121 protein-coding genes, 1 rRNA gene, 2 pseudogenes and 1 riboswitch (1 of these 125 only partly in view) are annotated in these 114,192 nt (G+C 39.1%); of the genes and pseudogenes, 83 read left to right on the top strand and 41 right to left on the bottom strand.

The window, feature by feature from the left end:
• The 7 genes from ABVF21_RS15600 to ABVF21_RS15570 all read left to right on the top strand — a co-directional run.
• Positions 1-549, top strand: partial view of a TerC family protein gene (locus ABVF21_RS15600; protein WP_306558473.1) — the 3' portion only. It extends 177 nt beyond the left edge of the window; the window shows 549 of its 726 coding nt (coding positions 178-726); the start codon falls outside the window, past its left edge; its stop codon occupies positions 547-549.
• A 114-nt stretch (positions 550-663) separates the two neighbouring features.
• Entirely contained in the window at positions 664-1,815 is a 1,152-nt protein-coding gene (locus tag ABVF21_RS15595) for an HpcH/HpaI aldolase/citrate lyase family protein (protein WP_371018577.1), read from the top strand.
• Positions 1,742-3,085, top strand: a complete 1,344-nt coding sequence (locus tag ABVF21_RS15590) for a phosphoribosyltransferase family protein (protein WP_371018546.1) — start codon at positions 1,742-1,744, stop codon at positions 3,083-3,085. Before ABVF21_RS15595 ends, ABVF21_RS15590 begins: the two co-directional genes overlap by 74 nt.
• 38 nt (positions 3,086-3,123) lie before the next feature.
• Positions 3,124-4,212: a cysteine protease StiP family protein gene (locus ABVF21_RS15585; RefSeq protein WP_371018576.1), complete on the top strand. Its 1,089-nt coding sequence runs from the start codon at positions 3,124-3,126 to the stop codon at positions 4,210-4,212.
• Positions 4,209-5,021 (top strand): HAD family hydrolase, encoded by an 813-nt coding sequence (locus tag ABVF21_RS15580; RefSeq protein WP_303533778.1) that lies wholly within the window; start codon positions 4,209-4,211, stop codon positions 5,019-5,021. The genes ABVF21_RS15585 and ABVF21_RS15580 overlap by 4 nt, the downstream gene beginning before the upstream one ends.
• Positions 5,022-5,199: 178 nt before the next feature.
• Positions 5,200-6,813, top strand: coding sequence for a YceG family protein (locus ABVF21_RS15575; protein WP_371018544.1), 1,614 nt, complete (start codon positions 5,200-5,202; stop codon positions 6,811-6,813).
• Positions 6,814-6,830: 17 nt separating this feature from the next.
• Complete coding sequence (locus ABVF21_RS15570) at positions 6,831-7,931, top strand: toxic anion resistance protein (protein ID WP_194222361.1); 1,101 nt, start codon at positions 6,831-6,833, stop codon at positions 7,929-7,931.
• Between the two features lie 51 nt (positions 7,932-7,982).
• On the opposite strand, the gene ABVF21_RS15565 is transcribed toward ABVF21_RS15570, so the two are convergent.
• Positions 7,983-8,162: a CsbD family protein gene (locus tag ABVF21_RS15565; protein ID WP_303533784.1), complete on the bottom strand. Its 180-nt coding sequence runs from the start codon at positions 8,160-8,162 to the stop codon at positions 7,983-7,985.
• A 101-nt stretch (positions 8,163-8,263) separates the two neighbouring features.
• A complete protein-coding gene (locus ABVF21_RS15560) occupies positions 8,264-9,682 on the bottom strand; it encodes an alanine/glycine:cation symporter family protein (RefSeq protein WP_303533786.1) in 1,419 nt (472 codons plus the stop codon).
• A 459-nt stretch (positions 9,683-10,141) separates the two neighbouring features.
• Here ABVF21_RS15560 and ABVF21_RS15555 point away from each other — a divergent pair, with 459 nt between their 5' ends.
• The 8 genes from ABVF21_RS15555 to ABVF21_RS15520 all read left to right on the top strand — a co-directional run bounded on the left by ABVF21_RS15555 (position 10,142) and on the right by ABVF21_RS15520 (position 17,326).
• The gene (locus tag ABVF21_RS15555) at positions 10,142-10,771 is read left to right on the top strand and encodes an alpha/beta hydrolase (RefSeq protein ID WP_371018575.1); all 630 of its coding nucleotides are present in this window, start codon (positions 10,142-10,144) and stop codon (positions 10,769-10,771) included.
• Positions 10,772-10,970: 199 nt separating this feature from the next.
• The gene (locus ABVF21_RS15550) at positions 10,971-12,356 is read left to right on the top strand and encodes a tetratricopeptide repeat protein (protein WP_371018543.1); all 1,386 of its coding nucleotides are present in this window, start codon (positions 10,971-10,973) and stop codon (positions 12,354-12,356) included.
• A 207-nt stretch (positions 12,357-12,563) separates the two neighbouring features.
• Complete coding sequence (locus ABVF21_RS15545; RefSeq protein ID WP_194222356.1) at positions 12,564-13,325, top strand: threonine/serine exporter family protein; 762 nt, start codon at positions 12,564-12,566, stop codon at positions 13,323-13,325.
• A 15-nt stretch (positions 13,326-13,340) separates the two neighbouring features.
• Positions 13,341-13,787 carry a threonine/serine exporter family protein gene (locus ABVF21_RS15540; RefSeq protein ID WP_194222355.1) on the top strand — a complete coding sequence of 149 codons (447 nt, stop codon included), beginning with the start codon at positions 13,341-13,343 and terminating at the stop codon, positions 13,785-13,787.
• A gap of 102 nt (positions 13,788-13,889) precedes the next feature.
• Positions 13,890-14,309 (top strand): DoxX family protein, encoded by a 420-nt coding sequence (locus tag ABVF21_RS15535; RefSeq protein ID WP_303533794.1) that lies wholly within the window; start codon positions 13,890-13,892, stop codon positions 14,307-14,309.
• Between the two features lie 21 nt (positions 14,310-14,330).
• Complete coding sequence (locus ABVF21_RS15530; protein WP_371018542.1) at positions 14,331-14,996, top strand: DsbA family protein; 666 nt, start codon at positions 14,331-14,333, stop codon at positions 14,994-14,996.
• Positions 14,997-15,169: 173 nt separating this feature from the next.
• Positions 15,170-15,353, top strand: a riboswitch (cobalamin riboswitch).
• A gap of 114 nt (positions 15,354-15,467) precedes the next feature.
• Entirely contained in the window at positions 15,468-15,962 is a 495-nt protein-coding gene (locus tag ABVF21_RS15525) for an acyl-CoA thioesterase (RefSeq protein ID WP_371018541.1), read from the top strand.
• Between the two features lie 284 nt (positions 15,963-16,246).
• Positions 16,247-17,326: an AI-2E family transporter gene (locus tag ABVF21_RS15520; RefSeq protein WP_303533799.1), complete on the top strand. Its 1,080-nt coding sequence runs from the start codon at positions 16,247-16,249 to the stop codon at positions 17,324-17,326.
• A 76-nt stretch (positions 17,327-17,402) separates the two neighbouring features.
• Here the strand turns inward: ABVF21_RS15520 and ABVF21_RS15515 are convergent, their stop codons facing one another.
• Positions 17,403-18,398 (bottom strand): LLM class flavin-dependent oxidoreductase, encoded by a 996-nt coding sequence (locus tag ABVF21_RS15515; protein WP_303533800.1) that lies wholly within the window; start codon positions 18,396-18,398, stop codon positions 17,403-17,405.
• Positions 18,399-18,637: 239 nt separating this feature from the next.
• Between ABVF21_RS15515 and ABVF21_RS15510 the strand changes: the two genes are divergently transcribed.
• The gene (locus ABVF21_RS15510; protein ID WP_303533803.1) at positions 18,638-19,966 is read left to right on the top strand and encodes a CoA-disulfide reductase; all 1,329 of its coding nucleotides are present in this window, start codon (positions 18,638-18,640) and stop codon (positions 19,964-19,966) included.
• Positions 19,967-20,100: 134 nt separating this feature from the next.
• Positions 20,101-20,760: a histidine phosphatase family protein gene (locus ABVF21_RS15505; protein WP_371018540.1), complete on the top strand. Its 660-nt coding sequence runs from the start codon at positions 20,101-20,103 to the stop codon at positions 20,758-20,760.
• A 29-nt stretch (positions 20,761-20,789) separates the two neighbouring features.
• Here the strand turns inward: ABVF21_RS15505 and ABVF21_RS15500 are convergent, their stop codons facing one another.
• The 3 genes from ABVF21_RS15500 to ABVF21_RS15490 form a co-directional block, all read right to left on the bottom strand.
• Positions 20,790-22,103: an alanine/glycine:cation symporter family protein gene (locus tag ABVF21_RS15500; protein WP_371018574.1), complete on the bottom strand. Its 1,314-nt coding sequence runs from the start codon at positions 22,101-22,103 to the stop codon at positions 20,790-20,792.
• 98 nt (positions 22,104-22,201) lie between these two features.
• Positions 22,202-23,392 carry an MFS transporter gene (locus ABVF21_RS15495; RefSeq protein ID WP_283153107.1) on the bottom strand — a complete coding sequence of 397 codons (1,191 nt, stop codon included), beginning with the start codon at positions 23,390-23,392 and terminating at the stop codon, positions 22,202-22,204.
• Positions 23,385-23,816, bottom strand: coding sequence for a MarR family winged helix-turn-helix transcriptional regulator (locus ABVF21_RS15490; protein ID WP_194222347.1), 432 nt, complete (start codon positions 23,814-23,816; stop codon positions 23,385-23,387). The genes ABVF21_RS15495 and ABVF21_RS15490 overlap by 8 nt, the downstream gene beginning before the upstream one ends.
• Positions 23,817-24,087: 271 nt before the next feature.
• Here ABVF21_RS15490 and ABVF21_RS15485 point away from each other — a divergent pair, with 271 nt between their 5' ends.
• The 3 genes from ABVF21_RS15485 (at position 24,088) to ABVF21_RS15475 (ending at position 29,029) form a co-directional block, all read left to right on the top strand.
• Positions 24,088-25,680 (top strand): diguanylate cyclase, encoded by a 1,593-nt coding sequence (locus tag ABVF21_RS15485; RefSeq protein WP_371018539.1) that lies wholly within the window; start codon positions 24,088-24,090, stop codon positions 25,678-25,680.
• A gap of 102 nt (positions 25,681-25,782) precedes the next feature.
• Entirely contained in the window at positions 25,783-26,148 is a 366-nt protein-coding gene (locus ABVF21_RS15480; RefSeq protein WP_303533817.1) for a response regulator transcription factor, read from the top strand.
• Positions 26,141-29,029: an ATP-binding protein gene (locus ABVF21_RS15475; protein ID WP_303533819.1), complete on the top strand. Its 2,889-nt coding sequence runs from the start codon at positions 26,141-26,143 to the stop codon at positions 29,027-29,029. The genes ABVF21_RS15480 and ABVF21_RS15475 overlap by 8 nt, the downstream gene beginning before the upstream one ends.
• A 17-nt stretch (positions 29,030-29,046) precedes the next feature.
• Here ABVF21_RS15475 and ABVF21_RS15470 read toward each other — a convergent pair whose 3' ends face one another.
• Complete coding sequence (locus tag ABVF21_RS15470) at positions 29,047-30,603, bottom strand: ABC-F family ATP-binding cassette domain-containing protein (RefSeq protein WP_303533822.1); 1,557 nt, start codon at positions 30,601-30,603, stop codon at positions 29,047-29,049.
• 338 nt (positions 30,604-30,941) lie between these two features.
• Here ABVF21_RS15470 and ABVF21_RS15465 point away from each other — a divergent pair, with 338 nt between their 5' ends.
• Positions 30,942-32,054, top strand: a complete 1,113-nt coding sequence (locus ABVF21_RS15465; protein WP_371018573.1) for an endonuclease — start codon at positions 30,942-30,944, stop codon at positions 32,052-32,054.
• Between the two features lie 38 nt (positions 32,055-32,092).
• Here ABVF21_RS15465 and ABVF21_RS15460 read toward each other — a convergent pair.
• Positions 32,093-32,934 (bottom strand): annotated as a pseudogene (locus ABVF21_RS15460) (manganese catalase family protein).
• Positions 32,935-33,018: 84 nt separating this feature from the next.
• A complete protein-coding gene (locus ABVF21_RS15455) occupies positions 33,019-33,177 on the bottom strand; it encodes a DUF2642 domain-containing protein (RefSeq protein WP_371018538.1) in 159 nt (52 codons plus the stop codon).
• 125 nt (positions 33,178-33,302) lie between these two features.
• Between ABVF21_RS15455 and ABVF21_RS15450 the strand changes: the two genes are divergently transcribed.
• Complete coding sequence (locus ABVF21_RS15450) at positions 33,303-33,749, top strand: staygreen family protein (protein ID WP_371018537.1); 447 nt, start codon at positions 33,303-33,305, stop codon at positions 33,747-33,749.
• A gap of 63 nt (positions 33,750-33,812) precedes the next feature.
• On the opposite strand, the gene ABVF21_RS15445 is transcribed toward ABVF21_RS15450, so the two are convergent.
• Positions 33,813-34,529 (bottom strand): 3-ketoacyl-ACP reductase, encoded by a 717-nt coding sequence (locus ABVF21_RS15445; protein ID WP_303533831.1) that lies wholly within the window; start codon positions 34,527-34,529, stop codon positions 33,813-33,815.
• Positions 34,530-34,736: 207 nt separating this feature from the next.
• Between ABVF21_RS15445 and ABVF21_RS15440 the strand changes: the two genes are divergently transcribed.
• From ABVF21_RS15440 to ABVF21_RS15420, 5 genes and pseudogenes are all read left to right on the top strand, one after another.
• Positions 34,737-36,101 (top strand): sigma-54 interaction domain-containing protein, encoded by a 1,365-nt coding sequence (locus tag ABVF21_RS15440; RefSeq protein ID WP_303533833.1) that lies wholly within the window; start codon positions 34,737-34,739, stop codon positions 36,099-36,101.
• 118 nt (positions 36,102-36,219) lie between these two features.
• The gene (locus ABVF21_RS15435; RefSeq protein ID WP_194220150.1) at positions 36,220-37,617 is read left to right on the top strand and encodes a YjiH family protein; all 1,398 of its coding nucleotides are present in this window, start codon (positions 36,220-36,222) and stop codon (positions 37,615-37,617) included.
• A gap of 27 nt (positions 37,618-37,644) precedes the next feature.
• On the top strand, positions 37,645-38,970 hold the full coding sequence (locus ABVF21_RS15430) for an aspartate aminotransferase family protein (protein WP_371018536.1): 1,326 nt from the start codon (positions 37,645-37,647) through the stop codon (positions 38,968-38,970).
• Positions 38,971-39,202: 232 nt separating this feature from the next.
• On the top strand, positions 39,203-39,811 hold the full coding sequence (locus tag ABVF21_RS15425) for a DedA family protein (protein ID WP_371018535.1): 609 nt from the start codon (positions 39,203-39,205) through the stop codon (positions 39,809-39,811).
• 149 nt (positions 39,812-39,960) lie between these two features.
• Positions 39,961-40,383, top strand: a pseudogene (locus ABVF21_RS15420) (peroxiredoxin-like family protein); the annotation flags it as partial.
• Between the two features lie 128 nt (positions 40,384-40,511).
• On the opposite strand, the gene ABVF21_RS15415 reads toward ABVF21_RS15420, so the two are convergent.
• On the bottom strand, positions 40,512-41,855 hold the full coding sequence (locus ABVF21_RS15415) for a copper amine oxidase (protein WP_371018572.1): 1,344 nt from the start codon (positions 41,853-41,855) through the stop codon (positions 40,512-40,514).
• Between the two features lie 235 nt (positions 41,856-42,090).
• Here ABVF21_RS15415 and ABVF21_RS15410 point away from each other — a divergent pair, with 235 nt between their 5' ends.
• Positions 42,091-42,486 (top strand): hypothetical protein, encoded by a 396-nt coding sequence (locus ABVF21_RS15410; protein WP_371018534.1) that lies wholly within the window; start codon positions 42,091-42,093, stop codon positions 42,484-42,486.
• Between the two features lie 17 nt (positions 42,487-42,503).
• Positions 42,504-44,198, top strand: coding sequence for a HelD family protein (locus ABVF21_RS15405; RefSeq protein ID WP_371018533.1), 1,695 nt, complete (start codon positions 42,504-42,506; stop codon positions 44,196-44,198).
• Between the two features lie 229 nt (positions 44,199-44,427).
• On the opposite strand, the gene ABVF21_RS15400 is transcribed toward ABVF21_RS15405, so the two are convergent.
• Together ABVF21_RS15400 and ytzI are read right to left on the bottom strand one after the other, a co-directional pair.
• Positions 44,428-44,622: a YwbE family protein gene (locus ABVF21_RS15400; RefSeq protein ID WP_226616492.1), complete on the bottom strand. Its 195-nt coding sequence runs from the start codon at positions 44,620-44,622 to the stop codon at positions 44,428-44,430.
• On the bottom strand, positions 44,600-44,779 hold the full coding sequence (gene ytzI / locus ABVF21_RS15395) for a YtzI protein (RefSeq protein ID WP_194220143.1): 180 nt from the start codon (positions 44,777-44,779) through the stop codon (positions 44,600-44,602). Before ytzI ends, ABVF21_RS15400 begins: the two co-directional genes overlap by 23 nt.
• A 194-nt stretch (positions 44,780-44,973) precedes the next feature.
• On the opposite strand from ytzI, the gene ABVF21_RS15390 reads away from it, so the two are divergent.
• The 6 genes from ABVF21_RS15390 to ABVF21_RS15365 all read left to right on the top strand — a co-directional run bounded on the left by ABVF21_RS15390 (position 44,974) and on the right by ABVF21_RS15365 (position 49,567).
• Complete coding sequence (locus tag ABVF21_RS15390; protein WP_371018532.1) at positions 44,974-45,315, top strand: flagellar basal body rod protein; 342 nt, start codon at positions 44,974-44,976, stop codon at positions 45,313-45,315.
• A 22-nt stretch (positions 45,316-45,337) separates the two neighbouring features.
• A complete protein-coding gene (locus ABVF21_RS15385; RefSeq protein ID WP_371018531.1) occupies positions 45,338-45,982 on the top strand; it encodes a PspA/IM30 family protein in 645 nt (214 codons plus the stop codon).
• 98 nt (positions 45,983-46,080) lie between these two features.
• On the top strand, positions 46,081-46,806 hold the full coding sequence (liaF, locus tag ABVF21_RS15380) for a cell wall-active antibiotics response protein LiaF (RefSeq protein ID WP_303533849.1): 726 nt from the start codon (positions 46,081-46,083) through the stop codon (positions 46,804-46,806).
• The gene (locus ABVF21_RS15375) at positions 46,803-47,831 is read left to right on the top strand and encodes a sensor histidine kinase (RefSeq protein ID WP_371018530.1); all 1,029 of its coding nucleotides are present in this window, start codon (positions 46,803-46,805) and stop codon (positions 47,829-47,831) included. Before liaF ends, ABVF21_RS15375 begins: the two co-directional genes overlap by 4 nt.
• Positions 47,828-48,460, top strand: coding sequence for a response regulator (locus ABVF21_RS15370; protein WP_303533854.1), 633 nt, complete (start codon positions 47,828-47,830; stop codon positions 48,458-48,460). Before ABVF21_RS15375 ends, ABVF21_RS15370 begins: the two co-directional genes overlap by 4 nt.
• 258 nt (positions 48,461-48,718) lie before the next feature.
• On the top strand, positions 48,719-49,567 hold the full coding sequence (locus tag ABVF21_RS15365; protein WP_194220137.1) for a YitT family protein: 849 nt from the start codon (positions 48,719-48,721) through the stop codon (positions 49,565-49,567).
• Positions 49,568-49,616: 49 nt separating this feature from the next.
• Here the strand turns inward: ABVF21_RS15365 and ABVF21_RS15360 are convergent, their stop codons facing one another.
• Both ABVF21_RS15360 and ABVF21_RS15355 read right to left on the bottom strand, forming a co-directional pair.
• Positions 49,617-50,345 (bottom strand): TspO/MBR family protein, encoded by a 729-nt coding sequence (locus ABVF21_RS15360; protein ID WP_371018529.1) that lies wholly within the window; start codon positions 50,343-50,345, stop codon positions 49,617-49,619.
• Positions 50,346-50,470: 125 nt separating this feature from the next.
• Complete coding sequence (locus ABVF21_RS15355) at positions 50,471-51,502, bottom strand: NADP-dependent oxidoreductase (RefSeq protein ID WP_303533859.1); 1,032 nt, start codon at positions 51,500-51,502, stop codon at positions 50,471-50,473.
• Positions 51,503-51,725: 223 nt separating this feature from the next.
• Between ABVF21_RS15355 and ABVF21_RS15350 the strand changes: the two genes are divergently transcribed.
• On the top strand, positions 51,726-52,424 hold the full coding sequence (locus ABVF21_RS15350; protein WP_303533860.1) for a YqjF family protein: 699 nt from the start codon (positions 51,726-51,728) through the stop codon (positions 52,422-52,424).
• A 41-nt stretch (positions 52,425-52,465) separates the two neighbouring features.
• On the opposite strand, the gene rarD is transcribed toward ABVF21_RS15350, so the two are convergent.
• Complete coding sequence (gene rarD / locus ABVF21_RS15345) at positions 52,466-53,407, bottom strand: EamA family transporter RarD (RefSeq protein ID WP_303533862.1); 942 nt, start codon at positions 53,405-53,407, stop codon at positions 52,466-52,468.
• A gap of 123 nt (positions 53,408-53,530) precedes the next feature.
• On the opposite strand from rarD, the gene ABVF21_RS15340 reads away from it, so the two are divergent.
• Positions 53,531-54,229, top strand: coding sequence for a VCBS repeat-containing protein (locus ABVF21_RS15340; protein WP_303533864.1), 699 nt, complete (start codon positions 53,531-53,533; stop codon positions 54,227-54,229).
• Positions 54,230-54,277: 48 nt separating this feature from the next.
• On the opposite strand, the gene ABVF21_RS15335 is transcribed toward ABVF21_RS15340, so the two are convergent.
• Positions 54,278-54,403 carry a DUF2639 domain-containing protein gene (locus ABVF21_RS15335; RefSeq protein WP_194220132.1) on the bottom strand — a complete coding sequence of 42 codons (126 nt, stop codon included), beginning with the start codon at positions 54,401-54,403 and terminating at the stop codon, positions 54,278-54,280.
• Positions 54,404-54,587: 184 nt separating this feature from the next.
• Here ABVF21_RS15335 and ABVF21_RS15330 point away from each other — a divergent pair, with 184 nt between their 5' ends.
• The 3 genes from ABVF21_RS15330 (at position 54,588) to ABVF21_RS15320 (ending at position 56,848) form a co-directional block, all read left to right on the top strand.
• Positions 54,588-54,956, top strand: coding sequence for a DUF1992 domain-containing protein (locus ABVF21_RS15330; RefSeq protein WP_371018528.1), 369 nt, complete (start codon positions 54,588-54,590; stop codon positions 54,954-54,956).
• Positions 54,957-55,107: 151 nt separating this feature from the next.
• Complete coding sequence (locus tag ABVF21_RS15325; RefSeq protein ID WP_303533870.1) at positions 55,108-56,052, top strand: ATP-binding cassette domain-containing protein; 945 nt, start codon at positions 55,108-55,110, stop codon at positions 56,050-56,052.
• A gap of 4 nt (positions 56,053-56,056) precedes the next feature.
• Positions 56,057-56,848, top strand: coding sequence for an ABC transporter permease (locus tag ABVF21_RS15320; protein WP_303533873.1), 792 nt, complete (start codon positions 56,057-56,059; stop codon positions 56,846-56,848).
• Between the two features lie 44 nt (positions 56,849-56,892).
• Here the strand turns inward: ABVF21_RS15320 and ABVF21_RS15315 are convergent, their stop codons facing one another.
• Positions 56,893-57,654, bottom strand: coding sequence for a methyltransferase domain-containing protein (locus ABVF21_RS15315; protein ID WP_371018527.1), 762 nt, complete (start codon positions 57,652-57,654; stop codon positions 56,893-56,895).
• Between the two features lie 177 nt (positions 57,655-57,831).
• On the opposite strand from ABVF21_RS15315, the gene ABVF21_RS15310 reads away from it, so the two are divergent.
• Positions 57,832-59,142: a lysine N(6)-hydroxylase/L-ornithine N(5)-oxygenase family protein gene (locus ABVF21_RS15310; protein WP_303533878.1), complete on the top strand. Its 1,311-nt coding sequence runs from the start codon at positions 57,832-57,834 to the stop codon at positions 59,140-59,142.
• Positions 59,143-59,283: 141 nt separating this feature from the next.
• Here the strand turns inward: ABVF21_RS15310 and ABVF21_RS15305 are convergent, their stop codons facing one another.
• From ABVF21_RS15305 to ABVF21_RS15290, 4 genes are all read right to left on the bottom strand, one after another.
• Positions 59,284-60,075 carry an STAS domain-containing protein gene (locus ABVF21_RS15305; RefSeq protein WP_303533880.1) on the bottom strand — a complete coding sequence of 264 codons (792 nt, stop codon included), beginning with the start codon at positions 60,073-60,075 and terminating at the stop codon, positions 59,284-59,286.
• Positions 60,076-60,142: 67 nt separating this feature from the next.
• Positions 60,143-60,415, bottom strand: a complete 273-nt coding sequence (locus ABVF21_RS15300; RefSeq protein WP_303533881.1) for an acylphosphatase — start codon at positions 60,413-60,415, stop codon at positions 60,143-60,145.
• Between the two features lie 25 nt (positions 60,416-60,440).
• Entirely contained in the window at positions 60,441-61,190 is a 750-nt protein-coding gene (locus ABVF21_RS15295) for a TIGR02206 family membrane protein (RefSeq protein ID WP_371018526.1), read from the bottom strand.
• 158 nt (positions 61,191-61,348) lie between these two features.
• Positions 61,349-62,137, bottom strand: coding sequence for an STAS domain-containing protein (locus ABVF21_RS15290; RefSeq protein ID WP_303533883.1), 789 nt, complete (start codon positions 62,135-62,137; stop codon positions 61,349-61,351).
• Between the two features lie 241 nt (positions 62,138-62,378).
• Between ABVF21_RS15290 and ABVF21_RS15285 the strand changes: the two genes are divergently transcribed.
• The 6 genes from ABVF21_RS15285 to ABVF21_RS15260 all read left to right on the top strand — a co-directional run bounded on the left by ABVF21_RS15285 (position 62,379) and on the right by ABVF21_RS15260 (position 66,788).
• Positions 62,379-63,593 (top strand): EAL domain-containing protein, encoded by a 1,215-nt coding sequence (locus ABVF21_RS15285; RefSeq protein WP_303533885.1) that lies wholly within the window; start codon positions 62,379-62,381, stop codon positions 63,591-63,593.
• 134 nt (positions 63,594-63,727) lie between these two features.
• Entirely contained in the window at positions 63,728-64,129 is a 402-nt protein-coding gene (locus ABVF21_RS15280; protein WP_194220122.1) for a secondary thiamine-phosphate synthase enzyme YjbQ, read from the top strand.
• A gap of 2 nt (positions 64,130-64,131) precedes the next feature.
• Positions 64,132-64,602, top strand: a complete 471-nt coding sequence (locus ABVF21_RS15275) for a low molecular weight protein-tyrosine-phosphatase (protein WP_303533889.1) — start codon at positions 64,132-64,134, stop codon at positions 64,600-64,602.
• A complete protein-coding gene (locus ABVF21_RS15270; RefSeq protein ID WP_371018525.1) occupies positions 64,599-65,465 on the top strand; it encodes a fructosamine kinase family protein in 867 nt (288 codons plus the stop codon). Before ABVF21_RS15275 ends, ABVF21_RS15270 begins: the two co-directional genes overlap by 4 nt.
• Positions 65,466-65,539: 74 nt before the next feature.
• Positions 65,540-65,941 (top strand): YtxH domain-containing protein, encoded by a 402-nt coding sequence (locus tag ABVF21_RS15265; RefSeq protein WP_303533894.1) that lies wholly within the window; start codon positions 65,540-65,542, stop codon positions 65,939-65,941.
• A gap of 22 nt (positions 65,942-65,963) precedes the next feature.
• Positions 65,964-66,788 carry a YihY/virulence factor BrkB family protein gene (locus ABVF21_RS15260; RefSeq protein ID WP_371018524.1) on the top strand — a complete coding sequence of 275 codons (825 nt, stop codon included), beginning with the start codon at positions 65,964-65,966 and terminating at the stop codon, positions 66,786-66,788.
• A gap of 39 nt (positions 66,789-66,827) precedes the next feature.
• On the opposite strand, the gene ABVF21_RS15255 is transcribed toward ABVF21_RS15260, so the two are convergent.
• The gene (locus tag ABVF21_RS15255; protein ID WP_371018523.1) at positions 66,828-68,741 is read right to left on the bottom strand and encodes a heavy metal translocating P-type ATPase; all 1,914 of its coding nucleotides are present in this window, start codon (positions 68,739-68,741) and stop codon (positions 66,828-66,830) included.
• A 300-nt stretch (positions 68,742-69,041) separates the two neighbouring features.
• Between ABVF21_RS15255 and ABVF21_RS15250 the strand changes: the two genes are divergently transcribed.
• Positions 69,042-69,839 carry a VLRF1 family aeRF1-type release factor gene (locus ABVF21_RS15250; protein WP_303533899.1) on the top strand — a complete coding sequence of 266 codons (798 nt, stop codon included), beginning with the start codon at positions 69,042-69,044 and terminating at the stop codon, positions 69,837-69,839.
• 148 nt (positions 69,840-69,987) lie between these two features.
• On the opposite strand, the gene ABVF21_RS15245 is transcribed toward ABVF21_RS15250, so the two are convergent.
• Positions 69,988-71,154, bottom strand: a complete 1,167-nt coding sequence (locus tag ABVF21_RS15245) for a class I SAM-dependent methyltransferase (protein ID WP_371018522.1) — start codon at positions 71,152-71,154, stop codon at positions 69,988-69,990.
• A gap of 100 nt (positions 71,155-71,254) precedes the next feature.
• Between ABVF21_RS15245 and ABVF21_RS15240 the strand changes: the two genes are divergently transcribed.
• Positions 71,255-71,716 (top strand): VanZ family protein, encoded by a 462-nt coding sequence (locus tag ABVF21_RS15240; RefSeq protein ID WP_303533902.1) that lies wholly within the window; start codon positions 71,255-71,257, stop codon positions 71,714-71,716.
• Between the two features lie 37 nt (positions 71,717-71,753).
• On the opposite strand, the gene ABVF21_RS15235 is transcribed toward ABVF21_RS15240, so the two are convergent.
• Together ABVF21_RS15235 and ABVF21_RS15230 are read right to left on the bottom strand one after the other, a co-directional pair.
• Positions 71,754-72,212: a TlpA disulfide reductase family protein gene (locus tag ABVF21_RS15235; RefSeq protein WP_194220113.1), complete on the bottom strand. Its 459-nt coding sequence runs from the start codon at positions 72,210-72,212 to the stop codon at positions 71,754-71,756.
• Positions 72,213-72,354: 142 nt separating this feature from the next.
• The gene (locus ABVF21_RS15230) at positions 72,355-73,524 is read right to left on the bottom strand and encodes an MFS transporter (RefSeq protein WP_371018521.1); all 1,170 of its coding nucleotides are present in this window, start codon (positions 73,522-73,524) and stop codon (positions 72,355-72,357) included.
• Between the two features lie 141 nt (positions 73,525-73,665).
• On the opposite strand from ABVF21_RS15230, the gene ABVF21_RS15225 reads away from it, so the two are divergent.
• Positions 73,666-74,055, top strand: coding sequence for an OsmC family protein (locus ABVF21_RS15225; RefSeq protein WP_371018520.1), 390 nt, complete (start codon positions 73,666-73,668; stop codon positions 74,053-74,055).
• A gap of 95 nt (positions 74,056-74,150) precedes the next feature.
• Here the strand turns inward: ABVF21_RS15225 and ABVF21_RS15220 are convergent, their stop codons facing one another.
• The gene (locus ABVF21_RS15220; protein WP_303534016.1) at positions 74,151-74,573 is read right to left on the bottom strand and encodes a pyridoxamine 5'-phosphate oxidase family protein; all 423 of its coding nucleotides are present in this window, start codon (positions 74,571-74,573) and stop codon (positions 74,151-74,153) included.
• Between the two features lie 185 nt (positions 74,574-74,758).
• Here ABVF21_RS15220 and ABVF21_RS15215 point away from each other — a divergent pair, with 185 nt between their 5' ends.
• From ABVF21_RS15215 to rlmD, 6 genes are all read left to right on the top strand, one after another.
• Entirely contained in the window at positions 74,759-76,129 is a 1,371-nt protein-coding gene (locus ABVF21_RS15215; RefSeq protein ID WP_303533907.1) for an MATE family efflux transporter, read from the top strand.
• Positions 76,130-76,203: 74 nt separating this feature from the next.
• A complete protein-coding gene (locus ABVF21_RS15210) occupies positions 76,204-76,806 on the top strand; it encodes a YczE/YyaS/YitT family protein (RefSeq protein WP_371018571.1) in 603 nt (200 codons plus the stop codon).
• Between the two features lie 166 nt (positions 76,807-76,972).
• Entirely contained in the window at positions 76,973-77,767 is a 795-nt protein-coding gene (locus ABVF21_RS15205; RefSeq protein ID WP_303533909.1) for a YfkD famly protein, read from the top strand.
• A 144-nt stretch (positions 77,768-77,911) separates the two neighbouring features.
• The gene (gene pdaA / locus ABVF21_RS15200; protein ID WP_303533912.1) at positions 77,912-78,697 is read left to right on the top strand and encodes a delta-lactam-biosynthetic de-N-acetylase; all 786 of its coding nucleotides are present in this window, start codon (positions 77,912-77,914) and stop codon (positions 78,695-78,697) included.
• Positions 78,698-78,838: 141 nt separating this feature from the next.
• Positions 78,839-79,708: a DNA-3-methyladenine glycosylase family protein gene (locus tag ABVF21_RS15195; protein WP_303533915.1), complete on the top strand. Its 870-nt coding sequence runs from the start codon at positions 78,839-78,841 to the stop codon at positions 79,706-79,708.
• A gap of 18 nt (positions 79,709-79,726) precedes the next feature.
• Positions 79,727-81,133: a 23S rRNA (uracil(1939)-C(5))-methyltransferase RlmD gene (gene rlmD / locus ABVF21_RS15190; RefSeq protein WP_371018518.1), complete on the top strand. Its 1,407-nt coding sequence runs from the start codon at positions 79,727-79,729 to the stop codon at positions 81,131-81,133.
• 315 nt (positions 81,134-81,448) lie between these two features.
• On the opposite strand, the gene ABVF21_RS15185 is transcribed toward rlmD, so the two are convergent.
• The 5 genes from ABVF21_RS15185 to ABVF21_RS15165 all read right to left on the bottom strand — a co-directional run bounded on the left by ABVF21_RS15185 (position 81,449) and on the right by ABVF21_RS15165 (position 85,066).
• Positions 81,449-81,619 carry a YfhD family protein gene (locus ABVF21_RS15185; protein ID WP_194220106.1) on the bottom strand — a complete coding sequence of 57 codons (171 nt, stop codon included), beginning with the start codon at positions 81,617-81,619 and terminating at the stop codon, positions 81,449-81,451.
• Between the two features lie 80 nt (positions 81,620-81,699).
• Positions 81,700-81,813 carry a YfhE family protein gene (locus ABVF21_RS15180; RefSeq protein ID WP_194220105.1) on the bottom strand — a complete coding sequence of 38 codons (114 nt, stop codon included), beginning with the start codon at positions 81,811-81,813 and terminating at the stop codon, positions 81,700-81,702.
• A gap of 171 nt (positions 81,814-81,984) precedes the next feature.
• Positions 81,985-82,539, bottom strand: coding sequence for a GNAT family N-acetyltransferase (locus tag ABVF21_RS15175; RefSeq protein ID WP_303533921.1), 555 nt, complete (start codon positions 82,537-82,539; stop codon positions 81,985-81,987).
• A 280-nt stretch (positions 82,540-82,819) separates the two neighbouring features.
• Positions 82,820-83,935 (bottom strand): amidohydrolase, encoded by a 1,116-nt coding sequence (locus tag ABVF21_RS15170; protein ID WP_303533923.1) that lies wholly within the window; start codon positions 83,933-83,935, stop codon positions 82,820-82,822.
• A gap of 228 nt (positions 83,936-84,163) precedes the next feature.
• The gene (locus ABVF21_RS15165; protein ID WP_303533926.1) at positions 84,164-85,066 is read right to left on the bottom strand and encodes a TIGR01777 family oxidoreductase; all 903 of its coding nucleotides are present in this window, start codon (positions 85,064-85,066) and stop codon (positions 84,164-84,166) included.
• A gap of 131 nt (positions 85,067-85,197) precedes the next feature.
• Here ABVF21_RS15165 and recX point away from each other — a divergent pair, with 131 nt between their 5' ends.
• Entirely contained in the window at positions 85,198-86,007 is an 810-nt protein-coding gene (gene recX / locus ABVF21_RS15160; RefSeq protein ID WP_303533928.1) for a recombination regulator RecX, read from the top strand.
• On the opposite strand, the gene ABVF21_RS15155 is transcribed toward recX, so the two are convergent.
• Positions 85,994-86,665 carry an SDR family NAD(P)-dependent oxidoreductase gene (locus ABVF21_RS15155; RefSeq protein ID WP_371018517.1) on the bottom strand — a complete coding sequence of 224 codons (672 nt, stop codon included), beginning with the start codon at positions 86,663-86,665 and terminating at the stop codon, positions 85,994-85,996. The genes recX and ABVF21_RS15155 overlap by 14 nt on opposite strands.
• A gap of 96 nt (positions 86,666-86,761) precedes the next feature.
• Here ABVF21_RS15155 and ABVF21_RS15150 point away from each other — a divergent pair, with 96 nt between their 5' ends.
• On the top strand, positions 86,762-87,082 hold the full coding sequence (locus ABVF21_RS15150) for a YfhH family protein (RefSeq protein WP_371018516.1): 321 nt from the start codon (positions 86,762-86,764) through the stop codon (positions 87,080-87,082).
• Between the two features lie 23 nt (positions 87,083-87,105).
• Here ABVF21_RS15150 and ABVF21_RS15145 read toward each other — a convergent pair whose 3' ends face one another.
• Positions 87,106-87,264 (bottom strand): YpzG family protein, encoded by a 159-nt coding sequence (locus ABVF21_RS15145; protein ID WP_194220098.1) that lies wholly within the window; start codon positions 87,262-87,264, stop codon positions 87,106-87,108.
• A 25-nt stretch (positions 87,265-87,289) separates the two neighbouring features.
• Entirely contained in the window at positions 87,290-87,445 is a 156-nt protein-coding gene (gene sspK / locus ABVF21_RS15140; protein WP_371018515.1) for a small, acid-soluble spore protein K, read from the bottom strand.
• Positions 87,446-87,581: 136 nt separating this feature from the next.
• Between sspK and ABVF21_RS15135 the strand changes: the two genes are divergently transcribed.
• Entirely contained in the window at positions 87,582-87,851 is a 270-nt protein-coding gene (locus ABVF21_RS15135) for a YfhJ family protein (protein WP_159781055.1), read from the top strand.
• Between the two features lie 64 nt (positions 87,852-87,915).
• Here ABVF21_RS15135 and ABVF21_RS15130 read toward each other — a convergent pair whose 3' ends face one another.
• Positions 87,916-88,896 (bottom strand): metal-dependent hydrolase, encoded by a 981-nt coding sequence (locus ABVF21_RS15130; protein WP_303533935.1) that lies wholly within the window; start codon positions 88,894-88,896, stop codon positions 87,916-87,918.
• A 250-nt stretch (positions 88,897-89,146) separates the two neighbouring features.
• Between ABVF21_RS15130 and mutY the strand changes: the two genes are divergently transcribed.
• Complete coding sequence (gene mutY, locus ABVF21_RS15125) at positions 89,147-90,247, top strand: A/G-specific adenine glycosylase (RefSeq protein ID WP_371018514.1); 1,101 nt, start codon at positions 89,147-89,149, stop codon at positions 90,245-90,247.
• On the top strand, positions 90,244-91,005 hold the full coding sequence (locus tag ABVF21_RS15120; RefSeq protein WP_371018513.1) for an SDR family NAD(P)-dependent oxidoreductase: 762 nt from the start codon (positions 90,244-90,246) through the stop codon (positions 91,003-91,005). Before mutY ends, ABVF21_RS15120 begins: the two co-directional genes overlap by 4 nt.
• A gap of 63 nt (positions 91,006-91,068) precedes the next feature.
• Here ABVF21_RS15120 and ABVF21_RS15115 read toward each other — a convergent pair whose 3' ends face one another.
• Positions 91,069-91,263, bottom strand: a complete 195-nt coding sequence (locus ABVF21_RS15115) for a hypothetical protein (RefSeq protein WP_283153072.1) — start codon at positions 91,261-91,263, stop codon at positions 91,069-91,071.
• 217 nt (positions 91,264-91,480) lie between these two features.
• On the opposite strand from ABVF21_RS15115, the gene ABVF21_RS15110 reads away from it, so the two are divergent.
• The 10 genes from ABVF21_RS15110 (at position 91,481) to nikC (ending at position 101,371) form a co-directional block, all read left to right on the top strand.
• Positions 91,481-91,801, top strand: a complete 321-nt coding sequence (locus ABVF21_RS15110; protein ID WP_371018511.1) for a gamma-type small acid-soluble spore protein — start codon at positions 91,481-91,483, stop codon at positions 91,799-91,801.
• Between the two features lie 113 nt (positions 91,802-91,914).
• Complete coding sequence (locus tag ABVF21_RS15105; RefSeq protein WP_371018510.1) at positions 91,915-92,589, top strand: SOS response-associated peptidase; 675 nt, start codon at positions 91,915-91,917, stop codon at positions 92,587-92,589.
• Between the two features lie 150 nt (positions 92,590-92,739).
• Complete coding sequence (locus tag ABVF21_RS15100; RefSeq protein ID WP_303533944.1) at positions 92,740-92,961, top strand: hypothetical protein; 222 nt, start codon at positions 92,740-92,742, stop codon at positions 92,959-92,961.
• A 207-nt stretch (positions 92,962-93,168) separates the two neighbouring features.
• Positions 93,169-93,696, top strand: coding sequence for a nucleoside tri-diphosphate phosphatase (gene ntdP / locus ABVF21_RS15095; protein WP_048313631.1), 528 nt, complete (start codon positions 93,169-93,171; stop codon positions 93,694-93,696).
• Between the two features lie 100 nt (positions 93,697-93,796).
• Complete coding sequence (locus ABVF21_RS15090) at positions 93,797-95,515, top strand: ABC transporter ATP-binding protein (RefSeq protein WP_371018509.1); 1,719 nt, start codon at positions 93,797-93,799, stop codon at positions 95,513-95,515.
• Between the two features lie 188 nt (positions 95,516-95,703).
• Positions 95,704-96,708, top strand: coding sequence for an ABC transporter ATP-binding protein (locus tag ABVF21_RS15085; RefSeq protein WP_303533955.1), 1,005 nt, complete (start codon positions 95,704-95,706; stop codon positions 96,706-96,708).
• A 14-nt stretch (positions 96,709-96,722) separates the two neighbouring features.
• A complete protein-coding gene (locus ABVF21_RS15080; protein WP_303533958.1) occupies positions 96,723-97,703 on the top strand; it encodes an ABC transporter ATP-binding protein in 981 nt (326 codons plus the stop codon).
• A gap of 28 nt (positions 97,704-97,731) precedes the next feature.
• Complete coding sequence (locus ABVF21_RS15075) at positions 97,732-99,345, top strand: ABC transporter substrate-binding protein (RefSeq protein ID WP_303533961.1); 1,614 nt, start codon at positions 97,732-97,734, stop codon at positions 99,343-99,345.
• Between the two features lie 107 nt (positions 99,346-99,452).
• On the top strand, positions 99,453-100,457 hold the full coding sequence (locus ABVF21_RS15070; protein ID WP_226616545.1) for an ABC transporter permease: 1,005 nt from the start codon (positions 99,453-99,455) through the stop codon (positions 100,455-100,457).
• Between the two features lie 14 nt (positions 100,458-100,471).
• Positions 100,472-101,371 (top strand): nickel transporter permease, encoded by a 900-nt coding sequence (gene nikC / locus ABVF21_RS15065; RefSeq protein WP_098446322.1) that lies wholly within the window; start codon positions 100,472-100,474, stop codon positions 101,369-101,371.
• A gap of 27 nt (positions 101,372-101,398) precedes the next feature.
• Here the strand turns inward: nikC and ABVF21_RS15060 are convergent, their stop codons facing one another.
• Together ABVF21_RS15060 and ABVF21_RS15055 are read right to left on the bottom strand one after the other, a co-directional pair.
• Positions 101,399-102,481, bottom strand: a complete 1,083-nt coding sequence (locus ABVF21_RS15060; protein WP_226616546.1) for an FUSC family protein — start codon at positions 102,479-102,481, stop codon at positions 101,399-101,401.
• Between the two features lie 178 nt (positions 102,482-102,659).
• Positions 102,660-103,949: a glutamate-1-semialdehyde 2,1-aminomutase gene (locus tag ABVF21_RS15055; protein WP_303533968.1), complete on the bottom strand. Its 1,290-nt coding sequence runs from the start codon at positions 103,947-103,949 to the stop codon at positions 102,660-102,662.
• Positions 103,950-104,101: 152 nt separating this feature from the next.
• On the opposite strand from ABVF21_RS15055, the gene ABVF21_RS15050 reads away from it, so the two are divergent.
• The 3 genes from ABVF21_RS15050 to ABVF21_RS15040 are packed head-to-tail and all read left to right on the top strand — an operon-like array spanning position 104,102 to position 106,688.
• A complete protein-coding gene (locus tag ABVF21_RS15050) occupies positions 104,102-105,115 on the top strand; it encodes an ABC transporter ATP-binding protein (RefSeq protein ID WP_303533971.1) in 1,014 nt (337 codons plus the stop codon).
• A complete protein-coding gene (locus ABVF21_RS15045) occupies positions 105,108-105,899 on the top strand; it encodes an ABC transporter permease (protein ID WP_194220079.1) in 792 nt (263 codons plus the stop codon). The genes ABVF21_RS15050 and ABVF21_RS15045 overlap by 8 nt, the downstream gene beginning before the upstream one ends.
• 3 nt (positions 105,900-105,902) lie before the next feature.
• Positions 105,903-106,688: an ABC transporter permease gene (locus ABVF21_RS15040; RefSeq protein ID WP_303533975.1), complete on the top strand. Its 786-nt coding sequence runs from the start codon at positions 105,903-105,905 to the stop codon at positions 106,686-106,688.
• Between the two features lie 40 nt (positions 106,689-106,728).
• Here the strand turns inward: ABVF21_RS15040 and ABVF21_RS15035 are convergent, their stop codons facing one another.
• Entirely contained in the window at positions 106,729-107,274 is a 546-nt protein-coding gene (locus ABVF21_RS15035; protein ID WP_303533977.1) for an RNA polymerase sigma factor, read from the bottom strand.
• 169 nt (positions 107,275-107,443) lie between these two features.
• Between ABVF21_RS15035 and ABVF21_RS15030 the strand changes: the two genes are divergently transcribed.
• From ABVF21_RS15030 to perR, 7 genes are all read left to right on the top strand, one after another.
• Positions 107,444-108,250, top strand: a complete 807-nt coding sequence (locus ABVF21_RS15030; protein ID WP_303533979.1) for a DUF4397 domain-containing protein — start codon at positions 107,444-107,446, stop codon at positions 108,248-108,250.
• Between the two features lie 24 nt (positions 108,251-108,274).
• The gene (locus ABVF21_RS15025) at positions 108,275-108,913 is read left to right on the top strand and encodes a class F sortase (protein ID WP_303533981.1); all 639 of its coding nucleotides are present in this window, start codon (positions 108,275-108,277) and stop codon (positions 108,911-108,913) included.
• A gap of 52 nt (positions 108,914-108,965) precedes the next feature.
• The gene (locus ABVF21_RS15020; RefSeq protein ID WP_194220074.1) at positions 108,966-109,397 is read left to right on the top strand and encodes an ion channel; all 432 of its coding nucleotides are present in this window, start codon (positions 108,966-108,968) and stop codon (positions 109,395-109,397) included.
• A gap of 54 nt (positions 109,398-109,451) precedes the next feature.
• Positions 109,452-109,922: a thioredoxin-dependent thiol peroxidase gene (gene bcp, locus ABVF21_RS15015; RefSeq protein WP_303533984.1), complete on the top strand. Its 471-nt coding sequence runs from the start codon at positions 109,452-109,454 to the stop codon at positions 109,920-109,922.
• A 203-nt stretch (positions 109,923-110,125) separates the two neighbouring features.
• Positions 110,126-111,076 carry a D-2-hydroxyacid dehydrogenase gene (locus ABVF21_RS15010; protein ID WP_303533985.1) on the top strand — a complete coding sequence of 317 codons (951 nt, stop codon included), beginning with the start codon at positions 110,126-110,128 and terminating at the stop codon, positions 111,074-111,076.
• Between the two features lie 2 nt (positions 111,077-111,078).
• Positions 111,079-111,633 (top strand): cob(I)yrinic acid a,c-diamide adenosyltransferase, encoded by a 555-nt coding sequence (locus ABVF21_RS15005; protein WP_283153066.1) that lies wholly within the window; start codon positions 111,079-111,081, stop codon positions 111,631-111,633.
• Positions 111,634-111,742: 109 nt separating this feature from the next.
• Positions 111,743-112,177 carry a peroxide-responsive transcriptional repressor PerR gene (gene perR, locus ABVF21_RS15000; RefSeq protein ID WP_194220070.1) on the top strand — a complete coding sequence of 145 codons (435 nt, stop codon included), beginning with the start codon at positions 111,743-111,745 and terminating at the stop codon, positions 112,175-112,177.
• 47 nt (positions 112,178-112,224) lie between these two features.
• Here perR and ABVF21_RS14995 read toward each other — a convergent pair whose 3' ends face one another.
• Complete coding sequence (locus ABVF21_RS14995; protein WP_224598799.1) at positions 112,225-112,590, bottom strand: YgzB family protein; 366 nt, start codon at positions 112,588-112,590, stop codon at positions 112,225-112,227.
• 253 nt (positions 112,591-112,843) lie between these two features.
• Here ABVF21_RS14995 and ABVF21_RS14990 point away from each other — a divergent pair, with 253 nt between their 5' ends.
• Both ABVF21_RS14990 and ABVF21_RS14985 read left to right on the top strand, forming a co-directional pair.
• On the top strand, positions 112,844-113,710 hold the full coding sequence (locus ABVF21_RS14990) for a nucleotidyltransferase-like protein (RefSeq protein ID WP_194220068.1): 867 nt from the start codon (positions 112,844-112,846) through the stop codon (positions 113,708-113,710).
• 274 nt (positions 113,711-113,984) lie between these two features.
• Positions 113,985-114,192: ribosomal RNA gene (locus ABVF21_RS14985) — 16S ribosomal RNA — on the top strand; the annotation flags it as partial.

Genomic DNA, 114,192 nt, shown 5'->3' with positions numbered 1-114,192 from the left:
CGATTCTTATTTATTGGTATTGGTATGTATCTTATTAAATTTTGGTGGATCAAAGTATTTGGTGCCGCCTACCTTGCGTGGATTGTAATTCAACACTTTAGAAGTAAAGGTGAAGAAGAAGGTACGGAGGGTATGAAAAAGGATACCTGGCTTGTTCGAACCTTTGGTCTATTTTGGGCAACTGTTATTTCAGTAGAATTAATGGATATTGCGTTTTCTGCTGATAGTATTTTAGCTGCATTAGCGATTTCAGAACAAGTATGGGTGCTGTTACTCGGAGGTATGATTGGTATTCTTCTTATGAGAACAGTAGCGGGTGTATTTCTGAAGTTGATTGAAAGAGTTCCTGAAATGGAAAATACAGCGTTTGTATTAATTGCAATCATCTCAGTGAAGATGTTCTTAAGCGTCTTTCATATTGAAATACCGCACGTTGCTTTCTTTGGTATTATCGTGCTTGCCTTCCTTGGAACGTTTGTTGTTCACTACATTAACAATAAAAATCGACCATACGCTGAAGAAACAGCATCAGCAAAAGAGAACGAATAATATAAAGAGGAGGAGACGCTGGTGCTCTCCTTCTTTTTTATACAATGAAACTTTCAATTTAGTAAAAATAGAAGCTAATATAACCTAATGATCAGGAATTAGGAGGTGAAGACGCTGGAATATTTTAAATATCTATCAGAAATGCAAAAGGAGCAAATTTTCTATAAAAAACCAACACCTATTAATAAACATATAGATCGTGAACAGCTATCATATGCGGTTGGGGCGGCTTTGTATATGCCTGCGATTCGAAAAGATATTGCTGAAATCGTGATCCAAGGCAAGTACCAAGAATTGACTACGATTGTGCTTGATCTTGAAGATGCCATTGGGGACAACTGTGTGGATGAGGCGATCGATCAGACGGTAGAACACTTTTCCTCTATTGCGCAGGCTATGAACGATCGTCAGTTGCGTTGGGAGACACTTCCCCTACTGTTCATTCGTGTCCGGTCAGCTGAGCAATTAAACGAAGTGGCAAATAAATTAGGTGCTACTATTCACTATTTGACAGGGTTTGTTTTCCCTAAATTTTCCTCTAATAATGGTAGAGAGTATTTACATACTCTCAAAAAAGTAGAACGAACGGCAGGTGCTCTTCTATATGGCATGCCGATTTTAGAGTCGCCAGAGCTTTTCTATAAGGAATCACGCTATACAGAATTCCAACGTCTTTCTTTGCTATTAAAAGAATACGAATCCTCTATTCTTAACGTCCGTATAGGAGCAACTGATCTATGTGGACTTTATGGAATCCGCCGCAGTGCCCAATCAACAATATACGATATATCGATAATGAGAGACTTTATATCTGATGTCGTCAATTATTTTGGTAGAACCTTTGTTATCTCGGGTCCTGTATGGGAGTATTTTAATAGCAGAAGAGAAGTAAGTGCCCATGCGAATGAAACCATACTGGACTATAACACAGGACTGTTGAACGAGACGCTGCTTGATTTGACGAATGGGCTAATTGGTAAAACTGTCATCCACCCTACTCATATGAAAGTCGTACAGTGTGTAAATATTGTATCGAAAGAAGAATATCTTGATGCACTTAGCATTTTGGATCACGTAAGTGGGGATGTAGGCGTGCTGAAAAGCGAATCACATAATAAGATGAATGAGATTAAACCGCATTATAAGTGGGCGATGAAGATCATTACGAAATCGAATATATACGGGGTGTATCATGACAAGTACAATTTCATCAAAATGCTTACCGAAACAGTACCATTTTCAGATCCTGTCGGATATGAGCGTTAACTTAGAGGTTACTCAAAATAAATTGAACATACCGGTTGAGGAATTCTTTCAAATGGCAGCTAGAATTAATAAAAAAAGAGGTTTTTTGTTTGTTAGTAAAATGCTTGGCAAGCATATTCCGGTTCATCCTCATAAATCGCTACTTGCCTCAGGACTTTTAGCAATCACTTATTATGAGAGCGTGACAGGGGAGTCAATCGATTATTTATCAGAAGTAAGAGATGGGTTTTTAAGCGACGATCTGGAAGAAGTTAAGAAATCGTACGAGCGATTGCTAAACAGTCCTCTCCATCTTGAGGGACCACCAATAGTAATTGGATTTGCTGAAACGGCTACAGCACTCGGACATGCTGTATTTGATAGCTTTCAAGAAGGATACTATATTCATACAACAAGAGAAAACGTAAGTGATTTAGATCCAGAATTCAACTTTAAAGAAGAGCATTCTCATGCTGTGGATCAACGGTGTTATGCAGATCGGTCTATTCTAATGAAGTCTAATCCTGTTGTATTAGTAGATGATGAAATAACAACTGGGAAGACTTGTCTAAACATTATCAGGGAACTCCACGCCAACTATCCTCGCAAACAATATGCTGTACTTTCTCTATTAGACTGGCGATCTGATGAACATATGGAACAATATAAAGCATTAGAAATCGAACTCGGGATTACAATTAGCGTTCTTTCTTTGCTTAAAGGAACTATTAAATTCGAAGGAAAGCCTCTTGAGCATCCGATTCATGACTTTCAATCAAGTCGATATCTTAGTGATGCAGCCGAGATTAATCGCATTGATTTATCATCTTGTTTCGATTCACGTAATGAAAATGACTATTTAACTTATAGCGGTAGGTTTGGAATTAATGGAGCGGATAAGGCGAAGATAGAGGATTCATGTCAGAAAGCATCGAATCTCTTAAAGAAAGAAGCAGTCGAAGGGAAGACTCTATGTCTTGGCACTGGGGAGTTTATGTATATCCCAATGAAAATCGCCTCTTATCTAAATGGTGAGGTTTATTATCATTCCACGACAAGAAGTCCAATACAGCCGGTAGATATTGAAGGATATGCGATATCAAATGGATTCACATTTCAGAATCCAGAAGATCAACAAATTCAGCATTACGTCTACAACATTCTTAAAGGTGAATATGAGCAAGCTTTTCTCTTTTTTGAAAAAAGTGTCCCAGATGCTGACCTTAAAGAAATAATAGCAATATTAGAAGAACGGGATATAAAAACGATTTATATTGTAACGTGTTCTTGAAGAGAGGGATGAACAAATTGACTGCACAGACTACCAAAATGGGAAGTTATCCTGATCAAGATGTAACTTTCCTTCTAAAAGATTTATCAGACATCACAATGGAAAAAAGTACGATGGAGAGAGAACAGGCAATTCAGAAAGGTACACACTATTCTGAGATGCTTCCTATTGAGTATAAGCCGACAGATGAATATATGAAATTGTTCTATACTTCACTCGAAGAGGCGAAGCACAAAGTGGCTGTAGCAGTAGGGATTGTTGCTGAACAGCTTGTGGCGGAAAGAGGCTTTCAAACAGTACTTGTTTCGCTTGCTAGAGCAGGCACGCCAATAGGTGTATTAATCAAGCGTTACCTTTCTTATAAGTATGATCGAGAACTTCCCCATTACAGCATTTCTATTATTAGGGACAGAGGCATTGATGAGAATGCTCTTCAATTTATTTTAAATCAGCATCCTGATTCGTCTATTACGTTTATTGACGGGTGGACTGGAAAAGGTGCGATTACAAAGGAATTAACAAAGTCAGTAGCAGAATTTAATGCTAGTACTGGCAAGAATTTATCAAGCGAATTAGCCGTTTTAGCAGACCCAGGTGACTGTTCTTCTCTTTTTGGAACTCGTGAAGATTTTTTGATTCCAAGTGCTTGTTTAAATTCAACCGTTTCAGGGGTTGTCAGTCGTACTGTGCTTAATAATAATTGGATTCATGAGGGAGATTTCCACGGAGGTAAATACTACTCGGAGCTTGCTGCAGAAGATGTCTCCAACTTATTCGTCGATACTATTTGTACACAGTATCCCTTGATCGCTACAGAGGTTGAAGATGGATTGCAAGATATCTCAAAGGAAGATCGCAAGCCCAAGTGGAAAGGACTTGAATCGATCGAAAACATCCAGAGGGATTATGGTATAGCAAACAGTAACCTCATCAAACCTGGTGTTGGAGAAACAACGAGAGTATTGTTACGGCGTGTTCCATGGAAAATTCTTGTGCATCCAGATGCGGAAATGAACTTAGAACATATTCTTATTTTAGCAAGAGACCGTGGTGTTCCAATTGAAGAGTACGCAAACATGTCTTATTCATGCTGCGGACTGATTAAGCCTATGGAGAAAGACTCATGAGAGCATTTGCTAGCGACTTAGATCGCACGTTAATTTATTCTAGTAGAATGATCGAGCAAGATACCCAGCAAAACTATGAATTAATTGAAACACTTGATGGAAAGGAAATTTCATATATTTCCAACTATGCTAGTGAGTTATTACAGAAGGTAAATAAAGAGATTTATTTTATCCCTGTTACAACAAGAACAGTTGAACAATACCGTCGTATCACATTTTTTCAAACAACGATTCAACCAGAATACGCCATAACAAGTAACGGCGGTCGAATTTTAAAGAACGGAAAAGTATTGAGTGATTGGTCGAATCGAATCAATGCTTCGTTAGAAGAGTGCTTGTCGCTTGATGCCTTTGTTCGGCAACTGGAGAACCTTATCACAGGAAACTGGGTTGAGCGAATTCGTCATGCAGACTACCTTTTTGTTTACCTAATTATTAAACGAGATCATGTAACGTCCGAAGAACTCTATCAATTATTTGAGTGGTCACGTGAGCAGGGATGGCAACCTAGTCTTCAGGGGAGGAAGCTTTATTTTGTTCCAAATCCGGTGAACAAATGGAAAGCCGTCGACTATTTGAAGAAAGAAATTGGATTATCTTACGTGTATACAGCAGGAGACTCCCTTCTAGATTATGAACTTGTTTTTCATGGTGATTGTAGTTATGTACCTGCACATGGTGAAGTTCTCGAAAGTTATCCCGATCTTCCCAAAACGACAGCACATGGAATGAAGGCCTCAGAAGAAATTCTAGACTCCATTGTCGTTGACTTATCTTTAAAACAAGAATCAGTAGAACAAAAGAGTTAAGTATGGAAGAAATAGTATGTTATTCTGAAAGATAGAAGATGTTATATTGATGAAAGAATGGCTAGAAATAAATAAGGTTACTTCTTACTTGTAAAAGTATAATAAAATTATGAATGTAGGGAGGCTTGATCGGAACTGACCATCCTCCGGAAAGGAATGAGAAAGCGGGGAGAACATCATGAGTCACTATGATCAAATTCTTATCAAGAAAGCACCACTTGATGATGAGAATTTAAATGAACTATTATTCAATCCGTTTCCTGAACGAACTCCTTATGAGAACGGGAACGAATTACTTATAACGCAAATCGTGGGGAGATTTTTGGGGAGCTATTATGATGAGAACGAATATTTTCTTCAGCTGCACGAACTATCGAATTCTAACTATTTTCACGTATTAAGTGAAGAATTAAATAAGGTGATAAGCCCTGAACGACTTCAGGCTATTCAATCGATTCATTCTATTAACCAAAAAGAAAACGGACTTTCTGCGAATCGATTCGTAGCCTTTTTGGAAGGTGCTAAACTGATTCCTTCACACAAAAATCCTGCCTTACATCGTCATTTGCGAAAATCATTAATTTCCATTCTTGAACTGTTTGAGAAACAGCATAATGGTGGATTTAGTCACCCGGAATTTCGCAGAGTACTTGTTGATTTAATGAAATGGACTTGGAATCATCTTGATCCATGGTTAGTGGATGTGGAGTTTGAAATAAAGATGCCCGGTATTGTATGGTACGGTGAAGCTTCAACAAGTCAACAATACTTTTTACTTTATCTTGTTCAGATTGGATGCGATGTCCTTTATTTTCATCCTGAAGGAGTTGATTCGTTTGACGAACTCGATCCCGATGGGGAATTGATGGAGAAAAGGAAATTACCTACTACCGTCGCAATTGAACCATTTCCGATTGAAAAACCAGAGAGACGCTCTACGGTTGCTTATCGAGCAACAAAGGAAATGGATACGGTGCTTCATCATGAAGGATCGCAACTTTTTAAGCCTTGGCAGTTACGAAATTATTCCCCTAAGTCTGTTACTCTAAAAACGACTTATGATGAATTATTTCTGATTGCAAAGGAAAAAGCATTTATTAGACCCAATTTTAAAGTAGAGGATGGCACGGTCCATATCCCCTCTTTATTTGCTAAAATTATGGGAGTATCTGAGAATAAAAAGGAATACTGGAACCGACTTCAAGATATAAGTGAAGCGAAATCGACTACGATGATTCGTCAGTTTCCTTTCACACAAGAGACGAGAGCGAATCAGAAATTTCACTACCAGCATACGATGAATCGGGAAGGAATGTTAGATCCTGAATTGATGATGCAGGGTAATTGGTGGCAGTATAAACACCTTCCTAATGAGACGCAGAAAGCGATTGGACAAGCTATCTCAAGAATGTGTGCAAATCCGAAGCTGCTTCCGGAAGGTAATGAAACGGAAGAAGATATTAAGCTTTATTTATTCTCTCAAACTACAAAAATCCCTGAGGAGTTTGTTCATTTAATGCAAACGTTTGATTATTCTCAGGAAGTGCCGAAAGTAGTGCTATATAATACAGAAATGAACGGCACATTATCACGATCAGATGCAGCAGTGTTACACCTGCTAAATGAGTTCGGTATTGATATCATTCTATATAATCCTCCTGGTCATCAATGTATTGAGCGCTACCTCGATTCGAATCAGTTTGACACGCATTGGTTAGAGGAAATGGCATTTCGACAGGATTTTAAAGAACCTTCTGTATTTCGTAAGCTATTTAAATCGATTAAATTATAATCAGGGAGTGATCGTCCATGACGAATGAGACAGGCCTAACTACGCTCGATAAGAATGAAGAGATTACAGAAGCGAAGGCTGAAGATGTACGTTTAAAACTTCGCGAAGAGCAAGAAGTTCAAAAGCTTGCCGGTGAAATTGATGTAAAAGACCAAATGGCATTACTCGAATTTGGTAAAGAACCAGCAGTAGAGATTTCGAAGTTCTCAGATAAAATCTTATCTATGATGCGTACAACTAGCGTCACGGACTCAGGTGAGATGCTGAAACAACTTGGGAAAATCATGGATCGTTTTGATAAAAAAGATTTTGAAGAGCCGAAAACAGGCTTTCTATCTAAGTTTTTCAAAAAAAGCAATGATATGGTAGAAAAGATTTTTGGTAAATATCAGACGCTCGGTGGAGAAATTGAGAAGGTACACGTTGAAATCTCCAAGTACAAAGATGAAATGTCTCGTTCTACTGGGACGTTGGATGAAATGTACCAACATAACCTGAACTATTATGTAGAACTTGAGAAGTACGTCGTTGCAGGTCAAATAAAGTTAGAAGAACTTCAAGATAAGGTCCCTGCGATCCAACAAAAAGTTAGTGCTGGCGACCAAATGGCGCAAATGGAGCTAGATACTTTGAATAATGCTATTCAGACGTTAGAGGAGCGCATCTACGATCTTGAGATGGCGAGAATGGTTGCAATTCAAACAGCTCCACAAATTCGCCTGTTGCAGCGCGGAAACACAAAGCTAATAGGTAAGATCAATTCAGCCTTTATTATTACCATTCCTGTTTTTAAGAACGGTGTTATTCAAGCTGTTACCGCGAAGCGTCAGAAGCTTGTTGCTGATTCAATGAACGAGCTGGACCGTCGTACAAACGAAATGTTAAAAAACAATGCGCAGAACATCTCGAATCAAAGCGTTGAGATAGCTAAATTATCTGGTAGACCGAGTGTTAAGATTGAGACGATCGAAGAATCTTGGAATACAATCGTTAAAGGTATGGAAGAAACGAGAGCCATTGAGGATGAGAATAAACGTCTGCGAGATGAAGGTACGAAGCGAATTCTTGAACTTCAAGATAATATGAAGCAAATCGGTAATAATGCTAAACGTTCATAAATAAAAGGAGAGCGGGTTCCCGCTCTCCTTTTATTTATAATTGAGTTTTGTTTAGTTTTTATCCTTGAGATTACCAGTTCGTTCCTGATATTCACCTTTCGATTTATCACGTTTGCCTTCTTCTTGAAGGTGTTGATCATTCTTTGCATTACCAATTTGATCTTTTACTTCACCTTTAGTTTTAGAAACAGCGCCTTTCACTTTATCACTTAGTCCTTTGCGATCACTCATTGCAAAAACGCTCCTTTCTCTTACTTTTATCTAGTGATGAAAATACCCCCTGAAGGCTGATGCCAAACGGCATTTTGCTTCAAGGGGCAGAAAATAGTACATTAGTTTGATTTGTCTTTTACAGGCTTATCTGTCCAAATATCTGATTTCAAGCCTTTTATCGTATCGGCGTAGAATTGAGGATCTTGACCTGCTTTTCGCTGATCGCGATAGTCTTTCAATGCTACAAACGCCACTTTACCAATAATGGAGATGACGATTAAGTTCAAGAGTGCCATAAGACCCATGGAAAGGTCGGCCATGCCCCAAACGATACCGAATCCGGCTTTAGCACCGAACATAACCATGGCAAGAACGGCAAGTCTGTAAACAAAAAGAGCAGTTTTGCTTGATTTAATAAATTCGATATTTGTTTCACCGTAGTAATAGTTACCAATAATTGAACTAAAAGCAAAGAGGAGAACGGCAACTGCTACGAATATACCTGCGCCACTTCCTAAGTGCTGATTCATTGCTTCCTGAGTAAGCTGTACACCATCTAGCTTTGAATCAACATAGCCATCTGACATTAGAATCATAAATGCTGTTGCTGTAGCGATCAGTAGAGTATCCACGAACACACCAAGCGCCTGAATAAGTCCCTGTTTTACTGGGTGTGATACGTCTGCAGTTGCAGCAGCATTGGGAGCACTACCCATACCAGCTTCGTTAGAGAAAAGACCACGTTTGATTCCTAGAAGCATTGCGGCACCAACACCGCCTCCTGTCACTTCTTTTAAACCAAAAGCATGTTGGAAAATAAGAGCGATCATGGTTGGAATTTCAGTGAAATTAACGATTAAAACAAAACCAGCAACAATGATATAAATCCCTGCCATAATTGGTACAATGATTTGAGAAACAACAGCAATTCGACGAACGCCACCGAAAATAATGATCGCCGTTGCAACAGTTAAAATTGCACCTAATACCCAGCGATTCACATCAAATGAATTTTCGAAAGCAAGTGCAATCGTATTGGATTGTACAGAGTTAAATACAAGACCAAAGCTGAATGTAATTAAGACGGCGAAGATAATGCCTAGCCACCTAGCATTTAGTGCACGTTGCATATAGTAAGCAGGTCCACCACGGAAATCGTCTCCATCGCGCACTTTGTAAATTTGAGCTAGTGTGCTTTCAACAAATCCACTTGCTGCACCGAGTAGGGCAATAACCCACATCCAAAATACAGCACCGGGACCACCGATACTAACTGCTGAGGCAACGCCGGCAAGGTTCCCGGTTCCAACACGTGAAGCCGTACTAATGAAGAAAGCTTGTAAACTTGAAACAGAGTTCTTTCTTCCTTTCATTGTGTCCTTTTCAGAAAGAACATGGAACATCTCACCGAATAAGCGAAATTGAACAAATCGAGAACGAATTGTAAAATAAAGTCCGACACCAATTAGAATGACGATTAGAATATTTGACCAAATAAGCTCATTACCAGCATCAACAATAGTTTTTAAAATATCCATATGTAGGCCCCTTCTATATATAATTTAGGAAAGAAGAATGTAAGATATGATCACACTTCCCTTAATTCAACTGAATCTAACTTACTTTATTTGTGTTTTAATAAAAATGGAAAATTAATCGTATTTTCAGAAAATAAATAATGTTAGACACAGCAACACAATTGTTTATTATACAGGTAGTATTGGTTGAAAAGGATACTTGATGTAAGATAACCTCACATTGTAAAATAAACCATCTTATTTATTCTCCTCTATTTTTGATATTCGATATAATATAGAAAAACCCTTGAGGAAAATGAAAAGTGAATTCTAACTTAATCAGAGATATGGAGCGATGAGCATGAGAGAGATCGATATTTTGATTAAGAATGGATATGATTTAAGCGCACCCCTTACTCTTCCTCCCGATTCATAAGATAAGTATCCCGTAATCGTGATGAGAATGCCAAAAGGCTAAAAATAAATGCGTTTAAGGAATTCGCTACTTTTTTGACAGGAGAAGGGTATGCCACTCTTCGGTATGACAAGAGGGGAATTGGTGAAAGTAAAGGAGATTATTATCAAACAGGGTACTATGATCTAATTGATGATGCTGTAGACGTTGTGAATTTTGCTAAATCACTTGAAAGTATTGATGAAGAGCGAATTTATCTTCTAGCGCATAGTGAGGGCTGTCTTGTGTCACCTGTCGTCCACACTAGGACCACTGTGCAAGGAATGATTCTATTATCTCCCTCAGCTGAGCCGCTTGCAGAAACGACAACTTGGCAAAGAAGTCAAATGAAAGAAGATATGCAAACGCTAAGTGGCTTCCAGGGGGGATTGCTTCGATTCATTAAAGCAGATAAAAAGCTAGATAAAATGACCCGAAAAATTAAAAGAACTGATGCGCCAACCATACGATACAATGGTCAAAAAATAAATGCTAAATGGAATCGTGAACATGAGAAGTTTGAAGTGCGCGATTATTTAAAGGAAGTAGAGTGTCTAGTTATTGCAATTACTGGCTCAAAAAATGTTCAGGTAAAGAAGGAGCAGGTAAAGCATCCTATAGATTCAGAGCTAATGAAACTTGTATCGGAATGGTAAAAGAAGCGATAGGCATATGGAGAAAATGTCTCAACAAATGAATTTTAGCTTCATCTTTAAGTTGCCTAAAGGAGGTTCAACGATTCGTTTATATGAGCAGCTTCTGCAGGCTCAAGAATGATCACTTTCTTCCTGATGAATGGAGTGGTAAAATAAAGATGGAAGTATTAAAAATTAGCTCTGCCCGGGAGGGATTTTAATGATCGAGCAACCACAACGTGTTACTGTTATCTCGAATCAACGACAAGTCCAATTACGTGTTGAGCGACTCGTAATTCATCAAAGAATGAAGATTGTAGAAGCTAAGAAGACAGATGGAAGTAACTTCTACCTTTTCTTTTATAAAGATGATTTCATTACTGGAAAAACGGCAGAAGTTAAAAATGGCTCTCTTATTGAGAAAGCTTTCCTGAAAGGGATCGTACTCCAAGCACCTCACCCGCTTATTGATCACTTTCTAGCTGATCGAACACTTCATCTTAAATCTACAAAGCAAGTCTTTCAATCTGTACAGAAACGGTACACCCCTCAAGAAACATCCTTTATCTTTTCTTATTTTGACTCTTTTCTCTCAACCGAAACCATTATTAAATTAATGCGAAAGCATTTTTATGACTACCGCAGAAATGGCCAGTTACGGATGGCGTTTCAAATTTTAGCTGTAATGCTTTATTTCGATCCAACAAATAAATGGGCGATTGAACTATCGCGGAAATTAGAATATCAAAAAGTTAGAAGCTTCTATGAAGGAGATCATGATGGTCTTAAAGAAGTGGATCCGCTTTTTGCAGAAATTCAGGCCTATGATGACCTTGAAGCACATCAAGCCTACCTTGAATCAATTCTTCGTAAGGAAAAACGTGTTATTGAACGATCCGCTTTACGCCTTTACCTCTATCTCCAATCACCTGAAGAGGATGATCTGGACCCACTATCTCTCATCGATGTTACGCTCTCTGAATCTGAGCGAGCCCGTCTGCTATCATTGATGTATGCAGAAGCACCTCACCATAAAACTCTAAGAAACAATGCTTTTCAAGCTCTAATGTATTTAAATAAAACAAGTGAAGCCATTCAATTAATGACAGAACGAAAAGGTGAAATCACCCAAAGTGAATATGACCTTCTTCTAAGTGCGTTTCAAGATGAGACTACAAATTTCAAAACCTTTGATTATCCTTCCCTTCAAAGCTGTTTGGAACGTAAAGAAAATCGTCCTTATCTAGATGGTTTACTTCAAGCACTCATCCCTAGGATGCTGCATGAATTTGGTTTAGGATACGTCTATAGCTGGGTGAAGCCTTTATTCGAGAAAAACCAAGATCTCTCTATCCTATCAACGCTACAAACAATGGCGGATATTCAAGATGATCCAGATAAGCAGTTTCAGCTAGGTAAGCTCTACCATAAACTTAAACAATATGAGGAAGCAATTACTTGTTTCGATTGGGAGATGGAGCTGCATCCAACGGACCCAACCCCTGTTCAGTGGTTGACGAAGGTTTATCGTGAGATGGGTAAAGTGGAGGAATCGAATACCTATATGTCGATTTATTCTAAAATGCAAAGAGTGTCTCAACAATAGCGCTGGCTTATGCCAGCGCTATTTTTTTAGGCTATATAAATGAGCCAAAAATCGGGAATCAACAGTATAAGCTAACATAGCCTTTTTGTTAAAGTGACATTCATAATGATCTTCTTCTTTTTATATTACATTTGATAAACATAAGTAGGTTCATATAAACTAAGAAACAACGAACAATGAATACTTCACGGTTGTCAGGAGCGACGTATGGAAAATCAAACGAGTTATGCCTATGACATTATTCAAGTATGCCTTTTGGCCGGAAAGGTAATGCTGCAAAATGGCGGTGAAACGTACCGTGTAGAAGATACGATGACTAGAATTGCGGACGCTTATGGGGCAACGCATTCGAATAGTTACGTAACCCCTACTGGGATTATTTTTTCTTTAGAAGGTCCTGAGCCTTCCAAAACACAGTTGATGCGCATTTCAGAACGCACGACGGATTTAGATAAAGTAACGAAGGTAAATAGTATATCGAGGAGAATTAGCAGTGGTGGTCTTTCGATTAAGGAAGCTTATGAAGAGCTTGACCGATTGGATAAAATGACTGAGCGGTATACATTTCCTAAGCAGTTAGTTGCTGCTGCGATTGCGAGCGGTTGTTTTCTAATTATGTTTCAAGGGGAGTGGGGAGATTTTCTTCCAGCGGTTCTTGCAGGGGGAGGTGGCTTTTATAGTGTTTCACTATTTAACCGCCTTGTACCGATAAAATTCTTCGCAGAATTCCTCGCTTCATTTGTCATAGGATTACTCGCTGTCTTTTTTGTGTCTACTGGAATCGGTGGGCAACTTGATAGAATTATTATTGGTTCAGTGATGCCACTTGTTCCGGGTCTATTAATCACGAACGCTGTGAGGGATTTAATGGCGGGGCATTTAATATCAGGCCTATCTAAAGGCGCAGAAGCCTTTCTTACCGCATTTGCGATTGGAGCAGGCATTGCCCTTGTTGTATCATTTTTATAGAAAGGGAGGACAATTATGACAATTATTGCTCAGGTTTTGACGAGCTTTGTGGCAAGTGCAGCGTTTGGATTGTTATTTAACGCTCCTAAATCCTCCCTTATTAAGGGCGGGTTTGTAGGCATGTGTGGCTGGATGATTTATTACGGGATGGAGGCATCAGGTATTGATGCTGTCATTGCCACTGTAACAGCCTCCTTTGTCATCGCTGTTATTAGTCAGGTGTTTGCAAAGGTGTATCGGACACCAGTGATTATATTTAGTGTAGCGGGGATTATTCCGCTTGTTCCTGGTGGTCTGGCTTACGATGCGATGAGGAATTTCGTTCAAAATGATTACAATAGTGCCATTAACCTTGCAGCCAGAGCATTTATGATATCGGGATCCATTGCAGTAGGGTTAGTATTTTCGGAAGTGATCAATCAAATCATTCGGCATTCCACACTCGCAAGGGGTCAGAAATAGGTCTTCATCCTTTTGCAATGTAGGCATTCATTATGATAACGTTTAGTTGGATATCTGTGTCGAACGGTGTCAAATAATGTTAGTATCTGGGGAGGATCAATAATGAAAACCTATCCCCATCTCGGGTTGTTAACAATTCGATTGGTCGTAGGTATGCTTTTTTTTGCTCATGGTTTTTTAAAGTTTTCTGAAGGGATCACGAATACAGTAGCTTTTTTTGAGACGATCGGTATTTCTGGTTTTCTTGCTTATGTTGTGGCTGTAGTAGAGTTAACTGGAGGAGTTTTGATGATTCTCGGCTTAGGAACGCGAATTGTCAGCGTACTGTTTTCTATGATTTTATTAGGAGCTCTTCTCTTTGTAAAGCGATCAACTGGAATGCTGGGCGGTTATGAACTAGACATTGCTTTTCTAGCTATGTCAGTGTCTTTGTTTCTAGGAGGCGGCGGACCATATAGTCTTTCAACATACCTTAAGAGAAAAGGTTGGTCGTTTAAGATCGATCAGGAGAAAGAAACATAGGATTAAAGAGGAAGTGACTGAATGGCTAAACCAAAAAAGAAGTTAAAACCGGGTGCCAAATGGTTATTATTATTTGCGGGACTCGTTATTCTATTTTTGTTTATTAACTTTCTGTTTCATCCATTTGCAAATACAAAAGGATTTAAATTAGAGTCTCAACCGCACTTGGGTGAGGAAACAGCGCCAGTTGAAATTGTGCAATTTGGTGATTATAAATGCTCTTCATGTCAATCCTTTAATGAATCTTTGTTTCCAAAAATCCAAGAGGAATTAATTGCGACTGAGAAAGTAAAATTCTACTTTGTTAATTATCCATTCCTCCATAAAGATTCCACAAGGGCTGCTGAATTTGCTGAGGTTGTTTATAAAGAATTAGGTAATGATGTATTTTGGCAATTTCATCATGTTCTGTATGACAAACATAAAAAAGGATCTGAGACGAAAGATGTTTTAACTGAATCTTTCTTAACGAAAACCCTTAGTGGTCTAGTTAGTGAAGAAGAAACGGACAGAGTTGTTAAAGCCTATAAGAGTGGTGCAGGTGAGAAACGAGTAGAAGCTGACCTTGCTTATGCAAATAAAAAGAATGTTTCAGAAACGCCTACCTTATTTGTAGATGGTAAGCGTTTTGACGGAACTAGTTTATCTGAATTAAAACAAATGGTTGAGGATTCAACCGACGAATAAATAAAGGCGCTGTGAAGGCGTCTTTTTTTTGTTGCATTCTAATTAATTGGTTCCTCTGCCGGCGGAAAAATCATTAAATAAACGTTTGTTTAAGGTATAAATAGTTAAACAAACGTTTGATTAACGAATGGTATTGACTTTTAGATCCCCGGCATGAAGAATAGAGAAGTACAATTGAATAAAATGGAAAAGGTGTACTGATTCCAGTACTTAATAGGGAAATTGGTGAAAATCCAATGCGGTCCCGCCACTGTAAGAAGTAAGGACGGTGCGTTACCCCACTTATCAATGATAGGGAAGGGGCATTCGTTCAACAAAGCTTCAAGCCAGGAGACCTGCCTTTTCTAAAGCACTGATTGACCTACGGACGATAGGGGGGTGTAACGGAGAAGACTGGGAAAAGTCTATTTGTTATGCATGCTCTTATGAAAAGAGTATGCATTTTTTATTGTTTAGAAAAGGAGAGATGATATGAAAAAGAATGTAAGCGAATCAAGAGTGTATAAGAGCAGCCGTATTTTTCCGCCTGACCTTAACAGCCATGGGACATTATTTGGGGGTAAACTCCTTGCCGATATGGATATGCTAGCATCAATCGCGGCGACAAGGCATTCTCGTCTAGAGTGCGTGACGGTGTCAATGGATACGGTTGAGTTTTTACATCCTATAACGGAAGAAGATTCGATTCATTATGAAGCATTTGTCATATGGACAGGTAAAAGCTCAATGGAAGTTTTTGTGAAAGTAAACGCCGAACATCTTTTAACGGGTGCCAATCGAATAGCAGCGACGTGCTTTATTTCGTTTGTTGCCTTGCTAGAAGGAAGACCAATGAAAGTACCTGGAATTCAGCCGGAAACTGAAGGGGAGAGGCAACTTAACGAGCTAGCCCAAAAACGTGCTCAAACAAGATTGGATCGTAAAAAAACAAGCAAGAATCTAGGGGAAATCCTAGCGTTGTTATAATCCGAAAAGAGGGCCGGAATATTCCGGCTCTCTTTTGTTAGCTGTGAGACATTTTATCGTTTTACTTTGGCTCCTCTCTAAAAGATGGTTGTTTTATATTTAAAACCCCATTTAGCTGATTGGAGAGGGAATCACCCCTCACTTTTATAGAAACAATATTTACGAGAGAGGCTACTTTTTAGATCCCTTAGAATAGTAAACTTTTTGTGGAAATCAAGTTAGTAAAAGAGTGTTGAGTGGTATAGGGATGAGAGTGAAATGAATAAAAACAAAGGAGACGGCCAATGTGGATTAGACATGATTTCTTCAAGTATATAACCGGTATTATTCTATTATTAATTTGTTTTTTCTTTTTGACAGAATTAGATTTATTGAAACCGGTGAAAACAATTATAGGTACATTGTTTTATCCAGTATTAATTGCTGGTTTTTTGTATTATGCGATCAAGCCTATTGTTAAGTTATTAAAAAAGATTCCTTTTGTATCAGATATTGTCGCGATTTTAATTGTGTTTATAGGGATTGCGGGTATCCTCTATACTGGATTCACTTTTCTAGCAAATCCAATTCAGAGTCAAGTGTCAGAGTTTTCGAAGGAGTTGCCTGAGAAGCTGAAAGAATCAGCAAAAGAAGCTGAGAAAATGATGGAGAAAAATGATATGGGGATGCTTTCTGTAGAAAACCTTCAACAAAAAGCAACGAGTTATTTAGGGAATTTAACGCAAAGCCTCGGTGATCATATTATGCAGGTTGTGAGTGCGTTAACGAGTGCTACGACAGTCCTTGTAATCGTACCTTTTGTCTTATTCTATTTTCTTAAAGATGATCATAAATTAAGCCCATTTCTCCTGAGATTTATTCCAAATAAACATCAGGGTGAAGGAGAAAAGATCCTTCATAAAGTTGATGAAACTTTATCGGCCTATATTATCGGCCAAATTATTGTAGCAATCGTGGACGGTGTCCTAATGTATGTTGGTTATTTAATCATTGGACTACCTTATGCATTAATATTAGGCCTATTTGTGATGGTCACAGCAGTTGTCCCGTTCTTTGGGCCGATTATTGGTGTTATACCTGCTCTGGTTGTCGCTTTAACACAAGAGCCGATGTTAGCATTGTATGTGATTATTATTACGATAGTTGTTCAACAGTTAGAAGGAAACTTGGTAGCGCCTGTTGTCCTAGGTAAAAGGTTAAACATACACCCTTTAACCATCATTTTACTACTAATTGTAGCGGCGGCTTTATATGGGTTCATTGGGATGCTGATTGCTATTCCACTTTACTCCGTCATTAAGGTCATCGTTAAGAATTTCTATGAATTTTATCGAATACGGCATCGATCCGAATTAACTGAATAACGGTAAAAGCCCCTATTTCATTGAGAAGTAGGGGCTTTTATTTGAGTAACACCTAAAAACATGTTGAGTAATCGCCTTATAAATAAATATGTGCAAGACGCTCATATGATTTTCTTCGCTCATCATAATCATGTATGTTTGTGAGGACCATGAATTCTTCAGTTTGATAGTGTTCGGCTAATGCGTCGATTTTCTTCTTCACTGTTTCTCTAGATCCTATTATCATTCGTTTTCGATTATTTTTTACTCGTTCTTCTTCCGTTACGGTATAACGGTGCTGTTTAGCTTCGTCAATGGATGGCACTCGACTATCAAGACCTTTTTCTACTCGCAGAAGCCAGAGATCCTGACTTAAAGCAAGTTCTTCCGCCTCTTCGTCAGTTTCTCCACATACGACAAATAAGGCAATAATAGCTGAGGGAGAAGGACTATAATAAGTAGGTTGGAACTGTTGATAGTAAGTTTGGAGAGCGTTCTTCCCTCGATCAGGTTTAATAAAATGCCCAAAGACATAGCCAATGCCCAATTCTGCTGCTTTTTTAGCACTATTCTCACCCATCCCTAATAGCCAAAGAGAAGGGGGTGAGTCGGTTTGAGGAGCTGCTTTTATGCCGGCAAACTCGTGTCCTCTCGGCATAGAGTCAGTCAAGTAGTGGGAGAGCTCTTCTAATTGACGTGGGAATTCATTCAAGCTTTTATTAATGCCATCTGTTAAAGCTAATCGTGTTTTTGCTGTACCACCGGGTGAACGGCCGACTCCAAGGTCTACACGTCCTGGATGAAGAGCTTCTAGTTGTCGGAAATTCTCTGCCACTTTGAATGGACTATATTGTGGAAGTAGGACACCACCAGAGCCTACCTTGATATTAGAGGTTGAGGCTGCGATGTGAGACATCATAATCTCTGGAGAAGTGCTGGCAAGTCCTTTTGTACTATGGTGTTCTGCAAACCAGTATCGGTAGTAACCAAGAGCTTCTGCAGTACGTGCGAGTTCACGCGTATGCTCAAGTGTTTTATAGGCATTACTCCCTGAAGGTATAGGGGCTTGATCAAGAATGCTTAATGTAACCATGGTTAGACTCCTTCCGCTTTAATAAATAGTATTAACCTTCTACCATTATCGTAACGCGATAGGAAGGCATGTGATAGTAAGATGACTTTCTATTTAAGATTTATTGTGAAATATTGAACAAACTTATTGCGTTTAATACAAAACAGACATATAATTAGAATATAGAAATTGTGAAGTATTTCACATGATTGCATCCTTTTATGTGAAATACTTCACAATTATACAAGGAGGAATGATTGATGAAAGTAGCAGTTGTTGGATGTACACATGCCGGAACGGCGGCAGTTACGAATATAGCAACACGTTATCCTGAAGCAGATATTACGGTTTATGAGCGGAATGATAATGTCTCTTTCTTATCTTGCGGAATTGCTCTTTATGTTGGAGGAGTTGTAAAAGATCCAAAAGGTTTATTCTATTCATCTCCTGAGAAGTTAGAAGAGATGGGTGTCACAATGAAAATGAAGCATGAAGTATTAGATATTGATTCTATAAACAATCGTATTCGTGTTAAAAATTTGAATACAAAAGAAGTGTTTGAGGATGATTACGATAAGCTTGTGATGGCAACAGGATCATGGCCGATTATTCCGCCAATTGAAGGAATTCAACTTAATAATATCCTTTTATCAAAAAACTATACTCAAGCTAATACAATTATCGAACGAGCAAAGGAAGCTAAGCGCGTAACCGTTATTGGAGCAGGCTATATTGGAGTTGAGTTAGTAGAGGCTTTTCAGAAATATGGAAAAGAAGTAACTTTAATTGATGGAGAAGACCGTATCTTAAGTAAGTATCTTGATCCAGAGTTTACAGATATAATTGAAGAGGACTTCAAGACTCGTGGCATTCGTCTTGCGCTTAACGAAACAGTGACTCGATTTGAAGGTGAGGAACACGTCTCTAAAGTAGTGACAACCAGTGGAGAGTATGAAGCAGATCTCGTTATTCTTTCTGTAGGCTTTCGTCCGAACACAGATCTTCTTAAAGGGCAGGTAGAGATGATGCCAAACGGGGCCATTATTGTAGATGAATATATGAGAACGAGTAAGCAAAATATTTTTGCTGCTGGTGATAGCTGTGCTATACAATACAATCCAACTGGTGAAAATGCTTATATTCCTTTAGCCACAAATGCTGTGCGTATGGGTACCCTCGTTGGACAGAACATTATGAAACCAACGATCAGATATATGGGCACTCAGGGGACATCTGGTTTACACCTTTTTGATCACAGTATGGCTTCTACTGGTTTAACTGAGAAGGCAGCTATTAGTACGGGGAAGAATGTGAAAACAATCACAATAAAAGAAAACAATCGTCCAGAGTTTATGCCAGATTATGAAGTGATCACACTGAAGGTGGTTTATGAAGAGGATACTCGGAGAATTCTTGGTGCTCAAGTCATCTCTAAAGCAGACGTAACGCAATCAATCAATACACTATCTGTTTGTATTCAAAACAAAATGACTATAGATGAATTAGGATACATCGATTTCTTTTTCCAACCACATTTTAATAAACCGTGGAACTTTCTAAATCAGGCTGGTCTACAGGCCGCTTTATAGATAATTATCCGCTGGCACATAGCTAGCGGATTTCGTGTGTAATGAGAAATAGAAACATTTTCTTCCACTTGCATCCTCTCGATACGATAGCCATAATGAAGGTTAGAATTTGTGTAGGAGAGAGTGAACAAGTAGTGACCAATAAGAGTATAAATAAAGCAACGAAACAAAGTCATACGCGTATTTATCTTGTACGACATGGTGAAAGTGAATGGAATGCAGCAGGAGATCTTTATTGTGGACGAACAGATATTGGACTTTCTACGGAGGGAGCCACTCAAGCGAAGAATGCAGGCGACTTTCTAAGTTCGGTTTCGTTTGATCGAGCTTATGCTTCTCCATTAATACGCGCACGTCATACAGCTGAACATATCTTAGGAGAACGAGATTTGCCGATTCAAATAGATGAACGGATCTATGAAGGTGATTTTGGAGAGTGGGAAGGTCGATCGAAAGCGGAGTTTATTAAAGAAGATCCTGACTCATGGGATAATTGGATGGCTAACCCATGGGAAACAAGAGCGGGGCGAACGGGTGAAACGGCTCGTGAAATGTATGAAAGAGCGTCATCTTTTTTTAAGGAAATAAGTGAAAAGCATTCCGGTGAAACGGTGCTCGTTGTTGCGCACAACAACACGATTCGTTTCTTTCTAGCAGGAGTACTTGGGATGCCTTTTGCCAACTATCGTCGCATCTTTCAAGATAATACAGGAATAAATATCCTTGATGTGGCTGGCGATGAAATCGTGATCCGCAGTCTGAATATCAACTCTCATCTAAGTGCAGATAGATAGAAAAAAGCGATGCAGCTGCATCGCTTTTTTTATTGAGAAAGCTCTTTATATGATTTTTTTACGACGCTACTTAAAGCGATCAGGGCTATGACGTTGGGCAACACCATGAATGCATTAAATGTATCGGCAAGCTGCCATACGAACGGCACATTTAAAACAGTTCCTAGGACGATGAAAACAAGAACAGCACCACGATAGTAAGGGACGCTTTTTTGTCCAAATAAATAATTTACATTTGTTTCGCCAAAGTAAGCCCAGCCTAAAATTGTTGTGAAACTAAAGAACAAAAGACTAAATGCAATAAAGTAAACGCCAAAGCCACCGAGTCCACTCGTGAAACTAGCCTGGGTTAATTCAATTCCAGTAAGGTTAGAACTTGCCCCGTCCGTTACAAGAATCACGAGTGCTGTAACGGTACAAATAATCACGGTATCGATGAGAACACCTACCATGGCTACAAATCCTTGTTGGGCAGGGTGTTTCACTTCCGCTACAGCATGAGCGTGTGGCGTTGATCCCATACCGGCTTCATTTGAAAATAAACCTCTTGCAACTCCATAACGAATGGCTTCTTTGATGGAAGCGCCAAGTACCCCGCCTCCAGCTGATTCTGGAGTGAATGCCGATTCAACGATAAGTGATAGTGCTGGAAGTACTTGATCGAAATGTAAGACAAGAATGATAAGAGCTCCGATAATGTAGAGTAACGCCATAATCGGAACGACATTGCCTGCAAATCGAGCAATTCGATTGATACCACCGAATAGTATTAAACTAATTAAAATCGCTACACCTATGCCGATCGCAAGCGGTGGAATTTGAAATGCGGTTTGAAAAGCCTCGGCTATTGAATTAGATTGCACCATATTCCCAACAAAACCAAGCGCACAAATGATCGCAATCGCAAAGAAGGCGGCTAATTTTTTACTACCTAGACCGTCGCGAATATAGTAAGCGGGTCCACCTTTTACGACACCATTTTCTTTTACGCGAAATTTCTGAGCTAGAACAGCTTCAGCAAAGATCGTCGCCATACCAAGAAAGGAAGAGATCCACATCCAAAAAATAGCTCCTGGTCCCCCTGCTGCAATAGCAGTGGCTACTCCGGCTAAATTCCCTGTCCCTACTTGAGCCGCAATGGCTGTTGAGAGGGCCTGGTAAGACGAAATACCTTTTTGTTTCTTTTTTGAAAACAGAGGTCCAAATGTTTGTCGAAATCCTTCTTTTAAGCCAGTAAACTGGATAAATCCAAGACGTATCGTGAAAAACAACCCAGTTCCAAGGAGGAGGGAAATCATTATGGGTCCCCAAAGAACCGCGTTAATTGCTTCTATTACTTGCACTGTTGTCAACTCGCTCTCATGAAAAAATAAGATTCTCCCATAATAGCTTACTTTTTCACTATACTTCAACCCATTAAATCGCTATGGTATACATTTCCTTAGTAATTAGTTTGTGATTGAAGTTGTTTTCTCGAGCTTTTTTGTTTCTGAATCCATTGATAGAAGAAAAGAATACCAATCACAAAGAGTCCTAGAATCATGTAGAGATTAGCATAACCGAGAGAAGTCACAATGATGCCGAGTACGAATGACCCCGTTGCGATTCCAGTATCGAAAAAGGTGAAAAAAGTTGCCGTTGCATGCGCGCTTCTTGATTCGGGAGCTGCTTGGATAGCAAGTGTTTGGAAGCTTGGTACAATCGAACCGTATCCTAACCCGATAAATGCCCCTGCAAGAAGTAACATCCATGCTTGTGTTGTAAAGCTAAGAGTTACGAGACCAAGAGCAAACAAAATAAATGCAGGAAGAATAACAGTATTAGGTCCTCTCAAATCAAACATCCTGCCAGTGAATGGTCGTGAGACAAGCATAGCTACAGCGAATACTGCGAAGAAGAATCCCGCAGCTTCAAGAAGACCGATTGATTTCGCGTATAGAGAGATAAATGAAATGACGCTTGCATAAGAGAAAGCAACAAAGAGTCCAACGATTGCAATTGGGAATGATTTTATTTCGAAAAGGTCATCAAATGACAATTTTTTCTTAGGTATAGGTTCGGTATTTTCTATGGCTTTTACGCCTAGTGTGCAAAGAACCCCTATCACCATTATGGTACTTAATACAAGGAAAATTGTTATATATGAAACATATTGAAGAAGCGTTAGGGCCAGGAAGGGACCTGTAACAACTGCAAGGTTCATAGACATTGCGAAATAACCTAAACCTTCTCCACGTCGTTCTCTTGGAATTGTGTCTGCAGCAATTGCTCCGGCTGCCGTGGTAACAATACTAAACCATACACCGTGAAAGAATCGTAGTAAGAGTAAAGCATAGTAGTTGTCTACTAATGGATAGATAAAAGAAGCCGCAGCAAATAGAGAAGCACTCGTTACGAGCATTTTCTTTTTGCCAAACCGATCAATTAATTTTCCAGAGAAAGGGCGAACAATAATAGCAGATAGTAAGAAAATCGTAATAATAAGACCTGCTTGAGATTCGCTTCCGCCAAGTTCCTCTGTAACGTATATAGGGAGTAAGGTTAGAAGTGCATAGAAAACAATGAAGATAAATAGATTACTAGTTGAGATATTTAAAAAGCTTTTTGTCCAAATGGGTTGTTTATTAGACATGTGTTTTCTCTCCTTTCTGTTGCCCTATTTTGTTTAAAAGATGATAAAAGTGAATCTGCTCTTCAGTTGATAGGTGTTGAAGGAGGGATTCTTCCATCTCTTTAATAGAATCTTTTATGGTAGGCAAAAGCCCTTCTGCCTCATGAGTAAGACTAACAATGCGTTCACGCTTATCGGAACCTTCCATTCGATTAATCCAGTTATTTTGTTCCATTCGAACAAGAGTACGAGTGGTAGTTGGCGCTTCAACATTTAAGTATTTCCAGATATCTGTCTGTTTCATAGGACCGAATTGATCAAGACAATAGAGAATCGTCCATTGTGAACTATACAAGTTATACTCTTTCAATAGCTCGTTTACTTCTTTTGTGATGTGTCGCACTTGTTGATGTAACGAATGGAAAATATCGCTTGTTGAAATCATGTTTACTCCCCTTTTTATTTACCTAGGTAAATAATTGCATAAACACTAGTTTACCTATATGCGCTTAGGTTGTAAAGGAAATTGTTCTGGACAGGCAGGTGTATCTGAACTTTGACTAAAACAGAGAAAGGTGGATTCCGAAATTCCTATTCATACAAAAAGATGGAAAATATGGACGATGTTTCTTGTGGAAGAACGTAAACTAAATTATGATGAAAGTATTTAGTAATTCGACAAAAATCACTCTTGATCTCAAGGGGGAGGCTATACATTGGAAAAGTATAAGAAAAAATTCCTTTCGAATATGGAAGAAAAATATGAGGAAATAAAAACTAGAAATGAAAGTGTTACAGAGAAGGAATTGTATCAGTTGCTACATACGTTTAAAGGAACTGCAGGAACGGTAGGGTATACAAAAGCTGCCGAAAAAGCAGAAACGCTTCTCAATCAATTTGAATTCGAAAGTGGGCGCTTTTATAGCAGCGTGGAGACAATCAGGTTTCTAGATAATGTCATGGTTGATATTCGTGAAGAAGCACCGGATGTTAGTCTTGAGGAGGGCGACACACCTAAAATGATTATGATCATTAATTCAAATCCCCTCTATTTAATTGAGATGAAAGAGGAGCTAGAAAGAACGGGGTACATCGTCTTTGCTGCTATGGATTTATCAAAGGCTCGTGCAGCTTTATATGACATGTATCCTGACTGCATTATCATAGAATTTCAATTAATTGAAAGAGATGAGAGCGGTATTGGAAGAGAAGTGAGAGAAAAAGCAGAGCTCCAATTCATCCCTCTTATTCTAACGAACACAGAAAGGTCAGAATCTAATCGGATGAAAGCCTATGAATTTGGAGCAGATGATTTTCTCGATTTAGATGTAAAAAAAGATGAGTACTTATTACGAGTGAATCGTAAAATCGAGAAAAGAAAATTAATCGTTCACTCTGTACTAACTGATGAACTAACAGGTGCCTATAATCGTAAATTTCTCGACAGCCAGCTTAATTATATGCGGTATGATCTCGTTCGGAATGGTGAGAACGCCTCCTTAATTATTTTTGATATTGATCACTTTAAAGCAGTGAATGATAAGTATGGTCATCTTATGGGAGACCAAGTATTAAAAAATCTTGCTCAATTTATCATTTCAGAAAAGCGAAATACAGACACATTTATACGCTATGGGGGTGAAGAGTTTGTCTTGATCCTCCCCGATACAAACTCAAATCAAGCAGCGAAATTTCTTGAAAGGCTTCTCGCAGGTTTCAGAAAGAAAGAGTTTCGAACAAATGATAATTCTTTTTCGGTCACGTTTTCAGGTGGGGTAGTCGATATAGATGCTTCTTCCTCAAATCAACAGTTACTAAATTGTGCGGATGAAGCTCTCTATCGAGCCAAAGCCAATGGAAGAAACCAGGTAGTTATTTATCAAAGCGATAAAATGATGTCGAAGAGACTAAAATCTATTCGTATTGCTATTGTTGATGACGATGAAATTATGAGAAATCTTCTAACTTCTAAGCTTAGCAATATTCCCATTGATGGAAACTATGAAATAGAAGTGAGAAGTTATGAAGAAGGCTATTCTTTCTTTGAAGATACATGGCATAAAACGGGCGCACCGTGTCTCGTTCTTCTAGATGGGATCATGCCTGGTATGGATGGGAATGAAGTACTTAGTAAACTACGAGAAGAGCATGACCATAGTGATTATGCTGTTATGATGTTAACAGGGAGAAAAGCAGAAAAAGACATTATTCAATCTCTAGAGCTTGGTGCAGATGACTATATTACAAAACCATTTAGAATTGAAGAACTTGAAGCAAGGATAAATAAACTAATTCAAAAGATATTATAATCTTCTCTATACTAAATGATATTAGAATTCAGTCGATATATGGAGTAAGAAGAAATGACTTAGGAAGCTTTCTAACTCCAATAAATAGAAATGAGGAGAAATATGGGACCAAAACTATTAGTAGCAGAAGATGAAGAGATTCTAAGAATGTTAATCGTTGATACACTTGAAGATGATGGGTATGACATCGATGAGGCTGAAGATGGGGCGGAAGCATACAATTTTATTCAAGATAATGACTATGATTTAGTATTACTTGATTACATGATGCCTGAGATGACTGGCCTTGAAGTTATCAAAAAAGTTCGCTCTGAAGGGAACATGGATGTCAAAATCATGATGCTAACGGCAAAGGCTCAGAAGAAAGATGAAGAGATTGCAAGAGAAGCTGGGGCGAATTATTTTATTTCAAAACCGTTTAGTCCTGTTGAGCTTGCGAGCGTCGTAGAGGATATTCTTGGTGAATAGAAGGTGGAAAAGTAGTTTATCACGTCAATTTGTCTGGTTTATGAGCGGGTTTTTGTTATTGATTTTAATAGTAGCCGTAGGATTGGGGCTCTATAGTCAGTCGATTGAAAAAAAATATGAGGAAAAAGTTGTTAACCTTAGAGAAAAGCAGCAGTACGCTGTTGAACTAGAAGATAGTTTGAATGATATGTTTTTTGAAGCACGAGGCTATCTGGGATTTCGTTTGGATGATCCGTTTCTCAATAATTACGAAGCCAAAAAGAATTCGATCGTCGATAAAATCAATCAGTTAGAGCCGAAATTGAACAGTCCCGAAGAGAAAGAATATCTCACATATCTTCAAGATAAGTTAATAAATTATTATAACCTGTTTGAAGAAGCGAAAGGTCAGGTAGCTAGTGATAATACGACTGGATTACAAATCTTATCTCAAAATCAAGGTGGCAGCAATCTCGTTTACAATTTAAGAGATCAAACGAGAAATTTAGTTTCTGACGTTGAGAATGAAATAACCGCAACAGAGAAGAATTTAATTGATCGTTTAGCGAACTTACAAATTCTATTTGTTCTCTTTGTAGTATTCCTTCTCTTAATAGCTACCATTCTTGCTGGGATAATGGCTCGTCGTATTGGGAAACCGCTGCAAGAGCTCGCTTTGGCATCCAGTCAAATGTCTTCCGGTGAAAATGTAGCGGTACCGCATGTCAGAAGGTCAGATGAGCTTGGAGAGCTTGCTAGATCATTTAATTTAATGATCACAAATATTCAACAAAACGAAAAAGCACTTATTGCATCAAATGAAACGTTGTTGGAGCAAAGCGAAGAACTTCAAAGTAGTAAAAATACCCTTGAAGAAAATGTAAAAGTAATGAACGTTCAGAAGCAAGTGTTAGAACATCGTAATGAATTAAACCGTTCACTTGCTTCAACGCTAAATAAGAATGAGTTATTACAAAGTATTATTACGAACATGATTCATATCTTAAGTTCAGATAAAGGGATTATTGTGATGCTGAATCAAGGAAAAGATTATGCGTCGTTAGGCATTAGCCAGGAGAAGGTACATCAGTGGATTGATCATCTTACGGATGGCCCTGGAATAAAAGCAGTTCAACAAAAGCGGTATCACATTGTACAAAGACCAGCCTCAGTTGGAGAAGCAGGATATCATGGTGATGAAGTTCTCTCAAATGATCTGTATATCCCTGTGGTTTCAAGTAATGAAGTAGTAGCTTTATTGTGCATTACTAGAACTGGGGTAGAATACAAGCCAGAAGAAGTATCGGAAATCAATGGTTTATCACGTCAAATTTCTCTTGCTTTAGATAAAATCCTATTATATGAAACAACAGAGAATGAACGACAGGTGAATAGAGAAATATTGAATACGATTCGAGAGGGAATTCAACTCGTAGACAGGGAAGGAACGACGCGTGCTGTTAATGATCAAATGTGTACGATGTTGGATGCCTGTTTCCCTGATGGCGTAAACGAAAAAACATTTGCTGAGTGGAGTTCGAAGTTTCTTCTGCAAGTTGATTTAGATGATCGCGATGCAGTAAAGTCGTACGTGCATGACGTCATTGCGGGTGTTAAACCTAAGCAAAGTGAATTAATTTATCAAACAAATACAGAACCAGCGCTCTTTATTCAAATGTATTATGAGCATTTATATAATGGTGATAAGTTCATTGGATCGATTTTTGTTCATCGCGATATTACTCGTGAACATGAGGTAGATGAAATGAAAAATGAATTCGTTAGTACAGTTAGTCATGAACTTAGAACGCCGCTTTCAAGTGTTCTTGGCTTTACAGAGCTTATGCTCTCAAAAGAGCTAAAACCTGAGAAGCAAAAGAAATATTTAAGCACGATTTATAAAGAAGCGAAGCGATTAACCTCGCTTATTAATGACTTTCTTGATATACAGCGGATGGAAGCTGGAAAGCAAAATTATGACAAAGCAAGAGTGAATTTGAAAGAAATTATTGAAGAAGTGCTCGATAACTATCGCGTTCATTCTCATCTTCATTCTTTTATGATTGAAGACACAACAGATGAACATGAGATTATTGGAGATGCAGATAAGATCAAACAGGTCATCAATAATTTCATTAGCAATGCGGTAAAGTATTCTCCAGAAGGTGGGGCGATACTAACGCGATTCAGAGTAGGAGAAGGTCAGCTTTATGTGGATATTAAAGATGAGGGTCTTGGAATTCCACAAGATGCTCTAGCTAAACTCTTTACGAAGTTTTATCGCGTTGATAATTCAGATCGACGTCAAATTGGTGGAACTGGGCTCGGGCTTGCTATATCGAAAGAGATTTTGTTAGCGCATGATGGTGATGTGGAAGTTACTTCTGAGCTTGGGAAAGGAAGTACATTCACACTTGTTTTTCCTCTGATAAGAGAAAGGTTGCCAATAGAACCGAAATCAGGGGAATTGGAGGATTCAGGTGTATTGATTGTAGAGGACGATGATAGCCTTGCCCTTTTATTGATGGAGGAAATTACTGAAAGTGGATTTGCGGCCCATCATTGCCGCAGTGGTGAAGCAGCGATCAAAATGCTTGAGACAATGACTCCAAAAGGAATTGTGCTAGATATTATGTTAGATGGGCGAATGAGCGGATGGGATGTTTTGAAAGCCGTGAAGCAATCAGAGCGTACGAAGGATATTCCAATCTTTGTATCTACAGTAAGTGAGGAGAAGCAGCGAGGTTTTGAGCTAGGTGCAAATGACTACCTTATTAAGCCTTATCCCCCTCAAAATCTTACAAAATCATTGATTAAATCTATCGTTAACAAGAATAATAACGGTAAGATACTAGTTCCGGATTATTCGATTGAAGATATAAAAAAAGGCTTATCCGAATAATCGGATAAGCCTTTTTTCTAAATTAATTTCGTTGTCCAATCTTCACAGTTCCATACATCTGTTGCAATGTCTTGATAGAATTCAGGTTCATGGGAGATCAGAATGATGCTACCCTTGTATTCGTTTAAAGCACGTTTCAATTCAGCTTTCGCTTCTACATCAAGGTGGTTTGTTGGCTCATCAAATACGAGCAAGTTGGATTCTGTGTTCATCAATTTACAAAGTCTAAGTTTCGCTTTCTCGCCGCCGCTAAGAACGTCGACCCTGCTCTCAATATGCTTCGTTGTTAGGCCGCACTTGGATAAGGCAGCTCGAATTTGAGCCTGGCTGTAGTGGGGAAACTCTCTCCACATCTCTTCAATACAAGTGTTAGATGTTCTTGTCTTAATTTCTTGTTCAAAATAACCAGTATAAAGGTAATCACCAAGCTCAACTGAACCTTCAATCGGCTTAATTTCGCCAAGTATACTGCGAAGAAGTGTCGTTTTACCAATCCCATTTGCACCCATAAGGGATATTTTTTGCCCTCTTTCCATTGAAAGATTTAATGGACGGGATAGTGGTTCATCGTAACCAATAACAAGATCTTTTGTTTCAAAGATGAGCTTGCCAGAAGCCCGAGCTTGCTTAAAATGAAACTCTGGTTTTGGCTTTTCTTTGGCGATCTCAATTACATCCATCTTATCAAGCTTCTTTTGTCTCGACATCGCCATGTTACGCGTTGCAACTCTTGCTTTGTTTCTCGCAACAAAATCCTTCAATTGAGAGATCTCCTGCTGCTGCTTTTTAAACGCTGCTTCAACCTGTTGTTTTTTCACTTCGTATACAGATAAGAAGTTATCATAGTCACCTACGTATCTTGTTAGCTCTTGATTTTCCATGTGATAAATCAAGTTGATTACGCTATTTAAGAAAGGAATATCGTGAGAAATGAGTATAAACGCGTTCTCATATTCTTGTAAGTAACGCCTGAGCCATACAATGTGCTGCTCATCAAGAAAGTTTGTCGGTTCATCGAGAAGGAGAATATCAGGCTTCTCGAGAAGAAGTTTAGCAAGAAGGACCTTTGTTCTTTGACCACCACTTAAATCTTGTACATCTTTTTCAAGTCCGATTTCATCTAGTCCAAGCCCACGTGCAATTTCTTCTACCTTTGCATCAATTACGTAGAAATCATTGTTAGCGAGCATATCTTGCATTGTTCCTGTTTCTTCTAACAATTTTTCTAGCTCTTCTGGAGAAGCTTCCCCCATTTTCGCAAATAGCTCGTTCATTTCTGCTTCGTAATCAAACAAATACTGAAAAGCGCCTTTAAGGGCGTCACGAATCGTCATGCCTCGTTCAAGAACAGTGTGCTGATCGAGATAGCCGACTCTTACATTTTTCGACCATTCAACTGTTCCTTCATCTGGTTCTAACTTTCCAGTAATAATATTCATAAATGTCGACTTACCTTCGCCGTTAGCCCCAACAAGTCCAATATGTTCGCCTTTTAGAAGACGAAATGATACATCATCAAAAATAGCACGGTCACCGAATCCGTGTGTTAGGTTTTTCACGGTTAATATACTCATAGGAAAACACCCTTTATTTATGGTTTAACAATCCTCATTGATTATATCGGACTATGGGCTGGGATGAAAGTAAGGAAGATGAGAAAACGATGGGAATTTTCGTAAAAAGCAGCCGTATAGTAAGAAAGACACAACATAAGGCGTGATGAGGCATTTGACCTATGAAAAATAAAGGAACATTTACATCGTGTTTCATTTAGCTTAATAGTGTACGTTTACACTAGAGGGGCTTCATAAAACGGAGCTTTTATTTTAAAGGGGAGGGAATATGAATGAATACCACACGTCGTAGGGTTTATGGAACGGTTGCTTTTATGTTAGTTGTGTCGTTGATTATGATGTATTTCACGATTACACCATCTTTTGCTGATGGATCTGGAACTTCATCATCACCTTTTTCAGTTAATCAGGGAATAGCAAATCAAGGTAGTACAGGGTCAGTTGAAGGGTATATTGTTGGAAAGCCAGTCTCAACTTCCTCCGTAACTACGTCTGACTTCTCAGATGACTATGCGATCGCGATTGCCGATCAAGTGAATGAAACAAATGTAAATGAAATGCTTTTCGTCCAGATTCCATCACCTTTCAGAAGTGAATTTGGGTTGCAAAGTAATCCTAGTTTACTAGGTGAAGCTGTTGTGGTCAGTGGAAGTCTAACAGATTATTTCGCTCATACTGGAGTGAAGAGTGTTTCCGATATGGAATTAAGTGATGGTGGAGGAAGTGGGGATCCTAACGACCCAGGTGATGGAGAACCATCCCCTTACGATGATACATACTATAGCTCGGCTGTTGGTAAAACTGGTAGTGCCTTAAAATCTGAGCTGCATCTTATCATCGATGATCACAATGAGCTAACTTACAGTGAAGTTTGGGATGCCCTACGCGTGACGGATGAAGACCCAGCGAACCCGAACAACGTACTTCTCCTTTATAGTGGCAGATCTCAAAGCAAATATGAGAATGGTGGTAACGTTGACGACTGGAATCGTGAACACGTTTGGGCGAAGTCTCACGGGGATTTTGGGACATCTATGGGGCCAGGAACAGATATTCATCATTTACGCCCAACTGATGTAACAGTCAATAGCTCACGTGGTAATCTTGATTTTGATAACGGGGGATCGCCTCAATCTGAAGCACCCGGTAACTATTATGATAGTGATTCTTGGGAGCCTCGTGACAGTGTGAAAGGTGATGTAGCACGGATGATTTTCTACATGGCTGTTCGTTACGAAGGGGACAGTGGTGAAGTGGACCTTGAAGTAAATAATCTTGTGAATAATGGCTCTTCACCATTTATTGGGAAAGTCTCTGTGTTAAAAGCATGGAATGAAATGGACCCCGTGGATTCTTTTGAAGAAAATCGAAACAATGTTATTTATGATCAATACCAACATAATCGCAATCCGTTTATTGATCATCCAGAATGGGTGGAAGCGATTTGGTAGCAAGAAAAGAGCACCTGCCCTTAGGTAGGTGCTTTTTTCTATAAATTTCGCATTAAACGTTTTGCGATCTGTTCATAATGATCCTTAGTAATCCCTGGCGCAAATTCTTCTGGAAGATCATCTAGATTAGGAAGAGGAGCCCCTTCTGGTGCCCCTCAATCACCATTAGTTTTTCACCATTTTCCGGGTTAGTCCTTTTCCATATTTGTTTAATACCTAAGTAATCGCTAACACTCCAAGTATAAAGAACATTGTTCAATCCTTGTTTTTCAAATTTTCGAGCATAGTCAAATTTGGAGTTATCAAGGCTCGGAATCGGAAACATTTTTGTTAAGTCTGTACCTGTCGCGATCTCGATCGCTTTTGCGTATGCAAGTACATGAGTTCCACCACTTACGAGTAAGTGCCAATCATTTCTCGGGCTGTAGGATGATCGGTCATTTCATAGACGCGCATCTTATGCGTTCTTGCATCAACCTCAAGAAAAATTATGGAGGAGGTCAAGCACTAGATTGCCGCTACTGAAGACATAATCTCCGGGACAGTTGCCCATTTCATCTGCAGCATGAGCTGTATTTCGCACGTCTTTACTATTTTGTAATGGAGTTAAATCAGGTGGCACTTGAAAAGAACTTCCAGTGGTCAACAAGTTGATCGAGGTTGTGACTAATTCCACATGTCCAAATTCTTCTGCAGTAATACTGGCAACAAGGTCATAAAAAAGGCTTCAGCTTTTTTTCTCACGAAGGCTAAACGACTGGAACATGTACTTATTTAGTGTAGACAATTCTCCAAAGCGCCCTCCAAGTAAATCCTGTACAGCAGCTGCGTTTGCATCCCTATGATCTAGTATCGGAAGCTCAATTAACTGCTTATTGATTCGCTAAAACATGCAATCCCCCCTTTAATTAGGAAATACCCAGGCAATTTGTTGAATGGGAACAAAAAAAGGGGTTTCGTTCACTTATAAAACAATATGATCTGGCATCACGGATTCGAGCATTCCTTGGAGTGAGCCATTTGTTGTTTGAACTGATATCAATCTCCCTTCAATTGATATCAGTGTTTGATAGAGGGATCTACAGAACTGACTAATTGGGGTTGTTGACTCAATTTCTCTCATCCTCTCAAAAGTGTCCTTAAGCTATATTAATTTACGCACTGTATAGGTTGTCATAGTCGATAAGAATGGAATGAACCCATATGAGTGATGACCCATAGTCTGTAAAAAGGAGGGGGAAGAGATAAGTGAAGCAGAATCTGATGGTTACGTATCGTGATGGAATGAGAGAGAAGAACTGTATATTAGGAAGGAAATATACATTAACACATTCCGATATAACTGGAGAATTGTTTTTAACGATTGGAAAAGAATATGCCTTTGATCGTATTTCTTCCATAAGAGATGAGGTGCTTGGAAGCTTTCGAAATGATTGTGGACTCTATTTCTACGTATATGTCTTAATTGACGATCCTACAGAAGAGGGGAAGTCGAGTATAAGAAATCGGATATTTCGAAAAGAGTTACCTGGAGCTTTATCGGCTATAAGGGTAGGAGATGAACACTTATATCAAGCATATCCAGAACTAGATAATTTACCTATTTGGGTTTACTTTGATTCAAATGAAGCCCAATTGGAAGCTTATGAGTACTATGGATCACTTAGAGAATATAGAAACAGCCAGCATAAGTAGGCTGGCTGCTTCTTTCATTTAAATTAATCGTGAGAATAAGAGTAACTTTTGTGAGAGTTTACCTTATGGGTTAGTTGTCCATAAACCTGCTGTTTTAATGAATACACGTTTGTTCATTTTTAGTTGAGCAACGATAAACTCAGCCATATCTTCTGGTTGAAGCATATTCTCTTGATTTCCATCTGTTAGGTTATTTTCTACTGCGAGATCCGTAGAAACGGTACTTGGTGTTAGCGCACTAACACGGATGTCATGCTTGCGAACTTCTTGAGCTAGTGATTCCGTTAGACCCATAAGTCCGAACTTAGAAGCACTATAGGCACTAGTAACTGGTGCACCTTTTTGTCCTGCTGTAGAAGAAATGTTAATAATATCTCCTGATTTACGCTCAATCATATCTGGCAGTACAGCACGTGTTACATAGTAAGCACCTAGTAAGTTCACTTGAATGATCTTTTCCCACTCTGTAACTTCGAGATCCATGAAGCCACCCATTTTAGCGATACCTGCATTATTAATAAGAATGTCTACTTCCCCAAGGTCTTCTTTCAGTTTAGCTACAGCTGTTGTTACTTCCTCATTAGATGAAACGTCTGCAATAGCGAAGGAAGTTTTTACACCTTCTGCTTCGATTTCTTTCGCTACATTCTGAAGTGTCTCTTCTGTACGGGCAATCATTGCGATATTTACGCCTTCTTTTGCAAGGGCAATTGCCGATGCTCGACCAATTCCTCGAGCTGCCCCTGTAATTAATGCTGTTTTTCCTTTAAGAGCTACCATGTTGTTTCCTCCCTCGTTAACTTTAAGTTCCAACGTTTATTCTATAGGGTTAGCTTTAAGCAGGAAAGAATTTTGCTTTGCGACTATAATAGTGTGATAAAATATAAAAATGAGATTATTCAAAAATGAATAGTGAATAACTTGATAGATAAGGGATTTAATAACACATTGCAAAAGTATTCATTAATGAATAGATGAGGTGGTCGTATGGCGAAATGGAATGAATATGAGGCAATCTTTCATTCTTTACAAGAGGATATACTTGTCACAGATCCTAATGGAATCATTGTGAAAGTCAGTGAAGGAACAGGGATGGTTTATGGTGTTAACGCAAATGACTTAATGGGGAAATCAGTATATGAACTGGAACGAGAAGGTTTATTCACACCACTTGCAACGCCACTGGTGGTAAAGGATAAGAAGCGTGTTACGTTTGTGCAAACGGGTTCTGATGGCAAAAAGCTGCTTGTAACAGGTTTGCCAGTGTTTGATGATGCTAAAGAGCTAGTAAGGATTGTAAGTTATTCTCATGATATTACTGAACTAATGGAAATAAAGGCCGGGATGGAAGAAATGTCTTCCGAGATGGAGCGTGTTAAAAATGAGCTTGAGCAACTTAAGCAAAGGCAGGATGATGAAGGGCTTATCGCTAGAAGTCATGAAATGAGAAAAGTGATGGCAACAGGGAAACAAGTTGCAGGTGTGGATGTTAATGTTCTCCTTCTAGGAGAGTCCGGAGTAGGAAAGACGGAAATGGGAAGATACATTCACCATAAAAGTGATCGTAGAAATGGACCGTTTATTGAGGTGAACTGTGGAGCAATTCCTGAAGCGCTTTTCGAAGCAGAATTGTTTGGTTATGAAGATGGCGCATTCACGGGAGCTAGAAAAGGTGGACGTATGGGGTTAGCAGAAATGGCGTCGACAGGAACACTTTTCTTAGATGAAGTCGGTGAACTTTCACTGCAAAACCAAGTGAAAGTGTTAAAGTTAATTCAAGAAAAACGCTTCTATCGACTTGGTGGAACAAAAGAAATTCATTCTGATTTTCGGTTAATCAGCGCAACGAATAAGGATTTGGAACAAGCTGTGCGAGAGAAGAAATTTCGAGAAGATTTATTTTTTCGGTTGAATGTCGTCCCATTGATGATCCCTCCACTAAGAGATAGAAAAGAAGATATCCTTCCACTCATTCAATCGTTTGTCGATCATTTTTCTAGACAATATAAACGAAAGCGGATGCTAAATAAGATAGTGATGCATGAGTTAACTCAGCATGTGTGGAGGGGAAACGTTAGAGAGCTGATGAATTTAATAGAGCGTCTTATTGTTACTTCAGATGCATTCGTTATACACGAGGAAGATCTCCCTCAAACATATAAAAATTCGAGTGAAGACTATTCAGAAATGAATAATTTTAATGAAACTTTACAAGAAACGGTTGAAAGAGTTGAGAAAGAACGACTTGAGCAGGCTAGGCGTCAGTTTCGAACAACGACAAAGATTGCTGATGCGTTAGGGATAAGTCAACCTACAGTAGTTAGAAAACTTAAAAAATACAGAATTCAATAGTTTTTGGCATAATACTTGCATATTAAAAGAAGCAAGAAGTGAAAATTACTCTTGCTTCTTTTCTGATTTATATGCAAGAATATGAATTAATATTAAAAACGTCGAAGGAGAGTGAAGAATGGAAGTTAAACAGGAAAAATCCTATCCTCTTGAAAGTACGGGTCAATCAGTAGAGAAATCTCAAACAAAAAAAGCATATGCATGGTTTCTTATTCCATCGTTAATCGGTATCTTATTATTTCTTGTTCCCGTTCCTTTTAATGGGAAAATGACGATTGGGGTCGGGATTTTGGCTGAGTCTATACAAATAAAACTAGCGCCTATCTTGCCTGGATTTATGACCGCCATTCTTATTTTATCTGCTATTATTCCTATTATTGCAAAAGCGTTTGAACCAAAAGCCATCATGCTTCGTCCGTTTCTGAAGCAATTATTTTATGTGAATTGGTTCTGGATTAGTACGAGGTTAATTGGTGCATTATTCGCAGTAATGACATTGTTTAAATTCGGTCCAGAATTTATCATCTCGGATGTTTCGGGTGGTACAATGCTATACTCACTCGTTCCCGTTCTTGCAGCATGGTTTCTCTTTGCTGGTCTGTTAATGCCTCTCTTACTAGAGTTCGGGTTAATGGATTTCTTCGGAACAGCCCTTCGTTATGTGATGCGTCCTTTGTTTAAGTTACCTGGTCGCTCATCCATAGATGCACTTGCTTCCTGGATGGGGGCCGGAACCGTTGGGGTACTGATCACAACGAAACAGTATGAAGAAGGCTATTATACAAAAAGAGAAGCTGCTGTTATTGCAACAAATTTTTCGATCAATTCGATCGCATTCAGTCTTGTTGTTATTAGCTTCATTGGTTTAGAAGATATGTTTATTCCGTTCTATTTTACGGTTGTGGTAGCAGGGCTAGTTGCTGCGTTTGTTTGTCCACGTATACCACCGCTATCTCGAAAAGCGGACACGTACTATGAGGGTACAGGAAAACAAATTTCTGAAGATGTACCTGAGGGTGTCTCTAGCTTCAAATGGGGAATACAAAAAGCACTAGAGAAGGCTTCTGAAGTAAAAGGAGTGAAGCATGTAGCTGGTCAGGGTGTTAACACCGTGCTTGATATTTATTTTGCTCTTATACCGCTTGTGATGGCACTTGGAACAATTGCCCTTATTATTGCTGAATTTACGCCTTTCTTCACATATTTATCAATGCCGATCGTACCGGTCCTTGAACTTATGCAAATTCCTGAAGCTGCTAAAGCAGCGCCGGCTATGTTAGTTGGTTTTGCAGATATGTTTTTACCTGCAGTTATAGGAACAGGGATTGAAAGTGAATTAACGCGATTTGTTATTGCAGCTATTTCATTAACACAATTAATTTATATGTCAGAGATTGGTATTTTGCTAGTGAAATCGAAAATCCCAATTTCAGTTCTAGAACTTGCTATTATTTTCTTGCAACGTACGGTTATAACACTTCCGATTATTGTTGTCATGGCCCATTTCTTTGTATAAAAGCAGAATTTAAAGGAGGATATCACATTGGCTACATCATTTGAACATAGATACAACAACATGTCAGACTATCTTGCACCAAGTATGGCAAAGGATCATCCGAATTTACCAGTCGTGAAAGAAGAGGGTTGCTATTACTATGGGACAGATGGCCAAACGTATCTAGATTTTACATCAGGTATTGCCGTAGCGAATACGGGCCACCGTCACCCTAAGGTTGTACAGGCTATAAAGGACGGTGCGGACTCCCTTATGCACGGGCCTTCTGGAGTAATTATGTATGATTCAATTCTAAAGCTAGCAGAACGTCTTCAAGGCATTATGCCGAAAGATTTAGATTGCTTTTTCTTTGCGAACAGTGGCACTGAGGCCATTGAAGGTGCGATGAAACTTGCTAAATATGTAACGAAACGACCGTATGTTGTTTCCTTTACGGGTTGCTTTCATGGACGCTCGCTTGGCGCTCTTGGTGTAAGTACATCAAAAAGCAAATACCGTAAATTTTTACAGCCTAATGGACTAACCTATCAAATTCCATATGCGGATGCTGCTAGTTGTCCAGCAGGGCAAAGTGTAGAGGATTATTGTGTTGGTGAGCTTGAGAAAGATTTCGAAATGCTTTTTGATCATCAGGTAACTCCTGAAGAAGTGGCTTGCGTAATCGTGGAACCTGTTCTAGGAGAAGGTGGCTATATCATTCCACCGAAAGAATGGTTACAAAAAGTAAGAGAGATTTGTGATCGCCATGGCATGCTGCTAATCTTTGATGAAGTTCAAACAGGATTCGGACGGACTGGTGACTGGTTCGCTGCACAGACGTTTGATGTTACACCTGATATTATGGCGATAGCAAAAGGAATTGCTTCTGGGATGCCTCTTAGCGCCACAGTAGCTTCCAAAGAACTAATGAGTCAGTGGCCAATGGGAACACATGGCACAACATTTGGTGGTAATCCGATTGCTTGTTCAGCGGCGCTAGCTACTCTCGACGTAATTGAAGAAGAAGGATTACTTTCCAATTCGAAGGATATGGGTGCTTATGCATTAGAAAAATTAGCTCTTATAAAGGAAAAGCACCATGTGATCGGAGATGTCCGTGGTGTAGGGTTAATGATTGGAATTGAAATTATTGATCCAGAGACAGGCGCACCAGACGGAAATGGAATGATGCGGATACTAGATCTGTCTCTTGAAAAAGGGGTGCTTTTCTATCTGTGCGGAAAACATCAAGAAGTGATTCGAATGATTCCTCCATTGATTATTACGAAAGAACAAATTGATGAAGGCCTCCGCATTTTTGAGGAAGCTGTCACGGAGTTTGAACAAGAGAAACACGTTGTTTCTGTAGGATAATGTATTAATACCCCCCATCACTATGAACATGATGGGGGGTTTGTTGTTGACAGCTACGTGGATATAACTAATAAATCGAGTAAATCATTTCATTTCCGCGGAAATATTTCAAAGTTTGCGGGTTAAAACGACATATCAATTCATTGTTACGTATTAAAACAGTGTTACATTGGTTTCAGACTCACTGATCAGGGAACTTAATACATAGTTTTAAATTGAGAGGGGATCCACTATGCTGGAATTTCTGATTCATTTCCTGAAAGAGCTTGGAATCTGGGGTCTTTTAATAAGCAATGCTATTGAGGCATCATCTCTACCTTTTCCGGGGGGGATGATGACATTGACGTACGGTTATTTATTGAATGCTTCGATGATCGAGATGGTTGGTTTTGCATTTCTAACGAGCGGTATTTACACGATTTTTAGTTTTATTCCATATGGGATCGGTTTGAAAGTAAAGGGTAAAGTCGAAAGGAAATTAAAAAAGAAGAAGGTTGAACGCGTTCAAAGATGGTTTAGAAAATGTGGATCATGGAGTATTGCAATTACACGCCCACTTGGGATAGGGAACTATGTATCCTATGTGGCTGGTATGAGTAAGGTCAAGCCCTGGATATTTGGAACACTTACCTTTGTCGGTATATTTCCTTGGACAATCGCTATGTTGTGGATTGGGCGGAATGGGAATATAAAATCAGTTCAAGCGATTTTAGGAAGCATACAGAAATATGTCTTTTTAATTGTTGTAGTGGCAGTTATTGGATTCGTTGGGTATCACTACTATCGAAAAAGGTGTAAAATCGATAGTAAGAAACAAGTGTTTAACACCGATCAACCGTAGCATCGAACAGGTAAGGAGAGATTGTATTGGATAAATTAAATTATGAACTCGAAGTTCCAGGAAGTACCACTGTTACTCTGGAGCAACTGATTAATCAAAAGAAATCGATGGTCATATTTGTCCGTCACCTTGGCTGACCAGTTTGTCGAGCTTATCTTACGCAGTTGCGTAAGCGCGTAAATGAAATTGAGAATGAGGGCTTTCAGATTATAGCCGTCGCCCCCTCAAATGCTACTTATATTAGCCAGTTTACAGAGGCTTTTGGAGAATTTCCGTTTGTCATTGCAGGTGATCCGAAGAGAGAAGCATACCGTGGCATGGGACATCATACGATGCCGAAGTGGAAATTACTTGGCCAAGCAGCGATTGGATTTGTCACCCGTAAAATGAATGGGTTTATTCCAAAAGACCAAAAGAAAAAAGATTTTGTATTAAAGTCGATGAAAACGCAAGATGTATATATTCAAGGTGGAACGTGGGTGTTTGATGAGAGAGGGAAGTTAATCTGGCATCATATCGATCAGTCGCCAGAAGATCATGCGAAAATCGATTCGGTTTTAAATGTATTGTGATTGACTGTATGATGCATAGAGAAAAGCTCCTAGCTATTAGTTAGAGGCTTTTTTTATGCAAAAAAAACAGAGAAGCTCGAGACTTCTCTGTTTTTCCATATCTATTATAAGGGGGGAAGACATGTGTTTTATTGATTAACAATTTTCTTGCGAATGGCAAATGCTGAACCAGCAGCTGCTAGAGAACCTAGAGTAATCCAAAGTGCTGTTAGGTCAGATGACTGCTCACTCGCACCACCCATACCTGTTTTTGGCATATCACCAGGCATTGCTTCTCCTGCAAATTTGTCTGGCATTTGCTTAACGATAGCGCCTCCAAGAGATTCGCCTACACCAAACATGAATGCATAGCCTTCACGGAATTGTTCAATTGAACCTTCGTAATCACCAGACATGTAAGCTTCAAATGATCCAATTACTTGTTTTTCATGATCCATAAGAGCTTCAGTAGCAGCGTCAGTTGGAAGGTTTTCTTCTGTTGCTGTTCCTAGGAATGCTCCAAAGTTCTCAGGGAATGTTGTCATCATACGTTCTTTCGCCATTTCCATAGCTTCCTCGTCTTCAGATAGAGATGCAACTACAAGGTCAGCTTGTGCAGCAATATGATCTTCTTGCCAAATCTTTTCAAACTGAGCAGCACCTTCATCTCCGTAGATTGAACCGATAGCTGCTTTAAAGTCAGCAGTGTTTCTGTCTTCAGCCCAGTTTACAAAGTCATAGTCTTCTGATTGGTCATAGCCTTTTTCAAGACCAAGAGAAGAAAGAGCAAAGTGCTCAGATGCAAGGCTGTTTAGAGTTGAGCGTAATTCTGCAGCAGGAGTATCAGCTTTAGTATTTTCAAATTTATCAGGCATCTGCTTTACAATTGCACTAGATAGTGCTTTGCTGATCGCAAACATATGCTTATGCCCTTCACGAAATGATGTGTAAGCTTCTTCGTAATTTCCTTCTGTATACTCATCAAAAGTTGTTAGGACTTGATCTTCGTGAACTTCTAGAACATCTGCAGCGGCTTCCTTAGGAAGATTACCTTCTGTAGCTGTATCAAGGAAAGTGGAGAATTCTTCAACAAATTCGTCTACTTCAGCTTCAGCTTCTTTACGAAGTTCTGCATCATCTTCGGTTGCTGCTTTTACGAAATCAGCGGAGTAATCATTGTGACCTCGAAAGATATCTTCAAATTGTGCAGCGGCTTCATCGCCATAGACAGATGCAATCGCTGGTGTCATATCAGCTGCGTTCTGATCCAGGGCTTCAGTTACTTCTTCTGCATCCTCTGTCCCGTCATATGATTTCGTCATGGATGAAACAGCTAGTACAAAATGTTCGGATAAGAGCTGATCCAGTGTTGCGCGTAGATCTGAAGCAGGCGTTTTGGCTGTTGGCTCAGCTGTCGCTGCCCCAGCGACTGTTGGAAATAATAAGGTTAGGCCTAACGCGGGAACCATTAATTTCTTGAATGCTTTTTTCATGTTCATTTTACTTTTCACTCTCCTCGATTTTTTTACCGTTTATTTTGATTACACATAGCTAACGTTCAAAGTGAATAGTTGGATCATTTATTTATAAACTTTTTCATAAAGTTTTTTTAAATGGTAAAAACACTAATTTTAATATTCTAAAAACAATTGGTTGAACTACCTAATTTGTGGTAATATTAATCTTCTGTCTGATTTAGAGACAAATCTCATAAGGAGGTAACTGATCTTGGACAATAAGACTCAAAGTGCCTATCGGAAAGAGAAGCAGCAACTCGATCAAATCGCTGCAGAGATTACAAAACAGCGGCAGGTGTTGGAGAACTACCCCAGGTATTCTGGCGATAATGTAACAGAACAAGTTCTTGAGAGCATTCGAGAGGAGAAGCGTCAATCTCTTGTCATAGCTTCAAAAGAACCTTACTTTGCACGAATGGATTTTCAAGAGAATGAGAAGGAATCACATTCGTATTATATTGGGAAAGTTGGCGTAGCACATGGAGATTCACAGGATTCTCTGGTTGTAGATTGGAGAGCTCCTGTTGCGAGTATGTTCTACGCATTTACAGGGCCGAAGAGGACGTCTATTATGTATCTCCTGATGGCGTCATCGAAGGGAATATAGAGCTGAAGCGAAATATTGTGATTCGAGATAAAGAACTTCAGCGAGTCGTAGACACCTATGTAGAAGGTAGCGATGATTTAAGTGGCTCAGATGAATTTCTTCTATATCGTCTGAGTGAAAATAAAGATAACCGTCTCCGTGACATCGTATCAACAATACAAACAAAGCAAAATGATATTATTCGTGCTGAGCGATCGACGCCACTTATCATACAAGGAGCAGCAGGAAGTGGTAAGACAACGGTTGCGCTTCATCGATTAGCTTTCTTACTATATGAATACAGAGATACCATTCAAGCGGGTAAAATGATTATCTTTGCACCGAATAGGATGTTTCTTGATTATATTTCAGGTGTCCTTCCGGAGCTAGGCGTAGGGGGAATTCAACAATCAACCTTCACGGATTGGACAATAAAGACGATTGAAGAAAAGATTACGATTGATTCATCTGGTCACGACCTCAGAAAGTGGTTTGGGAAGAGTCGATTCGATTTTTCAATTGCAGAAGGAAGAGTAAAAGGATCACTGGCATTTAAAGAATGGATTGATCAAGCTATACATCGTTATAGCAACTCAGTCGGTCCGGTTGGCTCCTTTCACCCATTTGAAAGAAGAGAGCTTTCAGAAACGAAGATCAAACAATGGTTAAAAGACCTTTCTGCATATCCTGTTGGACGTAAACGCGATATGATGATGAATCGATTTAAAATTTGGATAAAAGATGAGATCAAATCGGTAGAGGGAGCCCATTTAAAGAAAGAATATCGCAAACTAGCAAACGATCAGCTGAAGAATTATTTTAAAACATGGCCGAAGCAAACTGCTCTTTCGTTCTATCAATCACTCTTTCAATCGAATGTTCCTAGCTACATAACACAGTCAGAAAGAGCAGATGTTATAAATGAAGAACTTGTGATGGAAACGGCAAAGCGATTAAAAAAGAAGAAGTTATCGCCGGATGACCTTGCTCCTCTCCTTTACATTCAATTTCAATTAAACGGTATTGATAAAGAACATAGGTTTCAGCATATTGTAATTGACGAAGCTCAGGACTTTTCACCTTTTCAACTGGCGCTTCTGAAAGATGTGAATCGAAGTCAATCTTTTACAATATTAGGGGATTTGGCACAGGGCATTCATTCATATAAGGGCATTCATAACTGGGAAGAATTTAGGGTGCTTTTTAACGGTAAAGACATTTATATGGAACTTGAACAAAGTTATCGATCGACTTTAGAAATTATTGAATTTGCGAATGAAGTGATAGCTCATGCGGATATACCGGTTCAACCGGCTGTGCCTGTTTTTCGAAGTGGGAAGAAAGTCGAAATAAGCAAAATAGATAAGAAGAGGCATGTTAGTAGCTTGATAAAATCAGCTAAAGAAATGCAAGAGAGAGGTATGAATACAGTAGCGATTGTTGGTAGGAGCGAAGAGGAATGTCGTGATTTGTATGGCAATCTTAGTAGGTATGATGAGAAGTTGCATCTTATTACTGCGGATGATCGATCTTATGAAGGGGGACTATCAATTGTGCCGATCTATCTTACTAAGGGATTAGAATTCGATGGAGTTATATTGGCAAATGCTAACGAAGATAATTATAGTACACATGCAACAGATGCGAAATTACTATATGTAGGATGTACAAGAGCATTGCATGAATTAAAACTCTTTTATATAGATACTCCTTCACAATTGCTACCAGTATAATCAAACGTTTGTTTAAAAGTTACCTCTGCTATTTCCTACATTTCATTCTTTGCAAAGGGAGAAGCAGTCATGACAGAAGAACTTCTCAAAGTAAAGACTGCATATGAGCATTCTTCTTCAGTACAAGGTTTTTCCATACATTATCTTGATAGTTAGATGGCGTTAAAACAATAATAAAGATGAACCCCCGGACTGAAAATCAGCCGGGGGTTATTTTTATGAATTCAGCTTACGATAAAATTGATTTGACGCGACCAACCTGTCCATCTTCAAGACGTACTTTGATACCATGCGGATGGGTCGGAGACTTCGTCAGGATATCTTTCACGATTCCTCTTGTCGTTTTCCCTGAACGCTGATCTTGTTTCAAGACGATATCAACGGTTTTCCCTGGTTCTATATTACTTCTGTTCTGTCCGTTCATCAGTAACCTCTTTCTCTGTCGTTTCGTTATGCTGCTCCTCAGGCAACGGATCGACAGTATGTTTGACACTGTATCCTTTTGATACAGCCATTCCAAAAGCAGCGGCAATGACAATCGTCATAATGACAACGACGATGACTGTTATCGTAATAACCATTCCCGAACTCCTTTCCGTGATGTCTGCTTTCACTTTACCATGATTATCGCGGTTAAGATAGAACATGATCTGATGAGGGGTGTCATATAGCTTAATCTGTCTAAGTCGCTGGTCCTATATAAATATATAGCTTTAGCTCATTATGAAGGCATTGATAAGCAGGTAGAATCAAAGTATGAAAGGAGGCGATTAAGATGAAGAAAGCAGGTTTGCTTTTACTTGGGATTATCGCTGCGATTGTATTGCTGTCGAATCTTGGTCCATTAGTAGGTATGATGGTTAGCCTAGTCATCCTCTATATTGCATTTAAGAAGTTTATTCAGGCAGATTCAACAACTGGTAAAGTCATCTGGGGGATCTTAGGATTCATCGGTTTAAGTACTGCCGTGGCGAATATGCCAGCTATTCTTGGTCTCGTAGCTATCTACATTCTTTATGTCGTTTATAAAAAGTGGGATGGAGCAAGTTCCGATAAGAAAGACGATGACCCATTCACAAATTTTGAAAAGCAATGGGATGAACTGAAGAAAAGTTAATCAAACAAAGGAGAGAATGGACATGCCAAATTTACTTAATCGCATCAAAAACTCAATTGAAGCTGATTTTCATAGCATCCTTGACCAGAAGGAGGAGAAAAATCCAATTTCTCTTTTAAATCACTATTTAAGACAGTGTGAAAGAGAAGTGGAAAAGGCGAGGAAACTTGTCGAGCGGCAGTCAACGCTACTTTTAGAATTCAGAAGAGAATTAGATAAAGCGCGAAGAAATGCTGAGAAACGCGCTGGACAAGCTGTTTTAGCAAATGAAGCAGGCGAGGCTGAGCTGTATGAGTTCGCCAAACAAGAGCAGTTGCAATATGAAGAAAGAGCTAACCACTTATCACAATTGATGGATGAGGCAGACCTTGAACTTAAACGTCTCGAACAAAAGTACGAGAAAATGAAGCATAAACTTAAAGATATGTCGATAAAGCGAATGGAATTAATGGGGAAAGAGAATAGTGTGAGGGCTCATCATAAGATGGATTTGGTTCTGGAAGAAAGGAATCTAGATCAACCTTTTAATCGTTTTGATGAGATGGAGAGTTATATTGAGCAACTTGAGAAGAAAGTGAACAGAGATTACGATATGTCTACTATTGATACAAAGTTCCACTTACTTGAGAAAAAGGCGAAAAAACAAGAAACAAATTCAAATTCTTAGAGAAATAGTGGTATTCTAAAAGAGGCGCGTGCGCCTTTTTTAGTCATGAGTATAAAAGGTGGAATAACGATAAATGAGTGATGAATGGAGGGTCGCTAGTGTGGAAAAATAGACATAATGACACTGTTAATGGACTTCTGATTATTGGGGTTATTCTTATCTTGTTAGAAGTTTCTTTAAATGGCGGCCTCCTATTCTTATTAATTCTTTCCGCTGCATTTGTTTATATGGGGAGAAAAGGTCTTCCACGAACTTCAGGAAAAGTTTTTCTTGGACTCGGTATCTTTTTCTTTATAACGACCGTTATGAATATGGTAGTCGTGAAGTTTTTTCTTCTTGTTCTATTAGTCTATCTTGGCTTCCAGTTTTATCAGTCCAAACAAAAACCGAAGAAAATAAGGCCGGTACTTGAAAAGCCTTCAGTGTATGAAGAAGGAATGGTTCATCAAAAGCCATTGTTGCAAAACAAGTGGTCCGGTCGACAGAAAACCCATGATCATGTGTACGAGTGGAATGATATTAACATTCAAGCTGGTTTTGGTGAAACGATTATCGATTTAAGTTACACGGTTCTCCCTAAAGGAGAATCCGTTATTTTGATTCGAAACTTCGTAGGAAAAGTGCAAATACTCATTCCCTATGAACTCGAAGTGAATATTCAACATTCAGCTATGATCGGATCTGCGACGTTGTTACAACATGAAGAACCTGGAGTGTTTAATCAAGTCCTCTCTTATAAAACGAATGGATATGATGATGCTACTGAGAAGGTAAAGCTAGTCACCTCGATGTTTGCTGGAGATTTAGAGGTGAAGCGAGTATGAGTGTCATGAAGCGTCATATACTATTTGGTGCATTACTGTCACTCTTGCTATTTTTTCTTTTCTCTGCCGCTTATTTGACTGTCTTTCCACCGGCGTCTCTTTCCCTTTTATTTGAGAAAGATTTAATGGACTTACCGTTCGGGTTAATCGTTCCAATTATATGTGTAATGATTGGAGCGGCTGTTGGAGGAATATCAGGTTTATATGCGAATAAAGAAATTCAAAACATTGCAGATACGCTAGAGGAACTTGATAAGGGACGTGCTTTACATAACTATAGTGGTACAAGTCTAAATGTCGTTTTTGAACAAATTGATAAATTGCAAAACCGAATGAATGATCAAGTAAGACTAGCCCAGAAGCTTGCGAACGAGAAAGCAGAGGATCATGAGAAGCGAGTTCAACAAGTCGTATCCGAAGAACGCAATCGTCTTGCTCGTGAGCTACATGATTCCGTGAGTCAGCAGCTGTTCGCTGCTTCCATGTTAATGAGTACGATAACGGAAAGTCGTGAAGCAGCGGATGATCTAGAAACAAAACACCTTAAGATGATTGAAGAAACCATACATCAATCCCAACTAGAAATGCGCGCTCTCTTACTTCATCTTAGACCTGCCGCATTGAAAGATCGTTCACTCGAGGAAGGGATAAAAGAGCTATTGAACGAACTGTCTCAAAAGGTGCCAATCCAAGTGAATTGGAAGCTTGAAGATATTGAGCTCGATAAAGGTGTTGAAGACCATCTGTTTCGTATACTACAAGAATGTGTATCCAATACACTAAGGCATGCGAAGGCATCGACACTAGATGTCCTACTTATTCATCGAGATGGACGTACGATCTTACGAATAGTTGATGATGGGGTTGGTTTTAAGATGGATGAGAAGAAAGCTGCATCATATGGATTACAAAACATGCATGAACGAGCACTCGAAATCGGAGGAGTTCTTAAATTAGTCAGTCTTCCACATAAAGGGACTAGGCTGGAAGTAAGCGTACCACTTGTTGGGAGGGGTAGAGAATGATTAAAGTTTTGTTTGTTGACGATCATGAAATGGTTCGGATTGGTGTTTCATCTTATTTATCTGCTCAGGCTGATATTGACGTCATTGGAGAAGCGGATAATGGAAAGAAAGGGGTAGAACTCGCGCTATCCCTTCGTCCAGATATCATATTAATGGATCTAGTTATGGAAGAAATGGATGGGATTGAAGCAACAAAACAGATTATTACACAATGGCCAGATGCAAAAATCATTATCGTAACAAGCTTTTTAGACGACGAAAAAGTCTATCCAGCACTTGAAGCTGGAGCTACAAGCTACATGCTGAAAACATCGAAAGCAGTTGAAATTGCAAATGCAGTTCGAAAAACACACCATGGGGAATCTGTTCTTGAACCTGAAGTAACGGGGAAAATGATGTCGCGGATGAGAAGCAGAATTCAAAAGCTGCCACATGAAGAACTCACGGATCGAGAGATGGAAATTCTCTTATTAATGGCTCAGGGAAAGGCCAACCAGACGATTGCCAATGAACTGTTTATTGCACTTAAAACAGTGAAGGTTCATGTGAGCAACATTCTTGGAAAACTTGAAGTTCATGATCGAACCCAGGCGGTTATTTATGCGTTTAAGCATGACCTTGTAAAATGAGCAAAAACAGAAGCTGTTTTTGCTTTTTTTAATACAATGAAGAGAAGGTGATTCTACTTATTTAGCAACCGAAAATTTAGAAAATTCTTGTATATTAGTGTCGAATTCAATAGATAATATAGTAACAAAGACCTATTTATGAGTTGTAACCGCTTCAATTAAAAATCTTAGGTTTAGGCTGTTTACAAAGCACTGAATCCCTATTATAATCCCGATTGTGCTTACGAAACGAAAACAAAACAACGGGAGGGATAATAGATGCTTCATCACATCAAAACTTATCTGCTAATTACTTTGGGTGCGCTCGGTGTTGCAACCCACGTTCATTTCTTTCTATCTCCTAATAGTCTTGCTACGGGGGGAGTCAGTGGTTTATCGATTCTGATGAACCATCTAGTCCCGAACCTGTCAGTCGGAATGTTTATGATCATCTTAAACGCAGTACTTTTGTTAGTTGGAATTCTTTTTCTCGGTCCTAAATTCGGTGTTAAAACGATCTATGCGAGTTTCGCTTTATCCCTTGCTGTATGGGCATTTGAACGTTTTATTCCAGTAACTGAGCCATTTAGCCAGGATATCTTAATTCAATTAATTATTGGTCAATGTATTGCTGCAGCTGGTATGGGACTTGTCTTTCATCAGAAAGCTTCTACTGGTGGTACAGATATTATTGCGATGATTCTAAATAAGTATTTCTCTATGGAGGTTGGAAAAGCCGTTCTGATCTCGGATATTTCAATTGCACTATTCTCAGTCGTCTTGTTTGGACCTGAAATCGGAATGTATGCGATCTTTGGTGTCATTCTAAATGGCCTAGTCATTGATTATACGCTTCAGAGCTTTGAAGCTAAGAAAGAGATTGTGATTATCAGTAAAGAAAGTGAAGAAATTCGATCCTTTATTGTTGAAGAGATTGGAAAAGGCGCAACAATCCACACGGCTAGAGGGGCGTTTACTTCTGATGAAAAAGAAGTGATTACAACAATCCTTGGTAGAAAAGATCTACTTAAATTGAAAAAGCATGTTGGTGTTGTTGATCAGAAAGCCTTTATTACGGTTCACAGTATGAAAGAAATTCTTGGTCAAGACTTCAAATCTCTTGCATAATAGATTAAAACCCCTTTTCCAAAACGGAAAAGGGGTTTCTTACTTAAAATTATTTCTTAGTTTTAAAAGTATAGAGAAGCGTAACGATCAAAATAAGAGCAGCCAGTACATAAGATGAGTAAACGACTAATGGTACATCTCCATTTTGATTTTTAACTCCAATCCCAATAAAGGCCCAAACAAAAACGAGTGTGTATATCCAATCTTGCTCGCTTTTCAAGAAATAAAGAGCAAGAATTGTCGCGATGATTAATAGTAGAAATGTCCATATCGTATCGGAAATACCAAATCCATCCCAGTCAATGTATGTTAGGTAGTAACTAATGTTGGCGATCGTCGCAACGCTAATCCAACCCAGATAAACGGAAAAAGGTAACAAATCAAAGAAAGAAGCGTCTGCTGCTTTCAAATTAGTATAGAGCTTAATGAGTGTGAAGAGTAAAAGAAGCATAACGATCACCGATAAGCCGAAGAATTCATAATGCCACATGAAAATCCAAAGACTATTAAGAATGGAACTTAGAACAAATAATCCACTTGTTTCCTGGTAGATTGGCAAATCTCTCCGACTTTTAGGAAATTGACGAATAATCCATATCCCTAGAAGAAGATAGATCAGCCCCCATATACTAAAAACATAGCCGGCAGGTGTAAAAAGTACGTTCAGTCTATTTGATATTTCTCCTGTCGTTTGACCATTTAACGGTAGTGCATTAGCAAGGCCATTTACTGTTACGACGAGTATATACGCAATGAGATTAAGAAGAAATTTACCCATAAGGACCTCCTAGATATAAAGTCTATAGTACATACTATTCCTTCTTAATCTTAAACATAACCGTCTTTTTATGTGCATGAGCACATAGAAAAACCTGCCCCTTAATTAGGGGCAGGTGAGTGTTATTAGCGATTAGGAAGTGTAGCATATTCAGGATCTGCTACTTTTACAAGTTGTTTACCAAGGTTTGTACCTTCAAAGAGACCAAGGAATGCGTCAGGAACGTTTTCAAACCCTTCTACGATTGTTTCTTCATATTTTAACTTGCCTTCTTGTAACCATTTCCCTAATTGCTCAGCACCTTCACTAAAGCGATCTGAATAATCGCCTACAACGAAGCCTTTCATGAGAGCACTTGATTGAATAAGTTTTGTCTGAACGCGTGGACCAAGATCCGCTTCTTTCTTATTGTAAGAAGATATTGCGCCGCAAACAGGGATACGAGCAAATTTATTTAGTAGGCTAATGGCAGCATCGCCGATTTCGCCCCCAACGTTTTCATAATAAACGTCAATGCCGTCTGGACAAGCTTCTTTTAGCGCTTTGTATACATCCTGGGTTTTGTAGTTAATTCCTTCATCAAAACCAAGTTCGTTTTTGATATAGTCGATCTTATCGTCTGAACCAGCGATACCTACAACGCGGCACCCTTTGATTTTGGCAATTTGACCAACAACAGAGCCTACTGCTCCAGCTGCGCCTGATACAACTACTGTTTCGCCTTCTTTAGGCTGACCGATATCGAGAAGTCCGAAGTAAGCTGTTTGTCCCGGCATACCAAGGATTCCAAGATGTGTGGTGATTGGAGCAATAGATGGATCGATTTTTCGAAGATGCTTTTCATTCACAACTGAGTATTCTTCCCAGTTTAGGTGGCCAATAACGACATCACCTTGATTAAATTGAGAAGACTTAGATTCGGCAACTTCTGCCACGACACCACCGTTCAATGGTTCGTTGATTTGGAATGGTGCTACGTACGATTTTGCATCTCTCATACGACCTCTCATGTAAGGGTCTACTGTAAGGTATAGTGCACGTAGAAGAACTTCTCCATCTTTTGGTGATGGAATGTCCGCTTCAACAATGTCGAAGTGTTCCATTGAAGGCATACCTTCTGGTCGTTTTGCTAGATGAATTTGTCTTTGTTTACTCATTCATAATCCCTCCATTATATGATTGATGCCTCATTCATTTCTTATCTAAGCTGTTCCACCTAAACGGTACCACAAAACATTACAGTTTATCAAAGTATTCGCATTGTAAATAAGCACATCTTCAAACAGTCCTTAGCATCTTCTTCAACACATTCAAATTCTATTTTTTTTTGAAAGGAATGGGCATAATTGGTTATGATACGAAAGAGAGGAGGAAGGTCAATTGAGTTCCAGAACTAGCGGATGGATTATGAAACAAACGTGGGAGGATCTTTTGTTTCTACACTGGTCTGTTGATCGTGATTGGCTTCAATCCATACTTCCACCTCAACTAGAAGTAGATACGTTTGAAGGGAAGGCCTGGATTGGAATCGTTCCGTTTGAAATGAATCAAATTCGATTTCGTGGTTTACCTTCAGTTCCCTTTGCTTCAAAACTACTTGAACTTAATGTGCGGACTTATGTGAAGTATGGCCAAAAACGTGGTGTGTATTTCTTCAGCCTTGATGCTAGTCATAAAGCAGGTGTTATGGTGGCGAGAAATCTTTTTCACCTTCCTTACCTTCAAGCAAAAATGGGTAAAAAAAGTGATGGAAAGCAAATTAGCTTTTGGTCTTCTAGAACACATAAAGGTGTTGAAAAATCCGATTACCATATTATTTATGAACCACTAGGAACATCTTATGAAGCGCGAAATGGAGATCTTGATTTTTGGCTTACAGAAAGAGATCGGCTTTTTATTGTAAGAGGAAATAAAGTATTTCAAGGGAAAATTAAGCATGATCGATGGGCACTTCAAAAGGTTGATGTTGCTGTTCTTCGTGATACTCTATCACACCCATATCACTACTCTGATCAAGTTGTTACTCATTTCTCTAAGAAGGTGACAACTTATTTGTGGCCATTTGAGAATGTAACCTAGACTGAAAAACCCCTTCACATTAAGTAAAGGGGTTTTTAATATTACGATTCTAGTGAATGCTTCCTTTGAAACGAGTGGGGTTCTATGCGACGGAATAATTTGGTGCGAGCAAGGGTGAAAATGATCAGTGCTGCCCAAATTAAAGCAAAACTGACTAAGTGCACAGTCGTAAACGACTCTCCATAGAGGAAGACACCTTGTATGAGCATTAAAGTAGGTGCGATGTATTGAAGAAAACCAATCATCGAAAGCGAAATACGGTTTGCCCCGCTTGCAAAAAGCAAAAGTGGTACAGCAGTGACAATTCCAGCGCCCAGTAACAATCCGAAAAGAGAGGCGTCTTCTAAATACATGGCATCGGCCACGCTTGTGCGAACGGTCATTAAATAAATTAGCGCAAACGGCGTAATGAATAGCGTCTCAATTGTTAGTCCTGTTAAAGCACCAAGCCTTGCTTTTTTCTTCAATAAACCATACATTCCGAAGCTCATGGCTAGGATGAGAGAGACCCATGGTATTTCTCCAAATCGAAAGACGAGATTTAATACGCCAATTGTAGCAAGTGCAAATGAAATGAGTTGCCAGAAGGAAAGCTTTTCTTTTAAGAATAGAATACCTAGAAGAACGCTAATTAATGGGTTGATATAGTAACCAAGGCTGGTTTGAATGACGTGATCATGATTGACAGCCCATATGAATGCATACCAATTTATAGTGATAAATACGGATGCAAAAGCGATCGCTGCTAGCTTCTTCGGACGACGGAAAATACCGAGAAGCTCTATTTTAAATGAAGTTAATTTCCTCAGCACGATTAATATGATAATCATAAAAGCAAAGGACCAGATGATCCTATGAGCTAACACTTCTTCAGATGGTACTTGCCCGACGAGCTTCCAATATAGCGGTAGAATGCCCCATAAGAAATAGGCGCCGGCACCCGAAAGTATCCCAATCATTTGTTCATTATCTGAAAATTTCATCGTTTTTCCTCGTTTCCATAAGATCACTTCACACTAGTTTAGCTTCCTTTCCAAATCATTACAACGAAAAAGCGTTCGTCTATGAACATAGACTGTTACATAAAGCGAAAGGGGCTGGAAGCAATGAGAGCAGCGCGCATTTTATTAGATCAGAAGGTGGGAGACGTAACAGGGAACGGCATTCCTGATCTTGTGACCCTTACTGGTAATAAACCATTTGGGGACGATTCACCGTTAGTCGATAGCGTTGTTCTAACGATCAAAAATGATACCACAGCGGTCGATGTCTCTTTTGCTCTTCCGGGTAGTAGTGGCTATAACCCGACCCTTTATTTGGGTGATTTTACCGGGAACAAAGTGAAGGAAATATTAGTGCGTTCTGATTCTGGAGGGAGTGGAGGGCTTACGTATGACTTTTTGTATTCCTATCTAAATCAAACCCTGAGGTTGCTTTTTGATCAACAGAGTTTCTATGAAGCTTTTACTTATGATGTATACTACCTTGATTATTATCAAGCGAAGGTTGATAATAAAACGTTAAATCAGAACTATATTGTGAGTCTTCTTTATAAAGGAGAAGAGTATCTTTCGGAAATTTATAAGGAGAATGGGCAATTAAAAGCCCCGATAAAGGGAAGTGTCTTGCCTCCTAGTGGCGTATATCCCATTGATTTGCAGCGTGACGGAGTTAATGAATTGTTGGTTTATCAGAGAGTAATCGGAAGGTATAACGCGGATGGGCTAGGTTTTCTTTCTACACCACTTCAGTGGAAAGAAAACCAGTTCGTTCCTATGTATCAATCCTTATGTTTATTTGGATAGTGAGTATGTAAGAAAAGGGGGGTGTAATCCCCCTTTGGAATTTCGTTTTTATTGCTTTTCAAGAAGAGATGCAAGTACGTGTTTCTTGAATTTCTCTGTCTTGCGTCCTTCAATGTAACGTACATCATGTTTTTTAAGCTGTTCAACGTACCAGCCTTTGCTTGCGTAATGCATCGAACCATCCTTTCTCTAATGAAAATTCTATAAGGAGTATTCTATAAACCTTAACCGTCAACCATGTTATCATCCATTGTTCTTTATGAAAAGAGGAAAAGTCTATTTTTTTGAAGGAATTTTGTTACAGGGTTCATGACAATTCATTAACAGAAAAGGATAATGAAAGTAAGGAGGGATGTGCATGGATTTTGCATGGTTTGTGGCAGAGGATAAGATTAAAACAGCATTAAAACATGGTGATTTTGACGATCTCCCTGGTAAAGGAAAACGACAGAATCTTGAGGATTTATCGATGATTCCAGAAGATCTTAGAATAGCCTACAAAGTTCTAAAGAATAGTGGCTATCTCCCTGAAGAAATGGATTTAAAAAATGAGTTACTGTCTCTAGAGAAACTTCTTGAGTATTGTGAGGATGATAGGGAGAAAGAGCGGCTAAAGCAGCGAATTTCAGAAAAGCAGCTTCGCTACAATAAGCTTTATAAGGAAAGACGCTCCCGTTTAACCAAAGAATATCAGCATAAAGTGCAGAAGAAACTAACCGAATGGTAAACGCCCCCTTTAAATTCAATTTAAGGGGGGTTCTTTTTTTGAACGAACACACTCTATTAAAGGAGAAATTTAAACTAAGGCGAATGTAAGTATAACAGCACGGGCGTGTTTTCTTGCAGAAAAGCCTTCCAACAATAGAGGGGGTTAGAGAATGGATGGGTCTATATCAGTACATGAGCTAGTTAAAACGTATAAAGGTGATGTGAAAGCTGTTCAGGGCGTAAGTTTTGAAGTAGCTGAAGGCGAATTTTTTGCCTTTCTCGGCCCTAATGGTGCAGGTAAATCTACGACTGTTCAGATTCTTACAACGCTTGTGAAACCAACGACAGGAAGCATCCACATTGGTGGTGTTGATGTTGGGGAAGAACCCGAACGGGTACGATGGAATATTGGTGTGGCGCTCCAAGAAACGGGTATCGATCCAGTGTTAACGGGGAGAGAGTTAATTGAAATGCAGGCAAGACTATTTGGGTTTAGTAAGAAAGAAGCCAAAACAAGAGGTGTAGAGTTACTTACCCTGGTTGACTTAAATGATGCAGCTGATCGTCCATGTGGAAAGTATTCTGGGGGAATGAGACGGAGGTTGGATCTTGCGCTCACCTTAGTTCATAAGCCAAAAATTCTTTTTCTTGATGAACCAACAACTGGACTTGATCCATCGAATCGAAAAGCTATTTGGAAAGAAATTAAGCGGTTGAATAAAGAAGAAGGAACGACGATATTCCTTACAACTCAATATCTTGAAGAAGCTGATCAACTTGCTGATCGAATCAGTATCATCAATCAAGGAAAAATTGTCGCATCTGGAAGTGCCGAAGAGTTAAAAAGGACGCTCGGATTTGATGCGATTCAACTTATGTTCGAAGAGGTTGAAGAAGCGGAGCGAGCAAGTAAAACGCTAGCCGATCTTGCAGAGAATATTGAGCGATCAAAAGAAGAGGTTACACTGTACACTAAGAATGGAACTCAACTTCTATCAGAACTTGTTCGTAAGCTTGATGAACACAACCTTTCACCAAAAACATTGAATGTAAAGCCACCATCTTTAGACGATGTATTTATTAATGTGACGAACGAGCAAAAGGAAAGGGCGTAAAGCTATGGCTGAGCAAAAGAAAGGCTCTTTTCTTGTAGATACACTGGTTTTTACAAAAAGGAGTATCATAACAATCATTCGGAATCCATTGATTTTCATTCCTAACTTAATCATTAGTCTTTTCTTTTTGTTTGTTTATGAAGGAGGATTAAGTGGGATTTCACAGCTTCCTGCATTTGAAGGAGCAAACTACCTTGCCTTTATTTTACCTGTCTCTATCGTTTCAGCTGCGATCGGGGGAGCTGGTGGAGCGGGGCAAGCGCTGGTTAAGGATTTAGAAAATGGATACTTTTCACGTCTTCTTCTTACCCCTTCCTCAAGACTTGCTATCGTACTTGGTCCGATTATTGCGGGAATGTTGCAGCTGCTCATTCAAACGGTGTTAATTCTAGTAGTTGCTTATTTTCTTGGTCTAGAAGTTGCAGCAGGATTTGGTGGAGTAATCGTCATTCTTTTATTAACGCTTGGGTGGGGGCTTGCTTTTGCAGGGTATTCAGTTGGTGTAGCGTTACGAACAAAGAATGCTCAATCTGCACAAGCAGGGACTTTTGTATTCTTTCCACTTATTTTTCTTAGCACAACTTTTGTTCCCTATGAATTGATTGAAGCAGGTTGGTTAAAAGTTGCGGCAACGATTAATCCGACTACATACTTATTTGAGGCGATGCGCTCCGTGTTTATTGATGGTTGGGAAGCTTGGCCGCTTATTAGAGGATTTTTGGTCATTGGTTTATTATGTGCTATTACGATTAGTTTCTCAGCGGTAAGTGCCTCCAAAGCTGTAAGTGCTGATTAAGAGAAAAAGCTCGCATTTTATTGCGGGCTTTTTTAAAATATAGGCTATTTTTTAGCTGCATGTAGAATAAAGCGGTGTGAAGGTATATCAATAAATCCGTTATTTTCTATATTTTTATGTAAACGATAGAGTGCGTTTCGATAGCGTTCGATTGAGAAGTTAGGAATCTGCCATGGAATCGCTTTTAAATAATAAATGACTGCACCAATGTCATAAAAACGTGTAGAAGGAAAAGATTCTTTAGCATCTACAATGGAAAATCCGTAAGATTCCAGCTCTTGAACGGCGTAATTCAAGTTCCAATGATCGTATTCAGACTTCATTGGAGCATCCAACACTCGATTTAGTTCTTTCATATCTCCCCCGCCAACCTGCTGAGTAATAAAAGCTCCATTAGCAGATAGTATACGATGGACTTCTTTTGGAGAGTAGGAATCATGCTTGTTCATCACGAATTGAAATTCAGCATCTAAAAAAGGAAGAGTATCGTCATCCTCGAATCCTTTTACAATGACACCTTGGGGCTCAAGTCTTGATTTGGCAATTGGAAGGTTAGGGGGATAGCCTTCTGTTGCTGCTAACTTATTTGGAAATGGCTTTAATGCTTCAAGAAATTCTCCGCCGCCAGTTCCCATATCAAGTACACTGTAGCTAGAGCGGAAATGGTGTAGAACATAAGAAGTGTACGACCAGGGAAGCGGTTCGCCGTTCATTCTTTCTGTATTTGTAATATAAGAAAAATCCCAACCTGAGAACGGTGTTTCGATGTCTTTAATGTGAAATTCAAATGCTTGATCTGTTATCACGTATAACCCCTCCTGTTATTAATTACCATTATAGCAGTGAAGATGTAGAGAGTGAGAAAAAGTTATTATAATCAATTAGGATTTAAAACTACAGAGATTAGGGTAAACCAAGGTATGCGAACATTCGATTGAATCGATACTGCAAACCTAGTGAATCTGGAATGGAGATTAAAGGACGTGAAGACATTGAATACAGCTAAGTTATATGATCTTATAGGAATTGGGATTGGGCCGTTTAATTTAGGGATGGCTGCACTTGCAGATGAGACAGAGGTAGAAGCGATTTATTTTGATCAGAAAGAAGAATACAATTGGCATCCAGGGATGTTGATTGATGGAGCAGATCTTCAGGTTCCATTTCTTGCAGATTTGGTTACCATTGCAAATCCAAAAAGCCCTTATACTTTTATTAATTACTTACATGAGCATGATCGACTTTATCAGTTTTATTTTTTTAATAAATTCGATATACCGAGAAAAGAATACAACGCTTATACTAAATGGGTTGCGTCACAATTAAATAATTGTTTCTTTGGTCAAAAAGTAATTGATGTTCTTTATGATAAAGAAAAAGCATGTTATAACGTTACGATTGAAGAGGTAAAGACGGGTCGAACAGAGACCTTACAAGCAAAGCATGTCGTCCTAGGAACAGGGAGTGTGCCAAATATACCTGATGGCTTCGACTCATATCCACCTGAAGATGTTCTTCATACAAATCATTATCTTTATCACGAGAAAGAGTTGAAAAAATCACGTTCAGTAACAGTGATCGGGTCAGGGCAAAGTGCTGCAGAAGTGTTTTATGATTTGCTTCATGACCAGGAGAAGTACGGCTATCATTTGAACTGGTTGACTCGCTCAGCAGGTTTTTTTCAATTAGAATCAGCTAAGCTAGGGCAGGAAGTATTCTCACCTGATTATGTTAGCTATTTTCACGGCCTTTCGTTTGACGACCGGAAAGATGCTCTTTCAACACTTGGAACTTTAAGAAAAGGCATAGATCCATCTACATTAAAGAATATTTATCACCTTCTTTATCATCGATCCTCAGAGGATTCGCTAGATGTGATGATTCAACCTTTAACAGAGGTAAATGGTATCGAAAAGATAGATGATCGCTATGAACTTGCCTGTAGACAGTGGCAAGAAAATCATGAATTCCAAGCGAATACGGATAAAGTTGTGCTTGCGACTGGATATAAACCTCACTTCCCTGAATGGTTTAAACGGATAGAAGACGAAATCGAATGGGAAGATGAGAACCTATTTAAAGTAGAAATGGATCAGCAACTGGTTTTTAAAGATGGAAGGAAGAACCACATTTTTACGTTAACGAATCTTGATCATTCTCACGGAACTGGCGCAACAAACCTTGCCCTTTCTGTTGAGCGAAACAAGCGCGTGTTGAACTTCGTAGCAGGAAAATCGTTATTCAAAGTTAATACAAATACCGTTTTCCAACAGTTTTCTAGTAAAGGAATATAGAATTTGGAGTGAATAACGAAAAAATCTTTATCTTTTACTAAAAATGAAAGCTATACGGAAGCACAACAGAAAAAGGACTCCCCAACTTATCATGTTTGGGAAGTCCTTTTTCTTTCACTAGAATAAGTGATGTTAGTGTTTCTAGTCACGTTCTTTTAACATGAGTGAATATCCTTCAAGATTAACAACATGGTTAATACCCTGGCGAAACGTTGAAAATGTAGGAATCTTCGGATCAAGATCAAGATTCATTAACCATTGCACAACCCGCTTCGTGATTCCCACATAAACGACAAGGATACCCATTAAAGAGAGTGACTTTGTCATCGTCTCACATAAGGCTTGGGCTGAGCTCGCATTCAATTCAGATAGCCCTGAGAAGTCCAGTAGAACATAATCCGTATTGTTAACTGCACAATAATTTAATGTGTTGTTAATAAGCTTTTCTGATCTTTCTTCATTCATGGTGCCGATAAGAGGGATAAGAATTGCATTATCAATAATGGTTGGAATAATTGCTGAAGATAGTTCACTAACAAGTTTTTTGTTTTCCTGAAGCTCCTTTTGCTTTTCTGTTACATCGCGCCAGACAAGTAGATAACCAGTTTTTTCACCTGACTCGTTAAGGTATTCAGAAATAACGATACTAGCAGCAAATCGGTCAAATAAGGTAATGGTACTTTCATATGGCAACTGATAGAGCAAAATGTTTCTTTGGTGTGAAGGATTTTGATGGAATTCATCAATGCTTTTCCCGATTAGTTCTATAGGGTGCTTAATAGGTAAATAAGGTATAAGTGACTTAAGTAGCATTTCTGCACGTTGGTTAAACCACACAATACTTAAATCTAAATCGCATACAAATATATTATCGCCTAAACTATTAAGCGCTCTTGTTGTCTCACTATGTGAAAAAAAAGTCGTTTCTGCCAACTCATTACCTCCGCAAATTTAACTAACATATTAATCATATTATAATTCAAAGCATACCAATTGCCTATTAATAACGAATAGTAAAAGACCGTTCATTCTCATTTACATCTTTTTCTTCCATAATCACGTTATCAACGACGGAATAGGGGCTCCCTGATTCTAGTGCAGATTGAAAATGTCTCATAGCGGCTTCTTCTCCTTGTGCTTCCACTTCGACCGAGCTATCCATTCGATTCATGACATAGCCAGTAAGGCCATATTGGGCTGCTTTTTGCTGTGTATATGCTCGGAACCCTACACCCTGAACTCTTCCTTTAACAATATAATGATACCGTTTCATCTCGCTTCATCCTTTCAAAGTAGTCCTATATAGTACTTTTCCTATTTGTTGTTCTATTAAACGAGTAGCTCTTCAGTATATAGAATGGAAGATAAAGAAGATGGAAGGCGATAATGGTAATGCCTTCGAGTGAAAGTAAGTAGAATGGCCATGGTCCTAAGTAGTCCAAAATGGTATGACTATGTGGCTTATTTATTAAGAACATGTAGTTTGAACCGATGCTAAGATTGATTGCAAATAACACAGCTACATATAAATTCAGAGTTGTAAAGGCCGTCCATATTGAGCGATAGGAGGGGATATATTTATCAACGGCAATAAATAACCATGATGTTAGAACGATCCCGCCGTGAGCTACAAAAAAATGAAAAAATCGAAAGTGTGGATAAGAATAGAAGCCAAGATCAGGCGTGATCATTGCGAGGAGAGCGCTAGACGTACCTACGAAATAAGTTATTTCAAACAATCGCCTCTGTTTAGTTATTAGCAGAGCAACAGATAACAGAAGTGAAATGCTACTTAATTGAAGAGGTAAGGTCGTAGTAATGCTCCATTCGCTATAGTAAATAAACCAGAGATGAAAACTACCCTCTGACAGTAATAAAGCAGTGGCAATCATTAGTCGCATCGCAAGATTTGCACGCTTTTCTTTTAAGTCTGATCTGAAGCAAAAAATAAGCAACATCATTACCCCTAAAGTAAACAACGCTGATAGGTGAGGAAACGAAAAAAGAGCAAAGCGGTTGTCTGTCGACCAGGAGAAAAAAGTTTCCATTCCTAAAAAAACCTCTATTCTAATCAAGTTAGCTATTATAAAAAAGCCAAAAGCGTTTATTCGAAAGCTTTTGGCTTCATTTATTGAGATTGTTAAAGAATCTGTACATAGTATTTTGATCAAGAAAAACCACTAAATGGCTAGCTCAGTTCAATCCTTTAATTGATTGTAATGAGAGCGTGCTGAACAGAAGGAAAGCTTTTGATGGAAGACAGGGAGAAATCAGCTTGTACACCTTCTAAGACAAAGTCAGGTCTAGCTCCGGTTAGCATTAGTTCAGCTCCCATGAGTTTAATGAGCTGATGGAGTTGATAGACTCCTTTGTGAAGTTCAGAGGTGAAATGGCTGACACCAGAAAGGTCGATAATCAAGTATTCATCTCCGCTCTTCTGAATATGGGCACTTACGTTCTTTAGAATGAGATCGATTCGTTCGTCATCAATGTGCCCAACTATTGGAACGATCGAGACTTTACGGTCAATTGGAACGATTGGAGTGGATAAACGTTTCACCTGTTCGAAATAATGTTCAGATCGTTCTTCAGCCATTTTACGTTTAGTAACATCCTGCTGTACCCCTACAAAAAATGTTTGATGTTCACTTTCGAAGTAGACTGGGTAGATTTGGAGTTCATTCCAGAAGAACTCTCCATTTTTTTTGTAATTTTTGATTTCAACTTTGATTTTCTCTTCATTTTGAATAGCGGAACGTAATTGAGCAACCGTTTCTTTATCGCTATCCGCTCCTTGTAAAAAACGACAATTATTCCCGATAATTTCATCGGTTGAATATCCGCTTAATTTCTCGAAACCTTCATTTGTATAAACAATTGGATTGTCGGGAAGCTCAGGATCTGTAATGACGACTCCTGTATCTACATATTCTATTGCTGTTCTAACGAATTCATTTCTTTTCATACGCTTAAGCTGTTCTTTGTTTACTTTCATAGCTTACAGCTCCATGACGTCATATTTCTCATTTGATCATCACCTTTTACATTGAATGGTACTACTAGTATAAATCGCTATCGTAGAAAAACCAATGAAAACCCATTTTTTCGACTAGCTTATAAAAATGTTCAGATAATAAACTGAAGAAATCAGACAAATAAGATAGAGATATAAAGCATGTTTAGTATTCATGATATAATAAAATTATTTATTTAGAATGAACGGGAGGGGTTATGTAATGGATGCACTTGATGTTATGGGAAAAAAAGAAGAGATCTTCCCATACTTCCAGCCTATTGTTAGTGCTGATAAGCAGCAAATTATCGGTTATGAAGTTCTCGGAAGAATTCGAACAGAAGAAGGAATAGAAAGTCTTGGATTCTTTTTTCAAGATCAGTCTATACCTGAAGAGTACATATTAGAAATTGATTCACATATTCGAAGTCAAGCGATTGATATTCTTTTAGAGCGCGGAAACGGTCAGAGCCTATTTTTTAATTCGAGTGCCAGGCACCTTCTTTATGACCATGGTGAAACCTTCACAAACGATCTTGAAGAGTATGCGAATAAGGGGATCACTTATGAACAAATTGTTATAGAGGTTTCTGATTATGATATTGAAGATGAAGCGTTACAGACTCTTCAGCATATCCTTACATATTATAAGAGTCTTGGTGTACAAGTAGCTGTTAGCCATGCAGGTAATACGATGAGTAATATTGAAAAAATCGCTATTCTTAATCCTAATATTATTAAGGTTGGTTTATTGAATTTGAAAGATAAGGGTATGCCTCCAGAATATCGAGAAGTTTTGTATGCCTTATCTATGTTAGGAAGAAAAATTGGTTCAACTCTACTATTTGAAGGAATTGAAGGAGTAGGTCAGCTAAAATATGCATGGGAGAACGGCGGGCGATATTATCAGGGGTACTATCTTGGTAAGCCGAGAGCAGATTATTTGGATGTTAACCAATATAAATCTTTGCTAACAAATGAATTTCAACATTTTATCATGCATGAGAGAAAGCGTCTTCTCTCGCTTTATGAGCTGTCTCAGGACTTTAATCGTCATTTGCAGCAGCACATAAAAAGGAGCAAGCAAAATGATTGGAATACAATGGTAGCTGAAGCTGCCCATTCTCTTGGTGAAGCTTGTTTTAGAGGCTACATTTGTGATGAAGACGGTCACCAAGTTTCGTCTAACTATTATAGAAATGGAGAAGGAGGGTGGGAGTTTCAGCCTGAATATGAAGGCGATAATTGGAGCTGGCGTCCATATTTTCTTGAAAATATCGTGAGGATGAAGCATGAAAAGGTTGGGATATTGTCTGACCTATATAGTGATATTGAAACAAATGAGCTCATCCGGACTTACTCTTATCCTATAAATGAATCTTATTACTTGTTTCTAGATATACCATACCTCTATCTTTATGAACGAGATGACTACTAGAGAGTGGTAAACATAAGCTCCGTAGAAAGTCATTGTTCCACGTGGTTTGCGTCATATAGAAAGTTTGTGGCAAGACTAGAGTGAAAAGAGGCTTTTAAGGGTAGTAGTAAGATAGTAGCTATAGGAGGGATCAGATGCTTAAAAAAATATCTGTTAAAACAAATCGTCGAGATGAAATGATTGATATTACCTCAGAGGTTAAAAAGGTTATCCGTGATGAGAATCTTAAACAGGGAACTGTTCTCGTCTATTCGGCTCATACAACGGCTGGTATTACGATTAATGAGAATGCTGATCCAGATGTAAAGCACGATATGCTTATGCGATTAGATGAAGTGTATCCATGGGAGCACGAAAAATACCAACATGCTGAGGGAAACTCTGCTTCTCATCTTAAAACAAGTACAGTAGGTGCATCGCAAACGATCATTGTAGAAGAGGGCAGTCTTATTCTTGGCACGTGGCAAGGCATTTATTTCTGTGAGTTCGATGGCCCACGTAACCGTACCGTTTATATCAAAACAATGGAGGGATAACGATGATCCGAGTCTTATTCGTTTGTCTAGGAAACATCTGTCGTTCACCAATGGCGGAAGCAGTCCTAAGGTCGAAAGTAGCTCAAGCTGGATTATCGGATCAGATTGAAATTGATTCAGCTGGTATAGGTGATTGGCATGTAGGAGAACCTCCTCATGAGGGAACTCGGGAAATTCTTTTAAAGCAACAAATTTCAGTGGATGGAATGAAAGCAAGACAAGTGAAGGAAGCCGATCTTTCTCAATTTCACTATGTGATTGCAATGGACGCAAGTAATCTTGGAGAACTTCATGAAATGGCGGGAATGAACTCCTCGAGCTCAATTTCACGATTGATGGACTACGTAAGCGAAAGTGAGATTGAAGATGTGCCGGATCCTTATTTTGAAGGGAATTTTGAAGAAGTTTACCAAATGGTTGAAGAGGGCTGTTCAAAATTACTTGAACATATTAGAGATGAAGAGGGCATATGAAGCTTGATATAAAAAAAGCGATTGTAGAAACAGGTGATCGAACTTCAATTGTCGATATGCAGCCTGTTTTAGGAGGCTCGATAAATCAGGCATTTTACGTTCGAACGAAAGAGCGGGAATACTTTGCGAAAATAAATAAAACAGCTTCTGAACAATTTTTTCTAGCTGAAAAAAAAGGCCTTGAACGATTACGGAATAATGGATTGATGGTACCAAATCCCCTTCTACTTAAGGCGCGTGATGAAACAGAAATGGTTTTTCTGATGGAATGGATTCGTTCCAAACCATCTGATGAAACAGGCGATCGGAGACTAGGTAGTCTTGTTGCAAAAATGCATCAACAGCATTCCAATCAGGTTGGTCTGAATGAGCCCAATTTTATAGGAGAGCTAACTCAATTAAACAGCGCTTCTTCCAATTGGGTTACGTTCTACAGAGATTTGCGTCTTGGGGTCATGCAGGAGCTAGCAATTGAAAAGGGGAGAATCTCAAGGGAGCGTGACCGCCGCTTAACCCAACTCCGCCAGAGGCTTGATTCAATCATAGGGCATAAACCATCTTTTTCACTTTTACATGGTGATCTTTGGGGTGGTAATTGGTTGTATGGTGAGAATGGGCAACCTTATTTAATTGATCCTGCTGTTTATTTTGGTGACCGAGAAGTAGATATCGCATTTACATATTTATTTGGTGGTTATTCAAAAACGTTCTACGAGCAATATGGAGTTGATTATCCGTTAGAGAAAGAATTTGAGGATCGAATTCCTATCTATCAGTTATATTATCTTCTTGTTCATTTGATCTTATTTGGGGAAAGCTATGGAAGTGCGGTAGATCGAATACTGCAAAAGTACACACTCTGAATGTTATGAAGGCGTTTCATAAGCGTAAATAAAGGGAATTAAATCGCATCTTTATATAACAAGGAGGAAATCAAATGAGTCAGACATATTCAGGCGGTAGTCAAAATAAACTGTTTAAGGCAGTCCTTATTGGTGGATTAGCAGGCGCACTTATTTCACTGTTCGATCGAGGAACGAGAGAATCCATTCAAAACGGATCAAAAAAAGCAGGCACTATTTTGCGTGATATTAAGAATAATCCATCATACTATACGGATAAATGGAAGCAAACCGTAGATGATGCAAGCGGGCTAATGAAGGAAGTACAAGATGACATTTCAACCCTGTCTCAGAAATTCAATGGATTGAAAGAAAGTTCGGTTGAAGCGTTTAATCTTGTCAAAGAAACACAGGACGATCTTAAAGAAATAGGCTCGAGAGTTGTGGAAGCTGGTGAAGAATTAACTGGCAACACTAACGATAAATTGACACATTAATTGAGCAGCAGGAGGGTATATGGTGGATGCATCAATAGGGCAATTTTCGAAACAGCTATTTTCAAGAATAAAAGAACACCAAGTAACCGACTTATCAGCACAGCTTGCTTACTATTTTTTATTATCGCTGTTTCCGTTTCTGATCTTTGCGATTACCCTCCTCACTCATTTTGATTTCTCTCAGGATCAAATTCTTGATTTAATTGCGCAATACGCACCTTCTGAATCATTTGTGACCATTCAAGAAAATCTTATTCTCGAAGATGGAGCACGCAAAGGTCTTTTATCATTTGGGATTATCGCAACCATTTGGTCAGCATCTAATGCCATCAATGCGATCATTAAGTCACTTAACCGAGCATATAACGTTCAGGAAAGTCGACATTTTTTATTAGCGAGAGGATTATCGATTCTATTGTCGTTAGCGATGATCTTTGTAATCGTTGTGGCACTCGTTTTACCCGTATTTGGAGAAACACTATGGCGTTTTTTTGTATCGTTCTTTGAATTACCTGAATCATTAAGTTTTATGTTTGCGATCATCCGGTGGACTTTAAGCCTATCCATTATGATTGTGGTTTTTATGTTTATCTACTACTATGCTCCAAATAAACGGCTGAATTATAAAGATGTGTTGCTAGGGTCTGTATTTGCTTCGGTATTTTGGCAGCTCGTATCATTAGCCTTTTCCTACTACATCAACAACTTTAGCAACTATTCTGCTACATACGGCAGTCTTGGAGGGGTTATTGCCCTTATGCTCTGGTTCTATCTCACTGGCCTTGTGATTATCATAGGGGGCGAAGTGAACGCGACTTCAAATTATTTCAGGAAAAAAGCCCAATAGAGCTAGCGGCGATATGCTGCTATAACTATTGGGCTTTTGTTATTTTAGTAGGCGTAATCCGTTTAATATAACAAGAATGGTACTGCCTTCATGACCGAGAACTCCCAATGGAAGGGTGAGGAATTGAAAGAAATTAGATGCAATAAGGATGAAGATGACAGCAATGGAAAAGATCACGTTTTGTTTAACAATTTGATTTAATCGGTTAGAAAGATTTACGGCTCGAGTAAGTTTTCCAAGATCATTTTTCATTAGAACAACGTCTGCCGTTTCGAGCGCTACATCTGTTCCCTGACCCATAGCAATTCCAACATCAGAAACCGCTAGAGCCGGTGCATCATTAATGCCGTCTCCAATCATGCCAACCGTTGCATATTTTTTCTTTAATTCTTTCATGTGGGTTACTTTATCTTCTGGAAGACAATTGGCGAAATAGGTTTCTATGCCAACTTCTTCTGCTATCGCTTTTGCTGTTTGTTCACTGTCACCTGTGAGCATAATAGGCTCAATCCCACGTTTTTTCAACGCTTTAACCATTGTTGCGGATTCACTTCGTACTTTATCTTTTAAAGCTATCATACCAGCAAAACCATGTTGATCCGCAGCAAATACAATGGTGTTCCCACTTGATTGCAACTGGGCGTACTTTTCTTGAAAAGAATCAAATCCATCCTTATCACTAAAGAAATCTAACTTCCCTACCTTCCAGCTGATTCCGTTAATTTTCGCTTCAACACCCCATCCAGAATGATCCATCATTTCCTCAGGTTCTAGCCAGTTATGTGATTTTGAATGATTAACAATGGCTTTAGCAAGTGGATGTGTCGACTGCCGTTCGATAGAGGCTACGATGTTCATGAATGTATTCTCATCAATATCTGAACGAGTGAAAACATCTGTAACTACTGGAGAACCTTCCGTTAATGTTCCCGTTTTATCAAGTGCAACAGCTTTCATGGAGGCGAGTTGTTCGAGATGAACCCCTCCTTTAAATAGAATGCCATTTCGTGCACCTGCTGATATAGCTGATAGTGTAGCTGGCATAATGGAAGCAACTAGGGCGCATGGGGAAGCAACAACAAGAAAAACCATAGCACGATAGATCGTTTCATCCCACGTCCATCCAAAAAGAAAGTGAGGGAGGATCATAAGTAAAGAGCCCATTAGTAATACGATTTTGACATACCAGCCTTCAAGTTTTTCGATAAACAGCTGTGAGGGTGCTTTTTGATCTTGGGCTTCTTGAACAAGAGCAATGATTTTTTGGAAGACGGTGTCCTTACTACTTTTAGTCATTTTTATGGTTAAATGTCCTGATATATTTAATGTTCCAGCAAATACTTCCTCATCGATTCGTTTAATGACTGGAATAGACTCGCCGGTAATTGCAGATTGATCCAGAGAAGTTTGCCCTTTCATAATTAATCCGTCTGCAGGGACTCTCTCTCCTGGTTTAATAAGAATAACGTCATCTACAGATAGTGAACTAGCAGGTACAACCATTTCAGAACCGTTTGAAATAACGGTTGCGGTTTCTGGTTGAATTTCCATCAGAGATTGAAGCTCTCGTTCACTCTTGTTCAATGTATAAGTTTCAAGGGCACCACTTAATGCAAAAATAAATATAAGTATGGCTCCCTCAGTCCAGTACCCAATACTACCAGCACCGATCGCTGCGATGATCATAAGAAGCTCAACATTCACGTCTTTCTCAGCAAACGAGTCTTCTATTCCTTCTTTTGCTTTAGCGAAACCGCCAATTACAAATGCCGTGATATAGAGACTGGCTTCAACGGAAGGTGAAAATGCACCCTCCATGATCCAAGCAAAGGCAATGATTAATCCACTTATTAGGGCAGCAGTAAGCTCCCCGTGACGTTTTAAAGTATTCCACCAGAAAGAAGTATGTGAGGTGTAAGTACTTGATTGAATATTTGCCTGTTCCATTATCATTCCTCCTTTTTCTAATTGAGAATAATAGTCATCTTCATTCCCTTGCTAAACGTGCAATGCTGTGACCACTTAAAGTAGTCACAGCATTAGAAAGCTGATAAAACGGAGTTATCTAAATCGCATTGAGAATGTTTTTCATGTAGATTAGAATGATTATCATGTTTTAATAATTTTATTCTATCACATGCTTCTCATCTTGACTATAAGAAAAAGAACAATTGGATGGAATGATTTTATGTTTAAAAATGGGAATGAACAGGGAATTGAATTTGTAACAAAGAAAAGATGAGGAGGAGTACAATGCTATTAAAAGAAAAGCTAGAACAACTGAAACATGCTCGTGTCCAAAAGCCTGATAAAGTGTTTACTTTGTATTTAAATACGGATCGTCGTGATGCGGACCGACAAAATGGTGAATGGAAAATTCAATTAAAAAACGGATTTCGAAATTTCGAGGAATACTTAAAGCAAAGTGGTAATAAAGAAGATCTTGAAAAATATGAAAAAGTAAAAGAGAAAATTCAAGATGAGCTTAATCGTATAGAAAATGATTTAAAACGCGGACTTATTATTATTGCTTCTTCAGATGATCAGATTTGGTTCGTAGAGCGTACGCAAGTTCCAGTCGAAACGAACCTTTATTGGGAAGAAGAACCTCAACTAGAAGTAGTAGAAGAACTTGAAAACAACTATCCCAATACTGGTATTGTGCTTGTCCATCATGATTATGTTCGGATTATTGAAACTGAACTTGGTTTTCTAACCAAAAGTGAAGAATATGCCTGGGATCCGGACGAGGATAACTGGAGAATTTACGAAGGAACAACGGGAAATGAGAATATCTCTGGAAATGGAAGTACAGCACAGCGAGAGCTATATGAAGATCGAGTAAAGGCCAATCGTGAGAGATGGTACAAATCGATGGCTGCAAAGCTTGATAAAAAAGCAAAAACTCAGCAGTGGGAAAAAATCTACGTGGCTGGTGAAAAAGAAGAAGCAAACGAATTAAATGAGTTAATGAATAAGGAAGCGACAGTAGTTGGTAAGAATTATTCTGATAAGAGAGATGATGAAGTGATCGAATCGCTAGTCTCATAATAATAAAAGCACCCTTGAGGGTGCTTTTATTATTATGAGCGACGTTAGCTTCCACTGTTGCTTCTCGATTTTTGACTCATTCAATTGGTCATTACAGGGCGAGCAAAAAATCTAGAATGTTAATAAGCATTACCTTATTTTATTAGGGCTATTTGACAGCTTTAACAGTGAAAATTTTCGGAATGCCTCTGTCGTGGAGCTTAATATTAGGTTCCTCTGTTACCTGTTTAATAATAAGGTTCTCATCAGCAATGCTTGTAAGAATTTCACCAAGTGTCCATTTACGCTGAAGCACCAGGCTTTCTGCTGTTTCGTTCGTTAAATGCTTCTCAAAAGCAACTTTAGTTCTGTAAATTGTCGGATCGAAATAGTTACCATCAACTTTATGCTTCTTTCCTTTAGACGAAATAAGCTTTGTTGATATAGGATGGAAATCTTGGATAACAAAGGTGCCTTCTGGTTTCAAGAGACGTGAAACAACCTTGAAGAGAGGGTGCAGATCAAGGAAGTAATGTAAAATCCCCAGTTCCATAACAATAATATCAAAACTTCCATCGAGGTCATGGTTCATTTTTAAAATGTCAGTGACATAATAGGAGAGGTCCACGTTACACTCTTCTGCAATTTCTTTGGCGAATCGCTCGTTTTCATAGGAAAAATCGATGACTGTTGCATTTGCACCAAGTAAACTCATTGCAGTCGCTTTCATACCATGTGATCCCATTAAGTTGGCTACTTTCTTTCCTTGTAATGAAGGAAGATACGGTAGAAGTGATTTAAGACGTGATTTTGGATTTTCTTTTAATTTTGTTGCGGCTTCCTCAGGTTTTCCAAATCGATTAAGCAACGCTTCGTAAGTTTGTTGATTCCAAGATTTTTCATTCTGGGCTGTCACATTCTCTTGTATTTTTTTTAGGTGAGCATCAATTATATTCCGCCATTCCGGAAGCTTTTGATAGTAATAGAGTGAAAGGCATTGGACCGATTGTTCTCCTAGTGAGACTTCAATGAGATAAGGGTTCGTGCGGATAACGGTGTTGTATGTGCACTCAATACGTACCGGACACTCATCGATCACATAAAGAGCGTGAGAAGTTTCAGAAGTGTATTCTGGTTTTGCTACTCCATATTTAAGATTGAAATCACCTACGACGGACTCAAAAGCATCCCATTGAATCGAAACGGCTATAGAATGAGGGGCATCGACTGCTCCTTGAAGCCAAAGAGCTGTTTCATTTATAAAGAAAAAAGGAATGTTATAGTTGTTTAGGTTTGAAGAAAGGTTCTTTAAGACATTTTCTTGGAGTTCTGGCATTTTTCCACCTCAATTTTGTTACATGAATATATTTTGTATAGAATACTATAGCATATAGACAGCCCATAAGGCATCTGAAGAATAGGGAGAGACATAGGATATGCAGACTCAGAATGAAGGTATGTCAACACAGAAATGGGTGAAGAGGGGTGGGTCCTTCGCTTTAGGTATCTACTTACTTGCGCTTTTCTATGCGACATTGTTTATTTATAATTATTATCCATATGGTAAATCAGTTAACCTTGTCTTGTTCGATAGTATAAAGTTAATGTGGGAAAGCGGAAGCTACTGGCTCATCTTAAAAAATATTATTGGAAATATTATGTTGTTTATGCCGCTAGGATTTTTAATACCGCTAGTTTATAAAAAAGGAAAGTCTGTGCTTATTATTGGTCTGATCGGTTTTTCAACGAGTACAGTTATTGAATTATTGCAGTACTTTGTCGCTCACCGTATATTTGATATTGATGATATTCTCTTAAATGCTCTTGGAGCTATCGTGGGCTACGGTGCCTATCGCATAGTGCTTTCATTATATAGGAAAATGAAAAAGAAAAAATAAAGAGGCAGCTTGCGCTGCCTCTTTATCATTTCGTTATTTAGTCTTCTTTTTTCGCTTTATCAAGAAGTTTAGTAATACGTTTTGTAAGCATTTTACGACCTTCTCCGCCTGCTTGGAAATGACGAAGTTTACCTTCTGAATCAAACACGTAATAGGCAGGTACATATTGGTTTTCGAATGCGTCTGTCAATTTGTGATCACTATCAACGAAGATTGGTTGGCTAATATCGTGTTGATCAGCTACTTGTTTAATTTCTTCAAGGTCAAGGTCTTTTTCAGAGCGTGGCATATGAACAGCAATAACATTCATATCTTCGCTATACTCATCACGGAATTCGTTAACCATTGGCATAGCTTCTTTACATAGACCACAGCTAATGGACCAGAAGTGAATAAGAGTAAGTGGTTTATTACCTACGAGGTCACTCTTCTTAACTTCTCCGTTAAACCATTCTTTAGCGCCTTCTAGTTCAGGCATTTCTTCGCGTAGTTTCATTCTGTATCGACTCCTTTGTTCGGAATTAATTATAATCATTATCAGATAATCACAATTCTCATTATAGTACATATAAATCATAAGTCAATGAAAAGGGTTCATGTATTATATTATTAAGATGGCTATAAAAAGGTTTCTTTACTCACGATGTAGAATACTGAGCATGTGGTTCGGGTTTCTTATGAACGGACGTTGCTGTAAATAAGAAGAGTAGCATCCCGCTAATCGCATAGAAAATGCTTCCTTCTGTAAACCAATCAATGAAAACTCCACCAAGATAGGGTCCGAGTATACTACCAATGCCAAAAAATATGCCAGCTAGAATGTTCCCGGTTGGGAGAAGACTATTTGGTAGCAGATCGGCCAAGTAGGTAATACTTAGTGAAAATAAAGATCCAACCATCATGCCTGCAAGGAAAAATAAGATAAAAAGTATTGGTACTGATGTGGTGAAGATCGCACACGAAAAACTAACCCAGCCAATAAAAATACTAACGAGCAAGATATTTTTTCGACCAAATTTATCACTGATAACGCCAAGAGGCATTTGAAACACAAGACTTCCGATTACAAAGGCTGGAAGTAGTATCGAAACCGATTTAATATCAATTCCGTTCCGAAGTGCATACACAGGGAAATTACCGTGAAGAGATGCTTCAAGAAAACCGTATCCGAAAGAAGGTAAGAGGGCTACCCAGCCAACTTTCAGGACGCGCGCATATTTAGATAGAACTCGTTCAGAACCTTGCGTCAATGGATCAGGGAAATCATTTTTGATTTTTGTCAGCATCAACCATGTCACCATAGCAATGCCTGATGCCAGTAAAAATGGGAGGTACATAGAATACTCAACTAGAATAGTCGAGAGGGGACCGGCAGCGAAACCAAGTCCGAATGCAGATCCATAAATGGCGATGTTTCTCCCCCTTTTTTCTTTTGGGGTCGTTGTTGTAATCCAAAGTTGTGTTGCGAAATGAAGAAGGTTATCTCCTATTCCGACAATGATTCTTAAAATGAACCAAAACCAAAAAGCCTGCCATATAGGTATTAGCGTAATTGAAACAATAACAAGCAGAAGTCCAACGGCTATAGCTGGTTTATAACCATATTTTCGAACGGGTTTCTCAATAAAGGGTGAGGCAAAAAGGATCCCTATGTAAAGAGCCGAAGCATTAAGGCCATTCATGCTAGACGATACGCCTGCCTCCTCTAGAAGAATAGATAATAAAGGAAGCAGCATCCCTTGAGAATACCCGGAAATAAAAACGATTGAAATAAGAATCAGAAATCGGTAACGGCTTGATTCAAACAATTTGTTCACACTCCAATTAGCCAAAAAAGGAAATTCTTATCAGTGCTTATTATAATGGAATGGGGTAAAAAGAGCCACCGTTCGCATTTTTTTAAAAGCTGATCTAAAATAAGGACAACGTCTAGTAAAGGAGTGGTCATGTTGGAATTTAACATGAAGAAAGAAGAAACTGGTTTTACAGCTGATTTTGAATATGGAACGCTTCATATTTCGGGGGACGAGCAGTTTGGTTTTCGTCCATATCAACTACTTGTTTCATCGATAGCAGTATGTAGTGGTGGTGTGTTACGCCAAATTCTTGATAAAAAGCGAATGGACTATGAAGATATTCAAATAAAAGCGGATGTCACTCGTAATGAAAAGGAAGCAAATCGTGTTGAAGAAATTCATCTTCATTTCACACTAGTTGGAGAGCTGAACGAGCAGAAAGTAGAAAGAGCGCTTGAATTAACGAAAAAGCATTGTTCAATGGCACAGTCTGTTGTAGGGAGTATTGAATTGAAGGAAACTTTCGAGATTGTATCAAAATAAAGAAACGAAAAAAAGGGTCACCACAGTGGCCCTTTTTTTCGTTTCTTTATTTTACCTATCTATGCGTAGTAAAACTCTTCGAATGGGAGGTTATTTTATAACTCAAGTGTTTCTGGTGTGTTTTCACCCTCATTCATTAAACGAATTGTGTCCGGAGTGATTTTGAGAACGACATAGTTTGGATCTTCTGGTGAATCGAACCATCGTTTCAGCTGGTCACCCCATAGTTTTTCTTTCGTTTCTTTTGAGTCATCTATCGTGACGTGACCTTGTACTTCTACGTAACGGTCATGCCAACCTTCGCCGTCGTATCCAAGCAAAACGTGCACGTTATTATTTTGCTCGATGTCTTCTACTTTATGAGTTTCCTTACTAGTTGGAGTCATTAGTGTAAGTTCATCGTGGAAGAACGTCATAAATCTTGAATGAGGCTTATTTTCCTTCACTGTGCTAAGTGTTCCTACATAGTGAGAATCAAAAATGCTCAGTACCTTGTTTTTAATTTCTGATTGAGACATTGCCATTACAAATTCTCCTTTCGAATTTAACTCTAATCTTAATCTTCCTCTAATCTCGAATTCTAAAACGCGATAATATGCCATTATTTACTACGGGAGCTTTTAGCGCATTCATTCGTTTTTCAATCAGATACTAGGGGTATAGCCATATGTAGATTCTAATTTCAACATAAGAAGGTAATCAGATGAACAAGAGCTATGATTTTACTCAAGGTAACATTACGAAGCAAATGGTTTATTTTTCATTGCCTATTTTTTTAACTAATTTACTGCAAACGTCTTATCAATTTATAGATAGCATTTGGGTTGGTAACTTACTCGGTTCAAATGCACTTGGCGCGATTTCAATTGCAGCTCCCGTCATTTTCACTGTTCTCTCCTTCATCATCGGAGTGAATAGTGCAACGTTAACAGTACTGTCTCAGCGGAAAGGGGCATCTGATAAAGAAGGGTTAGTCGAGTCGCTAAATGCTTTTGTTGTTGCGTTAACGATCTTATCGGTTGCGTTTGGAATTATTGGCTTCCTCTTTACTGACCCCATTCTTAAATTCCTTGGAACGCCAGATGAGATATTTGAAAGTACGAAAGTATACTTGCGAATTAACTTTTTAGGCATTCTCTTTTTATTTGGGTATAACTTTATTGGCACAGTATTGCGAGCTCTAGGGGATAGTAAAACTCCGATTCGATTTGTCCTTTTTGCTGTAATTTTAAATACTGCACTGGATCCGTTGTTTATTGCTTATTTCAACTGGGGAATTGAAGGTGCTGCATATGCAACGATTATTTCTCAAGGGTCAGCCTTTCTATATGGTGTGGTTTATTCTATCTGGAAGTCTAAAATCCCGTTTACTGTTCCCCATCTTCCAGACATGAAAGAGCTTAAACGTATTTCAAAGCTTGGAATTCCTGCTGGCTTACAAATGATGACCGTTTCAGCGGGAGTGACGGCGATTATGGGGATTGTTGCAAGTTTTGGTACACAAGTGGTTGCTGGTTTTGGAGCTGCGCAAAGGCTTGATCGTATTATCATGTTACCGGCGTTTACGCTTGGGGCCGCTGTAAATAGCATGGCTGGACAGAACATTGGCTCTGGAAAGTGGCAAAGAGTTTCAGCGATATCTAAGAATGGGATTGTTTTAATCCTTGCCGTTTCTTTTACAATTAGTGCTATTATCTTTTTATCAGCTGAATCAATGATCCGTCTCTTTATTGATGACCCTAAGACAATTGCTTTCGGTGAGAACTACTTAAAAACCGTTGCTTTTTTCTATCCGTTTCTTGGTATTAATTTTGTTTTAAATGGAGTGGTTAAAGCTGCCGGTGCTATGGTTCAAGTGCTTATACTTAATATTATTTCATTCTGGGTCCTTCGCGTTCCCCTCACTTACGTTTTTTCAAAATGGTTAGGAGCAGAAGGGATTGCGTACGGTATAGGAGTGAGCTTTATTATCTCGAGCGTATTTGCTATTGGATATTACCGTTATGGAAAATGGCGTGATATAGAATTATTCGAACAGCAAAAGGAAGAAGACTCAAGTCAAAGTAAGGCTTAAAAGGAATAGCTTAGAAAGTGTCGTCTTTTTACTACATCGTACGTTACAATGAAAAGGATATAGTAAAAGAGAGGATGCAGTCAGTGAAAATAAAACGATTCTTATTTTATGTAATAGGGCTCTTCGTATTAACTGCTGGAATAACATTAACAATTAAATCTGATATCGGAGCAGGAGCTTGGGATGCGCTTAACGTAGGATTATCTGAGAAGGTCGGTTTTACGGTTGGGACCTGGGTAATCCTCGTTGGAGTCATCTTGATTATAGTCAATGCGCTTCTGATGAAAGCCTGGCCAGATTTCTTTGCTCTTATCACGATTATCGTAACAGGTTTGTTTATTGATTTTTGGTTAATTACATTGTTTTCAAATTGGACGATTACTGACGTATTCCTTGCTTACGCGGTTTTTATAGTAGGAATGATATTCATCGGCCTAGGTATTGCGATATACCTTCAAGCCAAATTTGCGGTGATCCCAATCGATGGTTTAATGCTTGCCATTCATCATAGAACTGGTTTAAGCATTCGAACTTCGAAAACGGCTGGTGAACTTATTGCGCTACTTGCTGCATTGCTTTTAGGAGGGCCGATTGGTGTGGGCACGATTGCCATTACGTTTGGCATCGGGCCTCTTGTCCAATTTTTCTATCCTACTTTTGAGAAAATGAACGCTTAAGCGTTCATTTTTTTTTTGGGAAATGTCTAGCGCTTATCGACTCTAAATGTTCGCTTCCGCTTTTAATATCTAAATTTGTTGGATAAAAGGGATGGTTCTAGAAAAAAATACTGATAAGAGTTTGAAGCCATTCGGTTAAATGAATGCTAACAAAGGAGAAGTTTGTATGAAGAAAATCGTGTTAATGCTCGTTATTCTAGCTGTTATTCTACCTCTAAACACACTAGCCGCAGAAGGTCAGAAAGCGCAGAAAGATCAATCGCTAAAAGTTCCTGACTCTACGGTTAATATTTCGAAAGAAAACACTTATCCAAATCCCGCACAGGATTTACCTACTTTGCAGCCGAGTGAGTTGACGAAGGAGTTAACAGGATCTGCAGATGTCCCCATTGCTAATCCTGAATTGATTCAGATTTTAAATGATTCTTCGATTTCACCGTCTAAGCTAGCGATCGGTTATCGTGCGAGTATTTATCTAGGTAAGTGGGCGTTAAATTATGATTCTGCTGAAACAAATATTAACTGGCAATACAAGCAGGCGAATATAAATCGGGTAGATAATCGAGGTGGAAGTGGTCCAATTCAGATGACGTATCGCCAAGAGGAAGAGAAGAAGGTGAATGGTGGTCTAACGGCCTCGATTCCTGATAGTGAAGACGTGAAGAAGATGATGATGATGAAGGCATCTGAAAAAACGAAGCTCTCTTTATCTTTTCAAACAATGATTGGGAAAGATACTAAAAAAGGTAATGTGTATAATGTGGGAGCTAAGAACTATGGTACTTTAACGAGCTATGTTCCTGCTGTAAATGAAAAAGGAACAGTAACATATGGAGAAGTTTATCTTGTTTTAAAAGGAAGCAAAATGAAACTTGAGGTTCGTAACGTAACTCAGCAAGGAATTGGTGCTTGGATCCCGGTTCAAGACTACCTTAGTTTTGAATTTAACACGCGACAATAACCAGCAGAAATGCTGGTTTTCTTATGGGGATAACAAAGTATTCGGTTTGAGGAAGTAATTTCCTTAGCCAAAGAGATGGAATTAGGATAGAAAACAGTGCAAACTTCACACACTAAATAAGGGGACAGACAAAGGAGGGATTAAATGAGGATACTCGTAATGACGATCGTTATATTTATTGGAACAGTGACGGGAACCTATGCGATAGATAACACGTCTCATGATTGGTATTTTAAACGAAGCAAAAATCATGCACCTGCCACAACAGAGCCTGAATTTCAGGAATTACTAAAGCCCTATGACAGCTACTTCATTGGTCGAACGGATCAGAAGGAATTGTATATGACATTTGATAATGGGTATGAGAATGGATTCACTGACGATATTTTGGATGTTCTAAAGAAAGAAGGTGTACCTGCCACCTTTTTCGTTACCGGTCATTACTTAAAGGACCAGCCAGATCTCGTTAAGAGAATGGTAAAAGAGGGACATATCGTTGGGAATCATTCTTGGAGTCACCCTGATATGACGGCCATTTCTGATGAAAAAATAAGAATTGAATTAAAAAAAGTGAAGGAAGAGTACACCCGATTAACCGGAGATGAAACGATGCAGTATGTTCGACCACCTCGCGGCGTTTTTAGCGAAAGGTCACTCGCTATTACTTACGAAGAGGGGTATCGTAACATCTTCTGGTCACTTGCCTATAAAGATTGGGAAACGGATAAGCAAAAGGGGAGTCAGTATGCTTATGATTCGATTATGAAACAAGTTCACCCGGGAGCGATACTGCTTCTTCATACAGTCTCAAAAGATAACGCTGAAGCTCTTCAGAAAGTTATTAAGGATTTAAAAGAAGACGGGTATACCTTTAAAAGTCTGGATGATCTTGTCCTAACTGAAACAATTCCTGAACCGCTTATTCCTTAATAAATATTCTAGGCTGCCAGAAATGGCAGTCTTTTGCATGATTTAAGAAGAAAGAAGAAAGGATGACTTGCTCTTCTGTACCTAGTAATCCTGTTTTGGATTTGCGATAATATAGACGACCTATCGAATGGAGGCGGTATGATGTGGATTGAGAAGTTATATCTTAAAGCGCCATATGACGTAGATCGACTTTTCCAAAGAATGAGAATGGATCCTCTTCAGTACGTCGATGGTCACAATCAACAATTTAAGATTCCTCTTATTATTAATAATGAAAAAGCCGTATATACAGTTCAATCAACTGGAAATCGTAAATACCCTTGCTTTGAGATATACGGAAATGATGTAAGTAATAAGGAACAAGCGATTACTCAGATTAGTCAAATGTTTGACTTTCATATGGACATTGAAGGGATTTCGTCAGTACTAAAAGAAACAAATATTCGATCATTGATGAATAATTACCTCGGTATGCCAATTATTTGTGAGCCTGACGCTTATTGTGCATTACTGAAGAATATTGTTCATCAGCAGCTTAATATGAAGTTTGCGTATACGCTGACCTATCGTTTTGTGACAAGCTATGGAACTGAAATGGATGGCGTGTGGTTCTATCCTGAACCAGAGGTGGTTAGTCGTTTAACTGTTCAAGAATTACGCGATTTACAATTTAGCAAAAGAAAAGCAGAATATGTGATTGGAATTGCTGAAAAGATTGTATCAGGAGAGCTTGATTTAGAGAACCTCAACAATTTAACAACTAAGGAAGTATATGATGAACTGCTTCCAATAAGAGGTGTTGGTCCATGGACAGTTGAATGTGTACTGCTTTTTGGACTAAGACGGAAAGATATATTACCCGTAGGTGATGTTGGGATTCAAAATGCCATTATGAAATGGTTTCAATTATCAACAAAACCTACAAAAGAAGAAGTCGGTAAGTATAAAGAGAAATGGTCTCCGTATTCAAGCTATGTGTCCATGTATTTATGGGAAAGCTTAAGCGGTTAAGTAGAAGGAGAGATATTTTTGGATAACAAAAATGTGAAAGGGACAGGGCTTACGAACGGTCAAACAATTCCTTTAACAATTAAACGATTGGGGATAAATGGAGAAGGGGTCGGTTTTTTTAAGAGGACAGTGGTATTTGTTCCTGGGGCACTACCTGGGGAAGAAATTACAGCTGAAGTCACAAAGGTTTTTTCAAATCGTGCTGAAGCAAAAATAAAAAGGCTTCGAAAAAAATCGAATGACAGAACCACTCCACCATGTCCGGTATATGAAGAATGCGGAGGATGTCAGCTCCAACATTTAAGCTATAAGGCACAACTTCGTGAAAAACGAGATATTGTGATTCAGTCGTTTGAACGGCATGCAAAATTGGGTGAAAAGGACATAACGATAAAGCCCGTAATTGGAATGAAAGATCCCTGGAACTATCGAAATAAAAGTCAGCTTCAGGTAAGAAAGCAAAAGGGAAAAGTCATTGCAGGATTATACGGAGCAGGGTCACACGAGCTTGTGGAACTGACAAACTGTTTAGTACAACATCCGGAAACAAATCGAGTCACTCGTCAAGTTGTGAAGATCCTCGAGGATTTAAATATTTCGATCTATCATGAAAAGAAGAGGAAGGGGCTCGTTCGTACAATCGTAACGAGAGTTGGATTTGAGACGGGACAAATCCAATTAGTGCTTGTCACTTCAGAAGAGAACATTCCTCGGAAAGAATTACTTATTAAAGAAGTGAAGAAAAGGCTTCCTGATGTGAAGTCGGTTATTCAAAATGTAAATGGGCAGAGAACATCTCTAATATTCGGTGATAAAACCTTCGTATTAGATGGGGAAGAAGTAATAGAGGAATCATTAGGAGATCTAAATTTCGAATTATCTGCTCGTGCCTTTTTCCAGCTAAATCCCACGCAAACTGTTCACCTCTATGATGAAGTGAAAAAAGCTGCTGCGCTTACTGGTAAAGAAAACATTATAGATGCTTATTGTGGAGTAGGTACGATTGGATTATGGCTTGCCGGTAATGCGCGAGAAGTCAGAGGGATGGATGTCATTAAAGAATCGATTGATGATGCAAGAAAGAATGCTAAAAGTCACGGTTATCAGGAGAAGATGACTTACGATGTAGGTAAAGCAGAAGAGGTCGTTCCTAAGTGGATAAAAGAAGGGTTCAAACCAAACGTAATTGTGGTAGATCCACCGAGAACTGGCTGTGATGAGACGTTATTAGCTACGATGGTAAAAGCAAAGCCAGATCGAATTGTTTATGTATCCTGTAATCCTTCAACGCTTGCAAAGGATTCTTCTTATTTAATAAAAAAGGGATATGAGCTTCAGCATTTACAGCCAGTCGATATGTTCCCACAAACGTCTCATATCGAAGTAGTATCTGTTTTTAAAAGAAACACAGGAAATAAGGAATAGTTACAAACTTATTTATGGATAAAATCAGTAGTTAAACCTTTCCGACTGGAAGCTAAATACAGTCATTAACACTTTCCACAGACTTATACACAAGATGAATAGATGTTTATAGCGTTACTAACAAGTTTATCAACAATATCCACAGGTTGATAAGAGGTTATCAACAGAAAGAGTTGTTTATAATAAGTGTGCTCTAAAAAAGGAAAGGTACCTGTTATCCACATTGTTAACAGCTTGTGCGTAACTTTCTTGTTAACTTCTGAATCGCTATTTTTTTCTGAAATCAAAAAGGGACCGATATGGTCCCCTTTTTGATTATTTGTTTTTCTTCGCGCGCTGGTTTGCTGCCTTTGATCTTTCAGCTGCTTTCGCATCAGCGGTGTCGAATTCATTTGCGAATTCTACATCCTCGTTTTGTGCTGATGGAATTGGATTTTTAGCTTGACGCTTTTGTTTACCTTCTGAAAAATTTGGACGTTTTGCCATCTTAATCAGCTCCTGTAAATGTGTTTGGAGAAGATCTCTCCACTCATTAGAATGGCTCGTTTTTGTTTAATTATTCGTCTTTATTTATGCCCAGCTCGGTCAGCACGTTTGAATTCTCTTCCGAAAAGAACATCTTGGGTCTTCGTTAGCGTCATTTTTGCTTCCTTATTTTCTCTGCCTTTACGTTTATCCATAATAACCCCTCTTTTCCTTAAGATGCTACTAGCATTGCCATCACATAAAGTTCTATGCACATGTGGATAAAAGCAATGACCAGGGGCTGATAGTAACGCTGTGGATTATGACACTCTACAACAAAAAGTCAAAAGAAATAAGGCAATAAAAAAAGTTCCTTTAAGAGGAACTTATGCTTCTAATTGAACTTCAACTGTTTCTGTACCTTCGCGCATGACGTGAAGGTGATAGTTATCGCGTTCAATTTCATATAAATGATATGATTTCTCTCCAGTATTAATTTGCTTATAAACTTCAGGCCATTTCTCATTAGCTTTCTCAACATAAGGGATTTTTTCTGCCGCTTTTTGAGAGCGAATGTTATCCTTATTAATTCTCATGAAAATTGTATTAATTTGCTTATCAAAAAACAGTTCATTGAAGAAAGCTTCTTTCGCGATTTGATTATAACCTTTGCCGTGGTAAGGGGTACCAATCCACGTTCCAAGAAAGCCAGTTTGATGTTCAATATCAAACAAATTAATTGTACCAATAGGTGCACCCCATTCATCAAGAATGGTCCTTGAAATTAATTCTCCCTGTTCCTCAGCTTCAATAAGTTGTTTTGTTAAGAATAGATATTCTTCGTAAGAGCTTGCTTTATGACGCACGAATGGGAAGACAGCTGGGTCAACCATCAAGTCAAATAGCACATGACATTCCGACAGGTCACGATGTTTAATCATGAGTTTCCCTCCTGTCGAGGGCAGACTTATCCCCACCCTCGAATAATAGTATGTTGAATTATTATTCGGGGTGGGAATCGAACCCACTAGGACCAGTCACTGCTGGTGGCGCACCAATTGCCTTCCCATATTCAGATATGAAGTTGTTAGTTCATTTTATTGTAATTACAAAAGTATCATACTCGATTTATTTAAAAAAAGATACTAGTTTTTTGCGTATTTTTCACTTCTAAATGTAAAGCTTTTGTAAGTGTCTATGTGACAAGAAATTTAAGCCATTTTAACGAATAATTTCTCCGTTAATCATCGTCAATATTGGACGGGCATCGTACTGGAATGGATGATTAGACCAGAGCACTAAATCGGCATCTTTTCCAACTTCTATACTTCCAATACGGTGTTCGACTCCAAGACTTTTAGCGGGATTTAGTGTAATTCCTTCAATCGCTTTTTCTTCGCTTAACCCTTCTCTAACAGCAAGCGCTGCACAAATATTTAAGTACTGAATAGGAACGTATGGATGATCTGTTGTGATTGACACTTCAATCCCGTGGCTATTCAGAATGCCATAAGTCGCCCAAGTTTTGTTCTTTAATTCTATCTTCGAACGTCTCGTCATAGAAGGTCCTACAGTTACTTTAAGGTTCTGTCCACTAAGTTCATCTGCAATAAGATGGCCTTCTGTACAATGCTCAATTCTGAGATCAAGATTAAACTCCCTAGCAAATCGAACAGCTGTTAATATATCGTCTGCACGGTGAGCGTGAATTCTGACAGGAATTTCACGATTTAGTGCTGCAATAATGGGTGAAATTCGTGGGTGCTCTATCTGATTAGATCTCCCAGCATCATAGAACGCTTCTCGAAGAAGGCCCATAATTCCCATGCGGGTAATAGAATCATTATTGGAGTGACTATGAACCCGTTTCGGGTTTTCACCTAATGCAATTTTTAGACCGGCGGTTTCTCTGACAATCATTTTCTCTACGTTCTTTCCATGCGTTTTCAGAACAGTTGTTATACCGCCAATAATATTCGCACTTCCAGGCATAACTTGAACAGAAGTTACGCCAAATGCAATCGCATCTTTAAAACCAACATCGAGTGGATTTACACCGTCAAGTGCCCTTACATGGGGGGTTAGAGCTTCAACGGTTTCGTTTGCATCATTGCCAGCCCAGCCAGTGCCTTCGTCATAAAGGCCTACATGTGTATGGGCATCAATGAAACCGGGTAAAAGGTGATAACCTTTGCCATCAATTACGGTCATATCAGCTTCTTCAGATATAGAGGGGGAGACTTCATGAATAAGGCCGTCCTTTACAAGAACATCAGCACATGGGAGTAATGGTGATGAAACTGGATAAACTCGAGCTTGCTTAAATAATATCGTCACATTATTCACCTATCATCTTTTAGTTTTATAACGACACATCGTCGAAAACAGCTAGTTAATCCATTATATCCATTATCCATCATCGGTACTACATCATCGAATGTGTAGATGTCGAAGGATATTTTAATTGAGATACAAACTTTTCATAAACATAACGATTTCACTTTTCTTAGAAAATAGGTAATGCTTCTATTCAAATGAAGGGAGGGTTTGAAAAAACCTGCTGGTTTAGACCAGCAGGTTCTCTAATGCGTCTTTTAATTTAAGGTAGCGGAAAGGGTAGCCTAATTCTTTAGCTTTCTGGGGAAGAACGCACTGTCCTTTTAATACAATCCCACTTTTTTCTCCTAGAGCTGCTTGAACAGGTGCTTCAGGAACAGGCATCCAGTGAGGTCGATTCATTACTTCCCCAATTGTTTTACCAAAATCATTCATTCTCTTTGGTTCAGGTGCGGTTACGTTTAATGGCCCCTGGACAGAGTCGTGATCAACAGCAAATCGAATCATCCCAACTACATCCATAATATGTACCCAGGAATACCATTGTCGTCCATCACCAAGTTTACCACCCATAAATAATTTATATGGCAAGGTCATCAAAGGAAGGGCTCCTTCTTCGCCAAGGACAACACCAAATCGCGCAAGAACGGTACGAACTCCATGATTCTGTGCTTTCATTGCTTCATCTTCCCATTTGCGTGTAACATCTGCTAGGAAGTCAGAACCAGGTTCTGTATCATTTTCGGTAAATGATTTATCAAGTGATGAACCATAAAATCCAATAGCAGAAGCGTTTACAAGAACGCGTGGTTTATGATCAAGTTTTTGAATGATGGAAATGATCTCTCTCGTTGACGAAATGCGGCTGTCTAGAATACGCTGTTTACGCTCTTCTGTCCACCGACCGCTGTTAATTGATTCGCCTGCAAGGTTCACGATGGCGTGAATCTTTGGGAGGTCCTTCTCTGGCTCAGCATCATCCTGAAGCCACTTTACATAAGTAACCCCTTTTTTTATAGGTTTGTTTGCAGGGTTCCGTGTGAGAATAAATACCGAATGCCCGTCATTAACAAAAGAGTCTGTTAGTTCACTTCCAACAAAACCAGTTCCTCCGGTAATCGCAATGTTCATATCATCTTCCTCCTAAGCGTACGCGATATACTTCTACTAGTTCTTTACCCATATTCATATTCCTCTAATCAAATGCTTTAACTTCATTCGTTTATTCAGAAAGTGCTACAATGTGAGTGGAGGTGAGTGCATTGGTCAAGGTTACGCGTATAACAACGCAAAAAAACAATAACGAACGATTTTCGATATTTATAGATAAAGGTTCAGGTGAAGAATTTGGTTTCGGTGTTGACCAAGATGTTCTGATCAGCTTTGGTCTTCGAAAAGGTGTCGAATTAAGCGACGAGATGCTTGAAGGAATTCATTTTGAAGACCAGGTGAAAAAAGGCATGAATTACGCGTTAAATTATTTATCTTACCGGATGCGCTCTGAAAAAGAGGTGAAAGAATACCTTACTAAAAAGGAAATACCTGAAGAGGCATTCGAAGCTATTTTCAAAAAGCTTCATCGCTATGGATACGTGAATGATCTTGAATTCGCTATTGCTTTTGTAAGAACAAAAGTAAATGGAGGCGGAAAAGGTCCATTTGTCATCGCGCAAGAGCTCAACCAAAAAGGAGTTAATAAAAAGATGACCGATAAAGCACTCGAAGAATACTCATATGAGCAACAGCTTGAGATTGCAATTAAGTTAGCTGAGAAAAAAGCATCAAAGCTAAAGACTTCCTCAGCAACGGAACAAAGACAGAAAGTAAATCAGGAACTAAGAGCCAAAGGCTTCGATCGTGACATCATTCAGGAAGTGATGCAGCAAATCGATCTAGAAAAAGGAGAAGACGAGGAATGGGAAGCGCTCGTGCTTCAGGCCCAAAAAGCGGAACGACGCTATAGCAAACTCGAGCGCCGTGAATTCGATCATAAAATGAAACAATTTTTATATCGTAAAGGTTTTCCTTTTCCGCTTATTAATAAATATCTAGAAGAACTTAACGATCAATAAATATCTCATTCTGTCCTTCATCTTCCTCGATAATTTGGAGGGCTTTCTCAAATGGGGATTTAAGTCTTGATAAATCATTAATATGATCGGATTTTGCCCAAAATGGAGTATTCATCCCTCCCATATAAACAGCAGTTGCACTGGCACCGGTGCTCTCTAGTTCTTTCCATAAGCTCTCAGTAAACCCTCTTATCGCATATTTAGAAGCGACGTATACAGTTTCGTGATTTTTCCCTTTTAAACCAGCGGTAGAAATAATATTCATGATGCGACCTTCCGTGCTTTTTAATGTAGGGAGGAACGTTTGTGTTGCAAAAATGGTGCCTTTCACATTTGTATCAATAACCTTATGTATATCAGAAATAGTAATGTCTTCTAAAGCCCCGAACGTTCCTGTACCAGCATTGTTTACAAGCATGTGAATTTGTAGATTATCCCGATCCATTGCTTGTTTCAGTTTTTTAAGTTCTTCAGGATCAGTTATATCGCATTCATAAATGGAACAAACACCTTTATTATCTTTGATTTCCTGGTCAATGGATTCAAGTTTTTGTTTGGTTCGACCAACAAGTACGACATGGTGTCCTTTAGTTGCCCACTGTTTTGCAAGCTCAGCTCCGAGACCAGAACCGGCACCCGTAATTAAAATGGTTTTCATATAAAATCACTCCTTTCGGTAAGCGTAGCATATTTTTGTCAGGAAGTAGAAAATGAACTATACTTGGGGAAGAATTGATGATGATGGAGGTCAAGGATGGAAAAGCGTTTCAGTGATATGAGTGAGCAGGAAATAAGAAATGAAATTGCCCTCTTAAGCGAAAAAGCACGTAGAGCGGAGCAAATGGGCATGGTCAATGAATTCGCCGTTCATGAACGAAGGATTGCACTTGCTAAATCGTATTTATTAAACCCGGATGACTTTATACCCGGCCATAAATATGAAATTGACGGTGATCCAGGTTCTACGTTTATTATCGATTATATGAATGGAACGTTTGCATGGGGAAACCGTGACGGTAGCGATGAGATTGAAGCATTTCCTATTTCGATGTTAATTCAAAAAGAGCAGCAGTAACGCTGCTCTCTTATTTCATCATTTTACGATCGTTTACGTGTTTGTACCTGTAGAACGATATCGTTATAAGTTTGCTGCGTTTCTCCATTCACCTGATTATGAGCGTGTTTTGGATTTGCACGCGGAGATTGGAATGGATCCTCATATTTCGGATGAAGTCTATCTCGGTTATTTTTTCCCATAGATGCTACCTCCTGTATAAGAGAATTATCCCTGACGGTGGCCTGTCCGATTTGAAGCATTCATCCGCTCTTGTGGATGAGTGTTAATCGACCCGTCAGCACGTTTTGATGCGAATTCTTCTTTTGCGCGGGGTTCACCAGAAAATTTAGCATCTGGAAATCCGGTTTTTTTATTTCTCATCAGCGTGCGCCCCTTTCCAATATCGTGTTGTGAATCAGGCACACCATTAGTATGCGAATTCGGTCGGAATGTTATGTGCCAAACAAAGTTATTTATTAGACAGAATTTGAATTACACCACGAAAGGAGAATGCCTCATGGAAGACTTATTTCAAAGGCTTACTCATAACCTTCTTGAGAAAAATGATCACCTCTCTTATGGTCAAGCGAGAACAATGGTAGAGTTGCTTTGGGAGGATTTTGAATCGTCAAGAGCCAAGGCTGGCAGAGAGTATAAAGGTCAGGATGTAACTGAAAAAATTGTTAAGCAATGGATTGACTACTATGGTCCTGTTTTACACGATTTCATGATGAATAATCCAAAATATAAAGGGTATTTTGGAGATGACAGAAGCATAAAACATTAAACAAAAACCGGCTGGGCACGTTATGTGCCCAGCCGGTTTTCTGTGTTATAAATTAAGTTAACGACTAATCAAGAGCGGGGTCTAATTTCTTTCGTAACGTATCTTCGCTGTAAACCCATCCAGTATAAGAACTCGTTATTTCGAGCTGATCTTCCATTTGTACCACGGCGACAAATGGATAATGCCCTTTATTTCGATAGCGAAGATCGATAAAGCGAACTTCATATCCAATTTCTTTTTCTTCAATCTCCCATCTATAAACTGGTGAGAATGAAAGAAATGCACTTAAGTTAGGGTCTTCCTTCGCAGATTCCAGTACTGGTGTTTTAGGAACAGGAACGCGATCAAATACGTCTTGAATATGGATCGTAGTTCCTTCAGCGCGAGCTACATAAAACTGTGTCTCAGATTTAACTGCGATATGCCACCTGCTCCAACGAATTGTTGGTGAGACGATCACTTCGACTGCATCTGGAATTCGCTCTCTCACAGCATGAATCACTTTCTTCTGTTCAATTATTCTCCAAACATAATAGAGAATAAGAATGCCGTAGATCGTGAGGAAAGTGTACCCAGGATTGACTCCCAAATACCAGAGAATTAATCCACCAATATGACTGAGAAAAATAAATGGATCAAAAATATTAATGACGCCAAGAGCTACCCATCTGTTAGAAAATGGCCTAATGGCTTGCGTTCCATATGCGTTAAAAATATCGACAAATACGTGAATGAAGACAGCAAGAAATGTCCATAACCAAAGGTGGAGCCAATTTGTTTCAGGAAAAAACACCATTATTCCGCTGCTAATGATGATTGGCCAGAGAAGAACTGCAGGAATGGAATGAGTAATTCCACGATGGTGTCGGATATAGACAGCGTTATTTTTAAGTTTAAGCACAGTATCAAAGTCCGGGGCCTGCGATCCTATTAGCGCTCCAATTAGAACGCTTTGAGCGGTAATGGGGTCCTGTGCAATAGCTGGATCTAACGTTGCAAGAGCTCCAATCCCCAGTCCCATGACCACATGTGTCCCAGTATCCATAGGCTAAGAATCCTCCTTATGAAACGTATCGATCGTTTCGCTAACGATCGTAAATAGACCAAATGAATTTATGTCTAATTTGCATTCTTTATTTAGTTATACCCAATTTGAACGAATGTGAAAAGTTAAAAGGTGAATGAAAAGGTATGATGCGTTATTATATGTGATAGACGAAGGTTGAGGAAGTTTGTTAGTAAATTTAAATAAATCTTTTAACACCATTTAATATACCATATCGGAGAGTTGATCCATGACAGAGAAAGTGACAGACCTTTTACATTATTTCGAGGAAAAGCAGTTCCAACAGGACCTTATTGCCTGGTTTAAAAAAGAGCAGCGTACACTACCTTGGCGTGAGAATCAGGATCCTTATCGTGTGTGGGTATCTGAAATTATGCTACAGCAAACGAGAGTAGACACTGTAATCCCATATTTTGAGCGGTTTATGAGCCTTTTTCCTACTGTGGAGGCACTTGCCAATGCTGAAGAGGCAGATGTATTAAAAGCCTGGGAAGGGCTTGGTTATTACTCAAGGGCGAGAAACCTTCAAAGTGCTGTTCGAGAAGTAGCAGAGACTTATAACGGTATAGTGCCGAATGATCCCAAGCAAATATCTGAACTTAAGGGAGTAGGGCCCTACACTGCTGGGGCAATTTTGAGCATTGCTTATGACATACCACAGCCAGCTGTTGATGGAAACGTGATGCGTGTTCTTTCGCGAATTATTGGGATTTGGGAGGATATTGCTAAACCATCAGCAAGAAAGACGTTTGAAGAAGTAACTCGACGAATTATTTCCGATGAGGATCCATCCTCATTCAATCAGGGGATGATGGAGCTTGGTGCGATTGTATGTACACCAAGATCCCCTTCGTGTCTTCTTTGCCCTGTACAAGAGCATTGTAGAGCCTTTGCTGAAGGGTCGCAGGAAGAGCTGCCAATTAAATCAAAGAAAAAAGCCCCCAGACCCGTACCGATTGCAGCTATAGCTCTTGAGAATAATGAAGGCAAATTTCTTATTCGACAGCGTCCGGAGAAAGGACTTCTGGCAAGCTTGTGGGAATTTCCAAACGTTGAATTAACAGAAGGTGGCTTGAAAGAAAATCAGCTCAAACACCATTTACAAGATACTTATGAAATTAACCCTAAGATTGAGAAAGAATTATCCTCGTTTAATCATATTTTTAGCCATTTAAAATGGCAATTAACAGTTTATAAAGGATCATTTATTGGCCATATCGATCATGAAAAGGCGAAAATGGTTAGTAAGAATGAGTTGCGAGATTATGCCTTTCCTGTCGCTCACCAAAAAATTGTCAATTTGATTCTAGAAGGAGATGAAGCAGAGTGAATTTGAATCTTGAAAACAAGCGCGTTCTTATTACAGGAGGCTCTAAGGGAATTGGAAAGTCGATTGCGAAGGTATTCTATGAAGAAGGTGCGAAAGTGGGGATTTGCGGTAGAAATCGTGATGCTCTCGAATTGGCTAGGAAGGAAATTGGTCAGGACTTAGCCATTTTTGAAGCGGATGTGACGGATGAGCGGAAGCGCGTCCAGCTCATTGATTCTTTCATCATGCAATTTGGTTCACTTGATATCTTAGTAAACAACGCCGGGGGAAGCAGTGGTTCGACAATTATGGAGACGGATATATCTCAATTCCATAAAGCAATGGAGCTTAATTACTACTCAGCGGTACACCTTAGTCAGCTTTCTGCCGAAATCATGAAGCAACAGGGAAGTGGCGCAATCATCAATATTTCTTCTATCTTCGGTCGTGAATCTGGTGGGAAACCAACTTATAATAATTCAAAATCGGCTATGATTAGTTTTACTAAAGCTATGGGTGATGAGCTAATTAAAGACGGTGTCCGCGTGAATGGGGTTGCTCCAGGAGCCATTCTGCACCCATCAGGGAACTGGCAGAAACGACTTGATGATAATCCTGAGAAAATAGCTGAATTTGTAGATAAAGAAATACCAGGAGGAAGATTTGGGACAACTGACGAAGTGGCGAATGCCGTTGTTTTCCTTGCCTCTGAAAAAGCTTCATGGATTGTTGGTGCGACAATCAACGTCGATGGCGGACAATCGAAATCAAATTTCTAACATTTACTTAAACAACCTTCTGAAGAGTTTCAGAAGGTTGTTTTTTTGACGAAGAACTGGATTTTATTCGGGCATAAATGCTGAGAGCCCACCACGCTGTTCAATTTCTTTCATTATTTCTCGATGGATAGCTACACCTTCGCTATTTAAGTAAGGAGTAACCTGTTGAAGGCTATAGTGAAAAAAAGATAGTTCTTCGTCCACCCACTCCTTTTTAGACATCATAGAAAGCTCTGTCATATCTCGATTATTCATCATTTAACCTCCTTCTTCTTCTTAGTTTGTATCATTGATTTGAACAGTATGAAGGGGAAGAGATGGAAAGCATGATGAAATGTTCATTCCTGATAAGCTATCAAGTAACAGTCCTATAAGGAATATTTTTGTTTATTTGCACCCGAAACAAGTTTTTCTAAAAACAATACATAAGAATCATGTAACTGGATATTCTATTGTTTGTGGGAGGTGATAAGCCATGGCAAAGAAACCAGGACAAACACAAGCTGGTGCAAACATTCAACAAGCGAAACAGCAGAACCAACAAGCTTCTGCTGGTAAAGCTGGTCAGCAACAATACGGTGCTGAATTTGCAAATGAAACAGATGCACAAGAAGTAAAAGCTCGCAACGCGAAGTCTGCTCAAAATAAGCAGCAAGCATCTGCAGGAAAAGCAGCTCAGCAACAATACGGTGCTGAATTTGCAAGCGAAACGGATGCACAACAAGTGAAAGCTCGCAACGCGAAGTCTGCTCAAAATAAGCAGCAAGCATCTGCTAAGAACCAGCAGCAACAATAATCGAACTTCCCGGACAGGGCTGACTTAGTCAGCCCTGTTTTTCGTTAGTTAAATGCTGGTAGGGATTATAAGACAAGTGGAGAAACAATCTAATATAGGAAGGGGTGTTGGTTATGTGCGGACGATTCTCGCTAACGACAGAACTCGACGTGTTACTTGAAAGGTTTCAAATTGATCAAACGAGCATGGATGAATATATACCACGATTTAATATAGCACCATCTCAACAAATCCCGGCTGTGATTAGAACAAATCAAATGAATCGAATGGGAACCTTGCGTTGGGGGCTAATTCCATTCTGGGCAAAGGATGCGTCTATCTCAAATAAATTAATCAATGCGCGAAGTGAAACAGCTCAGGAGAAAGCGAGCTTTAAGCATGCTCTTAAGCAGCGAAGGTGTTTAATATTATCGGATGGTTTTTATGAATGGAAGCAGACGAAGGATCAGAAAATTCCGATGCGGATCCAAGTAAGGAAGGGTGAGCCGTTTGCAATGGCGGGGTTGTGGGAAAAATGGAATGATGGCGACAAAAATCATTATACATGTACGATACTTACCACAGAAGCAAATGAATTTATGAAAGAGATACATAGTCGCATGCCCGTTATTTTAACAAGAGATGATGAGAGGATTTGGCTGGATGATACAGTAAGTGATAGTGAAATATTAAGCAGTTGTATGAAGCCCATATCCTCTAAGGAAATGAATGCGTATGAAGTTTCGACGCTTGTGAATTCTCCTAGAAATGAACAACCAGAATGTATTGCTCCTGTAGGGAGTTTATGACAAAACTCCTGACTTCTCTACAGAAGTTCCCAAAGGATTTCACATGAGTTTATGGAATTTCTTTTTTGATGAAGGCTTGCTAGAAATCGCTAATGGTATTAGCTTGCTCCATTGGAATGTCAAGAATCACAATTTGGAAGGAGAGGTTAGATGAAGGAGTTTGATGAGCTCATTCAACAGCAGCTCAAGCTTGCCGATCAAATGATTCGTACGAAGGAAGAAATTCTAAGCTTAGAGAATATTCTGGATGAAGAAAAGAGCAGAAATGCCATAATTGTAGAAAGAAAAGAGATGCTATCACTTATGGAGGATGAGTTTGAACGACTTATTTCGGATGTCATCTCTACCTTTGAAAAAACCCCTATTTATTAAGCTGGAATTGGGTGCCATTCTTTTCGAGTGGCGCTTTTATTTTAATTTTATTTTGTTAAGCGTTATAATAGAGAAGAATATAGATGAGATGTAAGATTTTTGATAATAGTCATGTATTGAACGGTAAGAAAGAAAGGATGCTGTGAGTCTGCCTGTATGCAAGAGGCATTCATCGTTTTCCGGAATTTCTTAGGAAAGGAGAAGAAGATGAGTTTCCCAACGACCGGGACGAGAATTCAAATTCAAAGCTATAAACATCGCGGTACGCTACATCGTACTTGGGAAGAAAGCATCGTACTTAAAGGCACTTCCAAAGAAATAATCGGTGGAAACGATCGCATTCTTGTGACTGAAGCTGATGGAAGACAATGGAGAACGCGTGAACCTGCGATTTGCTACTTTAGTGCAAACCACTGGTTCAATGTCATTGGAATGATCAGAACGGATGGGCTATATTATTATTGTAATTTAGGTACTCCATTTACTTACGATGAAGAAGCGTTGAAGTATATTGATTATGATCTTGATATTAAGATCTATCCTGATATGACTTTTAAGTTACTAGATGAAGATGAGTATGAAGCACACCGCGAAGAAATGAATTATCCCGAAGCAATCGATCGTATTATACAACAAAATGTAAAAGAACTGATGAACTGGATTCATCAAAGAAAAGGACCGTTTGCCCCTGGATTTGTAGATCAGTGGTATGAACAGTTCCTTCAATATAGGTAAGAAAAACCTGTTGAATGTTTTTCAACAGGTTTTTGCATGATATAAAAACAGCATGTGATTAACTAAAGGATGATGCCATCTGGATAGTATAAAAAGGTATATGACCTTTGTAAGACCGTATAAAAAACAAATTGGGATAACGATTGGAATTGGAATATTAAAGTTTGGTATTCCTCTTCTCCTTCCATTGATTTTAAAGTACGTCATTGATGACATTATCAATGCAGAAATGCCAGCTGGGGATAAGTATGAGCAGCTTCTTTGGTTGATGGGAGGAGCTTTCTTTCTATTCGTCGTTGTCAGACCACCGGTAGAATACTTCCGTCAGTATTATGCTCAGTGGATTGGAAGTAAGATTCTGTATGATATACGAGATAAATTATTTTCTCATATCCAACAATTAAGTTTGAAGTTTTACTCTAATAACAAAGCAGGGGAAATCATCTCAAGAGTAATAAATGATGTGGAGCAAACAAAAACATTTGTAATTACTGGGATGATGAATGTTTGGCTTGATCTCATTACCATCGTCATCATTATCGGTATATTATCATTTATGAATGTTTGGCTAACACTTGCAGCAATTGTTCTTCTTCCTCTGTATGGACTGTCAGTTAAGTTTTTCTATAAGCGTCTTCGTGATTTAACAAAGGATCGCTCACAAGCACTTGCAGAAGTTCAAGGTCATCTTCATGAACGAGTACAAGGGATGTCGGTGATTCGAAGTTTTGCCTTAGAAGATTATGAACAAGAGCAATTTAACAAAAGAAATACGAATTTTTTAGAACGAGCACTTGATCATACAAGGTGGAATGCCAAAACGTTTGCTGTCGTTAATACGATTACGGATGTAGCTCCTCTTATTGTTATCGCGTTTTCTGCGTATCTTGTGATTTCGGGTGGACTTCAAATCGGTGAAATGGTTGCGTTTGTGACTTATATGGACCGGCTTTATAGTCCTTTAAGAAGATTGGTGAATTCGTCTACCACATTAACCCAAGCTATTGCATCAATGGATCGTGTATTTGAATTTGTCGATGAAAAATACGATATTGTAGATAGAAAAGATGCAAAAAAGTTAAACGAAGTTCGTGGAAATATCCAATTTGAACATGTTTCATTTAAATATAATGAAGAGGATCTACCTGTTCTAAAAGGAATTGATCTTAATGTACGTGCTGGAGAAACCATTGCGCTTGTAGGAATGAGCGGTGGGGGTAAATCCTCACTTGTCAGCTTAATTCCACGTTTCTATGATGTGACGGGTGGGAGTATTCTAATTGACGGTACAGACATACGGGATTATGAAGCAAGAAGCTTGAGAGATAACATTGGAATGGTTCTTCAGGATAACATCCTATTTAGTGAATCCGTTCGAATGAATATCATGATGGGGAATCCAAATGCCTCTGAAGAAGAAGTTATACAAGCTGCAAAGGCTGCCAACGCTCATGAATTCATCATGAACCTTCAAGACGGATATGATACGCCCGTTGGTGAACGAGGGGTGAAGCTGTCTGGTGGACAAAAACAACGGATTGCAATCGCAAGAGTATTCCTTAAAAATCCGCCTATTTTAATTCTTGATGAAGCAACGTCAGCACTTGACCTTGAAAGTGAACATCTTATTCAAGAAGCGCTTGAAGTACTTGCGAAAGATCGCACAACCTTTATTGTCGCACACCGTCTAGCGACAGTGACGCATGCTGACCGTATCGTGGTGGTAGAAAACGGCCAAATTTCAGAGAGCGGGAATCACCAAGAGCTCATGAAACGGAAAGGGTCCTACCATCATTTGTTTCAAGTACAAAATTTATAGTTATTCATCAAAAAGCATCTCTTTGAGGTGCTTTTTTTGTTTAAATATGCATATTATCGCGTAAAAGCGTCAAAAAAAGACAGAAAATTACCTCAATAAGCGTTGCCAACTAACAAAAATAATGTAATAATGATAAACAGATTTTAGTTTAATTAAAAAATTCAGAATTTACGGAAAGGGGTGAGTGTATGGAACATCCAGTCTTAAATGTTAGTGGATTAGAAACGCACTTTTTTACTGATGATGGAGAGATTCCAGCAGTAGACTCCGTTGACTTCCATGTAAATAAAGGTGAAGTACTTGGTATTGTTGGGGAGTCTGGCTCTGGAAAGAGTGTGACTTCATTATCCATTATGCAACTTATTCAGGCCCCAGGAAAAGTTGTAGGAGGAGAAATTACATACAAAGGGGAAAACCTTCTTACGAAATCAGAGAAAGAGATGAGAAAAATAAGGGGAAATGAAATCGGAATGATCTTTCAGGAACCGATGACATCCCTTAATCCTGTATTTAGAATTGGCAACCAGCTCGTTGAAGGAATTCGAATACATAAAAAATGGAACAAGAAAAAATCCTGGGAGCATGCTATATCAATTCTTAAACTAGTTGGGCTTCCTAGGGCTGAAGAACTTATGAATGATTACCCTCATCAATTATCTGGGGGGATGCGGCAGCGCGTTATGATTGCGATGGCGATGGCATGTGAACCAGAAGTACTCATTGCGGATGAGCCAACAACAGCTCTTGATGTGACGATTCAAGCTCAGATTCTAGAGCTCATGAAGAAATTGAACCAAGAAACTAATACATCGATTATTATGATTACACACGATCTGGGTGTAGTCGCAGAAATTTGTGATCGTATTGTTGTTATGTACTCTGGCAAAATCGTTGAGCAAGGGAAAACAAGTGATATTTTTCAGCATCCAAAGCATCCGTATACGATTGGTTTAATCGAATCAGTACCTGATGTGAGAGTTCGAAAAGACAGACTGTATTCTATCCCTGGAAATGTGCCAAAACCAGGTTCGATTCATAAAGGGTGTCATTTTGCTCCACGTTGTAGTTTTGCTTTCGATAAATGCTTTGAAGAGAATCCAACGTTGTTAGATGCAGGACCAGGACAACAGGCTAGGTGCTGGCTTCATGAAGACGAGAAAAAAGCAGCTATATTAGAGAATGTGAAAAGCTAAAGGGGGCGCCTATTTTGCAAGAAGCATTACTTGAAGTAAAACAGCTTAAGAAGCATTTCCCAATTCAGGGAGGCGTACTTAAACAGCAGATAGGAACAGTGAAGGCTGTAGACGGTGTAACCTTTACCTTACATAAAGGAGAAACATTTGGGTTAGTTGGGGAAAGTGGATGTGGGAAGTCTACAACTGGTCGTATGTTGATGAGACTTCTTGAGCCTAGTGAAGGGGAAGTTCTCTTTGATGGAAAAGAAATGACCAGTTTAAACAAAAAGGATCTTCGTCACCTTAGAAAAGATATTCAGATGGTCTTTCAGGATCCATTTGCATCGCTTAATCCGAGACATACAGTTGAAAAAATTATCGAAGAACCTCTTATCGTTCATCAGCTTGGTAATAAAGCAGAGCGTAAAAAAAGGGTGAGAGAACTTCTTGAAATTGTTGGTCTTAGTGCATATCATGCCAAACGTTATCCTCACCAATTCAGTGGTGGACAGCGTCAAAGAATAGGTATAGCACGGGCACTTGCAGTTAATCCGAAATTAATTATCGCGGATGAACCTGTTTCAGCACTTGATGTTTCGATCCAAGCTCAAGTATTAAATCTTTTAGAAGATCTTCAGAAAGAGCTTGGGCTAACATATTTGTTTATAGCTCATGATTTAGGAGTTGTTCGTCATATTAGCGATCGTGTCGGAGTGATGTACCTTGGGCGCATTGTTGAAATGGCAGATAGTGAAAAGCTCTATTTGGATTCAAAACATCCGTATACACAGGCTCTTCTTTCAGCGGTGCCGGTTCCAGATCCTGAATATGGGAAAGACAGAATCATTCTTACTGGAGATGTACCAAGTCCTTCTAATCCGCCATCAGGGTGTCCTTTTCACACAAGATGTCCTAAGGCGATGGACGTGTGCAGCTCCGTTGTTCCTGAATTCAGGGAGGTAGAACCCGGTCACCATACAGCGTGTCATCTGTATGAAGAAGACCATGTATAAATCACACACATAACTAAGGGGGAAGAACATGAAGAAGACCATTTTTTCATTACTGTTTGTATTGCTTCTTTCGATTGGTCTAGCCGGTTGCGGTGGATCTAACGAAACGAATGGCAATGGTGGGGGAGACTCCGGAGACGGAGGAGAAGAAGCAGGTGGAACGTTGATCTTTGGTCGCGGTGGTGACTCCGTATCACTTGATCCAGCATCTGTTACAGACGGGGAATCATTTAAAGTAACAAAGAACATTTTTGATACGCTCCTTGATTACGGTGATGATAACACAGATGTACAGGAAGCACTTGCAACAGAGTGGGAAGTTTCTGACGATGGCAAGACGTATACGTTCACACTTCGTGAAGGTGTGAAGTTCCATGACGGTACAGACTTTAATGCAGATGCCGTTGTTTACAACTTCGAACGTTGGATGAATGGGAATGAAGAAGCTTTCTATTACTATAAATCCATGTTTGGTGGATTTAAAGGTGATGAAGGGCACGTTATTGAAAGCGTAACGGCGAAAGACGATTACACAGTTGAATTTAAATTGAAGCGTCCACAAGCGCCATTCTTAAAAAATATTGCGATGTCTCCATTTGCGATTGCTAGTCCAGATGCACTTGAAAAGCAGGGCGATAAGTTTGGTGAAAATCCTGTAGGTACTGGTCCGTTTGTATTTGATCAGTGGAACAGAAATGACAAAATCGTTCTGAATAAAAATGAAGAGTTCTGGATGGATGGCTATCCAAAATTAGATAGTGTTATTTTTAGAGCGATTCCTGATAATTCAGCCCGTCTAAATGCTTTAATGGCTGGAGAAATCGATTTGATGGATGGTCTTAACCCTTCTGATGTTCAGCAGGTAGAAGACAATGGCGATCTTCAAACTTTCTTCCGTCCTTCAATGAACGTTGGATACGTTGGATTAACGACAAATCGCGGACCATTAAAAGATAAGCTTGTACGTCAGGCGCTAAACCACGCTGTGGACAAGCAAGCGCTTATCGATTCTTTCTATGCTGGACAAGCTGAACCAGCGAAAAACCCAATGCCTCCGGTAATCGGTGGATATAACGATGATATTGAAGGTTATGAATATGATCTTGATAAAGCGAAGGAACTTCTAAAAGAAGCTGGCTATGAAGATGGTTTTGAAATGGAGCTTTGGGCAATGCCTGTTCCACGTCCATATATGCCAGATGGTCAAAAAGTAGCAGAAGTTCTTCAGAAAAGCTTCGCAGAAATTGGCGTAGATGCTGAAATCAAATCGTACGAGTGGGCAACTTATCTTGAAAAAGCTCGTAATGGTGAAGCTGATAGCTTCTTGCTAGGTTGGACAGGGGATAATGGTGACGCTGATAACTTCCTATATGTACTCCTTGATCAGGATAACATTGGAAGCAACAACTATACGTACTATGAAAACCAGGAGCTTCATGATCTTCTAATCGAAGCACAGTCGACTCCAGATGAAGAAGAGCGTAATAAGATTTATGCAGAAGCTCAAGAAATCATCCATGAAGATGCACCGTGGATTCCTCTTGTACACTCTAAGCCTGCACTAGGTGGCTCTAGTACAATTAAAGGATTCTCACCGCATCCAACTGGTTCTGACAAGCTAACGAAAGTAACGCTTCAATAGGAAATAAAGAAGGGGAGTGATAAACTCCCCTTTTATTCTTCAAAATAAATTAGTTTTATACATATAGAACGGCATGTGATTTTACAGATGGAAGAAGAGGTGAGTAGATGCTTGCTTATACAGTTAGACGATTGCTAATGCTTATCCCGGTTTTATTTGGAATGACACTTATTGTGTTCTTTATGATTCGAGCTATTCCTGGAGATCCTGCCCAGGTTATTTTAGGTCAACAGGCAACAGAGGAAGCGATAAAAAGTTTAACCAAACAGCTTGGCCTCGATCAGCCGTGGTATCTACAATATATCGACTATATTAAAAACTTGTTTACAGGTGATTTAGGCACATCTCTTCGAACAAGTTCAGATATTAGTGGAGAAATTTGGCCATATCTTGCTGCTACTCTTGAACTCTCGCTTGTGGCGATGGTTATAGCTATTTTTATTGGCGTCAATGCAGGGATTATTAGTGCATGGTTTCAAAACTCTTGGTTCGATTACACGGCTATGGTACTTGCGCTAGTCGGTGTGTCGATGCCTGTTTTCTGGCTTGGTTTGATGGAACAATGGGCATTCTCGCTTGAACTTGGATGGCTACCATCCACAGGTCGCGAAAATGTGAGAAACCCTGTTGATGCTATCACACATCTTTATCTTATTGATACCTTACTTCAGGGAAGAATGGATCAATTTGTAGAAGTGGTTAAGCATTTAATTCTACCTGGTATTGCTCTTGGAACAATACCGATGGCTATCATTGCTCGAATGACACGCTCAAGTATGCTTGAGGTTATGCGCTCTGATTTTGTTCGAACAGCTCGAGCAAAAGGTACAAAGATGTTTTGGGTTGTGTACAAGCATTCTTTAAAAAATGCATTTATTCCTGTACTTACTGTTATTGGACTTCAAATGGGTCTCTTACTAGGTGGAGCTATTCTTACTGAAACTATATTTGGTTGGCCAGGAATCGGTCGTTATATTTACGACGCCATTAATTTCAGAGACTACCCAGTGATTCAATCTGGTATTCTCATCGTTGCTGTCATCTTTGTTTTTATTAATCTCATTGTCGATCTGTTATACGCTGCAATTGATCCTCGAATTAAATACAACTAAAGGGGGCTTCTAAGATGGCTGAAATTGCTCCGCAAAAAAAAGTGAATGTTCAAAAGCAACCAGATGAAGAAGTATTATCGCCATGGCGTGAAGCCTGGAAAGGATTCAGGAGAAATAAGCTAGCGATGGTCGGCATGGGGATTGTACTTTTTTTCATTCTTCTAGCGATCTTTGCAGGGGTCATCGCTCCTGAAGGGATTAACGAACAAAAATTAGGTGAACGACTTCAATCTCCATCCGCCAGTCATTGGTTTGGAACCGATGATTTCGGTCGCGATATTTTATCACGTATAATTTATGGGGCAAGAATTTCTTTATGGGTTGGTTTTTTTGCTGTACTAGGTTCAGCGGCGGTAGGGAGTTTACTAGGTATGGTAGCAGGTTATTACGGTAAGCTAGTGGATACGATTATTTCACGTATATTTGATATTATGCTTGCGTTTCCAAGTATTCTTCTTGCTATTGCTGTTGTTGCTGTACTAGGACCATCGCTAAGAAATGCACTTATCGCGATTGCGATTATTAATATTCCGAACTTTGGAAGGCTAGTTCGATCAAGGGTGTTAAGTGTGAAGCAGGAAGAGTATGTTATGGCGGCTAGAGCTGTTGGGATGAAAGATTCAAGAATCATTTTTCATCATGTATTGCCAAATTCACTTGCACCTATAATTGTGCAAGGAACACTTGCAATTGCAACGGCTATTCTAGAGGCAGCTGCCCTTAGTTTTCTCGGTCTTGGTGCACAGGCACCACAGCCTGAGTGGGGGAAAATGCTTGCAGATTCGCGTTCGTATATTATTCAGGCACCATGGACTGTATTCTTTCCGGGACTTGCGATTATGCTAACGGTTCTTGGGTTTAACTTACTTGGTGATGGTCTTCGAGATGCGCTTGATCCAAAAATGAAGAAATAAAAAAATCAGCCGATACGGCTGATTTTTTTATTTGGCATGAAGCTCCTGAATATCAACTTCATTTTCTTCCTGGTGATAGGAATGAAAGCTATCGACAAGTAAATCAAGGTGTTCAAGGTGATCGTGGTAATCGATAATCATTCCGATTAAGGGGAAGATTGTCATCCAAAGCTCGCGATTACATTCGCCATTTTCGTATAAGTCAACATAGCGTTCGGTTAAGGTAGACTCCCCAGATCCAACATTGTTTAACATTTCCTCAGGAGACTGGTTCCTCACTTTTCCGATATATTTTAAATGGATGCGTTCGTGATAATTTGTTAGCTCATCGAGGTGAGTCTGAATCATCTTTCTGACCTCGTCAGGCATGATCAAAATCTTCACATCAAGTTGATCAAGCATTTTTAGTATAGCAAGTGACTTTTCTGTTGTAGCAATCATCTGTCTAAATAGGACGAGCTTACGTGCTTTTACAAAATCTCTGCGTTTGAAGTACGTACGCTCTTCTTTGTATAGAAGAAAATACTGATCACTTTTAACTGTATCTTCTTTCAACTTAATTAAGTTCTCTTTCAATACTTTATGTTCGGCATCGTTTCTAGTAGCAAGCCTGATCCACTGTGAAATATATTCTGTATTACTTACAATTTTGTGGAATAATTTTGTTTCATATCTCGGTGGTACGAAAACTAAGTTCACAAAGAAAGAACTGATCACACCGACCATAATGACTAAGAATCGGTTTGTCGCAAAAGTGATGAATTCCTCCTGAGGAGCATTCATGATTAAAATAACAGTTACGATTGCGAGTGGAATCGTACTTTCGATTTTTAATTTAATATTAATGGCGATAATGATGATCGCACCTAGACCAATTACGATTGGCTGATTTCCAAAGAGCAGAACGAGTATAACTGCAAGCACGGCTCCAATAATATTGGATTGAAATTGATCGATAACGGTTTGATAAGACCTATAAATTGACGGCTGAATGGCAAATAATGCAGCTACGCCAGCAAAGGTCGGCGGCTCGAGTCCAAGCCATGTTGCAATATAAAGTGCGAGAGTAATCGCTAGCCCTGTTTTAAAAATACGGGCACCAAACTTCATTCTATTGTAAGTCCTTTCGTCGAGTACTTTTAGTATAGAGAGTATCCTCTATTTCCTCTTTTAAACATATGAGACGTTCTAGTTATACATCGGAATGGTCAGGATAGCAAGCCCTATTTTCAATAATAACAAAGATAGTAGAAAAGACAGAATGAAGGAACTTCATTCTGTCTTTTCGCTAACCCATTTGATGAAAGACGCGCTTTACTGCTTCAAGCGTATCATCGATATCTTTTTCTGTGTGCTCTGTTGTTAAGAACCATGCTTCATATTTAGAAGGGGCAAGGTTGATACCTTCATTGAGCATTAGTTTAAAGAAGCGGGCGAATTTCTCTCCATCGGAGTCTTCAGCTTGTTTGTAATTAATAACTTTCTCGTTATTAAAGTAGACAGTTAAAGCTCCTCGGAGACGATTGATTGTAATTTGGATACCAGCTTCCTGTGCATGAAGGAGGATTCCCTTCTCAAGACGTTCTCCTAGTTTGTCTAAATGATCATAGACGCCCTCTTCTTGAAGAACTTCAAGACACGCAATACCGGCTGAGATAGAGGCTGGATTACCTGCCATTGTCCCAGCTTGATAAGCTGGACCAAGTGGTGCAACGTGTTCCATAATCTCGCGTTTCCCACCATATGCGCCGATTGGAAGGCCACCGCCAATGATTTTTCCAAGCGCTGTCATATCCGGTTCAACATTAAGTAAGTTTTGGGCACCACCATACATAAAGCGGAATGCAGTGATAACTTCATCATAGATAACGAGCGCGCCATATTGATGTGTGATCTCATTCACTTTTTCAAGGAAACCATCCTCTGGCTCAACAATTCCGAAATTCCCAACAATCGGTTCAACGAGAACTCCGGCTACTTCATCTCCCCATTTCTCCATTGCTTCTTTATAAGCTTCAATGTCATTAAATGGTACGGTGATAACTTCTCTAGCGATGCTTTTTGGGACACCCGCTGAGTCAGGACTTCCAAGGGTAGCGGGACCAGAACCGGCGGCAACTAGTACAAGATCAGAGTGTCCATGATAGCAGCCAGCAAATTTCACAATCTTGTTGCGACCTGTGTAGGCTCTAGCTACGCGTATCGTTGTCATTACTGCTTCCGTACCAGAGTTCACAAATCGAACGCGCTCTAGAGAAGGGATGGCTTCTTGAAGCATTGAACCGAACCGATTTTCTAACACGGTGGGTGTACCGTATAACACACCGTTCTCAGCTGCTGTTGTGATGGCCTTAGTAATATGTGGATGCGCATGACCAGTGATGATAGGGCCGTATGCTGCAAGGTAGTCTATGTATTTGTTACCATCGACATCCCAGAAATAAGGACCTTTAGCTGTTTCCATAAAGACAGGAGTGCCTCCTCCAACGCCTTTGTATGAGCGAGATGGACTGTTGACTCCACCTAGCATAATATCGAGTGATTCTTTATGATGTTGTTCTGATTTCGTGAAATTCATGTTGACCTCCTTGTAATGCTTGTTCATCAAACTCCATTGTAGCATGACTAGAGTGTAACGAAACACTCTTGCCGCTTAAGTGAAAGCTCAAATATTGTTTATTACATGCTGCTCTTGTAAACTAAGTTGGTGTGTTAAAAGGAGGAAGACGTATGGAAAAAGTGATTGACGTACAAGAACTGCGTAAAGATTTTAAATCTCACTCGAGTCGTTCTGGTTTAAAAGGAGCGTTTCGAGATCTTTTTACGCGTAATTATAAGGTTATTTCGGCTGTTAAAGATATTTCTTTTACCATTAATGAAGGTGAAATGGTAGGTTATATAGGAGAAAATGGAGCCGGGAAGTCGACGAGTATCAAAATGCTAACGGGTATTCTAACGCCCACTTCTGGAACTGTTCGTGTAAATGGAATGGATCCTCATAAGGAACGAGAGAAATTTGTTCGATCCATTGGAGTTGTATTTGGGCAACGATCTCAATTGTGGTGGGACATTGCCGTACAAGAATCATTTCGTTTGCTTAAAAAAGTCTATAACGTACCGGATGATGTTTATAACGAGCATATGAATCATGTAATTGAGTCTCTAGATATTGGTCCTTTACTTGATAAACCGGTTCGGAAATTATCGCTTGGCCAGCGTATGAGGTGTGAGTTAGCCGCAGCTCTTCTTCATAACCCTAAGCTTCTATTTCTAGATGAACCGACAATTGGACTTGATGTGCTAGTTAAATTAAAGATCCGTAACTTCTTAAAAGAAATTAATGAGAAGTACAAGACAACGATTTTACTTACGACTCATGATCTTACGGATATTGAAGCGTTATGTGATCGGGTTGTTATGTTAGATGAAGGCCAGATTATATATGATGGCAAGCTTGCAAAGCTTCGTTCTAATTGGGGAGAAGGGAAGCAAATTGAATTTCAATTTGGTGAACAGGTTAGTGGTGAACAACTTCAACCTTTATTGAAGGAACTTGAAGCAGAATGGACAAAAGGTGATCGCGAGAATGTGTGGATCGCGAATGTAGTGAATGAAGAGCATGTCATTTCCGAAGTAATTGGGAGAGTCGTAGCATCAAACAGGATTACGGATATTAAGATTCATGAAATTTCGACTGAAGAGATTATTCGAAATATCTATGAAGAGGGCATGCGTAATGGGTAAGTACATTGAGATGATTCGCGTTCGCTTCTTAATGATGCTTGCCTATCGGACGAACTATTATAGCGGAATTTTAATTTACAGCATTAACATTGGTGCTTACTACTTTCTATGGAATGCGATTTACGGTGGAAAAGGGGAAATTGAAGGATTATCTGTTATTCAAATGACAACATATGTTGCTGTTGCATGGATGGCAAGAGCTTTCTATTTTAATAATATTGATCGAGAAATCGCTCAGGAGATTAAAGAGGGTAAGGTGGCAGTTGAATTTATACGCCCCTATCATTATTTAATAATGAAGACGATGCAGGGGCTTGGAGAAGGGATTTTTAGATTAAGCTTCTTCTCAATTCCAGGGATGATTATTGTTAGCCTCATTTTCCCGATTGAATTTTCGGCTGCACTGTCGACATGGTTGTTTTTTATGGTAGCAATTATTCTAAGTTTTATTGTTAATACTCAAATTAATCTGCTGACAGGCGTTATGACCTTTTTCTTCTTTAACAACGATGGACTGATTCGAGCAAAGCGCGTTGTGATTGATTTGTTCTCAGGGTTATTACTTCCAATTAGTTTCTATCCAGGTTGGGCACAGAATGTCATGGACTTTCTACCGTTCCAAGCCATTAGCTATATTCCAAGTATGATTTTCACAGAAGGTTTTACTGGAAGTGCGGTATGGGAAGCGATTCTTTTCCAGCTTGTCTGGGCGGTTATTTTGATTCTTCCAATTCAAGCGCTATGGGTAATTGCCAAAAAACGCTTGATTGTGCAGGGAGGGTGACAAATGAAGCATGCTAGTATTTTCTTTCTATATGTCTCGCAATATATGAAAACGAGATTAACTTATCGTATAGATATGCTAATGGAAATTATGTCTGACTTACTGTTTCAGGCGGTTAATCTGATCTTTATACTTGTTGTTTTTGGGCATACAAATATGCTTAGCGGTTGGTCAAAGGATGAAATCATCTTTATCTATGGATTTTTCCTCGTTCCTTTTGCTATCTTCGGAGCATTTTTTAACATTTGGGACTTTAACGAGCGGTATATTGTTAAAGGTGAAATGGATCGGATTCTAACAAGACCCGTTCATAGTTTATTTCAGATTATTTTAGAACGAATGGAGCTTGAATCTTTATTTGGGGTTATCACAGGTATCGCCGTGATGGTGTATGCGGGGAGTCGACTTGATCTAAGTATGTCCTGGTACGATCCTATTGTATTTTTCTTTATGGTTTTAGGTGGTGCATTTGTATATGCAGGTATTTTTATTCTACTAGCAAGCATTAGTTTTTGGTCTGATAGCAGAACAAGTATTATGCCAATGATGTACAATATCGGGAACTATGGGAGATACCCAGTGGATATTTATAATAAAGTGATTCGCTTTGTATTAACGTGGATCTTACCATTTGCTTTTGTAGGAGTGTATCCATCAGCTTATTTCTTAGGTCGTGAAGAATGGTATGGTTATGCTTTTCTTACACCTGTTATGGGAATGGCGTTTTTTGGATTCGCCATCTTTATGTGGAATATTGGCGTCACGAAATACAGGGGCGCAGGTAACTAAAAAGTCCAGAGGGATCTCCCTCTGGACTTTTTGATTATGATTAGACAGGTTCTAATAATGATAAATCGATCGTTTCTTTTAATCTTTTCATGCCAAGCCTAACGCGACTTTTCACTGTTCCAAGGGGGATCTTCTTTTTGGAAGCTACTTCAGCTTGACTATAACCCTCTAAGTAGATGAGTTTAAGAATTTCCTTTTGTTCCGTATTCAAAGAATTTAAGGCTCCATTAATCATATCTCTGTTTCCGGAGTCATCTTGAAAATAAAGTTCTTTATCGACCAATTGGTGATCTTCAACAACTGTTTCTTTAAAATTACGCTGCTCTTTCTTAATCCGATCAATAGCTCGGTTTCGTGTGATTTGATTAACCCATGAGGAGAGTTTTCCTTTATCAGGCTCGAATTGACTTCGCTTATTCCAAACTTCTAAATAAACATCCTGAACGATCTCTTCGGCAATTTGCTGGTCATTTACAATGCGACGGGCGATGCGTAAAAGCGTTTGATGGTTTTCAATACAAAAGACTTTAAAAGGCTCCTCGTTTTCACTATCCCAGTAAGCAATCGCATAATTGCCTTTACTCATTAATAAGTTCCTCCTCCGAGCTTTTCTAGTAGCTCTATTCCCTTGAATTCGAAATAAAAACAATAAAAGTGTAAGAAAAGTGATCCGGTTACAAATATTTTGTCGTATTAATAAATGAACAAAGGTTATACAAAAGTATAACAAAAACTAAATAAAGGGAGTGGATTGAATGCTTAGGAAGTTTATGACAGCCGCAGTTGCGATGGTGATGATGTTCGGGATTATTGGAGGTACGGCATTCGCAGATAATCATGAAGCAATGGTACGAGTGATTCATGCATCCCCAGATGCACCTGCAGTTGATGTTTACGTAGATGGTGAGGCAGTTGTAGAAGGTGCTGAATATAAACAGGCGACAGAATACATGGCTCTTCCTGCAGGAGATCACGAAATTGAAGTATTCCCAGCTGGTGAGAATGGAGAAGGCGAGCCGGTTATCAGTCAGTCAGTGACGCTTGAAGAAGGCATGAAGTATTCTGCTGCTGCAGTAGGTACGCTAGATAGCATCTCGCTTTGGGCGCTAAGCGATGATATGGAAGCTTCTGAAGGAAAAGCAAAAGTAAGGGTTGTACATGCGTCTCCAGATGCACCTAATGTAGATGTAGCTGTTAAAGACGGAGACGTTCTATTCTCAGATGTTGCATTTAAATCAACGTCAGACTACGCTGAAGTTGATCCTATGACTGTTGATCTTGAAGTTCGACCAGCAGGTTCTGAAGACGTTGTTCTTGAAATTCCTGGTGTTGAATTAAAAGAAGGCTATGTTTACTCTGTTTATGCGGTAGGTCTTGTAGAAGGTGAACCAACTCTTGAAGCATGGCCGATGGTGGATGCGACAAATATGCCTTCAGACATGCCTCAAACAGGTATGGGTGGTACAGCTGATCAGTCTAATACCGTTGCATGGGCACTTCTTGGAGGAGGTATTCTAGTAGTAGGAACTGGATTTTATCTTCGTAAGAAGCAAACAGCTTAAATCAAGGTAGAAGGAGGAGCGCATATGCCGTTTAAAAAGCTTTTATTAAGTATGTTACTTTTAGGAGCAGCGGCAGGCTGCTCCTCTTCTTCTAATCAATCAGATGAAATGAAAGAAGTTTTACCTAATAATGAAGAAACACATCTGATCTCTGCTCCAGATTTAACAGCATCTTCTTCATCTAAGAGTAACGAATCTGTTGAACCTGCTTTAGTAGGGATCATTCCAGCCCATTTATCCATTCCAGCTATTAATGTAGACGCAAAAGTGGAGCATGTGGGCCAATTACCAGATGGGCAAATGGATGTGCCCAAAGATGAACGTAACGTTGGATGGTATAAGCCTGGAGCAAAACCTGGTGAAATAGGAAATGCTGTTCTTGCGGGTCACGTAGATAACAAAACAGGACCATCAGTGTTCTATCATCTTGATGATTTAGTACCAGGAGATATTGTCACGGTTACTGATGTAAATGGAAGTGCATATGATTTTGAAGTACAGAATGTAGAATCTTATCCTAGGAATCAAGCGCCACTCGAAAAAGTTTTTGGAACAAATTCTAAGTCAGGTCTTAATCTAATTACTTGTACAGGGACCTTCGATCGTGATGCGGGAACACACGAAGAACGTCTGGTCGTCTACACGACACTTCTATCAAAATAGTTTGTCTTAAATTAAACAAACACCTCATAAACCTATAGTGAGGTGTTTTCTAATGCTCTTATTAATTATTTGTGCAATTGTTCTTGCCTTTATTAGTGTGGGGAGAAGTATGGTAGCACTTATGAAAAGAACGAGAGTACCTGGAAGTCTTCTGTCTGTTTATAAGATGTTTCTGCTATTTCTTGTTTATTTAACGATGATTATCGCTTTTGGGAGTATGTATTTAAGCCTCATTATCCTTGATATTCCTGTACTTCAAGAAGGTCAAATGGATCTTGCGGATATGACATTAACGCCGCTTACAAGAGTTCAATCTGTCCTTTATTTTAGTGCGGTTACGCTTCTATCGGTTGGCTATGGAGATCTTACTCCAATTGGAGTTGGAAGATGGATTGCGATTTTTGAGGCGTTAATCGGTTACTTAATGCCAGCCGCATTTTTTGTCACGACCATCGTTGACTATCGTGAAAGCCCGAAGTTGTAAGTTCGAATGAATTTCGTTACGCTTATCTTAAGAAGATTTAAGGAGGCGTAAAAAATGGGTGTTGAAATTGGTCAAAAAGCTCCTGATTTTAAGTTAGAAGCAAGCACTGGTGAGATTGTGTCTCTTTCCGACTATAAAGGAAAGAATGTTGTGCTTTATTTTTATCCAAAAGATATGACGCCTGGCTGTACGACAGAGGCATGTGATTTTCGAGATCATATTGAAGGATTCGAAGAACTGGATACGGTTATCTTGGGAGTAAGTCCAGACCCAGTCGAGAAACACAAAAAATTTATTGATAAGTATGACCTTCCGTTCCTTCTCTTAGCAGATGAAGATCATTCTGCTGCAGAAGCATATGATGTATGGCAGTTAAAGAAAAACTTCGGCAAAGAATACATGGGGATTGTTCGTTCTACCTTTGTTATAGACAAAGAAGGAACCCTTGTAAAAGAGTGGCGGAAAGTTCGCGTTAAAGAGCATGTGGAATCTGCACTAGGTTACATTAAAGAAAACTTATCATAACCCTTTGTTTGCGGGACAAAAGACTATACCTTTAGATGTTTGCAACATAGAGTATAGTAGATCATATCTTCAGTTGAGAGCGCATTAAGCGCTCTTTTTTTGTTAGCGATGTTTCGAAGAGGTTATTTTGTTTAAGTCATATTGGTCATTCAGCTATACTTAATACATGGAGAAAGGTTAAATAAATGGAGAGTGGTGAAATAATGCAGGTACTATCAACGGGGAAACTGAAAACAAATATTAAAGAGAGCCTTAGAGAAACGTATCCAGACGTAACGTTTCATTTTTATCCATCAATGCAAGAAGGGGAGCCTAAACTTGCTGATGCAGAAATTCTTCTTACATATGGAGAGGACCTGAACGCGGAGTTAATTCAGAAAGCTTCTCACCTTAAGTGGATAATGGTCCTATCGGCTGGACTTGAAAGAATGCCATTTCAGGCTATTAAAGAAAGAGGTATTCTCGTAACAAATGCACGGGGCATCCATAGCATTCCGATGGCTGAATATACATTATCTGTTATGCTTCAAGTAGCGAGGGATACAAAACAAGTGCTAGCAAATGAATCCTCAAAGATCTGGAAGAAAAAAACGCCTATACGAGAAATTACTGGTAGCTCGATAGGGGTTGTTGGTACTGGTGCTATTGGCAGTGAGATTGCAAGAGTAGCGAAAGCATTTCGAATGAAAACGCTAGGAGTTAATCGATCTGGGCATGAAGTAGACCATTTTGATGTGATTTATAATAGTGAAGAACTTTTATCTATGCTCCCGAAATGTGACTACGTGGTAAGTGTCCTGCCTAGTACGAGTGAAACGGCCAATTATTTTACGAAAGAACAATTTGCAGCCATGAAAGAATCTGGGGTATTTATTAATATTGGCAGAGGAGATACTGTAGATGAGCAATGTTTGATTGACGCACTAAATGAACATCAAATTGCCCATGCTGTATTGGATGTGTTTAAAGATGAACCACTTGATTCGTCACACCCATTTTGGGAGATGGAAAATGTAACGGTTACGCCGCACCATTCAGCTATCTCTGACAATTATCAACCTAGAGCGATTGAAATATTTGAGCATAACTTAGTTCAATATCAAAGAGGAACGAATGACTTTAAGAATGTCATTGATCCGGATAGGGGGTATTAATAGTGAAAATTTATACGAAGACAGGCGATAAAGGAGAGACCTCTCTCGTTTATGGGCAACGGGTGTCTAAAAACGATATTCGAGTCGAGGCATACGGAACTTGTGATGAAGCCAATTCCCAGATCGGGCTTGCTCTAAGTTATATTGGGGCTACGAACTTCGATGGTAAAGAAGAATGGGGGTCCATTTTTCATAAAATACAAACGTGGCTTTTCCATGTGGGAGCAGAGCTTGCTACACCTAAAGGGAAAAAAGTAGGATGGACTATTGAAGAATCGCATATTAATGAAATGGAAAACCAAATCGACAGCTGGGAGCAGCAGCTTGAACCTCTAAGGAACTTTGTATTGCCAGGTGGACACTCAGCAGGAGCTTGCTTACATGTGGCGCGTACGATTGTCCGTCGCGCGGAGCGTCTTACGACAATGGTAGAAGACGCAAATCCTCTTGTCCTTTCTTTCTTAAACCGTCTCTCTGACTTTTTATTTGTAGCAGCTCGTTTCATTAACTACCATATGGGGGAGAATGAGTCGATCCTTCATCAAGAGCACAAATAAGAAAGAGGCCTATAAGCTTGTCATTATTGACAAAACCCTCTTTCTCCATGTACACTAATTATAAACATTACAAAGTAAGAATGCTTGTTGAAAGCGAGGTGCATGACGAATGGCTGAAGAAAAACTGCATGAAGCAATTGATGCTATGAAAAATTCAGGAGTGCGTATTACCCCGCAGCGTCATGCCATTCTGGAGCATTTAATCCAGTCCATGTCACATCCTACAGCAGATGAGATCTATAAGTCTCTTGAAGGAAAATTTCCTAATATGAGTGTAGCTACAGTTTATAATAACTTGAGAGTATTTAAGGAAATTGGATTGGTAAAAGAATTAACGTACGGAGATGCTTCCAGCCGATTTGATTGTGTCACAACAGATCATTATCATATTATCTGTGATGATTGTGGTAAGATTGTAGACTTTCATTATCCGGGATTGGACGAAGTAGAAACGCTTGCGGAACAGGTAACAGGCTTCCGAGTCGGTGATCACAGAATGGAGATTTACGGAAAATGTCCAGATTGCCAGCAAAGCAAACACTAATTTAAAGAAGGCTTCCGCCATATTAATGGCGGAAGCCTTCTTATCTTTTACTGCGTTCTTTTTTGGGCTCTTTTCACATTGTATTTCTCATCAAATTCTTTGCCGTCCAAATTAGGGTCCATCGTTAGTGGTTGTTTGCAATGCATACAAGCATCTACACGTCCAAGAACTTTCGTTGGCTTTTCACAGTTTGGACAAACTACCTGGATTGCTCTTGTGGAGAGCATTCCGATCCAGAAGTACACAACCGCACTTGCGATCGTTGCAAGAAATCCAATCAGCATAAAGATGGTCATAAGCAAGACAGATGTCTTGAAGAATATTCCTATATACATAATCGCGATTCCAATAAACACTAGACTCAGTGCGAACGTACGAATTTTATTAATCTTATTAGTATACTTTAGTTGCATTGCAAGTCCCTCCTGCACACAATTATAGCATAACCATGAGGTGTAAGCACTTTCCTTATAAGGTGAATAACGTTATCTGCATTTCATATAGTTGGATATTTTCAAGTAGATAGTGGAAACTTCAAATTCAGGGATTGCTTATTTCATTACAGGATTTATAATATGGACTGTTGAATACTTAAGTTAACGTAGGAAAAGGGAAATTGAATATCGTAAGGAAACAAAAGTATAAGTACTTCTGGAGGATCGAATTATGGAAAACCTTTTAAGACCGATTTATCAAGAGAGAGCTAGTCATCCTGATACACTGGGTGTACTAGTTATTGAAAAGACAAAGCCATTTCACCCGCTTACTGATAATTTTGATGTTGTCCTACTAATCATCGTTCAAAATAACGAGAAACCATGGTTCGTCAAACATTATGATTTTGAAGGAAAGAAAGCTGCTATGCACGTTATAACAGAGCAGCAGGTTAACGAATGGCTAATCTCTGGTAGCCACCGTCGTCTTGTGGCATGGCTTGTTAATGGAAAGATCATTTTTGATCGGAACGAGTACATAGCGGGATTGAAAGAGAGAATTAGAGATTTTCCATATGAAGAGCGCACTCAAAAAATTGGAGTGGAGTTTGCAAGACTTATTCGAAGATATACAGATGGGAAAGAACTTTTCGCTTCTAAGCAATATATGGATGCGTATAACTTTATTCTTCATGCTTTGCACCATCTTGCTCGCTTATCTGTTATTGAGCATGGGTTCCATCCTGAAATTACTGTGTGGAATCAGGTTAAACATATTGAACCTGAAATTTTCAAGTTGTATACCGAGCTTTTATCTGGAGAAGATCCTCTTGATAAACGACTGGAGTTATTGCTATTGGCTAATGACTTTTCTTTATCTTCAAAATCAAAAAACGCAACCGTTCATATAAGGAACATCATGAATGAACGTGAAAGTTTATGGACATATCAAGAATTAATGGAAGAAGAACAGCTAAAGGAATACGGGATAGACCTTGGTGCGCTTCTAGAATATATGATTGAAAAAGGGCTTATCGAAGTTCACCGAAGCGAAACTAAAGGTTCTGGTATTTTCATTCGAGAATATAGCGCTGTATAGGTGATTTATAAAACGGAGAAAAAATATCAAGAAAAGGGTTGACCGTATTTTTTCTCCGTGGTATATTATTACTTGTCGCCGCGAGAGATTAACGCGACAACGAAAAAAACTTTTAAAAAGTTGTTGACGTCGACCGAGTTAATGTGGTACATTAATAAAGTCGCTGAAAACGACATTGAAAGAAACGAATTGATCTTTGAAAACTGAACGAAACGCCATGTAAGTAGTTGTTTCTACGGAAACAAAACATTGTTTTAAAGCTAGATTGAGCTTTCTATCGGAGAGTTTGATCCTGGCTCAGGACGAACGCTGGCGGCGTGCCTAATACATGCAAGTCGAGCGAAGAGATGGGAGGTTGCTCCCTGATCTTAGCGGCGGACGGGTGAGTAACACGTGGGCAACCTGCCCTGCAGACTGGGATAACTCCGGGAAACCGGAGCTAATACCGGGTAATACATCGCACCGCATGGTGCAATGTTGAA

The sequence above is a fragment of the Pseudalkalibacillus sp. JSM 102089 genome, assembly GCF_041366475.1.
GTDB lineage: Bacteria > Bacillota > Bacilli > Bacillales > Guptibacillaceae > Guptibacillus > Guptibacillus hwajinpoensis_B.
This window is presented reverse-complemented; position numbering and strand designations above follow the sequence as displayed.

Excerpts from the sequence above, each read along its gene's own strand:
- ABVF21_RS15165 (WP_303533926.1), bottom strand. The coding sequence starts at position 85,066 with ATGAACATTGCGATTACCGGAGGAACTGGTTTTGTTGGAAGTGAACTA.
- ABVF21_RS15570 (WP_194222361.1), top strand. The coding sequence starts at position 6,831 with ATGACGAATGAGACAGGCCTAACTACGCTCGATAAGAATGAAGAGATT.
- ABVF21_RS15435 (WP_194220150.1), top strand. The coding sequence starts at position 36,220 with ATGGAAGTTAAACAGGAAAAATCCTATCCTCTTGAAAGTACGGGTCAA.
- ABVF21_RS15565 (WP_303533784.1), bottom strand. The coding sequence starts at position 8,162 with ATGAGTGATCGCAAAGGACTAAGTGATAAAGTGAAAGGCGCTGTTTCT.
- ABVF21_RS15180 (WP_194220105.1), bottom strand. The coding sequence starts at position 81,813 with ATGGATAAACGTAAAGGCAGAGAAAATAAGGAAGCAAAAATGACGCTA.
- ABVF21_RS15185 (WP_194220106.1), bottom strand. The coding sequence starts at position 81,619 with ATGGCAAAACGTCCAAATTTTTCAGAAGGTAAACAAAAGCGTCAAGCT.
- ABVF21_RS15295 (WP_371018526.1), bottom strand. The coding sequence starts at position 61,190 with ATGGAAACTTTTTTCTCCTGGTCGACAGACAACCGCTTTGCTCTTTTT.
- ABVF21_RS15340 (WP_303533864.1), top strand. The coding sequence starts at position 53,531 with ATGAGAGCAGCGCGCATTTTATTAGATCAGAAGGTGGGAGACGTAACA.
- ABVF21_RS15020 (WP_194220074.1), top strand. The coding sequence starts at position 108,966 with ATGCTCTTATTAATTATTTGTGCAATTGTTCTTGCCTTTATTAGTGTG.
- ABVF21_RS15105 (WP_371018510.1), top strand. The coding sequence starts at position 91,915 with ATGTGCGGACGATTCTCGCTAACGACAGAACTCGACGTGTTACTTGAA.
- ABVF21_RS15045 (WP_194220079.1), top strand. The coding sequence starts at position 105,108 with ATGGGTAAGTACATTGAGATGATTCGCGTTCGCTTCTTAATGATGCTT.
- ABVF21_RS15575 (WP_371018544.1), top strand. The coding sequence starts at position 5,200 with ATGAGTCACTATGATCAAATTCTTATCAAGAAAGCACCACTTGATGAT.
- ABVF21_RS15030 (WP_303533979.1), top strand. The coding sequence starts at position 107,444 with ATGCTTAGGAAGTTTATGACAGCCGCAGTTGCGATGGTGATGATGTTC.
- ABVF21_RS15530 (WP_371018542.1), top strand. The coding sequence starts at position 14,331 with ATGGCTAAACCAAAAAAGAAGTTAAAACCGGGTGCCAAATGGTTATTA.
- ABVF21_RS15090 (WP_371018509.1), top strand. The coding sequence starts at position 93,797 with ATGACCTTTGTAAGACCGTATAAAAAACAAATTGGGATAACGATTGGA.
- ABVF21_RS15370 (WP_303533854.1), top strand. The coding sequence starts at position 47,828 with ATGATTAAAGTTTTGTTTGTTGACGATCATGAAATGGTTCGGATTGGT.
- ABVF21_RS15245 (WP_371018522.1), bottom strand. The coding sequence starts at position 71,154 with ATGCCAGAACTCCAAGAAAATGTCTTAAAGAACCTTTCTTCAAACCTA.
- ABVF21_RS15535 (WP_303533794.1), top strand. The coding sequence starts at position 13,890 with ATGAAAACCTATCCCCATCTCGGGTTGTTAACAATTCGATTGGTCGTA.
- ABVF21_RS15150 (WP_371018516.1), top strand. The coding sequence starts at position 86,762 with ATGGAAAAGCGTTTCAGTGATATGAGTGAGCAGGAAATAAGAAATGAA.
- ABVF21_RS15290 (WP_303533883.1), bottom strand. The coding sequence starts at position 62,137 with ATGAAAGTAAACAAAGAACAGCTTAAGCGTATGAAAAGAAATGAATTC.
- ABVF21_RS15375 (WP_371018530.1), top strand. The coding sequence starts at position 46,803 with ATGAGTGTCATGAAGCGTCATATACTATTTGGTGCATTACTGTCACTC.
- ABVF21_RS15455 (WP_371018538.1), bottom strand. The coding sequence starts at position 33,177 with ATGAGAGAAATTGAGTCAACAACCCCAATTAGTCAGTTCTGTAGATCC.
- ABVF21_RS15580 (WP_303533778.1), top strand. The coding sequence starts at position 4,209 with ATGAGAGCATTTGCTAGCGACTTAGATCGCACGTTAATTTATTCTAGT.
- ABVF21_RS15385 (WP_371018531.1), top strand. The coding sequence starts at position 45,338 with ATGCCAAATTTACTTAATCGCATCAAAAACTCAATTGAAGCTGATTTT.
- ABVF21_RS15070 (WP_226616545.1), top strand. The coding sequence starts at position 99,453 with ATGCTTGCTTATACAGTTAGACGATTGCTAATGCTTATCCCGGTTTTA.
- ABVF21_RS15195 (WP_303533915.1), top strand. The coding sequence starts at position 78,839 with ATGTGGATTGAGAAGTTATATCTTAAAGCGCCATATGACGTAGATCGA.
- ABVF21_RS15585 (WP_371018576.1), top strand. The coding sequence starts at position 3,124 with ATGGGAAGTTATCCTGATCAAGATGTAACTTTCCTTCTAAAAGATTTA.
- rarD (WP_303533862.1), bottom strand. The coding sequence starts at position 53,407 with ATGAAATTTTCAGATAATGAACAAATGATTGGGATACTTTCGGGTGCC.
- ABVF21_RS15425 (WP_371018535.1), top strand. The coding sequence starts at position 39,203 with ATGCTGGAATTTCTGATTCATTTCCTGAAAGAGCTTGGAATCTGGGGT.
- ABVF21_RS15250 (WP_303533899.1), top strand. The coding sequence starts at position 69,042 with ATGCTATTAAAAGAAAAGCTAGAACAACTGAAACATGCTCGTGTCCAA.
- ABVF21_RS15355 (WP_303533859.1), bottom strand. The coding sequence starts at position 51,502 with ATGAGTAAACAAAGACAAATTCATCTAGCAAAACGACCAGAAGGTATG.
- ABVF21_RS15130 (WP_303533935.1), bottom strand. The coding sequence starts at position 88,896 with ATGGATACTGGGACACATGTGGTCATGGGACTGGGGATTGGAGCTCTT.
- ABVF21_RS15035 (WP_303533977.1), bottom strand. The coding sequence starts at position 107,274 with ATGAGTAAAGGCAATTATGCGATTGCTTACTGGGATAGTGAAAACGAG.
- ABVF21_RS15440 (WP_303533833.1), top strand. The coding sequence starts at position 34,737 with ATGGCGAAATGGAATGAATATGAGGCAATCTTTCATTCTTTACAAGAG.
- ABVF21_RS14995 (WP_224598799.1), bottom strand. The coding sequence starts at position 112,590 with ATGCAACTAAAGTATACTAATAAGATTAATAAAATTCGTACGTTCGCA.
- ntdP (WP_048313631.1), top strand. The coding sequence starts at position 93,169 with ATGAGTTTCCCAACGACCGGGACGAGAATTCAAATTCAAAGCTATAAA.
- perR (WP_194220070.1), top strand. The coding sequence starts at position 111,743 with ATGGCTGAAGAAAAACTGCATGAAGCAATTGATGCTATGAAAAATTCA.
- ABVF21_RS15490 (WP_194222347.1), bottom strand. The coding sequence starts at position 23,816 with ATGATTTCAACAAGCGATATTTTCCATTCGTTACATCAACAAGTGCGA.
- ABVF21_RS15320 (WP_303533873.1), top strand. The coding sequence starts at position 56,057 with ATGGCTGAGCAAAAGAAAGGCTCTTTTCTTGTAGATACACTGGTTTTT.
- ABVF21_RS15060 (WP_226616546.1), bottom strand. The coding sequence starts at position 102,481 with ATGAAGTTTGGTGCCCGTATTTTTAAAACAGGGCTAGCGATTACTCTC.
- ABVF21_RS15515 (WP_303533800.1), bottom strand. The coding sequence starts at position 18,398 with ATGGTTACATTAAGCATTCTTGATCAAGCCCCTATACCTTCAGGGAGT.
- ABVF21_RS15215 (WP_303533907.1), top strand. The coding sequence starts at position 74,759 with ATGAACAAGAGCTATGATTTTACTCAAGGTAACATTACGAAGCAAATG.
- ABVF21_RS15365 (WP_194220137.1), top strand. The coding sequence starts at position 48,719 with ATGCTTCATCACATCAAAACTTATCTGCTAATTACTTTGGGTGCGCTC.
- ABVF21_RS15175 (WP_303533921.1), bottom strand. The coding sequence starts at position 82,539 with ATGATTAAACATCGTGACCTGTCGGAATGTCATGTGCTATTTGACTTG.
- ABVF21_RS15075 (WP_303533961.1), top strand. The coding sequence starts at position 97,732 with ATGAAGAAGACCATTTTTTCATTACTGTTTGTATTGCTTCTTTCGATT.
- ABVF21_RS15390 (WP_371018532.1), top strand. The coding sequence starts at position 44,974 with ATGAAGAAAGCAGGTTTGCTTTTACTTGGGATTATCGCTGCGATTGTA.
- ABVF21_RS15285 (WP_303533885.1), top strand. The coding sequence starts at position 62,379 with ATGGATGCACTTGATGTTATGGGAAAAAAAGAAGAGATCTTCCCATAC.
- ABVF21_RS15050 (WP_303533971.1), top strand. The coding sequence starts at position 104,102 with ATGGAAAAAGTGATTGACGTACAAGAACTGCGTAAAGATTTTAAATCT.
- mutY (WP_371018514.1), top strand. The coding sequence starts at position 89,147 with ATGACAGAGAAAGTGACAGACCTTTTACATTATTTCGAGGAAAAGCAG.
- ABVF21_RS15330 (WP_371018528.1), top strand. The coding sequence starts at position 54,588 with ATGGATTTTGCATGGTTTGTGGCAGAGGATAAGATTAAAACAGCATTA.
- ABVF21_RS15400 (WP_226616492.1), bottom strand. The coding sequence starts at position 44,622 with ATGAACGGACAGAACAGAAGTAATATAGAACCAGGGAAAACCGTTGAT.
- pdaA (WP_303533912.1), top strand. The coding sequence starts at position 77,912 with ATGAGGATACTCGTAATGACGATCGTTATATTTATTGGAACAGTGACG.
- ABVF21_RS15275 (WP_303533889.1), top strand. The coding sequence starts at position 64,132 with ATGATCCGAGTCTTATTCGTTTGTCTAGGAAACATCTGTCGTTCACCA.
- ABVF21_RS15510 (WP_303533803.1), top strand. The coding sequence starts at position 18,638 with ATGAAAGTAGCAGTTGTTGGATGTACACATGCCGGAACGGCGGCAGTT.
- ABVF21_RS15480 (WP_303533817.1), top strand. The coding sequence starts at position 25,783 with ATGGGACCAAAACTATTAGTAGCAGAAGATGAAGAGATTCTAAGAATG.
- ABVF21_RS15235 (WP_194220113.1), bottom strand. The coding sequence starts at position 72,212 with ATGAAACTACGCGAAGAAATGCCTGAACTAGAAGGCGCTAAAGAATGG.
- ABVF21_RS15240 (WP_303533902.1), top strand. The coding sequence starts at position 71,255 with ATGCAGACTCAGAATGAAGGTATGTCAACACAGAAATGGGTGAAGAGG.
- ABVF21_RS15010 (WP_303533985.1), top strand. The coding sequence starts at position 110,126 with ATGCAGGTACTATCAACGGGGAAACTGAAAACAAATATTAAAGAGAGC.
- ABVF21_RS15025 (WP_303533981.1), top strand. The coding sequence starts at position 108,275 with ATGCCGTTTAAAAAGCTTTTATTAAGTATGTTACTTTTAGGAGCAGCG.
- ABVF21_RS15085 (WP_303533955.1), top strand. The coding sequence starts at position 95,704 with ATGGAACATCCAGTCTTAAATGTTAGTGGATTAGAAACGCACTTTTTT.
- ABVF21_RS15545 (WP_194222356.1), top strand. The coding sequence starts at position 12,564 with ATGGAAAATCAAACGAGTTATGCCTATGACATTATTCAAGTATGCCTT.
- ABVF21_RS15110 (WP_371018511.1), top strand. The coding sequence starts at position 91,481 with ATGGCAAAGAAACCAGGACAAACACAAGCTGGTGCAAACATTCAACAA.
- ABVF21_RS15255 (WP_371018523.1), bottom strand. The coding sequence starts at position 68,741 with ATGATAATGGAACAGGCAAATATTCAATCAAGTACTTACACCTCACAT.
- sspK (WP_371018515.1), bottom strand. The coding sequence starts at position 87,445 with ATGAGAAATAAAAAAACCGGATTTCCAGATGCTAAATTTTCTGGTGAA.
- ABVF21_RS15055 (WP_303533968.1), bottom strand. The coding sequence starts at position 103,949 with ATGAATTTCACGAAATCAGAACAACATCATAAAGAATCACTCGATATT.
- ABVF21_RS15520 (WP_303533799.1), top strand. The coding sequence starts at position 16,247 with ATGTGGATTAGACATGATTTCTTCAAGTATATAACCGGTATTATTCTA.
- ABVF21_RS15335 (WP_194220132.1), bottom strand. The coding sequence starts at position 54,403 with ATGCATTACGCAAGCAAAGGCTGGTACGTTGAACAGCTTAAAAAACAT.
- ABVF21_RS15560 (WP_303533786.1), bottom strand. The coding sequence starts at position 9,682 with ATGGATATTTTAAAAACTATTGTTGATGCTGGTAATGAGCTTATTTGG.
- ABVF21_RS15155 (WP_371018517.1), bottom strand. The coding sequence starts at position 86,665 with ATGAAAACCATTTTAATTACGGGTGCCGGTTCTGGTCTCGGAGCTGAG.
- ABVF21_RS15540 (WP_194222355.1), top strand. The coding sequence starts at position 13,341 with ATGACAATTATTGCTCAGGTTTTGACGAGCTTTGTGGCAAGTGCAGCG.
- ABVF21_RS15590 (WP_371018546.1), top strand. The coding sequence starts at position 1,742 with ATGACAAGTACAATTTCATCAAAATGCTTACCGAAACAGTACCATTTT.
- nikC (WP_098446322.1), top strand. The coding sequence starts at position 100,472 with ATGGCTGAAATTGCTCCGCAAAAAAAAGTGAATGTTCAAAAGCAACCA.
- ABVF21_RS15040 (WP_303533975.1), top strand. The coding sequence starts at position 105,903 with ATGAAGCATGCTAGTATTTTCTTTCTATATGTCTCGCAATATATGAAA.
- ABVF21_RS15100 (WP_303533944.1), top strand. The coding sequence starts at position 92,740 with ATGAAGGAGTTTGATGAGCTCATTCAACAGCAGCTCAAGCTTGCCGAT.
- ABVF21_RS15465 (WP_371018573.1), top strand. The coding sequence starts at position 30,942 with ATGTATTTCACGATTACACCATCTTTTGCTGATGGATCTGGAACTTCA.
- ABVF21_RS15495 (WP_283153107.1), bottom strand. The coding sequence starts at position 23,392 with ATGTCTAATAAACAACCCATTTGGACAAAAAGCTTTTTAAATATCTCA.
- ABVF21_RS15360 (WP_371018529.1), bottom strand. The coding sequence starts at position 50,345 with ATGGGTAAATTTCTTCTTAATCTCATTGCGTATATACTCGTCGTAACA.
- ABVF21_RS15265 (WP_303533894.1), top strand. The coding sequence starts at position 65,540 with ATGAGTCAGACATATTCAGGCGGTAGTCAAAATAAACTGTTTAAGGCA.
- ABVF21_RS15415 (WP_371018572.1), bottom strand. The coding sequence starts at position 41,855 with ATGAAAAAAGCATTCAAGAAATTAATGGTTCCCGCGTTAGGCCTAACC.
- ABVF21_RS15525 (WP_371018541.1), top strand. The coding sequence starts at position 15,468 with ATGAAAAAGAATGTAAGCGAATCAAGAGTGTATAAGAGCAGCCGTATT.
- ABVF21_RS15145 (WP_194220098.1), bottom strand. The coding sequence starts at position 87,264 with ATGGGAAAAAATAACCGAGATAGACTTCATCCGAAATATGAGGATCCA.
- bcp (WP_303533984.1), top strand. The coding sequence starts at position 109,452 with ATGGGTGTTGAAATTGGTCAAAAAGCTCCTGATTTTAAGTTAGAAGCA.
- ABVF21_RS15470 (WP_303533822.1), bottom strand. The coding sequence starts at position 30,603 with ATGAGTATATTAACCGTGAAAAACCTAACACACGGATTCGGTGACCGT.
- ABVF21_RS15280 (WP_194220122.1), top strand. The coding sequence starts at position 63,728 with ATGCTTAAAAAAATATCTGTTAAAACAAATCGTCGAGATGAAATGATT.
- ABVF21_RS15135 (WP_159781055.1), top strand. The coding sequence starts at position 87,582 with ATGGAAGACTTATTTCAAAGGCTTACTCATAACCTTCTTGAGAAAAAT.
- ABVF21_RS15300 (WP_303533881.1), bottom strand. The coding sequence starts at position 60,415 with ATGAAACGGTATCATTATATTGTTAAAGGAAGAGTTCAGGGTGTAGGG.
- ABVF21_RS15205 (WP_303533909.1), top strand. The coding sequence starts at position 76,973 with ATGAAGAAAATCGTGTTAATGCTCGTTATTCTAGCTGTTATTCTACCT.
- ytzI (WP_194220143.1), bottom strand. The coding sequence starts at position 44,779 with ATGGTTATTACGATAACAGTCATCGTCGTTGTCATTATGACGATTGTC.
- ABVF21_RS15210 (WP_371018571.1), top strand. The coding sequence starts at position 76,204 with ATGCAGTCAGTGAAAATAAAACGATTCTTATTTTATGTAATAGGGCTC.
- ABVF21_RS15220 (WP_303534016.1), bottom strand. The coding sequence starts at position 74,573 with ATGTCTCAATCAGAAATTAAAAACAAGGTACTGAGCATTTTTGATTCT.
- ABVF21_RS15445 (WP_303533831.1), bottom strand. The coding sequence starts at position 34,529 with ATGGTAGCTCTTAAAGGAAAAACAGCATTAATTACAGGGGCAGCTCGA.
- ABVF21_RS15270 (WP_371018525.1), top strand. The coding sequence starts at position 64,599 with ATGAAGCTTGATATAAAAAAAGCGATTGTAGAAACAGGTGATCGAACT.
- ABVF21_RS15325 (WP_303533870.1), top strand. The coding sequence starts at position 55,108 with ATGGATGGGTCTATATCAGTACATGAGCTAGTTAAAACGTATAAAGGT.
- ABVF21_RS14990 (WP_194220068.1), top strand. The coding sequence starts at position 112,844 with ATGGAAAACCTTTTAAGACCGATTTATCAAGAGAGAGCTAGTCATCCT.
- ABVF21_RS15550 (WP_371018543.1), top strand. The coding sequence starts at position 10,971 with ATGATCGAGCAACCACAACGTGTTACTGTTATCTCGAATCAACGACAA.
- ABVF21_RS15115 (WP_283153072.1), bottom strand. The coding sequence starts at position 91,263 with ATGATGAATAATCGAGATATGACAGAGCTTTCTATGATGTCTAAAAAG.